Origin of the sequence: Citrobacter sp. Cpo045 (genome assembly GCF_030332875.1) — a bacterium.
GTDB lineage: Bacteria > Pseudomonadota > Gammaproteobacteria > Enterobacterales > Enterobacteriaceae > Citrobacter > Citrobacter portucalensis.
On the sequence record NZ_JAOWGZ010000105.1, the window covers coordinates 1 to 115,343 of the forward strand.

General features: G+C 51.5%; 99 protein-coding genes, 1 tRNA gene and 1 riboswitch (1 of these 101 running past the window's edge). Of the genes, 51 read left to right on the forward strand and 49 right to left on the reverse strand.

Going from position 1 to position 115,343, the window contains the following annotated elements; translation table 11 throughout:
* Nucleotides 1-222: 222 nt before the first annotated feature.
* Nucleotides 223-900 (reverse strand): isochorismatase family protein, encoded by a 678-nt coding sequence (locus tag OGY13_RS21075; RefSeq protein WP_003831673.1) that lies wholly within the window; start codon nucleotides 898-900, stop codon nucleotides 223-225.
* A 16-nt stretch (nucleotides 901-916) separates the two neighbouring features.
* The gene (locus tag OGY13_RS21080; protein WP_103015121.1) at nucleotides 917-1,777 is read right to left on the reverse strand and encodes a pirin family protein; all 861 of its coding nucleotides are present in this window, start codon (nucleotides 1,775-1,777) and stop codon (nucleotides 917-919) included.
* A 108-nt stretch (nucleotides 1,778-1,885) separates the two neighbouring features.
* Between OGY13_RS21080 and OGY13_RS21085 the strand changes: the two genes are divergently transcribed.
* The gene (locus tag OGY13_RS21085; protein WP_213752062.1) at nucleotides 1,886-2,797 is read left to right on the forward strand and encodes a LysR family transcriptional regulator; all 912 of its coding nucleotides are present in this window, start codon (nucleotides 1,886-1,888) and stop codon (nucleotides 2,795-2,797) included.
* A gap of 79 nt (nucleotides 2,798-2,876) precedes the next feature.
* Here the strand turns inward: OGY13_RS21085 and infA are convergent, their stop codons facing one another.
* The 5 genes from infA to trxB form a co-directional block, all read right to left on the reverse strand.
* Nucleotides 2,877-3,095, reverse strand: coding sequence for a translation initiation factor IF-1 (gene infA, locus OGY13_RS21090; RefSeq protein WP_002211347.1), 219 nt, complete (start codon nucleotides 3,093-3,095; stop codon nucleotides 2,877-2,879).
* 285 nt (nucleotides 3,096-3,380) lie between these two features.
* Complete coding sequence (aat, locus tag OGY13_RS21100; RefSeq protein WP_032948928.1) at nucleotides 3,381-4,085, reverse strand: leucyl/phenylalanyl-tRNA--protein transferase; 705 nt, start codon at nucleotides 4,083-4,085, stop codon at nucleotides 3,381-3,383.
* A gap of 44 nt (nucleotides 4,086-4,129) precedes the next feature.
* Nucleotides 4,130-5,851, reverse strand: coding sequence for a heme ABC transporter ATP-binding protein/permease CydC (gene cydC, locus OGY13_RS21105; RefSeq protein ID WP_128611538.1), 1,722 nt, complete (start codon nucleotides 5,849-5,851; stop codon nucleotides 4,130-4,132).
* A complete protein-coding gene (gene cydD, locus OGY13_RS21110; protein ID WP_003831887.1) occupies nucleotides 5,852-7,618 on the reverse strand; it encodes a heme ABC transporter permease/ATP-binding protein CydD in 1,767 nt (588 codons plus the stop codon).
* Between the two features lie 114 nt (nucleotides 7,619-7,732).
* Complete coding sequence (trxB, locus tag OGY13_RS21115; RefSeq protein WP_003831889.1) at nucleotides 7,733-8,701, reverse strand: thioredoxin-disulfide reductase; 969 nt, start codon at nucleotides 8,699-8,701, stop codon at nucleotides 7,733-7,735.
* Nucleotides 8,702-9,248: 547 nt separating this feature from the next.
* Here trxB and lrp point away from each other — a divergent pair.
* The 8 genes from lrp (at nucleotide 9,249) to OGY13_RS21155 (ending at nucleotide 21,497) form a co-directional block, all read left to right on the forward strand.
* Nucleotides 9,249-9,743 carry a leucine-responsive transcriptional regulator Lrp gene (lrp, locus tag OGY13_RS21120; RefSeq protein WP_002439523.1) on the forward strand — a complete coding sequence of 165 codons (495 nt, stop codon included), beginning with the start codon at nucleotides 9,249-9,251 and terminating at the stop codon, nucleotides 9,741-9,743.
* A gap of 134 nt (nucleotides 9,744-9,877) precedes the next feature.
* Nucleotides 9,878-13,861, forward strand: a complete 3,984-nt coding sequence (gene ftsK, locus OGY13_RS21125; protein ID WP_213752061.1) for a DNA translocase FtsK — start codon at nucleotides 9,878-9,880, stop codon at nucleotides 13,859-13,861.
* Nucleotides 13,862-13,972: 111 nt separating this feature from the next.
* On the forward strand, nucleotides 13,973-14,584 hold the full coding sequence (gene lolA, locus OGY13_RS21130; RefSeq protein ID WP_003831898.1) for an outer membrane lipoprotein periplasmic chaperone LolA: 612 nt from the start codon (nucleotides 13,973-13,975) through the stop codon (nucleotides 14,582-14,584).
* 10 nt (nucleotides 14,585-14,594) lie between these two features.
* Entirely contained in the window at nucleotides 14,595-15,938 is a 1,344-nt protein-coding gene (gene rarA / locus OGY13_RS21135; RefSeq protein WP_003836910.1) for a replication-associated recombination protein RarA, read from the forward strand.
* Between the two features lie 92 nt (nucleotides 15,939-16,030).
* Nucleotides 16,031-17,323: a serine--tRNA ligase gene (gene serS, locus OGY13_RS21140; protein ID WP_003831902.1), complete on the forward strand. Its 1,293-nt coding sequence runs from the start codon at nucleotides 16,031-16,033 to the stop codon at nucleotides 17,321-17,323.
* A 236-nt stretch (nucleotides 17,324-17,559) separates the two neighbouring features.
* Nucleotides 17,560-20,004: a dimethylsulfoxide reductase subunit A gene (gene dmsA / locus OGY13_RS21145; RefSeq protein ID WP_008784257.1), complete on the forward strand. Its 2,445-nt coding sequence runs from the start codon at nucleotides 17,560-17,562 to the stop codon at nucleotides 20,002-20,004.
* 10 nt (nucleotides 20,005-20,014) lie between these two features.
* Nucleotides 20,015-20,632: a dimethylsulfoxide reductase iron-sulfur subunit DmsB gene (gene dmsB, locus OGY13_RS21150; RefSeq protein ID WP_003831905.1), complete on the forward strand. Its 618-nt coding sequence runs from the start codon at nucleotides 20,015-20,017 to the stop codon at nucleotides 20,630-20,632.
* A gap of 1 nt (nucleotide 20,633) precedes the next feature.
* Nucleotides 20,634-21,497, forward strand: a complete 864-nt coding sequence (locus tag OGY13_RS21155) for a dimethyl sulfoxide reductase anchor subunit family protein (protein WP_213752060.1) — start codon at nucleotides 20,634-20,636, stop codon at nucleotides 21,495-21,497.
* Nucleotides 21,498-21,607: 110 nt separating this feature from the next.
* Here the strand turns inward: OGY13_RS21155 and ycaC are convergent, their stop codons facing one another.
* Complete coding sequence (gene ycaC / locus OGY13_RS21160) at nucleotides 21,608-22,234, reverse strand: isochorismate family cysteine hydrolase YcaC (protein ID WP_003035746.1); 627 nt, start codon at nucleotides 22,232-22,234, stop codon at nucleotides 21,608-21,610.
* 385 nt (nucleotides 22,235-22,619) lie between these two features.
* Between ycaC and OGY13_RS21165 the strand changes: the two genes are divergently transcribed.
* Complete coding sequence (locus tag OGY13_RS21165) at nucleotides 22,620-23,768, forward strand: MFS transporter (RefSeq protein ID WP_003831907.1); 1,149 nt, start codon at nucleotides 22,620-22,622, stop codon at nucleotides 23,766-23,768.
* 213 nt (nucleotides 23,769-23,981) lie between these two features.
* Complete coding sequence (locus OGY13_RS21170; protein WP_003035749.1) at nucleotides 23,982-25,403, forward strand: amino acid permease; 1,422 nt, start codon at nucleotides 23,982-23,984, stop codon at nucleotides 25,401-25,403.
* Between the two features lie 54 nt (nucleotides 25,404-25,457).
* On the opposite strand, the gene OGY13_RS21175 is transcribed toward OGY13_RS21170, so the two are convergent.
* The 5 genes from OGY13_RS21175 to ycaO all read right to left on the reverse strand — a co-directional run bounded on the left by OGY13_RS21175 (nucleotide 25,458) and on the right by ycaO (nucleotide 32,754).
* Entirely contained in the window at nucleotides 25,458-26,252 is a 795-nt protein-coding gene (locus OGY13_RS21175; RefSeq protein ID WP_250153069.1) for a PA3715 family protein, read from the reverse strand.
* Between the two features lie 86 nt (nucleotides 26,253-26,338).
* Complete coding sequence (gene pflA / locus OGY13_RS21180) at nucleotides 26,339-27,079, reverse strand: pyruvate formate lyase 1-activating protein (protein ID WP_003035751.1); 741 nt, start codon at nucleotides 27,077-27,079, stop codon at nucleotides 26,339-26,341.
* A 310-nt stretch (nucleotides 27,080-27,389) separates the two neighbouring features.
* The gene (gene pflB, locus OGY13_RS21185; protein ID WP_003035753.1) at nucleotides 27,390-29,672 is read right to left on the reverse strand and encodes a formate C-acetyltransferase; all 2,283 of its coding nucleotides are present in this window, start codon (nucleotides 29,670-29,672) and stop codon (nucleotides 27,390-27,392) included.
* 59 nt (nucleotides 29,673-29,731) lie between these two features.
* Nucleotides 29,732-30,589, reverse strand: a complete 858-nt coding sequence (gene focA, locus OGY13_RS21190; protein WP_003831909.1) for a formate transporter FocA — start codon at nucleotides 30,587-30,589, stop codon at nucleotides 29,732-29,734.
* A 404-nt stretch (nucleotides 30,590-30,993) separates the two neighbouring features.
* Complete coding sequence (gene ycaO / locus OGY13_RS21195; protein ID WP_020996515.1) at nucleotides 30,994-32,754, reverse strand: 30S ribosomal protein S12 methylthiotransferase accessory factor YcaO; 1,761 nt, start codon at nucleotides 32,752-32,754, stop codon at nucleotides 30,994-30,996.
* A gap of 136 nt (nucleotides 32,755-32,890) precedes the next feature.
* On the opposite strand from ycaO, the gene OGY13_RS21200 reads away from it, so the two are divergent.
* From OGY13_RS21200 to OGY13_RS21260, 13 genes are all read left to right on the forward strand, one after another.
* A complete protein-coding gene (locus OGY13_RS21200; RefSeq protein WP_008784261.1) occupies nucleotides 32,891-33,583 on the forward strand; it encodes a DUF421 domain-containing protein in 693 nt (230 codons plus the stop codon).
* 212 nt (nucleotides 33,584-33,795) lie between these two features.
* Complete coding sequence (gene serC / locus OGY13_RS21205) at nucleotides 33,796-34,884, forward strand: 3-phosphoserine/phosphohydroxythreonine transaminase (RefSeq protein WP_032942886.1); 1,089 nt, start codon at nucleotides 33,796-33,798, stop codon at nucleotides 34,882-34,884.
* 69 nt (nucleotides 34,885-34,953) lie between these two features.
* A complete protein-coding gene (gene aroA, locus OGY13_RS21210) occupies nucleotides 34,954-36,237 on the forward strand; it encodes a 3-phosphoshikimate 1-carboxyvinyltransferase (RefSeq protein WP_003831919.1) in 1,284 nt (427 codons plus the stop codon).
* A gap of 171 nt (nucleotides 36,238-36,408) precedes the next feature.
* Nucleotides 36,409-37,092 (forward strand): (d)CMP kinase, encoded by a 684-nt coding sequence (gene cmk / locus OGY13_RS21215; protein WP_003831921.1) that lies wholly within the window; start codon nucleotides 36,409-36,411, stop codon nucleotides 37,090-37,092.
* A gap of 113 nt (nucleotides 37,093-37,205) precedes the next feature.
* Nucleotides 37,206-38,879, forward strand: coding sequence for a 30S ribosomal protein S1 (rpsA, locus tag OGY13_RS21220; protein ID WP_003035776.1), 1,674 nt, complete (start codon nucleotides 37,206-37,208; stop codon nucleotides 38,877-38,879).
* Between the two features lie 159 nt (nucleotides 38,880-39,038).
* On the forward strand, nucleotides 39,039-39,323 hold the full coding sequence (ihfB, locus tag OGY13_RS21225) for an integration host factor subunit beta (RefSeq protein WP_003035780.1): 285 nt from the start codon (nucleotides 39,039-39,041) through the stop codon (nucleotides 39,321-39,323).
* A 206-nt stretch (nucleotides 39,324-39,529) separates the two neighbouring features.
* The gene (locus OGY13_RS21230; protein WP_213752059.1) at nucleotides 39,530-41,794 is read left to right on the forward strand and encodes a ComEC family protein; all 2,265 of its coding nucleotides are present in this window, start codon (nucleotides 39,530-39,532) and stop codon (nucleotides 41,792-41,794) included.
* Between the two features lie 36 nt (nucleotides 41,795-41,830).
* Entirely contained in the window at nucleotides 41,831-43,579 is a 1,749-nt protein-coding gene (gene msbA / locus OGY13_RS21235; RefSeq protein ID WP_048214571.1) for a lipid A ABC transporter ATP-binding protein/permease MsbA, read from the forward strand.
* On the forward strand, nucleotides 43,576-44,553 hold the full coding sequence (lpxK, locus tag OGY13_RS21240) for a tetraacyldisaccharide 4'-kinase (RefSeq protein ID WP_213752058.1): 978 nt from the start codon (nucleotides 43,576-43,578) through the stop codon (nucleotides 44,551-44,553). The genes msbA and lpxK overlap by 4 nt, the downstream gene beginning before the upstream one ends.
* A 41-nt stretch (nucleotides 44,554-44,594) precedes the next feature.
* Entirely contained in the window at nucleotides 44,595-45,827 is a 1,233-nt protein-coding gene (locus OGY13_RS21245; protein ID WP_213752057.1) for a winged helix-turn-helix domain-containing protein, read from the forward strand.
* Between the two features lie 51 nt (nucleotides 45,828-45,878).
* A complete protein-coding gene (gene ycaR, locus OGY13_RS21250; protein WP_003035793.1) occupies nucleotides 45,879-46,061 on the forward strand; it encodes a protein YcaR in 183 nt (60 codons plus the stop codon).
* Nucleotides 46,058-46,804, forward strand: a complete 747-nt coding sequence (kdsB, locus tag OGY13_RS21255; RefSeq protein ID WP_003831932.1) for a 3-deoxy-manno-octulosonate cytidylyltransferase — start codon at nucleotides 46,058-46,060, stop codon at nucleotides 46,802-46,804. The genes ycaR and kdsB overlap by 4 nt, the downstream gene beginning before the upstream one ends.
* 165 nt (nucleotides 46,805-46,969) lie before the next feature.
* Nucleotides 46,970-47,863, forward strand: coding sequence for a YcbJ family phosphotransferase (locus OGY13_RS21260; protein ID WP_003831934.1), 894 nt, complete (start codon nucleotides 46,970-46,972; stop codon nucleotides 47,861-47,863).
* Nucleotides 47,864-47,956: 93 nt separating this feature from the next.
* Here OGY13_RS21260 and elyC read toward each other — a convergent pair whose 3' ends face one another.
* Nucleotides 47,957-48,721: an envelope biogenesis factor ElyC gene (gene elyC / locus OGY13_RS21265; protein ID WP_060682467.1), complete on the reverse strand. Its 765-nt coding sequence runs from the start codon at nucleotides 48,719-48,721 to the stop codon at nucleotides 47,957-47,959.
* 135 nt (nucleotides 48,722-48,856) lie between these two features.
* On the opposite strand from elyC, the gene cmoM reads away from it, so the two are divergent.
* The 7 genes from cmoM (at nucleotide 48,857) to OGY13_RS21300 (ending at nucleotide 60,254) form a co-directional block, all read left to right on the forward strand.
* On the forward strand, nucleotides 48,857-49,660 hold the full coding sequence (cmoM, locus tag OGY13_RS21270) for a tRNA uridine 5-oxyacetic acid(34) methyltransferase CmoM (protein ID WP_003035803.1): 804 nt from the start codon (nucleotides 48,857-48,859) through the stop codon (nucleotides 49,658-49,660).
* The gene (gene mukF, locus OGY13_RS21275; RefSeq protein ID WP_003831939.1) at nucleotides 49,653-50,975 is read left to right on the forward strand and encodes a chromosome partition protein MukF; all 1,323 of its coding nucleotides are present in this window, start codon (nucleotides 49,653-49,655) and stop codon (nucleotides 50,973-50,975) included. Before cmoM ends, mukF begins: the two co-directional genes overlap by 8 nt.
* The gene (gene mukE / locus OGY13_RS21280) at nucleotides 50,956-51,660 is read left to right on the forward strand and encodes a chromosome partition protein MukE (RefSeq protein WP_003035809.1); all 705 of its coding nucleotides are present in this window, start codon (nucleotides 50,956-50,958) and stop codon (nucleotides 51,658-51,660) included. The genes mukF and mukE overlap by 20 nt, the downstream gene beginning before the upstream one ends.
* On the forward strand, nucleotides 51,660-56,120 hold the full coding sequence (mukB, locus tag OGY13_RS21285) for a chromosome partition protein MukB (RefSeq protein WP_213752056.1): 4,461 nt from the start codon (nucleotides 51,660-51,662) through the stop codon (nucleotides 56,118-56,120). Before mukE ends, mukB begins: the two co-directional genes overlap by 1 nt.
* Nucleotides 56,121-57,100: 980 nt before the next feature.
* A complete protein-coding gene (gene ldtD / locus OGY13_RS21290) occupies nucleotides 57,101-58,852 on the forward strand; it encodes a L,D-transpeptidase (RefSeq protein ID WP_213752055.1) in 1,752 nt (583 codons plus the stop codon).
* A 177-nt stretch (nucleotides 58,853-59,029) separates the two neighbouring features.
* Complete coding sequence (gene mepK, locus OGY13_RS21295) at nucleotides 59,030-59,578, forward strand: peptidoglycan L,D-endopeptidase MepK (RefSeq protein ID WP_003831948.1); 549 nt, start codon at nucleotides 59,030-59,032, stop codon at nucleotides 59,576-59,578.
* A gap of 28 nt (nucleotides 59,579-59,606) precedes the next feature.
* On the forward strand, nucleotides 59,607-60,254 hold the full coding sequence (locus OGY13_RS21300; protein WP_213752054.1) for an MBL fold metallo-hydrolase: 648 nt from the start codon (nucleotides 59,607-59,609) through the stop codon (nucleotides 60,252-60,254).
* Nucleotides 60,255-60,307: 53 nt separating this feature from the next.
* Here OGY13_RS21300 and aspC read toward each other — a convergent pair whose 3' ends face one another.
* From aspC to pncB, 4 genes are all read right to left on the reverse strand, one after another.
* The gene (aspC, locus tag OGY13_RS21305) at nucleotides 60,308-61,498 is read right to left on the reverse strand and encodes an aspartate transaminase (RefSeq protein ID WP_003831950.1); all 1,191 of its coding nucleotides are present in this window, start codon (nucleotides 61,496-61,498) and stop codon (nucleotides 60,308-60,310) included.
* A gap of 183 nt (nucleotides 61,499-61,681) precedes the next feature.
* Nucleotides 61,682-62,758 carry a porin OmpF gene (ompF, locus tag OGY13_RS21310; RefSeq protein WP_048235705.1) on the reverse strand — a complete coding sequence of 359 codons (1,077 nt, stop codon included), beginning with the start codon at nucleotides 62,756-62,758 and terminating at the stop codon, nucleotides 61,682-61,684.
* A gap of 600 nt (nucleotides 62,759-63,358) precedes the next feature.
* On the reverse strand, nucleotides 63,359-64,759 hold the full coding sequence (gene asnS / locus OGY13_RS21315) for an asparagine--tRNA ligase (protein ID WP_020996514.1): 1,401 nt from the start codon (nucleotides 64,757-64,759) through the stop codon (nucleotides 63,359-63,361).
* Nucleotides 64,760-64,925: 166 nt separating this feature from the next.
* Nucleotides 64,926-66,128, reverse strand: a complete 1,203-nt coding sequence (gene pncB, locus OGY13_RS21320) for a nicotinate phosphoribosyltransferase (RefSeq protein ID WP_003836860.1) — start codon at nucleotides 66,126-66,128, stop codon at nucleotides 64,926-64,928.
* 266 nt (nucleotides 66,129-66,394) lie between these two features.
* Here pncB and pepN point away from each other — a divergent pair, with 266 nt between their 5' ends.
* A complete protein-coding gene (gene pepN / locus OGY13_RS21325) occupies nucleotides 66,395-69,007 on the forward strand; it encodes an aminopeptidase N (protein WP_213752053.1) in 2,613 nt (870 codons plus the stop codon).
* A gap of 96 nt (nucleotides 69,008-69,103) precedes the next feature.
* On the opposite strand, the gene ssuB is transcribed toward pepN, so the two are convergent.
* Genes ssuB through ssuE form a run of 5 tightly spaced genes read right to left on the reverse strand, consistent with a single transcriptional unit; the run spans nucleotide 69,104 to nucleotide 73,354 of the window.
* Nucleotides 69,104-69,871: an aliphatic sulfonates ABC transporter ATP-binding protein gene (gene ssuB / locus OGY13_RS21330; RefSeq protein WP_008784274.1), complete on the reverse strand. Its 768-nt coding sequence runs from the start codon at nucleotides 69,869-69,871 to the stop codon at nucleotides 69,104-69,106.
* Nucleotides 69,868-70,659 (reverse strand): aliphatic sulfonate ABC transporter permease SsuC, encoded by a 792-nt coding sequence (gene ssuC / locus OGY13_RS21335; protein ID WP_048235702.1) that lies wholly within the window; start codon nucleotides 70,657-70,659, stop codon nucleotides 69,868-69,870. The genes ssuB and ssuC overlap by 4 nt, the downstream gene beginning before the upstream one ends.
* Before the next feature lie 10 nt (nucleotides 70,660-70,669).
* A complete protein-coding gene (gene ssuD, locus OGY13_RS21340) occupies nucleotides 70,670-71,815 on the reverse strand; it encodes an FMNH2-dependent alkanesulfonate monooxygenase (protein ID WP_286637860.1) in 1,146 nt (381 codons plus the stop codon).
* Nucleotides 71,812-72,786: a sulfonate ABC transporter substrate-binding protein gene (locus OGY13_RS21345; protein ID WP_048235698.1), complete on the reverse strand. Its 975-nt coding sequence runs from the start codon at nucleotides 72,784-72,786 to the stop codon at nucleotides 71,812-71,814. The genes ssuD and OGY13_RS21345 overlap by 4 nt, the downstream gene beginning before the upstream one ends.
* Nucleotides 72,779-73,354, reverse strand: a complete 576-nt coding sequence (gene ssuE / locus OGY13_RS21350) for an NADPH-dependent FMN reductase (protein ID WP_032942900.1) — start codon at nucleotides 73,352-73,354, stop codon at nucleotides 72,779-72,781. Before ssuE ends, OGY13_RS21345 begins: the two co-directional genes overlap by 8 nt.
* A gap of 243 nt (nucleotides 73,355-73,597) precedes the next feature.
* Between ssuE and pyrD the strand changes: the two genes are divergently transcribed.
* Both pyrD and zapC read left to right on the forward strand, forming a co-directional pair.
* Nucleotides 73,598-74,608: a quinone-dependent dihydroorotate dehydrogenase gene (gene pyrD / locus OGY13_RS21355; RefSeq protein WP_003831973.1), complete on the forward strand. Its 1,011-nt coding sequence runs from the start codon at nucleotides 73,598-73,600 to the stop codon at nucleotides 74,606-74,608.
* Between the two features lie 165 nt (nucleotides 74,609-74,773).
* On the forward strand, nucleotides 74,774-75,316 hold the full coding sequence (gene zapC, locus OGY13_RS21360) for a cell division protein ZapC (RefSeq protein WP_003035852.1): 543 nt from the start codon (nucleotides 74,774-74,776) through the stop codon (nucleotides 75,314-75,316).
* Here zapC and OGY13_RS21365 read toward each other — a convergent pair.
* Nucleotides 75,313-76,419 carry a YcbX family protein gene (locus OGY13_RS21365; protein WP_186413547.1) on the reverse strand — a complete coding sequence of 369 codons (1,107 nt, stop codon included), beginning with the start codon at nucleotides 76,417-76,419 and terminating at the stop codon, nucleotides 75,313-75,315. The genes zapC and OGY13_RS21365 overlap by 4 nt on opposite strands.
* Nucleotides 76,420-76,517: 98 nt before the next feature.
* Here OGY13_RS21365 and rlmKL point away from each other — a divergent pair, with 98 nt between their 5' ends.
* The 6 genes from rlmKL to rmf all read left to right on the forward strand — a co-directional run bounded on the left by rlmKL (nucleotide 76,518) and on the right by rmf (nucleotide 84,444).
* On the forward strand, nucleotides 76,518-78,626 hold the full coding sequence (gene rlmKL / locus OGY13_RS21370; protein WP_191214939.1) for a bifunctional 23S rRNA (guanine(2069)-N(7))-methyltransferase RlmK/23S rRNA (guanine(2445)-N(2))-methyltransferase RlmL: 2,109 nt from the start codon (nucleotides 76,518-76,520) through the stop codon (nucleotides 78,624-78,626).
* Between the two features lie 12 nt (nucleotides 78,627-78,638).
* Nucleotides 78,639-80,546, forward strand: coding sequence for an ABC transporter ATP-binding protein (locus OGY13_RS21375; RefSeq protein WP_008784281.1), 1,908 nt, complete (start codon nucleotides 78,639-78,641; stop codon nucleotides 80,544-80,546).
* Nucleotides 80,547-80,561: 15 nt separating this feature from the next.
* Nucleotides 80,562-81,815 (forward strand): membrane integrity-associated transporter subunit PqiA, encoded by a 1,254-nt coding sequence (gene pqiA, locus OGY13_RS21380; protein WP_032942902.1) that lies wholly within the window; start codon nucleotides 80,562-80,564, stop codon nucleotides 81,813-81,815.
* A gap of 4 nt (nucleotides 81,816-81,819) precedes the next feature.
* On the forward strand, nucleotides 81,820-83,460 hold the full coding sequence (gene pqiB / locus OGY13_RS21385; RefSeq protein WP_048235695.1) for an intermembrane transport protein PqiB: 1,641 nt from the start codon (nucleotides 81,820-81,822) through the stop codon (nucleotides 83,458-83,460).
* Nucleotides 83,457-84,020, forward strand: coding sequence for a membrane integrity-associated transporter subunit PqiC (gene pqiC, locus OGY13_RS21390; RefSeq protein WP_071444985.1), 564 nt, complete (start codon nucleotides 83,457-83,459; stop codon nucleotides 84,018-84,020). Before pqiB ends, pqiC begins: the two co-directional genes overlap by 4 nt.
* A gap of 256 nt (nucleotides 84,021-84,276) precedes the next feature.
* Nucleotides 84,277-84,444, forward strand: a complete 168-nt coding sequence (gene rmf / locus OGY13_RS21395; protein ID WP_003035871.1) for a ribosome modulation factor — start codon at nucleotides 84,277-84,279, stop codon at nucleotides 84,442-84,444.
* 107 nt (nucleotides 84,445-84,551) lie between these two features.
* On the opposite strand, the gene fabA is transcribed toward rmf, so the two are convergent.
* A complete protein-coding gene (gene fabA / locus OGY13_RS21400; RefSeq protein WP_003035875.1) occupies nucleotides 84,552-85,070 on the reverse strand; it encodes a bifunctional 3-hydroxydecanoyl-ACP dehydratase/trans-2-decenoyl-ACP isomerase in 519 nt (172 codons plus the stop codon).
* A 68-nt stretch (nucleotides 85,071-85,138) separates the two neighbouring features.
* Nucleotides 85,139-86,899, reverse strand: a complete 1,761-nt coding sequence (locus tag OGY13_RS21405; RefSeq protein WP_213752051.1) for an AAA family ATPase — start codon at nucleotides 86,897-86,899, stop codon at nucleotides 85,139-85,141.
* Nucleotides 86,900-87,084: 185 nt separating this feature from the next.
* Here OGY13_RS21405 and matP point away from each other — a divergent pair, with 185 nt between their 5' ends.
* Nucleotides 87,085-87,537 (forward strand): macrodomain Ter protein MatP, encoded by a 453-nt coding sequence (gene matP / locus OGY13_RS21410; RefSeq protein WP_032942905.1) that lies wholly within the window; start codon nucleotides 87,085-87,087, stop codon nucleotides 87,535-87,537.
* An 88-nt stretch (nucleotides 87,538-87,625) separates the two neighbouring features.
* On the opposite strand, the gene ompA is transcribed toward matP, so the two are convergent.
* Entirely contained in the window at nucleotides 87,626-88,684 is a 1,059-nt protein-coding gene (gene ompA, locus OGY13_RS21415) for a porin OmpA (RefSeq protein WP_174770486.1), read from the reverse strand.
* A gap of 358 nt (nucleotides 88,685-89,042) precedes the next feature.
* Nucleotides 89,043-89,552, reverse strand: coding sequence for an SOS-induced cell division inhibitor SulA (gene sulA / locus OGY13_RS21420; RefSeq protein WP_008784287.1), 510 nt, complete (start codon nucleotides 89,550-89,552; stop codon nucleotides 89,043-89,045).
* Nucleotides 89,553-89,769: 217 nt separating this feature from the next.
* Here sulA and OGY13_RS21425 point away from each other — a divergent pair, with 217 nt between their 5' ends.
* On the forward strand, nucleotides 89,770-90,384 hold the full coding sequence (locus OGY13_RS21425) for a TfoX/Sxy family DNA transformation protein (protein ID WP_003831996.1): 615 nt from the start codon (nucleotides 89,770-89,772) through the stop codon (nucleotides 90,382-90,384).
* Here OGY13_RS21425 and yccS read toward each other — a convergent pair.
* Entirely contained in the window at nucleotides 90,362-92,515 is a 2,154-nt protein-coding gene (gene yccS, locus OGY13_RS21430) for a YccS family putative transporter (protein ID WP_032944368.1), read from the reverse strand. The two genes, OGY13_RS21425 and yccS, sit on opposite strands and share 23 nt — an antisense overlap.
* A gap of 18 nt (nucleotides 92,516-92,533) precedes the next feature.
* Nucleotides 92,534-92,980 (reverse strand): YccF domain-containing protein, encoded by a 447-nt coding sequence (locus OGY13_RS21435; protein WP_003831998.1) that lies wholly within the window; start codon nucleotides 92,978-92,980, stop codon nucleotides 92,534-92,536.
* A gap of 125 nt (nucleotides 92,981-93,105) precedes the next feature.
* Here OGY13_RS21435 and helD point away from each other — a divergent pair, with 125 nt between their 5' ends.
* Nucleotides 93,106-95,160, forward strand: a complete 2,055-nt coding sequence (gene helD, locus OGY13_RS21440) for a DNA helicase IV (protein WP_213752050.1) — start codon at nucleotides 93,106-93,108, stop codon at nucleotides 95,158-95,160.
* Nucleotides 95,161-95,192: 32 nt separating this feature from the next.
* Here helD and mgsA read toward each other — a convergent pair whose 3' ends face one another.
* The gene (gene mgsA, locus OGY13_RS21445) at nucleotides 95,193-95,651 is read right to left on the reverse strand and encodes a methylglyoxal synthase (RefSeq protein ID WP_003035897.1); all 459 of its coding nucleotides are present in this window, start codon (nucleotides 95,649-95,651) and stop codon (nucleotides 95,193-95,195) included.
* Nucleotides 95,652-95,744: 93 nt separating this feature from the next.
* Nucleotides 95,745-96,407 (reverse strand): curli synthesis inhibitor, encoded by a 663-nt coding sequence (gene csgI, locus OGY13_RS21450; protein ID WP_213752049.1) that lies wholly within the window; start codon nucleotides 96,405-96,407, stop codon nucleotides 95,745-95,747.
* 172 nt (nucleotides 96,408-96,579) lie between these two features.
* On the opposite strand from csgI, the gene OGY13_RS21455 reads away from it, so the two are divergent.
* Nucleotides 96,580-96,993, forward strand: coding sequence for a CoA-binding protein (locus OGY13_RS21455; protein ID WP_008784292.1), 414 nt, complete (start codon nucleotides 96,580-96,582; stop codon nucleotides 96,991-96,993).
* A gap of 67 nt (nucleotides 96,994-97,060) precedes the next feature.
* Here OGY13_RS21455 and hspQ read toward each other — a convergent pair whose 3' ends face one another.
* Together hspQ and rlmI are read right to left on the reverse strand one after the other, a co-directional pair.
* Nucleotides 97,061-97,378 carry a heat shock protein HspQ gene (hspQ, locus tag OGY13_RS21460; RefSeq protein WP_003035905.1) on the reverse strand — a complete coding sequence of 106 codons (318 nt, stop codon included), beginning with the start codon at nucleotides 97,376-97,378 and terminating at the stop codon, nucleotides 97,061-97,063.
* Nucleotides 97,379-97,435: 57 nt separating this feature from the next.
* Nucleotides 97,436-98,626 (reverse strand): 23S rRNA (cytosine(1962)-C(5))-methyltransferase RlmI, encoded by a 1,191-nt coding sequence (gene rlmI, locus OGY13_RS21465; RefSeq protein ID WP_008784294.1) that lies wholly within the window; start codon nucleotides 98,624-98,626, stop codon nucleotides 97,436-97,438.
* A gap of 94 nt (nucleotides 98,627-98,720) precedes the next feature.
* On the opposite strand from rlmI, the gene yccX reads away from it, so the two are divergent.
* Nucleotides 98,721-99,002 carry an acylphosphatase gene (yccX, locus tag OGY13_RS21470; protein WP_020996508.1) on the forward strand — a complete coding sequence of 94 codons (282 nt, stop codon included), beginning with the start codon at nucleotides 98,721-98,723 and terminating at the stop codon, nucleotides 99,000-99,002.
* Here yccX and tusE read toward each other — a convergent pair.
* The gene (gene tusE / locus OGY13_RS21475; protein ID WP_008784296.1) at nucleotides 98,999-99,328 is read right to left on the reverse strand and encodes a sulfurtransferase TusE; all 330 of its coding nucleotides are present in this window, start codon (nucleotides 99,326-99,328) and stop codon (nucleotides 98,999-99,001) included. The genes yccX and tusE overlap by 4 nt on opposite strands.
* 88 nt (nucleotides 99,329-99,416) lie before the next feature.
* Nucleotides 99,417-100,076 carry an FtsH protease modulator YccA gene (yccA, locus tag OGY13_RS21480; RefSeq protein WP_008784297.1) on the reverse strand — a complete coding sequence of 220 codons (660 nt, stop codon included), beginning with the start codon at nucleotides 100,074-100,076 and terminating at the stop codon, nucleotides 99,417-99,419.
* 270 nt (nucleotides 100,077-100,346) lie between these two features.
* On the opposite strand from yccA, the gene OGY13_RS21485 reads away from it, so the two are divergent.
* Nucleotides 100,347-101,975, forward strand: coding sequence for an ABC transporter substrate-binding protein (locus OGY13_RS21485; protein ID WP_213752048.1), 1,629 nt, complete (start codon nucleotides 100,347-100,349; stop codon nucleotides 101,973-101,975).
* Between the two features lie 142 nt (nucleotides 101,976-102,117).
* Nucleotides 102,118-102,205 (forward strand) — tRNA-Ser (locus tag OGY13_RS21490).
* Nucleotides 102,206-102,358: 153 nt separating this feature from the next.
* On the opposite strand, the gene OGY13_RS21495 is transcribed toward OGY13_RS21490, so the two are convergent.
* From OGY13_RS21495 to OGY13_RS21530, 8 genes are all read right to left on the reverse strand, one after another.
* Nucleotides 102,359-103,162 carry a cytochrome c1 gene (locus OGY13_RS21495; RefSeq protein ID WP_213752047.1) on the reverse strand — a complete coding sequence of 268 codons (804 nt, stop codon included), beginning with the start codon at nucleotides 103,160-103,162 and terminating at the stop codon, nucleotides 102,359-102,361.
* A gap of 2 nt (nucleotides 103,163-103,164) precedes the next feature.
* A complete protein-coding gene (locus OGY13_RS21500; RefSeq protein WP_053069337.1) occupies nucleotides 103,165-104,325 on the reverse strand; it encodes a cytochrome b in 1,161 nt (386 codons plus the stop codon).
* Between the two features lies 1 nt (nucleotide 104,326).
* Entirely contained in the window at nucleotides 104,327-104,878 is a 552-nt protein-coding gene (gene petA / locus OGY13_RS21505; RefSeq protein ID WP_008784301.1) for a ubiquinol-cytochrome c reductase iron-sulfur subunit, read from the reverse strand.
* Nucleotides 104,879-104,905: 27 nt separating this feature from the next.
* The gene (locus OGY13_RS21510) at nucleotides 104,906-105,346 is read right to left on the reverse strand and encodes a pseudoazurin (protein WP_008784302.1); all 441 of its coding nucleotides are present in this window, start codon (nucleotides 105,344-105,346) and stop codon (nucleotides 104,906-104,908) included.
* 10 nt (nucleotides 105,347-105,356) lie between these two features.
* The gene (locus tag OGY13_RS21515; RefSeq protein WP_008784303.1) at nucleotides 105,357-106,172 is read right to left on the reverse strand and encodes an ABC transporter ATP-binding protein; all 816 of its coding nucleotides are present in this window, start codon (nucleotides 106,170-106,172) and stop codon (nucleotides 105,357-105,359) included.
* Nucleotides 106,169-107,236 carry a FecCD family ABC transporter permease gene (locus OGY13_RS21520; protein WP_186413539.1) on the reverse strand — a complete coding sequence of 356 codons (1,068 nt, stop codon included), beginning with the start codon at nucleotides 107,234-107,236 and terminating at the stop codon, nucleotides 106,169-106,171. The genes OGY13_RS21515 and OGY13_RS21520 overlap by 4 nt, the downstream gene beginning before the upstream one ends.
* Nucleotides 107,237-107,301: 65 nt before the next feature.
* Nucleotides 107,302-108,357: an ABC transporter substrate-binding protein gene (locus tag OGY13_RS21525; RefSeq protein ID WP_008784305.1), complete on the reverse strand. Its 1,056-nt coding sequence runs from the start codon at nucleotides 108,355-108,357 to the stop codon at nucleotides 107,302-107,304.
* 221 nt (nucleotides 108,358-108,578) lie between these two features.
* Nucleotides 108,579-108,801, reverse strand: a riboswitch (cobalamin riboswitch).
* Between the two features lie 247 nt (nucleotides 108,802-109,048).
* Nucleotides 109,049-109,552, reverse strand: a complete 504-nt coding sequence (locus OGY13_RS21530; protein WP_190973165.1) for a GNAT family N-acetyltransferase — start codon at nucleotides 109,550-109,552, stop codon at nucleotides 109,049-109,051.
* A gap of 218 nt (nucleotides 109,553-109,770) precedes the next feature.
* Here OGY13_RS21530 and OGY13_RS21535 point away from each other — a divergent pair, with 218 nt between their 5' ends.
* The 4 genes from OGY13_RS21535 to OGY13_RS21550 all read left to right on the forward strand — a co-directional run bounded on the left by OGY13_RS21535 (nucleotide 109,771) and on the right by OGY13_RS21550 (nucleotide 112,872).
* Nucleotides 109,771-109,926 carry a hypothetical protein gene (locus tag OGY13_RS21535; RefSeq protein WP_156183252.1) on the forward strand — a complete coding sequence of 52 codons (156 nt, stop codon included), beginning with the start codon at nucleotides 109,771-109,773 and terminating at the stop codon, nucleotides 109,924-109,926.
* A gap of 112 nt (nucleotides 109,927-110,038) precedes the next feature.
* A complete protein-coding gene (gene deoD, locus OGY13_RS21540) occupies nucleotides 110,039-110,746 on the forward strand; it encodes a purine-nucleoside phosphorylase (protein ID WP_008784307.1) in 708 nt (235 codons plus the stop codon).
* 38 nt (nucleotides 110,747-110,784) lie between these two features.
* A complete protein-coding gene (gene tsgA, locus OGY13_RS21545; protein WP_213752046.1) occupies nucleotides 110,785-111,939 on the forward strand; it encodes an MFS transporter TsgA in 1,155 nt (384 codons plus the stop codon).
* A gap of 96 nt (nucleotides 111,940-112,035) precedes the next feature.
* Nucleotides 112,036-112,872: a nucleoside-specific channel-forming Tsx family protein gene (locus tag OGY13_RS21550; RefSeq protein ID WP_125363228.1), complete on the forward strand. Its 837-nt coding sequence runs from the start codon at nucleotides 112,036-112,038 to the stop codon at nucleotides 112,870-112,872.
* 47 nt (nucleotides 112,873-112,919) lie between these two features.
* Here the strand turns inward: OGY13_RS21550 and OGY13_RS21555 are convergent, their stop codons facing one another.
* The 5 genes from OGY13_RS21555 to dsbA form a co-directional block, all read right to left on the reverse strand.
* Entirely contained in the window at nucleotides 112,920-113,453 is a 534-nt protein-coding gene (locus OGY13_RS21555) for a Crp/Fnr family transcriptional regulator (RefSeq protein ID WP_353622099.1), read from the reverse strand.
* A gap of 12 nt (nucleotides 113,454-113,465) precedes the next feature.
* On the reverse strand, nucleotides 113,466-113,606 hold the full coding sequence (locus OGY13_RS21560; protein WP_250153067.1) for a hypothetical protein: 141 nt from the start codon (nucleotides 113,604-113,606) through the stop codon (nucleotides 113,466-113,468).
* Nucleotides 113,607-113,727: 121 nt separating this feature from the next.
* Nucleotides 113,728-114,021, reverse strand: a complete 294-nt coding sequence (gene cbpM, locus OGY13_RS21565; protein WP_003832033.1) for a chaperone modulator CbpM — start codon at nucleotides 114,019-114,021, stop codon at nucleotides 113,728-113,730.
* The gene (gene cbpA / locus OGY13_RS21570; protein WP_213752045.1) at nucleotides 114,021-114,941 is read right to left on the reverse strand and encodes a curved DNA-binding protein; all 921 of its coding nucleotides are present in this window, start codon (nucleotides 114,939-114,941) and stop codon (nucleotides 114,021-114,023) included. The genes cbpM and cbpA overlap by 1 nt, the downstream gene beginning before the upstream one ends.
* Nucleotides 114,942-115,146: 205 nt before the next feature.
* A protein-coding gene (dsbA, locus tag OGY13_RS21575; RefSeq protein WP_213752094.1) for a thiol:disulfide interchange protein DsbA crosses the window boundary here: on the reverse strand, nucleotides 115,147-115,343 show its 3' end. The gene runs 427 nt beyond the window's last position; the window shows 197 of its 624 coding nt (coding positions 428-624); its start codon lies off the right edge, out of view; it ends in the stop codon at nucleotides 115,147-115,149.

A 115,343-nucleotide genomic window follows, 5' to 3' on the forward strand; every position in this document is an offset into this window, starting at 1 on the left:
GATTCGAACCCCCGATACGTTGCCGTATACACACTTTCCAGGCGTGCTCCTTCAGCCACTCGGACACCTCACCATATTGTATTGCTGCCTGACCGCTTGGGGGGCAACGGGGCGCTACTATAGGGAGTTGCGCTAAAACGGTCAAGCAGAATTTACGTGTTAACTCTCGTTTGGTTACGCAATATACATATTCCTCCGCCCAGGCAGGCGCGGAGGAAAGGATTAGCGCTGAGAGTCCAGTTTTTCGCCGCTGGTCACGACTTCCTGAGCTTTGCTGTAGCTTTCGATCAGCAACTGATAAGCCGGGAAGACTTTGGTATACACTTCCGCCCATTCGGCGGCGTCTTCACGGTTCCATGTACCCTGAATTTCAGAAGCGACGGCGGCGGTATCCATCGGCACGACGCCAGCCTGAACAACACGAGCCAGGGTGATTTCCTGCGCCATTTTGCTGTAAGTACCGGAAGCGTCGATCACTGCGAAGACCTTATAGCCTTCCGCAACCGCGCTGATAGCTGGGAAAGCCATGCACACGCTGGTAATCGTACCGGCGATAATCAGCGTTTTACGACCCGTTGCTTTGACCGCTTTCACGAAATCTTCGTTATCCCAGGCGTTGATTTCGCCCTTACGCGCCACGTATTGGGCATGCGGCGCATTGGCGTGGATCTCAGGGATCAGCGGGCCGTTAGGTCCCTGCGGTACGGATGCCGTGGTAATCACCGGCATCTTCGCCAGAGTCGCCATTTTAGCCAGCGCGGCGGCACGCGCACGCAGTTCTGGCATTGGCATGTCGCCGACGGTCTGGAACAGCCCGCTCTGATGATCGATAAGCAGCATGACGGAATCATTCACATCGATGACCGGACGTGAACCATTAAAGTTTGCAGGACTGGACATATTCTTCTCCTTCGATTCAGATTTGGCCAAAGCGGCCGGAGTTAAAATCGCGTACGGCTTCAGCGATTTCTTGTTTCGTGTTCATTACAAACGGACCGTAACCTACAATCGGCTCGTTCAACGGTTCTCCAGAAAGCAGCAGCACGCTGGCGTCGCTGGAGGCTTCAATATGCAGCGTTTTCCCCTGCTGGCTCAGCACCACCAGTTGCGCTTCGCTGGCAGACGTAGTGCCGTTTACGGTGATATTCCCTTTCAATACCACCAGGGCAGTGCTCCATCCTTCCGGCTGTGACAACGTGAGCTGATGATTACGTTGCAAACGCATATCCCAGACGTTCAGCGGCGAGAAGGTATGTGCCGGGCCTTTTGTATCCTGATAGCTGCCCGCAATCACACGAACGCTCCCTGCTTCATCAGGCAGGGCGACAGTGGGGATCACATCGCTGCTGATGCCCTGGTAACCCGGAACGGCCATTTTGTCTTTTGCTGGCAGATTGACCCACAGCTGTACCATTTCCAGTTCGCCACCCTGACGGGTAAATTCAGGTGAATGGAACTCTTCGTGCAATATTCCTGCTCCTGCGGTCATCCACTGCACGTCGCCGGGGCCGATAATGCCTCCGCGACCGGTTGAATCACGGTGTTCAACTTCGCCGCTGTAAACGATGGTCACCGTCTCAAAACCACGGTGAGGGTGTTCGCCTACGCCGCGTTTATCGTTACCCGGCGTAAACGTATGTGGGCCGGCGTAATCCAGCAGCAGGAACGGACTTAGTTGCTCAGCATGAGACTGGTAAGAAAACATCGAGCGAACCGGAAATCCATCGCCAACCCAGTGTGGGCGAGGTGCGGTGTAGACGCCTGTTACTTGTTTCATATGTGTCTCCTCTGTGGCGTTATCTTGATGTGAATAAGATTATATTCATGACAGCGAGCTGAGTAGTAGCTAAAATAGTCCTCACTGTCTCATTAATAGGACAATAAAATGACAAAGCCGGATCTCAATGATTTTGCATGGTTTGTACATGTTGTAGAGGAAGGGGGATTCGCGGCGGCGGGTCGGGCGCTTGATGAACCGAAATCAAAACTAAGCCGACGGATAGCGCAACTGGAAGAGACGCTGGGAGTTCGACTGATTCAGCGAACCACCCGCCAGTTTAACGTGACGGAAGTTGGGCAAACCTTTTACGAACACTGTAAGGCGATGCTGGTGGAAGCGCAGGCAGCGCAGGATGCGATTGCCGCGTTACAGGTTGAACCGCGTGGCGTGGTGAAGTTGACGTGTCCGGTCACGCTGCTGCATGTGCATATCGGGCCAATGCTTGCCCGTTTTATGGCGCGTTATCCTGACGTATCAGTGCAACTGGAGGCCACTAACCGCCGCGTGGACGTTGTTGGAGAGGGCCTGGACGTGGCGATTCGCGTCAGGCCCCGACCATTTGAGGATAGCGACCTGGTGATGCGTGTGCTGGCGGACAGGGGACATCGTTTGTATGCCAGCCCGCAGTTAATAGAGCAAATGGGAACGCTACATTCTCCGGCGGAGTTGACGCGTTGGCCGGGCCTGAGTCTGGCGACGGGTAAACATGTGCATCGTTGGGAGTTATTCGGGCCGCAGGGCGCACGTGCGGAGGTGCATTTCACGCCGCGTATGATCACCACCGATATGCTGGCGTTACGTGAAGCCGCAGTTGCCGGTGTTGGGGTAGTTCAACTTCCACAGCTGATGGTAAAAGATCAAGTAGCCGCGGGTGAACTGATGGCATTGCTCGACGGCTGGGAACCGAAGCGAGAAATAATTCACGCAGTCTTTCCATCACGCAGGGGATTATTGCCGTCAGTACGCACATTAGTGGATTTCTTAACGGAAGAATATGCGCGGATGATTGAGGATTAAATACCTGACCTTGGCCCACAAAAAAGGCCGGTTAAACCGACCTTTTATTATCTGGACGCCATTCGGGCGTTAAAAACAATCAGCGACTACGGAAGACAATGCGGCCTTTGCTCAGGTCGTACGGGGTCAGCTCAACAGTCACTTTGTCGCCCGTCAGGATGCGGATATAGTTTTTACGCATTTTACCGGAGATGTGTGCAGTAACCACGTGACCGTTTTCTAACTCTACGCGGAACATGGTATTAGGTAACGTATCGAGAACGGTACCCTGCATTTCAATATTGTCTTCTTTGGCCATCTAATCCTCTGGGGTATCACTACCGTAATTTGAACCGGCAAGATAATGCCGAAGTTCTTTTAATAAGTAAAGATTTGTGCGTTTAAAACACAGCAAATCGGGTTTGGCGCATTACTCTAACCACACACGGCAAAGCCGCACTTAAAGCGCAACGTGTAAGGGAACGAGGAGATAAACGATAGGCGTTGCCTGACGCGAACTGTTCCTTAACGGCGGCGGGGTAATGGGCTAAACCAACTCTGCGCGACAATTATAACACCCCGACAAAAAATGTGCCGAAAACATTCACCCCTGAGGCGAAAATAACGTCCTGGGAACCCAGAAATGGCTCGGTAGCCGCTGCTGGCGCAGTCTGCTCAGGTGTTCAAGGTACTCCCGACGTGGGGTTTCGACGGCGCCCAGCGAAGCTGTGTGGCTATTTAATACCTGGCAGTCGATTAATTTTCCGCCCTGACGGATAAATTCAGCGCAAAAAACAAGCAGTGCGGTTTTGGACGCATTTTCCTGACGGCTGAACATTGATTCGCCACAAAATAGCGTACCTTGCGCCACGCCATACATACCGCCCACTAATTCATTTTGTCGCCATACTTCAATGGAGTGCGCATGGCCCAGCTCGTGCAGGCGATGGTAGGCGTCCACTACATCATGCGTTATCCAGGTGCCTTCTTCCCGGTCGTTCGCGCAGCCTTCAATCACCTGACCGAACGCGTAATTGAGCGTCACGCGATAAGGCGAGTTTTTATGAAAACGTTTCATGCTGCGGCTGAGATGAAATTTCTCGGGCCAAAGAATGGCGCGTGGATCGGGCGACCACCAAAGGATGGGGTCGCCAGGTGAAAACCACGGGAAAATTCCGCGCTGGTAGGCCATTAACAGTCGAGCTGGACTGAGATCGCCGCCAAGCGCCAACAAACCGTTAGGCTCGCGTAAAGCGCCTTCCGGTGAAGGGAAGGCTATAGAATGGCGGGACAATTGCACCAGGCGCATGACAGCGAAACTCCACTACGCGAGTTTGATCGTTCAATAATAGCTTACAGACGTTGCTTAAACTGGTAATAACGCCCCTGCCGGGCTAACAAATCTGCGTGATTACCTTGCTCAATAATGTGTCCGTTGTCCATCACTATTATTTGATCAAAACGTGACAAGCCGCGCAGACGATGTGTCACCATCAGTACGGTTTTATCGCGCATGACATCGCCAATTAATTCAAGCATTTGGCTTTCTGTTGTGGCATCAAGCCCTTCGGTCGGTTCATCCAGCAGCATCAGTGGGGCATCGTGCAATAAGGCGCGGGCGATAGCCAGACGACGGAGTTCGCCGCCAGAAAGCTGACGACCGCCTTCGCCTAACCAGGCATTGAGTCCATCACCCTCTAGCAGTTTGTCCAGACCGACGCGGCACAGCATTGCGGATAATGTGTCATCACTGGCGTGCGGTGCTGCCAGCAGCAGGTTATCGCGAAGCGTCGCGCTGAACAGGTGCACGCGCTGTGGCACGACGCTGATGCTCTGGCGCAGCGTGGTTTCACTGAGGGCTGAAATCGGCTGCTCATTAATCAGAATTTCGCCGTGCTGCGGATCCCATGCGCGGGTCAGCAATTGTAGTAACGTTGACTTACCGCAGCCGGTGCGACCGAGAATCGCAATGTGTTCACCGGGCTGAGCCTGCAGCGAAAGGGTGTCGAGTGCTTTTTGTGTTTGCCCCGGATAGCTGAATGAAACATCGTGTAGCGTGAGAGTAACCTGCTCAGAAACTGGAGAACCGGCATCCGGGAAGGTGACTTCTGGCTGTTGTTCGGTCAGTTCGGTGATGCGCAGCGCAGAGGCAATAACCTGTCCGAGATGCTGAAACGCCCCGGTGACGGGTGCCAAAGCTTCAAACGCGGCCAGCGCACAGAAGACAAACAGCGCGATCAGTGCGCCAGGCTGGGTATTGCCACCCACGCCGCCTGAGGCCATCCATAACATTACAACCACTGCCAGTGCGCCGACTAACAGCATGACCGCCTGTGATAGCGCCGTTAATTCAGACTGACGTCGTTGGGCTTCGTGCCACTGCAACTCGGTGGCTTCCATTTGGGCGCGGTAACGTTCACTGGCGCCAAAGATGGTCAGTTCAGCCTGGCCCTGCAGCCAGGATGTTAACTGCTGACGATACTGCCCACGTAAATGCGTCAAGCTTTGCCCGGTGCTTTTACCTGCCTGATAAAAGAGTGGGGGCAAGATAAATAAGGTCAGCAGCATAATACCGCCGAGAGTGATAGCCAGCGTGAAATCGAGAACGCTTAGCCCCAGCGTGACCACCATGATGACGACAAAAGCACCCACAAGCGGGGAGAGCACGCGCAAATAGAGATGATCGAGCGTGTCGACATCTGCCACCACGCGGTTAAGCAATTCACCTTGTCCATAACGGGACAGGCCAGCAGGGGAGAGCGGCAGCAGTTTGCTGAAGGTATAAATACGCAAATGTTGCAGCACGCGGAACGTCGCGTCGTGGCTGACCAGCCGCTCGAAATAGCGGCCCGCGGTTCGGGTGATTGCCGCACCGCGCACCCCGGCAGCAGGGAGCATATAGTTAAAACTGTAAATCCCGGTGACACCCACCACAGCAGAAGCCGACAGGAACCAGCCGGAAAGCGTCAGCAAACCAATACTTGCCAGCAGTGTGACGATCGCCAGAACGATCCCCAGGGTTAACATCCATTTGTGACGTTTATACAGCGTCAGATAAGGTAGCAAAGCGCGCATTTAGATGTCCTCCTGACGATGAGCCAGTAATGTCGCAAACGCCCCGTTGGCTGCGCTAAGTTCGGCATAAGTGCCTTGTTCAACGATCTGTCCGTCCTGCATCACCCAGATAACGTCCCAGTCGGCAAGATCTTCAAGTTGGTGTGTCACCATCAGCGTGGTCTGGCGGCGTGATGCTGCTTTCAATGCCTGCATCACGCGTTGTTCGCTATGTGCATCAAGGCTGGCGGCGGGCTCGTCAAGCAGCAACAACTGACATGGATTGAGTAAGGCGCGAGCCACGGCAACGCGCTGCGCTTGTCCGACAGAAAGTCGAGCAGCCTGATCGCCTACTGGTGTATCCACACCCTGTGGCAGAAGTGGTAAAAACTCACTGACCCAGGCGCTGTCGAGTGCGGCTTGCAGCTGTTCTTCGCTGGCATCGGGGCGAGCGAGCAGCACGTTATCGCGTAACGTGGCGGCAGGGAGCTGCGGATTTTGTCCAACCCAGGACAGCTGTTTGCGCCAGCAATCAGGCGACAGGTCGCGCAGCTCAAAGCCGTTAATCCGCAGCGATCCCTGATAAGAGAGAAAACCGGACAGGACATTGAGCAACGAACTTTTGCCGGAGCCGCTGCGGCCAACCAGCACAGCGCGTTGGCCCGCTGGCAGGGTAAAGTTGAGCGGACCTGCAAGCACTTTACCTTCCGGCGAGGTGATGACCAGATCTTCTGCTTCAATTGAAACTGCGTCTTTTGTAGTCAGCTCAATATCGCCACGCTCAGGATGTGCAAGCGGGGTTTCCATGAAGGTTTTCAGACTGTCTGCTGCACCAACGGCTTGTGCTTTGGCGTGATAAAACGTGCCCAGATCGCGCAGGGGTTGGAAAAATTCCGGCGCCAGAATGAGCGCCAGGAAGCCAGCAGCCAATGTGACGCCCGTCCCGTAGTGGCCAAAATCGAGTTCACCGAGGTAGGAAAAACCGAAGTAAACCGCGACCAGTGCGATGGACAGGGAGGTAAAGAACTCAAGGACACCGGATGACAGAAACGCCAGGCGCAGGACTTCCATGGTGCGCTGGCGGAAATCCTGTGACGCTGCGCGGATGCTTTCTGTTTCAGCTTCACCGCGGCCAAAGATTCTTAGCGTTTCCATGCCCCGCAGGCGATCGAGGAAATGGCCACTGAGGCGAGCAAGAGCCTGAAAGTTGCGGCGGTTAGCATCGGCTGCACCCATACCAACCATCGCCATAAACAACGGGATCAGCGGGGCAGTTCCAAGCAGAATAAGGGCGGCTACCCAGTTTGACGGGAATACCGCCGCCACGATCAATAAGGGGACGCATACGGCCAGCGCCATTTGCGGCAGATAACGTGCATAGTAATCATGCATGTCATCAATCTGTTCCAGGATTAGCGTAGCCCAGCTCCCGGCTGGTTTGCCTTGTATCCAGGCGGGACCTGCTTGTTGCAGACGGTCAAGCACCTGTCGGCGAATCTCAAAGCGGATATGTTGGCCAGCATGAAACCCGACACGTTCGCGTAACCAGACGACCCATGCCCGCAGGATGAAAATCAATACCAGCACAATGAAAGGGAGCAGAAGCGCCTCTCTGGGGATATTGTCCATGATCATATGGTCGAGAATTCGGGCCATGAGCCAGGCCTGAGCGACAATTAACAGGCCGCTCACGAACCCCAACAGGCGTGAAATGTTCAGCCATCGTTGGGAAATTACACTTTGCTGTTTTAACCAGCGGGTCAGCTCTTTTTGACGGGTTTTATTCATTGCACGCTTAGCAGGTGAGTTATTGGAATTTTTGGGCAGGACAATGTTACAACGAGGCAAAAATAAAGGCGACTTATAGTCGCCTTTTTTACTTTTGTTACTGATTTGTAAAACTTATTTGCAAGCGTCTGCCAGACCGTCGAGATAACGCTCTGCGTCAAGCGCAGCCATACAACCGGTGCCTGCTGAAGTGATCGCCTGGCGATAAATATGGTCCATCACGTCACCGGCGGCGAATACACCCGGAATGCTGGTTTGGGTGGCGTTACCATGAATACCGGACTGAACTTTGATGTAGCCATTTTCCAGTTCAAGCTGACCGTCAAAAATGGCGGTATTCGGGCTGTGACCGATAGCGACAAACAACCCTGCAACGTCAAGTGACTCGACGTTGTCAGTGTTTTGCGTATCGCGCAGGCGCAGTCCGGTTACGCCCATTTGATCGCCGGTCACTTCTTCCAGTGTGCGGTGGGTATGCAGCACGATGTTGCCGTTTTCGACTTTATCCATCAAACGCTTGATCAGGATTTTTTCGGCGCGGAAGCTGTCGCGACGGTGAATCAAATGCACTTCAGATGCGATATTCGCCAGGTACAGCGCTTCTTCAACAGCGGTGTTGCCGCCGCCGATCACCGCAACTTTTTGGTTACGGTAGAAGAAACCGTCGCAGGTCGCGCAGGCGGAAACGCCACGGCCTTTGAAGGCTTCTTCTGAAGGCAGACCCAGGTAGCGTGCTGACGCACCGGTGGCGATGATCAGTGCGTCACAGGTGTATTCACCGCTGTCGCCGGTCAGACGGAAAGGGCGGTTTTGCAGATCAACTTTGCTGATATGATCAAAAATAATTTCAGTTTCAAATTTGGTCGCATGTTCGTGCATGCGTTCCATCAGCAATGGGCCTGTGAGATCGTGCGGATCGCCAGGCCAGTTCTCCACTTCTGTTGTTGTGGTCAACTGACCACCTTTTTCCATACCGGTAATCAGTACCGGTTGCAGGTTCGCGCGTGCAGCGTAGACCGCAGCGGTATACCCCGCAGGGCCAGAGCCCAGAATAAGAAGTTTACTGTGTTTGGTTGCGCCCATGAGATCCCCATAGTTGTTAGCAGGCAATGAGCAGGATTGTAGGGAATTTACAGGCGTAAAAAAAGAGTATGGCGATTTTGTTAACAATATGTGTAATAGCGGGAACCGATGAACGGCAGAATTAGTCGTAATACTATAACGATTTCTACTTAAAATCGGTCAGTTATAAGGTGATAAAATGACGATTTTCCATCACTGCGAATGAATAACTGGCATGTTGTACTAAAAATCGATGTTTTGCTTTGACAATCCCCTGCTGTTTTGCGAAAACATTCAAGGAAGAAAAAAACTGTGTCATGTATGTGCTGCATAATCATGCATGTAGATACCATGTTTACCGTGTTAGCGAAATCTACGCATGGTGTGGACAGATGCCATTCGTGATGTCGATAGCCGCCGACAGGCAACGGTCTTCTCACCATAAACCCAGACATTGCGAACCGAAAATCCCTCTGGGTTGCGGTTTATTTTGATGGGTAGCGACTCTGAACAGTGATGTTGGTAGAGTCAGGCAGGAGTAGGGAAGGAATACAGAGAGACAATAATAATGGTAGATAGTAAGAAGCGCCCTGGCAAAGATCTCGACCGTATCGATCGTAACATTCTTAATGAGCTGCAAAAGGATGGGCGTATTTCTAACGTCGAGCTTTCTAAACGTGTGGGACTTTCACCAACGCCCTGCCTTGAGCGTGTGCGTCGGTTGGAAAGACAGGGTTTTATTCAGGGCTATACAGCGCTGTTAAACCCGCATTATCTGGATGCATCACTTCTGGTTTTTGTTGAGATTACTCTGAATCGTGGCGCCCCGGATGTGTTTGAACAATTTAACTCTGCAGTACAAAAACTTGAAGAAATTCAAGAGTGTCATTTGGTTTCCGGTGATTTCGACTATTTGCTGAAAACACGCGTACCGGATATGTCGGCATACCGTAAGCTGTTGGGGGAAACCCTGCTGCGTCTGCCTGGCGTGAATGACACACGTACTTATGTAGTAATGGAAGAAGTCAAACAGAGCAATCGTCTGGTAATTAAGACGCGCTAACACGGAACAGGTGCAAAATCGACGCAGTTTGATTACACTCCTGTTAATCCATACAGCAACAGTGCCGGGGCAACCCGGTGCTGTTGTCCGTTTTAGCATCGGGCAGGAAAAGCCCGAAACCTGGAGAGCCGTTTTTGAGCCAGGAATACACTGAAGACAAAGACGTCACATTGACGAAGTTAAGCAGCGGGCGCCGACTTCTGGAAGCGCTACTGATCCTTATTGCCCTTTTTGCCGTCTGGTTGATGGCTGCCTTACTCAGCTTTAACCCTTCGGATCCCAGTTGGTCGCAAACCGCGTGGCATGAGCCTATCCATAATCTGGGTGGAATACCTGGAGCATGGCTGGCGGATACGCTGTTCTTTATTTTTGGCGTCATGGCCTACACCATCCCCGTCATCATTGTCGGTGGCTGCTGGTTTGCCTGGCGACATCAGGCCAGCGACGAATACGTCGATTATTTTGCCGTCTCGCTGCGCATTATTGGCGTTCTGGCGCTGATTCTCACTTCCTGCGGGCTGGCCGCAATTAACGCCGATGACATCTGGTATTTCGCCTCTGGCGGCGTGATCGGCAGTCTGCTCAGCACCACGCTACAACCATTGCTGCACAGCAGCGGCGGCACGCTGACGTTGTTGTGCATTTGGGCAGCGGGATTAACACTGTTCACCGGTTGGTCATGGGTGAGCATTGCGGAAAAACTGGGCGGCTGGTTACTCAATATCCTGACGTTTGCCAGCAACCGTACCCGCCGCGACGATACCTGGGTCGATGACGAAGAATATGAAGACGAAGAAGAGTCTGTCGACGCCGCTGATGGCAAACCCCATGAGTCGCGCCGAGCTCGTATCCTGCGCGGTGCGTTAGCGCGCCGTAAACGTCTGGCGGAGAAATTTACCAACCCGCTTGGTCGTCATACCGATGCGGCGCTGTTTTCCGGCAAACGCATGGATGATGAAGACGAAATTGAATACAGCGCCCGTGGCGTGGTTGCCGATCCTAATGATGTGCTGTTTTCCGGTAATCGCGCGACGCTGCCTGAATATGACGAACTTGATCCACTGCTTAACGGCCACTCGGTAACCGAGCCTGTGGCTGCAGCAGCTGCAGCTACAACGGCCGCTCAGGCCTGGAGCGCACCGGTCGATCCGTTGCTGCAAACGTCGCCCGTTACCAACACTGTTATGGAGCAACCGGTCCCAACTGTGGCCTGGCAACCCGTGCCTGGCCCGCAAACCGGTGATGCCGCGATTGCACCAGCGCCTGAAGGTTATCCGCAGCCAGCCCAGTACGCGCAACCTCCGGTGCAGCAGCCGTATGAGCCATGGCAACAACCGGTTGTGGAGCAGAGTCCGCAGCCGCAATATTACGCACAGCAGCCCGTTGAACCTGTTTATACGCAGCCTGTCGCGCCGCAGCCGGAACCTGTTTATCAGCCGGAGCCCGTGCTGCAACCTGTCTATCAACAGGATCCGACCTCTCAACAGAACACCGCATTCCAGCAGCCTGTGGTTGAACAACCAACAGTGGTGGAACCTGAGCCGGTGGTTGAAGAAGTTAAACCGACTCGTCCGCCGCTCTATTACTTTGAAGAAGTCGAAGAGAAACGTGCGCGTGAGCGTGAGCAACTGGCCGCATGGTATCAGCCGATTCCAGAACCTGCTCAGGAGCCTGAGCGTGTTAAGCCGTCTACGCCATCTATGCCGACGCCTGCATCCATACCACCCGTTGAGTCTGTTGCTGCCGTTGCACCGCTGGCCGCTGGCGTAAAAAGCGCCGCGTTAGGGGCAGGTGCCGCTGCCGCAGCACCTGTCTTTAGCCTTGCAGGCAGCGGTACGCCGCGTCCGCAGGTGAAAGAGGGCATTGGCCCGCAGTTGCCGCGTCCGAATCGTGTGCGCGTGCCTACTCGTCGTGAACTGGCTTCATATGGCATAAAACTGCCGTCACAGCGTATGGCTGAAGAGAAAGCGCGCGAAGAGCAGCTTGATACAGATGCGTACAGTGACGATGAAATGGATGCAATGCAGCAGGACGAGCTGGCACGTCAGTTCGCTCAGTCGCAGCAGCATCGTTATGGCGAAGAGTATCAGGACGATACCCACCAGACTGATGACGAAGATTCAGCCGCAGAAGCGGAACTGGCTCGCCAGTTTGCTTCTTCTCAGCAGCAGCGTTATTCCGGTGAACAGCCTGTCGGAGCGAATCCGTTCTCCCTCGATGACTTTGAATTTTCGCCAATGAAAACGCTGGTGGATGAGGGGCCGCATGAGCCGTTGTTTACGCCTGGCGTAATGCCGGAGCCCGCGCCGCAGTACCAGGAACCAGTTGCGCCGCAGCAGCATTATCAGCAACCGGCGCAGCCAGTTGCACCGCAACAGCACTATCAGCAACCGGCACAGCCAGTTGCACCACAGCAGCATTATCAGCAACCAGCGCAGCCTGTTGCACCGCAGCAGCACTACCAGCAACCGGTGCAGCCAGTTGCATCGCAGCAGCATTATCAACAGCCAGCGCAGCCAGTTGCACCGCAGCAGCATTATCAGCAGCCAGCGCAGCCTGTTACACCGCCGCCGCAGGATAGTCTGATCCATCCGCTGCTGATGCGTAATGGGGATAGTCGTCCGGCGCACCGTCCAAGCACGCCGCTGCCATCGTTAGATCTGCTCACGCCGCCGCCGAGCGAAGTTGAGCCGATAGATACGTTCGCACTGGAACAAATGGCACGTCTGGTGGAAGCGCGTCTGGCGGATTTCCGCATTAAAGCCGATGTGGTGAACTATTCTCCTGGCCCGGTGATTACCCGCTTTGAGCTTAATCTGGCTCCAGGGGTTAAAGCAGCGCGTATTTCTAACCTGTCACGAGATCTGGCGCGTTCATTGTCGACCGCGGCGGTACGTGTGGTCGAGGTTATTCCAGGCAAACCGTATGTCGGACTGGAGTTACCGAACAAAAAACGTCAAACCGTCTATCTGCGAGAAGTGCTGGATAACGCTAAATTCCGTGATAACTCATCTCCGCTGACTGTGGTGCTGGGCAAAGATATTGCAGGCGAACCGGTGGTGGCCGATCTGGCTAAAATGCCGCACCTGCTGGTGGCAGGGACAACCGGTTCCGGTAAGTCTGTTGGGGTGAACGCCATGATCCTCAGCATGCTGTACAAAGCGCAGCCGGAAGACGTTCGCTTTATCATGATTGACCCGAAAATGCTGGAACTTTCTGTTTATGAAGGTATTCCACATCTGCTGACTGAAGTTGTGACCGACATGAAAGATGCCGCCAATGCCTTGCGTTGGAGCGTCAATGAAATGGAACGTCGCTACAAACTGATGTCGGCGCTTGGCGTGCGTAACCTTGCCGGTTATAACGATAAGATTGCTGAAGCCGCCCGTATGGGACGTCCGATTCCAGACCCATACTGGAAGCCGGGCGACAGCATGGATGTTCAGCATCCGGTGCTGGAAAAACTGCCGTATATCGTGGTGTTGGTGGATGAATTCGCTGACCTGATGATGACCGTTGGCAAAAAGGTGGAAGAACTAATCGCTCGTCTGGCGCAAAAAGCGCGTGCGGCGGGTATCCACCTGGTGCTGGCAACCCAGCGACCGTCAGTTGACGTTATCACTGGTCTGATTAAAGCGAACATCCCGACGCGTATCGCCTTTACAGTGTCCAGTAAAATTGACTCGCGTACCATCCTTGACCAGGGCGGCGCGGAATCGCTGTTGGGTATGGGTGACATGCTTTATTCTGCACCAAACTCGACGATCCCTGTACGTGTACACGGCGCCTTTGTACGCGATGAAGAAGTTCACGCGGTAGTTCAGGACTGGAAAGCGCGCGGCCGTCCACAATACGTTGATGGCATTACCTCTGACAGCGAAAGCGAAGGCGGCGGTGGCGGCTTTGATGGTGGCGAAGAACTGGATCCGCTGTTCGATCAGGCTGTGAACTTTGTTACTCAGAAACGCAAAGCCTCAATCTCCGGCGTCCAGCGTCAGTTCCGTATCGGTTACAACCGAGCGGCGCGCATCATCGAACAGATGGAAGCGCAGGGAATAGTCAGCGAACAAGGGCATAATGGTAATCGTGAAGTGCTGGCTCCGCCGCCCTTCGAATGATTGCAAAGTTAAGTAATTCAGTATTTTCTACTTTCCTCATGCTGATTTTTGGCCTGAAATGGATAGCAGAGGGATCTCCCCGTTGGGAGTGACGTATTTTGAGGAATAACGATGAAAAGAATCGCAATCACCTGTGCATTACTGTCTAGCTTTGTGGTGAGCAGCGTCTGGGCTGATGCTGCCAGCGACCTGAAAAGCCGTCTGGATAAAGTCAGTAGCTTCCATGCCAGCTTTACTCAGAAGGTCACGGACGGTAGCGGCGCTGCGGTGCAGGAAGGTCAGGGCGACTTATGGGTTAAACGCCCTAATCTGTTTAACTGGCATATGACGCAGCCTGACGAGAGCATTCTGGTTTCCGATGGTAAAACGCTGTGGTTCTTTAACCCGTTTGTTGAGCAGGCGACAGCGACCTGGTTGAAAGACGCCACGGGCAACACGCCGTTTATGCTGATTGCGCGTAACCAGGCCAGCGACTGGCAACAGTACAATATTAAGCAAAACGGCGATGATTTCGTGCTGACGCCAAAAACCAGCAGCGGTAACCTGAAGCAGTTTACTATCAATGTTGGGCGGGACGGGACGATCCATCAGTTCAGTGCCGTTGAGCAAGACGATCAGCGCAGCAGCTATCAGCTTAAATCCCAGCAAAATGGTGCGATTGAACCTTCGAAATTCACCTTTACCCCGCCGCAAGGTGTAACGGTTGACGATCAACGTAAGTAGAGGCGTGTGAGTGAGCAATCTGTCGCTCGACTTTTCTGATAATACCTTTCAGCCACTGGCCGCACGTATGCGGCCAGAAAATTTAGCGCAGTACATCGGCCAGCAGCATCTGCTGGCTGCGGGTAAACCCTTGCCGCGCGCCATCGAGGCCGGGCACCTGCACTCTATGATTTTATGGGGTCCGCCGGGGACGGGGAAAACCACGCTAGCCGAAGTTATTGCCCGTTACGCTAACGCCGATGTTGAACGAATTTCGGCGGTCACGTCTGGTGTAAAAGAAATTCGTGAAGCGATTGAGCGGGCGCGTCAGAATCGTAACGCGGGTCGACGTACGATCCTGTTCGTGGACGAAGTTCACCGTTTTAATAAAAGCCAACAGGATGCGTTTTTACCGCATATTGAAGACGGTACCATCACGTTTATTGGCGCCACCACTGAAAATCCCTCGTTTGAACTGAACTCGGCACTGTTGTCGCGGGCGCGTGTTTATTTACTGAAATCGTTAACCACCGACGATATTGAACAGGTGCTGGACCAGGCGATGTCAGATAAAGCCCGGGGTTACGGCGGCCAGGATATCGTACTGCCACCAGAGACGCGTCGGGCGATTGCCGAACTGGTTAATGGTGACGCACGGCGAGCGCTGAATACGCTGGAAATGATGGCCGATATGGCCGAAGTTGATGATTCTGGCAAGCGCGTATTGAAACCAGAATTGCTCACTGAAATTGCCGGTGAACGCAGCGCACGCTTCGATAATAAAGGCGATCGTTTTTACGATCTCATCTCCGCATTACACAAATCGGTTCGCGGCAGCGCCCCGGATGCGGCGCTTTATTGGTATGCGCGCATCATTAGTGCAGGCGGTGACCCGCTGTATGTTGCCCGTCGCTGTCTGGCCATTGCCTCTGAAGATGTCGGCAATGCCGACCCTCGCGCCATGCAGGTGGCAATTTCCGCATGGGACTGCTTTACCCGTGTGGGACCCGCGGAAGGTGAACGAGCGATTGCTCAGGCGATTGTTTATCTGGCCTGCGCGCCGAAAAGTAATGCGGTTTACACCGCCTTCAAAGCCGCGCTGGCTGATGCCCGCGAACGTCCGGATTACGACGTGCCAGTCCACCTGCGCAATGCGCCAACTAAGCTGATGAAAGAAATGGGCTATGGTCAGGAGTATCGTTACGCCCATGATGAACCAAATGCCTATGCCGCCGGAGAAGAGTACTTCCCGCAGGAAATGGCACAAACGCGCTATTATCACCCCACAAACAGAGGTCTTGAAGGCAAGATTGGCGAAAAGCTCGCCTGGCTCGCCGGACAGGATCAAAATAGCCCTATAAAACGCTACCGTTAGTGTTATCGTTGCGGTAATGTTGTCTCTGTATCCCTGTGACCGCAGGCTGTGGTCACTTTCTCCTATTTTAATTCGATAAGCACAGGATAAGCATGCTCGATCCCAATCTGCTGCGTAATGAGCCAGACGCAGTCGCAGAAAAACTGGCAAGCCGGGGCTTTAAGCTGGATGTAGATAAGCTGCGCGCTCTTGAAGAGCGTCGTAAAGTTCTGCAGGTACAAACTGAAAACCTGCAGGCAGAGCGTAACTCTCGATCGAAATCCATCGGCCAGGCAAAAGCGCGCGGGGAAGATATCGAGTCTTTACGTCTGGAAGTGAACAAACTGGGCGAAGAGCTGGATGCCGCGAAAGCTGAACTTGATACCTTACAGGCCGAGATCCGCGACATTGCGCTGACCATTCCTAACCTGCCAGCGGACGACGTTCCGGTGGGTAAAGATGAAAATGACAACGTTGAAGTCAGCCGTTGGGGTACTCCGCGTGAGTTTGATTTCGAAGTGCGCGATCACGTTACCCTGGGTGAAATGCACACGGGTCTTGATTTTGCCGCTGCGGTTAAGCTTACCGGCTCTCGTTTCGTCGTGATGAAAGGGCAGATCGCGCGCATGCACCGTGCGCTGTCTCAGTTCATGCTGGATCTGCATACCGAACAGCATGGTTACAGCGAAAACTACGTTCCGTATCTGGTTAACCATGACACGCTGTACGGAACAGGGCAACTGCCGAAATTTGCTGGCGATCTGTTCCACACCCGTCCGCTGGATGAAGAAGCTGACAGCAGCAACTATGCGCTGATCCCAACGGCAGAAGTTCCGCTGACCAACCTGGTTCGCGACGAAATCATTGACGAAGATGCGCTGCCGATCAAAATGACCGCGCATACGCCGTGCTTCCGTTCTGAAGCAGGTTCTTACGGTCGTGATACCCGTGGTCTGATCCGTATGCACCAGTTCGATAAAGTTGAAATGGTGCAGATCGTTCGCCCGGAAGACTCTATGGACGCGCTGGAAGAGATGACCGGCCATGCTGAGAAGGTTCTTCAGCTGCTGGGCCTGCCGTACCGTAAGATCATCCTGTGCACAGGCGACATGGGCTTCGGCGCATGCAAAACGTACGATCTGGAAGTGTGGATCCCGGCGCAGAACACCTATCGCGAAATCTCCTCTTGCTCCAACGTGTGGGATTTCCAGGCTCGTCGTATGCAGGCGCGTTGCCGTAGCAAATCCGACAAAAAGACCCGTTTAGTACATACGCTGAACGGTTCCGGTCTGGCGGTTGGACGTACGCTGGTTGCGGTGATGGAAAACTATCAGCAGGCTGATGGCCGTATTCAGGTTCCGGAAGTGTTACGTCCGTACATGAATGGCCTGGAATTTATCGGCTAAGCTACCTTTCTTTGCTAAAAAAGCGCCTCAGGGCGCTTTTTTTATGCCCGTTTGACGTCGGACAATAACACCTACCTCCATAGGAGTAATACTGCCTTCGAATGAAAGTCAGTATTTATCTCTGTCTTTTCGCAAATTCAGTATCTACCAGTCTGTATATTGATATTAACGCTATATAAAAATCTATATAACGAGTATTTCTCTTTTGTTTATTGTGAGCAGCAGAGTGAGCCACTATGAAAACTAAGATCCCCGATGCCATGCTGGCAGCTGAGGTTAGTCGCCGAGGTTTGGTGAAAACGACGGCGATAGGCGGACTGGCGGTGGCCAGTAGCGCGTTTACCCTGCCATTTACCCGTATTGCAAATGCTGCAGAAGCCCTTAATCCGACACAGGCCAATGAGAAAGTCATATGGAGCGCGTGTACGGTGAACTGTGGTAGCCGCTGTCCTCTGCGTATGCACGTGGTAGACGGTGAAATAAAGTATGTTGAAACCGACAACACCGGTGATGACAACTATGACGGCTTGCACCAGGTACGCGCCTGTCTGCGTGGTCGCTCCATGCGTCGTCGCGTTTATAATCCCGACCGGCTGAAATACCCGATGAAACGCGTCGGCAAACGTGGAGAAGGCAAATTTGAGCGCATCAGTTGGGATGAAGCCTACGACATCATTGCCAGCAATATGCAGCGTCTTATTAAAGACTACGGCAACGAGTCTATCTACCTGAACTACGGCACGGGTACGCTGGGCGGCACCCTGACACGCTCCTGGCCGCCAGGAAAAACGCTGGTAGCACGTCTGATGAACTGCTGCGGCGGCTACCTTAACCACTACGGTGACTACTCTTCAGCGCAAATCGCTGCCGGGTTGAATTACACCTACGGCGGCTGGGCAGACGGTAACAGCCCGTCCGACATTGAAAACAGCAAGCTGGTGGTTCTGTTCGGGAATAACCCAGGTGAAACCCGTATGAGCGGGGGTGGGGTAACCTATTACCTTGAACAGGCGCGACAAAAATCCAATGCCCGCATGATCATTATCGATCCCCGCTACACGGATACCGGCGCGGGTCGTGAGGATGAATGGATCCCGATCCGCCCAGGTACCGATGCGGCATTGGTGAATGGTCTGGCGTATGTGCTGATCACCGAAAACATGGTTGATCAACCGTTCCTTGATAAATACTGCGTGGGTTACGACGAGAAAACCTTACCGGCCGACGCACCGAAAAACGGTCACTATAAGGCGTATATTCTTGGGCAGGGCAAAGACGGTATCGCCAAGACCCCGGAATGGGCAGCGCAAATTACCGGTATTCCTGCTGATCGAATCGTCAAACTGGCACGTGAAATCGGTAGCGCTAAACCGGCATATATCAGTCAGGGGTGGGGACCGCAGCGTCATGCTAACGGTGAAATAGCGACTCGTGCCATTTCTATGCTGGCAATCCTTACCGGTAACGTTGGGATTAACGGCGGCAACAGCGGGGCGCGTGAGGGCTCATACAGTTTGCCGTTTGAACGTATGCCTACGCTGGAAAACCCAGTCGAAACCAGCATCTCTATGTTTATGTGGACGGACGCCATTGAGCGAGGTCCGGAGATGACGGCGCTGCGTGACGGTGTTCGTGGCAAAGATAAGCTCGATGTTCCGATTAAGATGATCTGGAACTATGCCGGTAACTGTCTGATTAACCAGCACTCTGATATCAACCGCACACATGAAATCCTACAGGATGATAAGAAGTGCGAGATGATCGTTGTCATCGACTGCCATATGACCTCCTCGGCGAAATACGCGGATATTTTGCTGCCGGACTGCACCGCTTCGGAGCAAATGGACTTCGCACTGGATGCCTCCTGCGGAAATATGTCGTATGTGATTTTCACCGATCAGGCGATCAAACCACGCTTCGAATGCAAGACTATCTACCAGATGACCAGTGAGCTAGCGAAACGCCTTGGTGTTGAGCAGCAGTTTACAGAAGGTCGTACTCAGGAAGAGTGGATGCGTCATCTGTACGAGCAGTCGCGCAAAGCCATTCCTGAACTGCCAACGTTTGAAGAATTCCGCAAACAGGGGATCTTTAAACAGCGCGACCCACAGGGACATCACGTGGCCTACAAGGCGTTCCGTGAGGATCCTAACGCCAATCCGCTGACCACGCCGTCAGGTAAGATCGAAATTTATTCGCAGCAGCTTGCCGAGATCGCGTCAACCTGGGAACTGCCGGAAGGTGATGTGATTGATCCACTGCCGATTTATACCCCAGGTTTTGAGAGCTTAAACGACCCGCTGGTGGAGAAATTCCCTCTGCAGTTGACCGGCTTCCACTATAAGTCTCGCGTCCACTCGACCTATGGCAACGTGGATGTTCTGAAAGCATCCTGCCGTCAGGAAATGTGGATCAACCCGATGGATGCACAGCGACGCGGCATTAACAACGGCGACAAGGTGCGCATCTTTAACGATCGTGGTGAAGTGCACATCGAGGCGAAAGTAACGCCGCGTATGATGCCTGGCGTGGTGGCATTGGGCGAAGGGGCGTGGTATGACCCGGACGCAAAACGCGTGGACCAGGGCGGTTGTATTAACGTCCTGACGACCCAGCGTCCGTCTCCTCTCGCGAAGGGGAACCCATCACACACGAACCTTGTTCAGGTTGAAAAGGTGTAAGGAGTAACCGATGACAACCCAGTATGGATTTTTTATTGATTCCAGCCGTTGCACCGGTTGCAAAACCTGCGAACTGGCGTGCAAAGATTTCAAAAATTTAACCCCTGAAGTCAGCTTCCGCCGCATTTATGAGTACGCGGGCGGTGACTGGCAGGAAGACAACGGCGTCTGGCATCAGAACGTCTTTGCCTATTACCTCTCCATTGCGTGTAACCACTGTGAAGACCCGGCCTGTACCAAGGTGTGTCCGAGCGGTGCGATGCACAAACGTGAAGATGGCTTTGTCGTTGTCGATGAAGATGTGTGCATCGGCTGCCGCTATTGCCACATGGCCTGTCCTTACGGTGCACCACAGTACAATGCTGACAAAGGGCACATGACCAAATGCGATGGTTGCCATGAGCGCGTCGCTGAAGGTAAGAAACCTATTTGCGTCGAGTCCTGTCCACTGCGTGCGCTGGATTTTGGACCAATTGATGAACTGCGCAAAAAACACGGTACTTTGGCTGCGGTTGCGCCACTGCCGGGCGCGCACTTTACCAAACCGAGCATTGTCATCAAACCTAACGCCAATAGCCGCCCGACCGGGGATACCACAGGTTATCTGGCTAATCCGAAGGAGGTGTAAGATGGGAAGTGGATGGCATGAATGGCCGCTGATGATCTTCACGGTCTTCGGACAGTGTGTGGTTGGCGGTTTTATTGTTCTGGCGCTGGCGTTGATGAAAGGGGGCTTACGCCCAGAATCGCAGCAACGCGTAATTACCTGCATGTTTGGGCTGTGGGTATTAATGGGCATTGGATTTATTGCTTCCATGCTCCATTTGGGCTCACCGATGCGCGCCTTTAACTCACTCAATCGCGTTGGGTCATCTGCGTTGAGTAACGAAATTGCCAGCGGCTCACTCTTCTTTGCCGTTGGCGGTATCGGCTGGCTGCTGGCTATGTTGAAGAAAATGTCGCCCGCATTACGCAATCTGTGGTTAGTTGTCACCATGGTGCTGGGTGTGGTTTTTGTCTGGATGATGGTGCGCGTGTATAACACCATCGATACCGTACCGACCTGGTACAGCGTCTGGACACCGCTGGGATTCTTCCTGACGATGTTTATGGGCGGTCCGCTGCTGGGATATCTGTTACTGAGAATTGCTGGCGTGGATGGTTGGGCGATGCGCCTGCTGCCGGCTATATCAGTGCTTGCTCTGGTCGTGAGTGCCATCATGTCGGTAATGCAGGGGACTGAACTGGCGACGATCCATAGTTCTATTCAACAGGCCTCTGCGCTGGTTCCGGATTACGGTTCGCTGATGGCGTGGCGGATTGTGGCACTGGCGTTAGCGTTGTGCTGCTGGATAGTACCGCAAGTGAAGGGTTACCAGCCTGCCGTTCCGTTGCTTTCTGTCGCGTTTTTTCTGCTGTTAGTCGGCGAGCTGATTGGTCGTGGCGTGTTCTACGGGCTGCATATGACCGTCGGTATGGCGGTGGCGAGTTAATCCATAATACGCCGGATGGCGCCTCGTGCTTTATCAAGCCTACAATATCCGTAGGCCTTAAAGCTGCGCGCTATCCGGCTACATGTCAGGTCAGGGTTTTGCCCCAGTCTTTACTTCTGCTTAGTTAACGTGTCATAGCTGGTCATCAGATTGCGATAATCCGGAATGTGATTAGAGAACAACGTCGCCAGACCTTCGATATCGTTGCGCCAGTCGCGGTGCAGTTCGCATGCTACTCCGAACCATGTCATCAATTGAGCGCCTGCTTGAGACATCCGATCCCATGCTGAATGGCGGGTAATTTCATTAAACGTGCCTGAAGCATCGGTGACAACAAAGACGTCAAAACCTTCTTCAATAGCCGAGAGCGCTGGGAAAGCGACGCAAACTTCCGTCACGACACCAGCGATAATCAGCTGCTTTTTGCCGGTCGCTTTTACTGCTTTCACGAAATCTTCGTTATCCCATGCGTTAATGTTTCCTGGGCGAGCAATGTAGGGCGCATCTGGAAATTGAGCTTTCAGTTCCGGTACCAGCGGTCCGTTTGGTCCTGTCTCAAAACTGGTTGTCAGAATGGTTGGGAGGTTGAAGTATTTTGCTAAGTCACCGAGCGCAAGCACGTTGTTTTTAAATTTATCGGGATCGATATCCCGAACCAGAGAGAGCAGGCCAGCCTGATGGTCGACCAGCAGTACTGCCGCATTGTCTTTATCAAGTCTTACGTAAGGTTTAGTCATGGTATTTCTCCTGTTCAGTATCAGTGGGGGAAATTTGATGAGTTTAAGTCTACGAAAAGAACGATATTTGGATTAGATAGATAAATAAGAACTCACTGTTCTATTTTGAAGACAATGCAGCTCAGCATCCCGCATAGAGTTTAGTAAGAAATAAAAGTAAGGGGAGTCCATGAAATTTTTCGACTGAACGTAACGCGAGATTTTTGTTTTAGATCAATAAAAACAAGCAGATGTGTTTTTGTATTTTTTATCTATTCACATTAAGAATCAGTAATGCAAATCGATCGACCAGAAAGCGCCTCAGCCCTCTGATTCCGCCGATTGACAATGTTTTTAGCAGTGGCATGATGCGCATGAAATTTGAACTTCCTCACGGTTTTTATTCATGTCCACCTATACCCGTCCCGTCATGCTATTGCTGTGCGGGCTACTTCTGTTGACCCTGGCGATCGCTGTGTTAAACACGCTCGTCCCGCTTTGGCTCGCCCATGAAAATCTGCCTACCTGGCAGGTAGGCGTGGTGAGCTCGTCTTACTTTACCGGTAATCTGGTAGGGACGTTGCTGACAGGGTATTTAATAAAACACCTTGGTTTTAACCGCAGCTATTACATCGCCTCGCTTATTTTTGCCGCGGGCTGTGTCGGGTTGGGGATTATGGTGGGATTCTGGAGCTGGATGACATGGCGTTTTATCGCCGGTGTTGGCTGCGCCATGATCTGGGTGGTCGTGGAAAGCGCGCTGATGTGCAGCGGGACGTCCCGTAATCGCGGACGGTTACTTGCCGCCTATATGATGATCTATTATGTGGGAACGTTTTTAGGCCAACTGCTGGTTAGTAAAGTATCAACAGAATTGATGAACGTCCTGCCGTGGGTGACGGGTACTATCCTGGCGGGTGTTTTGCCACTGCTCTTTACGCGCATTGCTAATCAGCAGGGCGATGAACAGCAGTCTACGCCTATTGTCTCCATGCTGAGGTTGCGTCAGGCGCGCCTGGGCGTTAATGGCTGCATTATTTCCGGGATCGTGCTGGGGTCTTTGTATGGCCTGATGCCGCTGTATCTCAACCATCAGGGGGTGAGCAACGCCAGCATTGGTTTCTGGATGGCGGTTCTGGTAAGTGCCGGTATTCTGGGGCAATGGCCGATTGGCCGTCTGGCGGATAAGCTGGGACGTCTGCTGGTTTTACGCGTCCAGGTCTTCGTGGTGATCGTCGGGAGTATCGCCATGCTGAACCAGGCGGCGATGGCACCCGCGTTGTTTATGTTGGGTGCGGCAGGCTTTACCCTCTATCCGGTCGCGATGGCCTGGGCCTGTGAAAAGGTGGAACATCATCAGTTGGTCGCCATGAATCAGGCATTGCTATTGAGCTATACCGTGGGCAGTCTGCTGGGACCTTCGTTTACTGCGATGCTGATGCAGAATTATTCAGATAGCTTGCTGTTTATCATGATCGCCAGCGTATCGTTTATTTATTTACTAATGCTGCTGCGTAAGACGGGCCATACGCCCAATTCCATTGCGCACATTTGACCTGATTTAACAGAATATGAACAGGTTCCCATACATACTGTTTATGTATGCTTTATGGGAACCTGCATTATTTAATCGCACACGTCTGTCCTGAAAATAAAGTGTGCAGAAGGTTATAGTTTTACATCCTGCCGTTTCCGCTCGCTCATTTTACCGCGCATAATCCCACGCCTCATATATTGATAATCAAAAAGCTTCCACAAAGGATTGCGTATGGCTGGTGTGCAGGAAAAACAATTGCGATGGTACAACATTGCATTAATGTCATTTATTACCGTCTGGGGTTTTGGTAACGTCGTCAACAACTATGCTAATCAGGGATTGGTTGTTGTCTCCTCCTGGATATTTATTTTCGCGCTCTATTTTATTCCTTATGCGTTGATCGTCGGGCAGCTTGGCTCAACCTTTAAAGAGGGTAAAGGCGGCGTCAGTACCTGGATTAAACATACTATGGGGCCAGGGTTGGCCTATCTTGCTGCCTGGACCTATTGGGTTGTTCATATACCTTATCTGGCGCAAAAACCGCAGGCTATTCTGATTGCGCTGGGATGGGCGCTGAAGGGCGATGGTTCGTTGATTAAAGAGTACACCGTCGTGGCGTTGCAGGGGCTGACGCTGGCGCTGTTTGTCTTTTTCATGTGGGTTGCGTCCCGTGGCATGAAGTCACTGAAAATTGTTGGGTCAGTTGCAGGCATCGCGATGTTTGTGATGTCCATTTTGTATGTCGTGATGGCGGTAACCGCGCCTGCAATTACGGATGTGCAAATAGCGACAACCAATATCACCTGGGAATCGTTTATCCCGCACATCGATTTTACCTACATTACCACGATCTCCATGCTGGTCTTTGCCGTGGGCGGTGCGGAGAAAATTTCGCCATACGTTAATCAGACACGTAATCCGGGCAAAGAATTTCCAAAAGGGATGCTCGTTCTGGCTGTTATGGTAGCGGTATGCGCGATTCTCGGGTCGCTGGCTATGGGAATGATGTTTGACTCCCGGCATATTCCAGATGACCTGATGACGAATGGTCAATATTACGCCTTCCAGAAATTGGGTGAGTATTATGGTATGGGTAATTCGCTGATGGTTATTTACGCGATTGCCAATACGCTGGGACAGATTGCGGCATTGGTATTTTCTATTGATGCACCGCTTAAAGTTCTGCTGGGTGATGCTGATCGTAAATATATTCCCGAGAGCCTGTGTAAAACCAACGCTTCCGGTACGCCGGTAAATGGTTATATTCTGACGCTGGTGCTGGTGGCGATTCTGATTATGTTGCCAACACTGGGAATTGGCGATATGAACAACCTGTATAAATGGCTATTGAATCTTAACTCTGTCGTGATGCCATTGCGTTATTTATGGGTGTTTGTGGCGTTCATTGCCGTTATTCGCCTGGCGCAAAAATATAAATCGGAATATGTCTTTATTCGCAACCGCTCGCTTGCGATGACCGTGGGGATCTGGTGCTTTGCCTTTACCGCATTTGCCTGTCTGACCGGGATTTTCCCGAAAATGGAAGCCTTTACCCCTGAGTGGACATTCCAGCTCACGCTGAATATCGTGACGCCATTTGTGCTGGTTGGGCTGGGATTGATTTTCCCGCTACTGGCGAGAAGAGGACGCTAAAGACAAGTGTGGCAGAAGAGCAGGAGATAGTGATGCTATCTCCTGCTTTGCCTCTCAAAACAACGGGGACAGTTCTTTTGGGATGGCATACTGTTTGCCATCATAACGCAGTACCCAACTGGCTTTCCCCGGTTTATCCTTTGATGCGCACTGCTCGTTGGCGTCTGTATAGGCCGTTGATTCCACGTTTTTCTCGTTTACCCGAATATCGATGTACCCATTATGTGAATCAGGCGCAAGGGCAAGGGTGCGTTTAATATCGTGGAATGTTCCCACACAGTTCCCGTCCCATTCACCGGTGCTATTCTCAAGTACGATTCCGTTTAATACCGCCCGTAGTTGATTATTTTCAATAACAAACAGCGATAGCGCATCTTCACTAAAAGGATTTACACGGGAACTGCCGGTGCGGGCGACTCGTAAGCCAAATGCGGTCTGATCTGGGGTAACTTTCCAGCGCGCAGTATCCAGCGCCAGACCGGTAATTTGAATGGCATCGTCATTCATACGTTCGGGCAGGTGTAGCCGCTGTTTTACGTCGAGGCTTGTGGAATCCAGTACCAGAAGCTCCAGATCGCCAATGCGATCGTAATCGCTATATTGTTGTGCCATCAGCGGAATCGCCGCTAGGGTCAGTTCTGGGTGGGCTGGCCAGACACGGCAAATTGCGCTTTGCGGTGAGTTACCTGTGATATCGATAACCTGATTATGCTGTGTGAGTAGCTTGCCTTCCGCTGTCAGTTTTGCATCCGGCCACGCATGTTGCACAATGGCGTTGATATCACAGTTGCTGGCGGCATTTACGTATTGGGCAGATAACAGCAACATGCCAGAAATGAATAACCGCATGGCGTCCTTTCCTTTAATTCGAGTGGTTGTCGCTTAGATAGCAAAACGGCTGCCGTTCAGGGCAGCCGTTTCGTGGTGGCTAAAACTTAATACATCACTTTATGTCCATATTGCTCGAGAATGCCCTTCACGCGCTCCATGGTCTCTTTCTTCGGTGGTTTGACGCCATCCAGTTTGTACTCTTCGCCCATTGCTACCCATTTGTGTTTGCCCAGCTCGTGGTAAGGCAGCAGCTCGATTTTTTCAACGTTACCCATATCGCGGGTAAATTCTCCGAGGCGGTGTGCGGAGTCATCGTCATCAGACCAGCCAGGTACGACAACATAGCGGATCCACACTTTGATGTCTTTGTTTGACAGGTAACGCGCGAACTCCAGCGTACGATGGTTAGATACGCCGACCAGATTCTGATGGATTTCATCGTTCATCTGTTTGAGATCGAGCATGACCAGGTCGGTGACTTCCAGCAGCTCATCGATCACCGGATCGTAGCGGCGAACAAAACCGTTGGTATCCAGACAGGTATGAATACCTTCTTTTTTACAAGCGCGGAACCAGTCACGTACGAATTCAGCTTGCAGGATAGCTTCGCCGCCAGACGCCGTCACGCCGCCGCCGGATGCGTTCATAAAGTGGCGATAGGTCACCACCTCTTTCATTAATTCGTCGACGGTGACTTCTTTACCGCCGTGTGTATCCCACGTGTCACGGTTATGGCAATACAGGCAGCGCATCAGGCAGCCCTGAAAGAAGGTAATAAAGCGGATGCCCGGGCCATCAACAGTGCCACAGGATTCAAAGGAGTGAATGCGACCAATAACTGACATTGCGGTGTTTCTCCAGGTGTGGCCCATCCGGGGCCAGTGTTAGTGCACAGTTATTAACTGTGTCGAGTCTGTTTTGGCTGCTATCCATACTTTTCGTCTTTCAAGCTGCATCTTTGTTAGCTTCCTTCGCTCACCCCAGTCACGTACTTCTGTACGCTCCAGGGGATTCACTCCGTTGCCGCCTCAATGCAACTCGAAATCCATCGAGTATATAAGTATAGATAGCTGACAAAGCAGGCTATTAAAAAGGCCCCACTTACGTGGAGCCTTTATTGTACGCTTTTTAAAGTACGATTTCAGTCAAAACCAATTACATGGTCTGAGTGAAGGTACGAGTAATAACGTCCTGCTGCTGTTCTTTAGTCAGGGAGTTAAAACGTACTGCGTAGCCAGAAACGCGGATGGTCAGCTGCGGATATTTTTCCGGATGTTCCATCGCATCCAGCAGCATTTCGCGGTTCATGACGTTCACGTTCAGGTGCTGACCACCTTCGATGGACGCTTCGTGGTGGAAGTAACCATCCATCAGACCAGCCAGGTTGGTCTTACGAACTTCGTCGTCTTTACCCAGAGCGTTCGGAACGATAGAGAAGGTGTAAGAAATACCATCTTTAGCGTAAGCAAACGGCAGTTTAGCAACGGAGGTCAGAGAGGCAACAGCACCTTTCTGGTCACGACCGTGCATTGGGTTAGCACCCGGTCCGAACGGCGCGCCAGCACGACGACCATCTGGGGTGTTACCAGTTTTCTTACCATAAACCACGTTAGAGGTGATGGTCAGAACAGACTGAGTCGGGATAGCGTTACGATAAGTAGTCAGTTTCTGAATTTTCTTCATGAAACGTTCTACCAGGTCAACCGCCATGTCATCAACGCGAGAGTCGTTGTTACCAAACTGCGGGTATTCGCCTTCGATTTCGAAGTCGATAGCCAGACCGTCTTCGTCACGAATCGGTTTAACTTTCGCATATTTGATTGCAGACAGGGAGTCAGCAGCAACGGACAGACCAGCGATACCACACGCCATGGTGCGGATAACGTCACGGTCGTGCAGCGCCATCAGAGAGGCTTCGTAGCTGTACTTGTCGTGCATGTAGTGGATAACGTTCAGCGCGGTGACGTACTGTTTAGCCAGCCAATCCATGAAGTGATCCATGCGGTCCATAACTTCGTCGAAGTTCAGAACGTCGCCTTTGATCGGTTCAGATTTAGGACCAACCTGCATTTTCAGTTTTTCATCAACGCCACCGTTGATTGCGTACAGCATGGTTTTCGCCAGGTTTGCACGCGCACCGAAGAACTGCATTTGTTTACCAACAACCATCGGGCTTACGCAGCAAGCGATAGCGTAGTCATCGTTGTTGAAGTCCGGACGCATCAGGTCATCGTTCTCGTACTGCAGAGAAGAGGTGTCGATGGACACTTTAGCGGCGAATTTCTTGAAGTTCAGAGGCAGTTTTTCAGACCACAGAACAGTGATGTTCGGCTCCGGAGAAGGACCCATGGTGTACAGGGTGTTCAGGAATCGGAAGCTGTTTTTGGTAACCAGAGTACGGCCATCAACGCCCATACCACCGATTGATTCAGTTGCCCAAATCGGGTCACCGGAGAACAGTTCATCATATTCAGGAGTACGCAGGAAACGAACCATACGCAGTTTCATGACCAGGTGGTCGATCATTTCCTGTGCGTCTTGCTCGGTGATTTTGCCTGCTTTCAGGTCACGTTCGATGTAAGCATCCAGGAAGGTGGATACGCGACCGAAGGACATTGCTGCACCGTTCTGAGATTTAACTGCGGCCAGGTAGCCGAAGTAAGTCCACTGGATAGCTTCCTGAGCGTTGGTAGCCGGACCAGAGATATCGCAGCCATATTTAGCAGCCATTTCTTTGATCTGACCCAGAGCGCGGTGCTGTTCAGCGATTTCTTCACGCAGACGGATAGTTGCTTCCAGGTTTACGCCGTTTTCCAGATCGGACTGCAGAGAGACGAACTGAGCGTATTTGTCTTTCATCAGGTAGTCGATACCGTACAGCGCAACGCGACGGTAGTCACCGATGATACGGCCACGGCCATACGCATCTGGCAGACCAGTCAGAACACCGGATTTACGGCAGTTCAGAATGTCTTTGGTGTAAACATCGAATACGCCCTGGTTGTGGGTTTTGCGGTATTCGGTGAAGATTTTTTTCAGCATCGGGTCCAGTTCGCGATTGTACGCTTTGCAGGAACCTTCAACCATTTTGATGCCGCCAAACGGAATGATCGCACGTTTCAGCGGAGCTTCAGTCTGCAGACCAACAATCTTCTCGAGCGCTTTGTTGATGTAGCCAGCGTCGTGAGAAGTGATGGTAGAAGCAACGGAGGTGTCAAAGTCAACAGGCGCGTGAGTGCGGTTTTCCTGTTTAACGCCTTCCATCACGCTGTCCCACAGTGCAGTGGTCGCATCAGTTGCGCCAGCCAGGAAGGACTCGTCACCCTCATACGGAGTGTAGTTTTTCTGAATGAAGTCACGTACGTTTACTTCATTCTGCCAATCACCTTTGGTAAAACCTTCCCAGGCTGTGGCTAACTTTTCATTAAGCTCGGACATGTAACACCTACCTTCTTAAGTGGATTTTTTATTTACTGCGTGTAATGGGCATCAACAGATTAATGATGATCGTTACCACGCAGATAAATGACCCAGTATGTCAACCCGACCAACAAACCGCCGCCGATAATGTTACCGATCGTAACCGGAATCAGGTTATCGGTGATGAAATTCATCACGGTCAGGTGAGAAAAATTCTCCGGAGAAGACCCAACTGCGGTCCAGAATTCCGGGGTGGCGAAATCGCGTATTACAATACCCATAGGGATCATAAACATGTTTGCGATACTGTGCTCAAAACCGCTGGCAACAAACATTGCGACCGGTAATACCATGATAAACGCTTTGTCCATCAGGCTGCGGCCCGAGTAGCTCATCCATACGGCCAGACACACCATCAGGTTAGCCAGGATACCAAGGCTCACTGCCTCAACAAAAGTATGGTGCACTTTGTGGTCGGCTGTTTGCAGAACGTTGAGCCCCCATGCGCCGTTGGCGGTCATATACTCGCCAGAAAGCCACATGAGTAACACAAAGATCAGGGCGCCAATCAGGTTGCCGACATAAACGTTAAGCCAGTTTTTCGCTAACTGACCCCAGGTAATACGACCACTGGCTTTAGCAACGACGATCAGTACGGTTGAAGTGAAGAGGTCTGCACCGCAGACAACACAAAGGATCAGCCCCAGGGAAAAGCAGATACCACCTACTAATTTCGCCATGCCGAAAGGCATAGTACCAGTGCCGGTTGTGGCGGTGATATAGAAAACAAAGGCAATTGAAATGAATACACCGGCAGTAATTGCCAGATAGAACGTCTTAAGCGGATGTTTCGTTGCTTTATAGACGCCTGCTTCTTCGGCAACTTTGGCCATTGCAGCAGGTAGAATAAGATCAAAAGGGTTGTCAGCTTTCACACTAACTCTCTCTTTATTAAGTCGGCGACGAGATACTAACAAAGCATTATAGATGAGAATTTGATATAGATCATATCTCGCCTGGCTTATAGGCCCGTAAGACGCATGGTTTTTATGCGATTACGGTGTAACATGTTGATTATCTATATAAAAATAAATTTTAAAAATTATAAAGTGAGTTGAATTTTTTCTTTCAGCCTCCTATGGGACGGTTAATTAAAATGGAGTAATTGAGATAAAAAACCACATTAATAAGCTAATTTTTTTAATATCAACTACTAATATTTAACCTTGCTTTTACATTTATTTTTTGGTTTGACCAAAATAAAAAACGGGGCGCTTTAAGCGCCCCGTAATATAGCTCAGACAATACATTTAGCCTACTCGAGGCAAGTTGTTTGTCACTATTTTGACCAGTGTGCCGCTTTCGCGCGTTGCAATTTCTCATAGGCTTTCAGCAGAGACTGATGTGCCGGGAATGCGTGCAGATCGCTGTCTACTGGCTGAAGTCCATAAAACGGCGCTTCACCACTCAGTGCCGCACTTGCCGCTTCAACCGCCTCAGCGCCGTACATGCGGACGAATGCGTTCAGATACTGCAGCGGCTGACGGTCTTCTTCCTGAGACAGTAGCAACAATGTTTGCAGGCAGCGATAGTAGTTTGCACGTTCCGCGCTAAAGACGGAGGCGTTAAATTCCATCGTCCATTCGGTCCACACCAGGGCCTGCTCCAGATCGCCACCGGCCAGCGCCAGCATCACTTTAAGCTCGCCAATACGCAGGGTGTACCAACCGTTATCCGCACCGGTCGCCAGACCGAGCAGCTCGCGCACGCGGGTGAAGTCGTCAAAACCTTCTTCATCCAACTGTTCAATCAGATTGAGGTAGTCTTCTTTATCCCACTCACTGCCTGGCAGAGAGAGAATGGTGTCACGCAGATGGGTGCCCATAGCATTGTTGGCTAACCACAGATCTTCTGCCGGATAGATGTCAGACATTCCCGGAACAATAATGCGGCACGCGTAAACGCCCAGGTGCTCATAGTCAGCGATATACACTTCTTTATCTTCAGCATTGAAGATGGCCATCAGGGTGGCGAACTCTTCTTCCGTGGTGCCGGAGAAATTCCAGTCAACGAACGGATAGTCGGCATCCTGCTTGAACAGATCCCAGGAGATCAGACCGCTGGAATCGATGAAGTGAGTTTCAAGGTTGGTATGTTCTGCCACTTCCTCATCGTCGAAGGTCGGTGGGGTGAAGACATCAAGATCCTTCAGACCACGGCCCTGCAGCAGTTCAGTCACGGTACGCTCCAGCGCAACGCCGAAATCCGGGTGTGCGCCGAAGGAGGCAAAGCAGGTACCGTTGGCCGGGTTGAACAGGACAACGCAAATCACCGGATACTTGCCGCCCAGCGAGCCATCGTAGGCAAAAATCGGGAAACCTTCCGCTTCCAGTGTGGCGATGGACTCCACCACTGCCGGATAGCGCGCCATCACCTCGGCCGGGATTTCCGGCAGGCTGATGCTTTCGGCGATAATACGGTTCTTCACATGGCGCTCAAAGACTTCAGACAGACCCTGAACGCGAGCTTCGTTAGGTGTATTACCCGCAGACATGCCGTTAGAAACATACAGGTTGCCGATAATATTCATCGGAATGTAGACGGTCTGGTTATCAGACTGGCGGGTAAACGGCAGGCCACAGACGCCACGCTCTTCATTACCAGACTGTAGATCGATAAGCATGCTGCCGGTCAGTTCGTTATCTGGATCGTAAAATGCACGCAGACGCGCATCCAGTAAACCTTCTGGAACATCGTCTTCTTCAGTCAGCGGGAACCATTTTTCGTTCGGGTAATGTACGAAGGGGCCATTGGCGATAGTTTCGCCCAGCCAGAAATCGGCAAAGAAGTAGTTAGTCGACAGACGCTCAAAGTATTCGCCCAGCGCAGAAGCCAGCGCCGCTTTTTTTGTCGCGCCTTTACCGTTGGTGAAGCACAGAGCGCATTCTTTGTCGCGAATATGTACAGACCAGACGTTAGGGACGGGATTCAACCACGAAGCTTCTTCAATTTGAAAACCGAGGTCGAGCAATTTTTGCTGGAAGCGAGCGATGGAGTCTTCCAGAGCGGCATCTTTGCCGGGGATAAATGTTTGCGTCATGAAAATCACTTTTGTCGTACGGAAAGCGCGCAATGATACGGGTTTTCAATGAACGGCGCTATCGTCGCCGGAGCCCATGCGTAAATAAAAGCATTGGCTATGCTTTCTTACAGCCAATCACGTTTAGAGCATATTAATGAAAGCTTTCGATTTACACCGTATGGCGCTTGATAAGGTGCCCATGGATTTTCTGGGGGAAGTTGCGCTACGCAGCCTTTACACCTTTATATTGGTTTTTCTGTTTTTAAAAATCACCGGACGTCGTGGCGTACGCCAGATGTCGCTTTTTGAAGTCCTTATCATCCTTACGCTGGGTTCCGCCGCGGGAGACGTGGCGTTTTATGACGATGTTCCGATGCTGCCGGTGCTGGTGGTCTTTATTACTCTTGCTGTGCTGTATCGGCTGGTAATGTGGCTAATGGCGCATAGTGAAAAAATGGAGGACCTTCTGGAGGGCAAACCCGTCGTGATCATTGAAGACGGCGAGCTGGCATGGTCAAAGCTCAATAGCGCCAATATGACGGAATTTGAATTCTTTATGGAACTGCGTTTGAACGGCGTGGAGCAATTGGGACAAGTGAAACTGGCTATTCTGGAGACGAATGGGCAAATCAGCGTCTACTTCTTTGCCGATGAAGACGTAAAGCCGGGGCTCAGTATTTTGCCTAAACGTTGTACGCAACGATTTAAAGTAATACCTGAAGCAGGGGACTATGCCTGCATACGTTGTAGCGAAGTGGTGCAAATGAAGGCCGGAGATCATCAATTATGTCCGCGCTGTGCAAATCCAGAATGGTCGAAGGCCAGTCGGGCAAAACGGGTTACCTGACAGCAAAAATCTCGGTTTTTACCCGTCAATCCGATAGATTCTGTTGTGTGACCGATGACACATTTTTACCCTTGCCAGTTTTACCCATTGCGGCGCGTGTCACTGAATGATAAAACCGATATCCACAGGAATAACTTATACCAATGTCTGTCACCGGATTATCGTCAATGACAGGATGTTGATTGGACAACAACACAACGTGGTGAGGGGAAATGGCTCAGGTCTTCAATTTTAGTTCAGGTCCGGCAATGTTACCGGCAGAAGTACTTAAACTGGCTCAACAGGATCTTTGTGACTGGAACGGTCTTGGCACGTCAGTGATGGAAATTAGCCACCGTGGCAAAGAATTCATCCAGGTCGCAGAGGAAGCGGAGCAGGATTTTCGCGATCTTCTCAGCATCCCCTCCAACTATAAAGTGTTGTTCTGCCATGGCGGTGGTCGCGGGCAGTTCGCGGGTATCCCGTTAAATATTCTGGGCGATAAAACCACCGCGGATTACGTCGATGCCGGTTATTGGGCCGCCAGCGCAATTAAAGAAGCGAAAAAATACTGCACGCCAAACGTTATTGATGCCAAAGTCACCGTGGACGGCCTGCGTGCTGTTAAGCCGATGAGTGAATGGCAACTTTCTGATAACGCGGCATACCTGCACTATTGCCCGAACGAAACCATCGATGGCATTGCGATCGATGAAACGCCGAATTTTGCCAGCAACGTTGTGGTCACGGCGGATCTGTCCTCTACCATTCTTTCCGCACCGCTTGACGTTAGTCGTTATGGCGTAATTTATGCCGGGGCACAGAAAAATATCGGCCCGGCCGGTCTGACGATTGTCATCGTCCGTGAAGATTTGCTGGGTAAAGCTCATGTCTCATGCCCGTCAATCCTCGACTATACCGTGCTGAATGACAACGATTCCATGTTCAATACGCCGCCAACCTTTGCTTGGTATCTGTCTGGCCTGGTCTTTAAATGGCTGAAAAAGCAGGGCGGTGTTAATGCGATGGATAAAATTAACCAGCAAAAAGCGGAATTGCTCTACGGCGTAATCGATAACAGCGATTTCTACCGTAACGATGTGGCGAAATCCAACCGTTCACGCATGAACGTACCGTTCCAGTTGGCTGACAGCGCATTGGATAAACTGTTCCTGGAAGAGTCTTTTGCTGCGGGCCTGCACGCGCTGAAAGGGCATCGTGTAGTCGGCGGTATGCGTGCGTCCATCTACAATGCCATGCCGCTTGAAGGTGTTAAAGCACTGACCGATTTCATGGTCGATTTCGAACGCCGCCGCGGCTAATCTGCTGTACTTTTCATCCCCACAGCCCGTCTGTGGGGTTTTTATGTCTGTTTTTGAGAGTCGAGTTTCATGGAATCCCTGACGTTACAACCCATTGCGCGGGTGGATGGCACCATCAATCTGCCTGGATCCAAAAGTGTTTCTAACCGCGCTTTGCTGCTGGCTGCATTAGCCAATGGCACCACTGTCCTGACCAATCTGCTGGACAGCGATGATGTTCGCCATATGCTCAATGCTCTGAATGCGTTAGGGATTAGCTATACCCTTTCTGCCGATCGTACCCGCTGCGAGATAGTTGGCAATGGCGGTGTGTTGCACGCAGAAGGTGCAGTTGAGCTGTTCCTTGGCAACGCCGGAACCGCAATGCGCCCGCTGGCCGCAGCGCTATGTCTGGGCAGCAATGACATCGTGCTGACGGGCGAACCGCGCATGAAAGAGCGCCCGATTGGCCATCTGGTTGATGCGCTGCGCCAGGGCGGAGCCAAAATTGACTATCTGGAGCAGGAAAACTATCCACCTTTACGTCTGCGCGGTGGCTTTACCGGAGGCCAGGTTGAGGTAGACGGTAGCGTTTCCAGCCAGTTCCTCACTGCGTTGCTGATGACTGCGCCGCTGGCGCCGCAGGATACGACGATCGCAATTAAAGGTGACCTGGTATCCAAACCTTACATTGATATCACACTGAACCTGATGAAAACGTTTGGTGTTGAAATTGAAAATCAAAACTACCAGCGCTTTGTCGTGAAGGGGCAGCAGCAGTATCAGTCACCAGGTGCATACCTGGTTGAAGGTGATGCTTCTTCCGCTTCCTATTTCCTCGCGGCAGGTGCTATTAAAGGCGGTACGGTAAAAGTTACTGGGATTGGCCGCAACAGCATGCAGGGTGATATTCGTTTTGCCGATGTACTGGAGAAAATGGGCGCAACCATTACATGGGGCGACGATTTTATTGCCTGTACTCACGGCGAGTTGAACGCAGTGGATATGGATATGAACCATATTCCTGATGCGGCGATGACCATTGCAACGGCGGCGCTGTTCGCTAAAGGCACCACGACATTACGTAATATCTACAACTGGCGCGTCAAAGAGACCGATCGTCTGTTCGCGATGGCGACGGAGTTACGCAAAGTGGGCGCGGAAGTGGAAGAGGGGCATGACTTTATCCGCATCACCCCGCCTGCAACATTGCAATTTGCGGACATCGCGACCTACAACGATCACCGCATGGCGATGTGTTTCTCGCTGGTGGCGCTGTCTGACACGCCGGTGACCATTCTTGACCCAAAATGTACCGCCAAAACCTTCCCGGATTATTTCGAACAGTTGGCTCGTATTAGTACATCTGCCTGATTTTATTGCCGCACTTTCGGGTGCGGCACATTCTGACATCTCCGATTGCCTATTTATTCTACACTCAGCTTCAATGATTCTGCATTTTTCACACAAAGATAACGATCGTTGGCGTTGGCGCGTATAATGCGCGGCGTTCACGTTAATGTACGCCCGTTTAAGGAGAAAAAGATGACGGCAATTGCCCCGGTTATTACCATTGATGGCCCAAGTGGTGCAGGTAAAGGCACCTTGTGCAAGGCAATGGCGGAAGCATTGCAGTGGCATCTGTTAGATTCAGGCGCGATCTACCGCGTACTGGCGCTCGCAGCGTTACATCACCATGTTGATGTAACATCTGAAGATGCTCTGGTACCGCTTGCCTCACACCTTGATGTGCGTTTTATCTCAACAGACGGCAACCTGGAAGTCATTCTTGAAGGTGAAGATGTCAGCGGTGAAATACGTACTCAGGAAGTAGCGAATGCCGCCTCTCAGGTTGCGGCGTTTCCCCGCGTGCGTGAAGCGTTATTACGTCGTCAACGCGCATTTCGCGAATCCCCAGGTCTGATTGCTGATGGACGTGATATGGGCACCGTGGTGTTCCCGGATGCGCCGGTGAAAATTTTTCTGGACGCCTCCTCGCAAGAACGTGCGCATAGACGTATGCTACAGTTGCAGGAGAAGGGCTTTAGTGTTAACTTTGAACGCCTTTTGGCCGAGATCGAAGAACGCGATTATCGCGATCGTAACCGTGCTGTAGCGCCGCTGGTTCCCGCTGCTGATGCTTTAGTTTTGGATTCAACCCGATTAAGCATTGAGCAAGTGATTGAAAAAGCGTTACAATACGCGCGCCAAAAACTGGCTCTCGCTTAAGTGCGACCGAATTTGCAGTACCCCCGTTGCAATGGATTGACAGCGGGTATGTTAAACAACCCCATCCGGCATGGAGCCAGGTGGACGTTAAATATGAAACCTGAAGATTAAACATGACTGAATCTTTTGCTCAACTGTTTGAAGAATCCTTAAAAGAAATCGAAACCCGTCCGGGTTCCATCGTTCGTGGTGTTGTTGTTGCTATCGACAAAGACGTAGTACTGGTTGACGCTGGTCTGAAATCTGAGTCCGCCATTCCGGCAGAGCAGTTCAAAAACGCCCAGGGCGAGCTGGAAATCCAGGTTGGTGACGAAGTTGACGTTGCTCTGGATGCAGTAGAAGACGGCTTCGGTGAAACCCTGCTGTCCCGTGAAAAAGCTAAACGTCACGAAGCTTGGATCACGCTGGAAAAAGCTTACGAAGAAGCTGCAACCGTTACTGGTGTTATCAATGGCAAAGTCAAGGGTGGCTTCACTGTTGAGCTGAATGGTATTCGCGCGTTCCTGCCGGGTTCCCTGGTAGACGTTCGTCCGGTCCGCGACACGCTGCACCTGGAAGGCAAAGAGCTTGAATTCAAAGTAATCAAGCTGGATCAGAAGCGTAACAACGTTGTTGTTTCCCGTCGTGCCGTTATCGAATCCGAAAACAGCGCAGAACGCGATCAGCTGCTGGAAAACCTGCAGGAAGGCATGGAAGTTAAAGGTATCGTTAAGAACCTCACTGACTACGGTGCATTCGTTGATCTGGGTGGCGTTGACGGCCTGCTGCACATCACCGACATGGCATGGAAACGCGTTAAGCATCCGAGCGAAATCGTAAACGTTGGCGACGAAATCACTGTTAAAGTGCTGAAGTTCGACCGCGAGCGTACTCGTGTATCTCTGGGCCTGAAACAGCTGGGCGAAGATCCATGGGTAGCTATCGCTAAGCGTTATCCGGAAGGTACCAAACTGACTGGTCGCGTGACCAACCTGACCGACTACGGCTGCTTCGTTGAAATCGAAGAAGGCGTTGAAGGCCTGGTTCACGTTTCCGAAATGGATTGGACCAACAAAAACATCCACCCGTCCAAAGTTGTTAACGTTGGCGATGTAGTGGAAGTTATGGTTCTGGATATCGACGAAGAACGTCGTCGTATCTCCCTGGGTCTGAAGCAGTGCAAAAACAACCCATGGCAGCAGTTCGCGGAAACCCACAACAAGGGTGACCGTGTTGAAGGTAAAATCAAGTCTATCACTGACTTCGGTATCTTCATCGGCCTGGACGGCGGCATCGACGGCCTGGTTCACCTGTCTGACATCTCCTGGAACGTTGCAGGCGAAGAAGCAGTTCGTGAATACAAAAAAGGCGACGAAATCGCAGCAGTTGTTCTGCAGGTTGACGCAGAGCGCGAGCGTATCTCTCTGGGCGTTAAACAGCTCGCAGAAGATCCGTTCAACAACTGGGTTGCACTGAACAAGAAAGGCGCAATCGTAAACGGTAAAGTCACTGCAGTTGACGCTAAAGGCGCAACCGTAGAACTGGCTGACGGCGTTGAAGGTTACCTGCGCGCTTCTGAAGCTTCACGTGACCGCGTTGAAGATGCAACTCTGGTTCTGAGCGTAGGCGACGACGTTGAAGCTAAATTCACCGGCGTTGATCGTAAGAACCGTGCAATCAGCCTGTCTGTTCGTGCTAAAGACGAAGCTGATGAGAAAGATGCAATCGCAACTGTTAACAAACAGGAAGATGCTAACTTCTCTAACAACGCAATGGCTGAAGCTTTCAAAGCAGCTAAAGGCGAGTAATATCGAGTGCTCTAAATCCTTTGTGCTGTTAACGGCACAAAGGGTGACGAGTAGCTTGACAGATTACAGGATTCGTCCTGTAATCAATGACAAAGGGCGGCTACGGCCGCCCTTAATCAATGCAGCAGCTAATTATGCCTTTAAGGAACCGGAGGAATCATGACCAAGTCAGAATTGATTGAAAGACTTGCAACCCAGCAACCTCATATTCCCGCGAAAGCGGTTGAAGATGCAGTTAAAGAGATGCTGGAACATATGGCCTCGACTCTTGCGCAGGGCGAGCGTATTGAAATCCGCGGTTTCGGCAGCTTCTCTTTGCATTACCGCGCACCACGCACCGGACGTAATCCGAAGACCGGCGATAAAGTGGATCTGGAAGGGAAATACGTTCCGCACTTTAAACCAGGTAAAGAACTGCGCGATCGCGCCAATATTTACGGTTAAGTTTTTAGCGAGACTTAACGCCGAGAAAAGCACCCAAATGGGTGCTTTTTTCATTTCTGTCGACCTATCCTGGAATCCTCATCCCAGTTAATTTGTACGTTACAACCATCACTAAATGTCTGCGGAACTCAGGTCGTATAACGATAAATTGATGCCAGACAACCGTCGAAGAGTACTGCACACTCCCTGTAACAGGGAGGTGATTGATGAAAATAACAACGGTGAGTACCTGTGCATTACTCGGCATTCTCCCACTCATGCTATTACCTATGCTGCCAGGCATGTTGTGTATCGGCATTGTATTTTGTCTGGCATGTCTGCTCTGTTTTCTCCCCTACAAATATATGCGTTCCGCCGGACTAATCCTGCTGTTTTTTCTTTGGGGAATCCTGGCCGCGAAAGAGGCTCTGTGGACCGGTAATACGCTGCCTGCGAAAACCCAGCAAGCCATTGTGCGGATAACCGGAACTGACAATATGACAACGCACTACGGCCAGATCACTCACCTTCAGGGGAAACGAATCTTTCCTGCGCAAGGAATCGTCTTGTACGGGCAGTATTTACCCGGTGATGTTTGTGCGGGTCAGACATGGGCGATGACGTTGAAAGTCCGCGCTGTACACGGTCAATTAAACGAAGGCGGATTTGATAGCCAGCGTTACGCATTGGCGCAGCATCAACTGCTGACGGGACGATTCTTGCAGGCTTCGGTAATCACACCACAATGCAGTTTGCGTTCGCGGTATCTCGCCTCGCTGAAAACGGAACTCACCGACTATCCCTGGCAGCAGGTCATACTGGGTCTGGGAATGGGGGAGCGCTTGTCTGTGTCACAAGAGGTGAAAACGATTATGCGTGATACCGGCACGGCTCATTTGATGGCTATCTCCGGGCTGCATATTGCGTTTGCTGCATTACTGACCGCAGGATTGATACGTGCTGGACAATTTTTTATGCCAACAAGGTGGATTTGCTGGCAGATGCCATTAGTGGGTGGGATTGTCTGCGCCACGTTTTATGCCTGGCTGACGGGGCTGCAACCCCCGGCATTACGAACGGTTGTTGCGCTGCTAGTCTGGGGGGCGCTGAGACTTAGCGGCAGGCAGTGGAGTGGATGGTCGGTCTGGATCTGCTGTCTGGCAGCCATCGTGGTGGTGGATCCTGTTGCTGTTCTTTCGCAAAGCCTATGGTTGTCTGCATCCGCCGTTGCGGCTCTGCTGTTCTGGTACCAATGGGTACCGCTCCCGGACTGGCCGCTGTCGCGTGCTGGACGTCAATTTCTGGCGCTGGCTCATCTGCAATTGGGTATTACGCTTCTGCTTTTTCCCGTGCAAATCGCAATGTTTCACGGTTTTAGTCTGACCTCGTTTCTGGCTAATTTGTTTGCCGTCCCTTTGGTCACGTTTGTTTCCGTACCCTTGATATTAGCAGGCATGATCATGCATTTAGCCGGGACGGTGATGGTTGAATCAAGCCTGTGGTATCTAGCGGATCGTTCTCTGGCGCTGCTATTTTGGGGGCTCAGAAGTCTGCCTGAAGGGTGGATCAATATTGATGAGCGCTGGCAATGGCTGGCATTTTTACCCGGAATGATGATTATCGCATGGCGACTAAATATCTTGCGTACGCTACCGGTGATCTGTTTCTCTGTGCTCCTTTTGCTGAGTGGGCCGCTTTGGCGTGCACCGCGTACTGATGTGTGGCAAGTGCATATGCTGGATGTCGGGCAGGGGCTGGCGATGGTGATCGCGCGAAATGGGAAAGCGCTGCTTTACGATACCGGTCTGGCATGGCCCGAAGGCGATAGCGCACAACAGCTGATTATTCCCTGGTTGCGTTGGCATAATCTGGAGCCAGAAGGAATTATTTTAAGCCATGAGCACATGGATCACCGCGGCGGGTTGCACTCCTTACAACAAGCCTGGCCGTCGCTATGGGTAAGAAGTCCGCTGAGCTGGAAAGGTCATCTCCCGTGTTTTCGCGGAGAGCATTGGCAATGGCAAGGGTTAACCTTCAGTGCGCACTGGCCTGTGCGTGGAAATACAGACCAGGGGAATAACCACTCCTGCGTGGTTAAGGTCGATGACGGATATCAGAGTATTCTGCTGACCGGTGATATCGAATCTCCTGCTGAACAAAAAATGCTAAGTCACTATTGGCAGCACCTACAGTCGACGGTGATGCAGGTTCCACATCATGGCAGCAATACTTCATCATCACTGGCACTCATTCAGCGGGTTGACGGGCAGGTCGCACTCGCCTCTGCATCCCGTTACAACGCCTGGCGTCTGCCGTCCTGGAAAGTGAAGCAACGTTATCGGCAACAAAATTATCAATGGCTGGATACCCCCCATCAGGGACAGATTACGCTGGATTTTTATCAAAAAAACTGGCGCATACGCAGCATGCGGGATCAGATTTTACCTCGTTGGTATCATCAGTGGTTTGGCGTGTCGGAGGATAACGGGTAGAATATGCGGCTATTCTAACAAATGCTGGTTTTTTGAATGCATAACGATAAAGATCTCTCTACGTGGCAGACGTTTCGCCGACTATGGCCAACCATAGCGCCTTTTAAATCGGGTCTGATCGTGGCGGGTATAGCGTTAGTCCTTAACGCGGCCAGCGATACCTTCATGTTATCGCTCCTTAAACCATTACTGGATGATGGTTTTGGTAAAACGGATCGCTCGGTGCTGCTGTGGATGCCGCTGGTGGTCATTGGGCTGATGATAGTTCGTGGCTTAACCAGCTATGTCTCAAGCTACTGTATCTCATGGGTGTCAGGCAAAGTGGTCATGACCATGCGCCGCCGCCTGTTTGGCCATATGATGGGCATGCCCGTCTCCTTTTTTGATAAACAGTCTACAGGGACATTGTTATCGCGTATTACCTATGATTCAGAACAGGTTGCGTCATCGTCTTCCGGCGCGCTGATCACCGTGGTGCGTGAAGGGGCCTCAATTATTGGCCTGTTTATCATGATGTTCTATTACAGCTGGCAGCTGTCACTGATCCTGATTGTACTGGCGCCAATTGTGTCAGTGGCAATCCGTGTGGTTTCCAAGCGCTTTCGTAGCATCAGTAAAAACATGCAAAACACCATGGGTCAGGTTACGACCAGTGCGGAGCAGATGCTGAAAGGCCACAAAGAAGTTCTGATTTTTGGTGGTCAGGAAGTCGAAACCAAGCGCTTTGATAAGGTCAGCAACAAGATGCGTTTGCAGGGTATGAAGATGGTTTCCGCTTCTTCTATCTCCGACCCTATCATCCAGCTGATTGCGTCTTTGGCACTGGCCTTCGTGTTATATGCGGCTAGCTTCCCAAGCGTAATGGAAAACCTGACAGCAGGGACAATTACGGTTGTCTTCTCCTCAATGATCGCATTAATGCGTCCGTTGAAATCGCTGACCAACGTCAACGCGCAGTTCCAGCGCGGTATGGCGGCATGCCAGACCTTATTTACGATTCTGGATAGCGAACAGGAGAAAGATGAAGGTAAACGTGTGATCGAGCGTGCTACCGGCGATCTCGAGTTCCGCAACGTGACTTTCACTTATCCGGGACGTGAAGTACCGGCTCTGCGTAACATCAACCTGAATATTCCCGCGGGTAAAACTGTTGCTCTGGTCGGCCGTTCGGGCTCAGGGAAATCCACCATCGCCAGCCTGATTACGCGCTTCTACGATATTGATGAAGGGCAGATTCTGATGGACGGACACGATCTGCGCGAATATACCCTGGCATCACTGCGCGATCAGGTTGCGTTGGTTTCGCAGAATGTGCACTTGTTTAACGATACGGTTGCCAACAACATCGCCTACGCTCGTACCGATATGTACAGCCGTGAGCAGATCGAAAAAGCGGCACAGATGGCCTACGCCATGGATTTCATCAACAAGATGGATAATGGCCTGGATACGGTGATTGGTGAAAACGGCGTCCTGCTTTCCGGCGGACAACGTCAGCGTATCGCTATCGCCCGTGCCTTGTTGCGTGACAGCCCAATTCTGATCCTTGATGAAGCAACATCGGCTCTTGATACTGAATCTGAACGCGCGATTCAGTCTGCGCTGGATGAGCTACAGAAAAACCGTACTTCTCTGGTCATTGCTCACCGTCTTTCAACCATTGAACAAGCCGACGAAATCATCGTGGTGGAGGATGGTCTGATTGTCGAACGCGGAACCCATAGCGAGCTGATTGAGCAGCGCGGGGTGTATGCGCAATTACACAAAATGCAATTTGGTCAATGATCGCACGTATCTGGTCTGGTGAATCGCCGCTGTGGCGATTGTTACTTCCACTCTCCTGGCTGTATGGCCTGGTGAGTGGTGCGATCCGCTTATGCTACAAGTTGGGGCTTAAACGCGCATGGCGCGCGCCAGTCCCGGTAGTGGTGGTCGGAAACCTTACCGCGGGCGGAAACGGTAAAACGCCGGTGGTGATTTGGTTGGTTGAACAACTGCGACAACGCGGGATTCGCGTGGGTGTGGTGTCGCGTGGTTATGGCGGGAAAGCGACTGCTTACCCGCTGTTGCTAACCGCTGATACTACTACCGCAGAAGCGGGCGATGAACCTGTGCTGATCGCCCAACGTACCGGCGTGCCGGTAGCGGTATCCCCGGTAAGATCGGATGCGGTAAAGGCCATTTTGGCCCAACACGACGTGCAGATTATTGTGACGGACGATGGACTACAGCACTATCGTCTGGCGCGAGATGTTGAAATCGTAGTCATTGACGGCGAACGTCGGTTTGGCAACGGCTGGTGGCTTCCCGCTGGTCCAATGCGGGAACGCGCAGGTCGCCTTAAATCGGTGGATGCGACTATTGTTAACGGTGGCGTTGCGCAACCAGGGGAAATCCCTATGCGACTTGAACCGGGGCTGGCCGTTAATTTACGTACAGGTGAACGCCGTGATGTGGCGCAATTGTCCAATATTGTCGCCATGGCGGGCATTGGTCATCCACCGCGTTTTTTTGCCACGCTGAAAGCATGTGGTGCCAGCGTGCAAAAAAGCATTGCGCTGGCAGACCATCAGTCTCTGGCCTACAGTGACGTCAGTGCGTTTGTAGACGCCGGGCAAACGCTGGTCATGACGGAAAAAGATGCGGTTAAGTGCCGGGCATTTGCCGATGAAAACTGGTGGTATTTACCTGTTGATGCACATTTGTCAGGCGATCGGCCTGATGTATTGCTGAATAGCTTAATCTCGCTGACTCGCTAACTGATTCACGCTGCGGCAGCGAATCATTTATGAGGCCATAAATGTCGTTGCCGCGCCTTTCTCTGACGGATGCCCGTCATCTTCACCTTGCTGCTCAAGGTCTGCTGAAAAAAACACGCCGCCGGGCAACCCCGGCAGATATTCTCGCGACCATTTCGCGCATGTCGTTACTGCAAATCGACACCATCAATATTGTGGCGCGCAGTCCTTACCTGGTGCTGTTTAGTCGTTTAGGCGATTATTCCCCCCAATGGCTGGACGACTCGTTACAGCAGGGCGAACTGATGGAATACTGGGCGCACGAGGCCTGTTTTTTGCCGCGCAGCGATTTTATGCTGATACGTCACCGCATGCTGGCCCCGGAGAATATGGGCTGGAAATATAAAGCGGCGTGGATGAAAGAACATGCGCATGAGATTGAGCAACTGCTCCAGCACATCCAGCATAACGGGCCGGTACGCTCAGCTGATTTTGAGCATCCACGCAAAGGGACCAGCGGCTGGTGGGAATGGAAACCGCAGAAGCGTCATCTTGAAGGGTTGTTCACCGCCGGGAAAGTGATGGTCGTGGAACGGCGTAATTTCCAGCGAGTGTATGATTTAACCCATCGCGTCATGCCGCACTGGGACGATGAACGCGACCCACTTTCGCAGGAAGATGCGGAAAGTGTCATGCTGGATAACAGCGCCCGCAGTCTGGGGATTTTCCGCGAACAATGGCTGGCAGACTACTACCGCCTGAAGCGCCCGGCGCTAAAAAACTGGTGCAACGAACGGGCGGAACAGCAGCAGATTATTCCTGTCGACGTTGAAGGGCTGGGAACTTTGTGGCTGCATAGCCACCTTCAGCCGCTGCTTGAACAGGCGCTGGCGGGCAAATTAACGGCGACTCACAGTGCAGTATTATCACCTTTTGATCCGGTGGTCTGGGATCGTAAACGGGCAGAGCAGCTATTCGATTTTAGCTATCGGCTGGAGTGTTACACGCCAGCACCGAAACGTCAGTATGGTTATTTTGTCTTGCCGTTGCTGCATCGTGGACAGTTGGTTGGGCGGATGGATGCCAAAATGCACCGCAAAACAGGTGTGCTGGACGTTATTTCGCTGTGGTTACAGGATGGGGTTAAGCCTGGAGTGACGTTGCAAAAAGGATTGTTTCAGGCGATTGACGATTTTGCCCGCTGGCAACAGGCAACACGCGTGACGCTGGGACGTTATCCTGAAGGTTTATTTGCTGATGCACACCATGGTTGGGAAATAGACCCAGCCCTTTAAGCGATTATGTTAATATTTACGGATTCACAATCCGGTCCATCTGGAGGAACTATGGATCATCGTCTGCTTGAAATCATTGCCTGCCCGGTATGTAATGGCAAACTCTGGTTTAACCAGGAAAAACAGGAACTGATTTGTAAACTGGATAACCTTGCTTTCCCACTGCGTGATGGCATTCCCGTGTTACTGGAAACTGAGGCCCGCGTTCTGACTGCTGATGAGAGTAAATCATGAGTTTTGTGGTCATTATTCCTGCGCGTTATGCGTCCACACGTCTGCCGGGTAAGCCGTTGCTGGATATCAACGGTAAACCGATGATCGTGCATGTACTGGAGCGTGCGCGTGAATCTGGCGCTGAACGTATCATCGTTGCCACCGATCACGAGGATGTCGCTCGCGCGGTAGAAGCGGTGGGTGGCGAAGTGTGCATGACTCGCGCCGATCACCAGTCTGGTACGGAGCGCCTGGCGGAAGTCGTCGAGAAATGTGGTTTTAGCGATGATACCGTTATTGTGAACGTACAGGGTGATGAGCCGATGATTCCTGCGGTCATTATTCGCCAGGTGGCTGAGAATCTGGCGCAACGTCAGGTCGGTATGGCGACTCTTGCGGCTCCGATTCACAGTGCGGAAGAGGCATTTAATCCGAATGCGGTAAAAGTCGTGTTGGACGCTGAAGGATATGCTCTCTATTTTTCACGCGCGACCATCCCATGGGATCGCGATCGTTTCGCCAAAAGTCTGGAAACGGTGGGGGACACCTTCCTGCGCCATCTGGGCATTTACGGCTATCGCGCCGGTTTTATTCGCCGCTATGTTAACTGGCAGCCTAGCCCGCTTGAGCATATCGAAATGCTGGAGCAGCTGCGAGTGCTGTGGTACGGCGAAAAAATTCACGTTGCCGTCGCAAAAGAAGTCCCGGGTACCGGCGTAGACACTGCCGAAGATCTTGAGCGCGTTCGCGCCGAAATGCATTAGTTTTTCTCACGGCACTCCCCCCATATTGAGGCGTATTTTTGGGAGGAGTGTCGTATCGTTGCGCTTTCCCTCCACTTTTCTTTTCATCAATTGATCTCATCCGGGTGACATCTGTCTGCACGACGCTCATTATGAAAGCAGTAGCATTTATGAGGGCAATCTGAAATGGAACAGTTGCGTGCCGAACTCAGCCACCTGCTGGGCGAAAAACTCAGTCGCATAGAATGCGTGAATGAAAAAGTGGATACGGCCCTGTGGTCACTGTACGACAGCCAGGGAAATCCGATGCCGCTGATGGCGAGAAGTTTCACCACGCCAGGTATGGCGCAGCAGCTGGCATGGAAAACCTCCATGTTGGCGCGCAGTGGTACGGTGCGAATGCCCGTCATTTACGGGGTCTTAACCCACGAAGAGCATCCCGGTCCCGATGTGCTACTGCTTGAGCGTTTACGCGGTGTGCCGGTGGAAGCGCCAGCCCGAACGCCCGAACGCTGGGAACATTTAAAAGATCAGATCGTAGAAGGTCTGCTGTCATGGCATCGGCAGGATAGCCGTGGCTGCGTGGGAATGGTGGATAACACGCAAGAGAATATCTGGCCATCCTGGTATCGTCAGCGTGTTGAAGTGTTGTGGACCACGTTAAATCAGTTCAACAATACCGGGCTGACGATGCAGGATAAGCGGATCCTGTTTCGTACCCGTGAGTGTTTGCCCGCTTTATTTGAAGGATTCAATGATAACTGCGTGCTGATCCACGGTAATTTTAGTTTACGTAGCATGCTCAAAGACGCCCGTAGCGATCAGCTTCTGGCGATGGTCGGACCGGGATTGATGCTGTGGGCGCCCAGAGAGTATGAATTGTTCCGTTTAATGGATAATGCGCTGGCGGAAAGTCTGCTTTGGCAATACCTGCAACGCGCGCCCGTGGCGGAGTCCTTCATCTGGCGGCGCTGGCTGTATGTGTTATGGGATGAGGTGGCGCAACTGGTCAACACCGGACGTTTTAACCGCTCCAACTTTGACCTGGCCACGAAATCACTGCTGCCGTGGCTCGCCTGATGAACATGTGAACGCCTTATCCGGCCTACAATTCTGCGCTGAACACGTAGGCCTGATAAGACGCGTTAGTGTCGCCATCAGGCAACATTCCTGTCAATGCTCTGATCCTTTTAGCCACTGCCAGATACGCCCCAACGTTTCGTAACCAGCACGATCGCTATGCATCAACCAGACGGGAGAGGGGATCGCGCGCTCCCACGGATTAAGCGGTGAGTCAATCGCTAACTGGTTGGCTGGCGCGGGCAACGGATGTAGTCCGGCCTGTTGGAAGAAAATCATTGCTCGCGGTAAGTGCGATGCGGAGGTCACCAGCAGGAACGGCGCGCTGCCGATGGCCTGCTTAACCGCTGCGGCTTCTTCTTCGGTGTCTTTAGGTTTATCCAGCGTGATGATATCACCGGGTGGCACACCCAGTGACTGCGCTACGCGGGCGCCCGCTTCTGCAGTACTGACGTTATTGCTCTTTGCCGCAGCACCGGTAAAGATAAGCTTCGATCCCGGGTTAGCACGCCAGAGGCGAATACCTTCATTCAGACGCGGAAGACTGTTGCTGATCAGGTTTGAACTCGGCGCCCACTGTGGATTCCAGGTATACCCTCCGCCCAGCACCACAATGTATTCCACTTTTTGTGTATCCTGCCAGGTTGGATAGCTATCCTCAATCGGTTTCAGCAGACTGTCGGCGACGGGCTGCAAGCTTAGAAGTAACAGTGCCAGCCAACTCAGGCTAATGCACACTTTCCCCGTTTTTTGAAAGCGGCTAAACCAGAGCAGCGCCAGGCCTATGCCCATGATAATGAGCATTAGCGGAAGTGGCAGCATCATACCGCCAATCACTTTCTTCAGCGTAAAAAGCATCCTTTTTGGTTCCTTTTTTAACCATACAGCAGGGGATCAGCAGGGATATTACACCAGGAAGGTTCATTCTCGGCGTGGGTGTGACAAAATAGCGGTTTTACTTAGTCACCCTAAAGCCAGCATGTGGAGAGCCCGATGCGGGATCGCAATTTTGATGACATTGCAGAGAAGTTTTCCCGTAACATTTACGGCACCACCAAAGGTCAGCTTCGTCAGACGATCCTCTGGCAGGATCTGGACAAACTTCTTGCCGACTACGCGGGCCAAACGTTGCGTGTGCTTGATGCGGGTGGCGGAGAAGGGCAGACAGCCATTCTGATGGCGCAGCGGGGCCATCACGTCACCTTGTGCGATCTTTCTGCTGAGATGGTGGCGCGAGCGCAACGGGCGGCAGAAGAGCAAGGTGTGAGCGACAACATGCATTTTATACATTGTGCCGCTCAGGACATCCCACAGCATTTGGATTCTCAGGTTGATCTGATATTGTTTCATGCTGTGCTGGAATGGGTGGCCGATCCGCAAGCCGTCTTAAAAACATTGTGGTCGATGTTACGCCCGGGCGGTGCTTTATCGCTGATGTTCTACAATGCAAACGGTCTGTTGATGCGTAATGTGTTGGTCGGTAATTTCGGCTATGTACAGCAGGGAATGTATAAAAAGAAACGGCGCACGTTGTCTCCCGATTTTCCGCGCGACCCTCAGCAGGTCTATGGCTGGCTGGAGGAGATTGGCTGGGAGATAACCGGTAAAACGGGCGTGAGGGTGTTTCATGATTATCTGCGTGATAAACAAAAACAGCATGACTGTTTTGATGCTTTAACAGAAATAGAAACACGTTATTGCCGCCAGGAACCGTATATCAGCCTTGGGCGCTATATTCATGTCACCGCGATTAAACGTCCGGCCCGAGCCGCAGATGCAAGGATAACCTATGAGTGAATTTTCCCAGACAGTCCCCGAACTGGTTGCCTGGGCCAGAAAAAATGACTTCTCCATCTCTCTGCCGGTAGACAGACTTTCGTTCCTGCTGGCTGTTGCCACACTAAACGGTGAGCGACTTGACGGTGAGATGAGTGAAGGTGAACTGGTGGATGCGTTCCGCCATGTGAGTGATGCGTTTGAGCAAACCAGCGAAACCATCGGCGTCCGCGCCAACAACGCGATCAACGATATGGTGCGTCAACGTCTGCTGAACCGCTTTACCAGCGAGCAGGCTGAAGGCAACGCCATTTACCGTTTAACGCCGCTCGGGATTGGCATCACAGATTACTATATTCGTCAGCGCGAATTCTCTACGCTGCGTCTTTCTATGCAGCTGTCAATTGTGGCAGGCGAACTGAAGCGCGCGGCGGATGCGGCAGCGGAAGGTGGTGATGAGTTCCACTGGCATCGCAACGTCTATGCGCCATTGAAATACTCGGTGGCGGAGATTTTCGACAGTATCGATCTGACCCAGCGCATCATGGATGAACAGCAGCAGCAGGTAAAAGACGACATCGCACAGTTGCTAAACAAAGACTGGCGGGCGGCGATTTCCAGCTGTGAAATGCTGCTGTCTGAAACATCTGGTACGCTGCGTGAGCTGCAAGATACGCTGGAAGCGGCAGGGGATAAGCTGCAGGCTAACCTGTTACGCATCCAGGACGCCACGATGACGCATGACGATTTGCATTTTGTCGATCGGCTGGTGTTTGATTTACAAAGCAAGCTCGACCGCATTATTAGCTGGGGCCAGCAGTCCATTGACTTGTGGATCGGCTACGATCGTCACGTGCATAAATTTATCCGTACCGCGATCGACATGGATAAAAACCGCGTCTTCGCCCAGCGTCTGCGTCAGTCCGTGCAGACCTACTTTGACGACCCATGGGCGCTGACCTATGCCAACGCCGATCGTCTGCTGGATATGCGTGACGAGGAGATGGTGCTGCGTGACGAAGAGGTCACCGGTGAACTTCCGGAAGACCTGGAATATGAAGAATTTAACGAGATCCGTGAGCAGCTGGCGGCGATCATCGAAGAACAGCTGGCTATCTACAAATCCAGACAAACACCACTGGATCTCGGCTTGGTAGTGCGCGAGTATCTGGCGCAATACCCACGTGCGCGTCATTTCGACGTCGCGCGTATTGTTATCGATCAGGCGGTACGCCTTGGCGTAGCGCAAGCAGACTTCACCGGACTGCCAGCCAAATGGCAGCCGATTAATGATTACGGAGCCAAGGTACAGGCGCATGTCATTGACAAATATTGAACAAGTGATGCCGGTAAAGCTGGCGCAGGCGCTGGCGAATCCGTTATTTCCGGCACTGGATAGTGCCTTACGTTCGGGCCGCCATATCGGTCTGGATGAACTGGATAATCATGCCTTCCTGATGGATTTTCAGGAATATTTTGAAGAGTTTTACAGCCGCTATAACGTGGAATTGATCCGTGCGCCGGAAGGGTTCTTCTACCTTCGTCCGCGTTCAACGACGCTCATTCCGCGTTCGGTCCTGTCTGAACTGGACATGATGGTGGGTAAAATTCTTTGCTATCTCTATCTCAGCCCGGAACGCCTGGCGAACGAAGGGATTTTTACCCAGCAAGAGCTGTACGACGAGCTGCTAACGCTGGCAGATGAAGCGAAGTTACTGAAGCTGGTGAACAACCGTTCAACCGGTTCTGACGTTGACCGCCAGAAGCTACAGGAAAAAGTGCGTTCTTCGCTCAACCGCTTGCGCCGCTTAGGCATGGTGTGGTTTCTGGGCCACGACAGCAGCAAATTCCGTATTACGGAATCTGTCTTCCGCTTTGGTGCGGATGTGCGTAGCGGTGACGATCCGCGTGAAGCACAGCGTCGCTTAATTCGTGATGGTGAAGCGATGGCGGTCGAGAACCGTCTGCAGCTCAACGATGAGCCCGAAGAGAATCAGCCGGACAGTGGAGAAGAAGAATAATGATTGAACGCGGTAAATTTCGCTCACTTACGCTGATTAACTGGAATGGTTTTTTTGCCCGTACGTTTGATCTCGATGAGCTGGTCACCACGCTGTCCGGTGGTAACGGTGCGGGTAAATCCACCACCATGGCGGCATTTGTTACGGCGCTCATTCCGGACTTAACCCTGCTGCATTTCCGTAACACCACCGAAGCCGGTGCAACCAGCGGTTCACGTGATAAAGGCCTGCACGGTAAGCTGAAAGCAGGGGTTTGTTATTCAATGCTCGACGTCCTTAATTCGCGTCATCAGCGCGTGGTCGTGGGTGTGCGTCTGCAACAGGTTGCTGGTCGCGATCGCAAAGTGGATATCAAACCGTTTGCCATTCAGGGGCTGCCGATGTCGGTACAGCCAACCCAACTGGTGACGGAAACGCTGAACGAACGCCAGGCGCGCGTACTGTCTCTACCTGAGCTGAAAGAGAAGCTTGATGAGATGGAAGGCGTGCAGTTTAAGCAGTTCAACTCAATAACCGATTATCACTCATTGATGTTCGATCTGGGCATCATTGCCCGTCGTCTGCGCTCTGCGTCCGATCGTAGTAAATTCTACCGTCTGATTGAAGCCTCGCTGTACGGCGGGATCTCCAGCGCCATTACCCGTTCACTGCGTGACTACCTGCTGCCGGAAAACAGCGGCGTACGTAAAGCGTTTCAGGATATGGAAGCCGCGCTGCGTGAAAACCGTATGACGCTGGAAGCGATTCGCGTAACCCAGTCTGACCGCGACCTGTTTAAGCATTTAATCAGTGAAGCGACCAACTATGTGGCCGCAGATTATATGCGCCACGCCAATGAACGTCGTATCCATCTGGATAAAGCACTGGAATATCGTCGTGAACTGTATACCTCGCGCAAGCAGCTGGCGGCAGAGCAGTACAAACACGTGGATATGGCGCGTGAACTGGGTGAGCACAACGGTGCGGAAGGTGATCTGGAAGCTGATTACCAGGCCGCGAGCGATCACCTGAATCTGGTGCAAACCGCGCTGCGTCAGCAGGAAAAAATTGAACGCTACGAGGCGGATCTCGAAGAATTGCAGGTTCGTCTTGAAGAACAAAACGAGGTGGTCGCGGAAGCCGTTGACCGCCAGGATGAAAACGAAGCCCGCGCAGAAGCCGCTGAGCTGGAAGTGGATGAGCTGAAAAGCCAGCTTGCCGATTACCAGCAAGCGCTGGACGTCCAGCAAACGCGAGCCATCCAGTATACTCAGGCGATCCAGGCCCTAAACCGGGCGAAAGAACTCTGCCACTTACCGGACCTGACAGCCGACAGCGCCGCCGAATGGCTGGAGACTTTCCAGGCCAAAGAGCAGGAAGCCACTGAAAAACTGCTGACGCTTGAACAAAAAATGAGCGTGGCGCAAACCGCGCATAGCCAGTTCGAACAGGCTTATCAGCTGGTGGCGGCTATCAACGGCCCGCTGGCGCGCGGTGAAGCCTGGAGCGTGGCGCGTGAACTGCTGCGCGAAGGCGTGGAACAGCGCCACCTGGCAGAACAGGTTCAGCCGTTGCGTATGCGACTGAGCGAACTGGAGCAGCGTCTGCGCGAACAGCAGGATGCCGAGCGTCTGCTGGCCGAATTCTGCAAGCGTCAGGGTAAACAGTTCGATATCGATGAGCTGGAAGCGCTGCACCAGGAGCTGGAAGCGCGCATCGCCGCCTTGTCGGATAGCGTCTCGTCTGCCAGCGAACAGCGTATGACACTGCGTCAGGAGCAGGAACAACTACAATCCCGTATTCAGCATTTGATGAAGCGGGCACCTGTCTGGCTGGCTGCGCAAAATAGCCTGAATCAGCTTAGCGAGCAGTGTGGCGAAGAGTTTACCTCCAGCCAGGACGTGACCGAGTATCTGCAACAATTGCTGGAGCGCGAGCGTGAGGCCATTGTTGAGCGTGATGAAGTCGGCGCACGTAAAAATGCAGTTGATGAAGAGATTGAACGTTTAAGTCAGCCGGGCGGGGCGGAAGATCAGCGTCTGAACTCGCTGGCGGAACGCTTTGGCGGCGTACTGCTGTCAGAAATTTATGATGACGTTAGCCTTGAAGATGCACCGTACTTCTCTGCGCTATACGGTCCTTCGCGTCATGCCATTGTGGTACCGGATCTGTCGCTGATTACCGAACAGCTTGAAGGGCTGACGGATTGCCCGGAAGATCTCTATTTCATCGAAGGGGATCCGCAGTCGTTTGATGACAGCGTCTTCAGCGTTGATGAACTGGAAAATGCGGTGGTGGTGAAAACTGCCGAGCGTCAGTGGCGTTATTCTCGCTTCCCGACGATGCCTATTTTTGGACGTGCTGCACGTGAAAGCCGTATCGAAACCCTGCATGCCGAGCGTGAAGGGCTGTCTGAACGTTTCGCCACGCTCTCCTTTGACGTCCAGAAAACCCAACGTCTGCATCAGGCGTTCAGTCGCTTTATCGGCAGCCATCTGTCGGTGGCGTTTGAAGCCGATCCAGAAGCGGAAATTCGCCAACTGAATAGCCGTCGCGTTGAACTGGAACGTGCGCTGACCAATCATGAAAATGATAACCAGCAAAGCCGTATGCAGTTTGAACAGGCGAAAGAGGGCGTCTCTGCGCTGAACCGCCTGCTGCCGCGCTTGAATCTGCTGGCAGATGATACGCTAGCCGATCGCGTAGACGAAATTCGCGAGCGTCTGGATGAAGCTCAGGAAGCCGCGCGTTTTGTACAGCAACATGGCAATCAGTTGGCGAAACTGGAACCTATCGTTTCGGTTCTGCAAAATGACCCTGAGCAGTTTGAACAACTGAAGGAAGACTATGCGTATTCCCAGCAGATGCAGCGCGATGCGCGTCAGCAGGCTTTTGCGCTGACCGAAGTCGTACAGCGTCGGGCGCACTTTAGTTATTCCGACTCAGCCGAAATGCTGAGCGGCAATAGCGATCTGAACGAAAAATTGCGTGAACGCCTGGAACAGGCGGAAGCCGAACGTACCCGCGCTCGCGAAGCGCTGCGCAGCCACGCCGCACAGTTAAGCCAGTACAACCAGGTGATGGCATCGCTGAAAAGCTCTTATGACACCAAAAAAGAGCTGCTTAACGATTTACAACGTGAACTGCAGGATATCGGCGTTCGTGCGGACAGCGGTGCCGAAGAGCGCGCGCGTATCCGTCGTGACGAACTGCATGCACAACTCAGCAACAACCGTGCACGCCGCAACCAACTTGAGAAAGCACTGACCTTCTGCGAAGCGGAGATGGAAAACCTGACCCGCAGACTGCGCAAGCTGGAACGTGATTATCATGAAATGCGCGAGCAGGTAGTCACCGCCAAAGCCGGCTGGTGTGCAGTCATGCGGATGGTGAAAGATAACGGTGTGGAACGGCGTCTGCACCGTCGCGAGTTGGCCTATCTTTCCGGTGACGAACTGCGTTCGATGTCGGATAAGGCGCTCGGTGCGCTACGTCTGGCTGTTGCGGATAACGAGCACCTGCGCGATGTGTTGCGTCTGTCTGAAGATCCAAAACGTCCAGAGCGCAAAATTCAGTTCTTCGTCGCGGTTTACCAGCATCTGCGTGAACGTATTCGCCAGGATATTATTCGTACCGATGATCCGGTTGAAGCCATTGAACAGATGGAGATTGAGCTGAGCCGTCTGACGGAAGAGTTAACCTCACGCGAACAGAAGCTGGCGATCAGCTCACGCAGCGTGGCGAACATTATTCGTAAGACCATTCAGCGTGAACAGAACCGTATTCGCATGCTGAACCAGGGGCTGCAAAGCGTGTCGTTTGGCCAGGTCAACAGCGTTCGCCTGAACGTCAATGTGCGTGAAACACATGCTACCTTGCTGGACGTACTTTCAGAGCAGCATGAACAGCATCAGGATCTGTTTAACAGCAATCGCCTGACCTTCTCAGAAGCGCTGGCGAAGCTGTATCAGCGTCTGAATCCGCAGATAGACATGGGGCAACGTACGCCACAAACCATTGGTGAAGAGCTGCTGGATTACCGTAACTATCTGGAAATGGAAGTTGAGGTTAACCGTGGCTCTGACGGCTGGCTGCGTGCTGAGTCTGGTGCGTTGTCAACGGGTGAAGCGATCGGGACCGGGATGTCTATTCTGGTGATGGTGGTGCAAAGCTGGGAAGATGAAGGCCGCAGATTGCGCGGGAAAGATATCTCTCCTTGCCGCCTGCTGTTCCTTGATGAAGCTGCACGACTCGATGCGCGTTCTATTGCGACCTTGTTTGAGCTGTGTGAGCGTTTGCAGATGCAGCTGATTATCGCTGCGCCGGAAAACATCAGCCCAGAGAAAGGCACCACCTACAAACTGGTGCGTAAAGTCTTCCAGAACACCGAACACGTTCACGTGGTGGGGTTGCGCGGATTTGCGCCTCAGTTACCGGAACCACTGCCGGGGACTGAAGATGCCTCCTCGCAGGCAAGCTAAGCAAAAAGGCGGCTACATGGCTAATGCTCATCAGTTAAGCATGTATGATGAACATGTGATTCTTGCTCAGGGTTCCGTTCACCTCAGTGGTGTCATTTCTCTGAAGCGCAGATACCTGTGAACGTGCAAGGGAGGCTCACCGCCACCTCCCTTGCAACCCAGGCTCCCGGCGGGAAAATCGTCGCTGCGCGAGTTATTCGTCTTATGCCGTCTGCCTGTCGGGTCGGGGCCGAGCCTGCATCCATGCAGGCCATCCCCTCTGCCCGCATCCCTGCGGGCAGTCCCGGGCAGACGTCAACGCCTCATCGATTTTCAGCCGGACAGGGGTCATCGCTTCAATGCCCTGACTTTCAGTAAAAGCTGTTTTGCTGTTTAAACAAAAACGCAGATGGTCAGGTGTGGGCTGGTCCGGCTGAAAATTGCCGACGTGTTTCCGTAAGGCCGGGAGAGCCAGCATGGATGCTGGCTCAGGGCGCGCTTTGCAGGGACGCTTCCTCGCGCCCGGCCCGGTAGCCAGGAGGAATAAGCGGAGGGTATTGCGTAGCAACAATTTTCCCGCCGGGAGCCGGGATTGTAAAGGGCGTGGCGGAGAACGCCCTTTACACGTTCACGGGAATCCGTGTTTCAGAGAAACAATGAGCATGAGGTGAACGGAACTCTATTACCGAGATAGCATGTTCTTTACCTCCGCCAGTTTACTGAAACTGAGGCGCTAACTGACTGGCATTACGGCTACATGGCCGCCTTATCTTTTTCCGAAAAGACTTCATGCCTGGTGTAATTTCTTTAGACTTCTTTACATTAGGTTAGGCAAAAAGTTTTTGATGTTTATATACTAAAGGTGAGCCTAACGCGTCACAGGCTTGCTCGTCATACTTCAGTTTGTATTGGCGTTTTACAGGTCCGACCCTCGTCAGAATAAAGGGGAATACAGACGGCCTGGCTATTCAGAGTATGATAAAGAAAACAGGGGGCAAGGGATGTTGCTTAATAAAATGTGTGGTCGTCGGCTGTCGGCAATCAGTTTGTGCCTGGCCGTAACATTCGCTCCACTGTTCAATGCTCAGGCCGATGAGCCTGAAATGATCCCTGGCGATAGCTCTGCGACCGTCAGTGAACAGCCAACAGCGTTATCGCAGCCGCAGGTTCAATCTTCTGCGACGGCTATCATGGCGGATATTCAACCGCTGCCAGAAGGCGTGTCTGTCGATAAAGCCCGCGCCGAAATACACTCTCAACTGCCAGCAGGTTATACGCCGGTTTACATGAGCCAGCTGGAACTGCTGTATGCCGCACGCGAAATGAAGCCGATGTGGGAAAATCGTGATGCGGTAAAGGCATTTCAGCAACAGTTAGCCGAGGTTGCAATTGCCGGCTTTCAGCCGCAGTTCACTACCTGGGTTGCACTTCTGACTGACCCGGCAGTAACCGGTCAGGCGAGAGACATCGTGCTCTCTGATGCGATGATGGGGTATCTGCACTTTATTGCTAACATCCCTGTCAAAGGTAATCGCTGGCTTTACAGCGATAAGCCCTATGCGCTAACGACGCCGCCGATTTCCGTCATCAACCAGTGGCAGGTCGCACTGGATAACGGTCAACTGACTTCATTTGTGGCCAGCCTTGCGCCTCAACATCCGCAGTATGCAGCCATGCATGAATCACTGCTCAAGCTGGTGGGCGATACACGTCCCTGGCCGCAGCTCACCAGTACAGCAACGCTGCGTCCGGGGGAGTGGAGTAATGACATCCCCGCGCTGCGTGAAATTTTGCGCCGAACCGGGATGCTGGAGCCTGCCGTCAGTACGTCTGGCAAAGAAGGTCGTGGCACCTACGATCGTGAATTGGTTGATGCGGTAAAGCGTTTTCAGACGTGGCAGGGACTTGGCGCAGATGGCGCGATTGGCCCAGCCACACGTGACTGGCTGAACGTGACGCCTGCTCAGCGTGCGGGCGTGCTGGCGTTAAATATTCAGCGCTTGCGCCTGCTGCCGAGTGAGCTGTCTACCGGTATCATGGTGAACATTCCTGCCTATTCGCTGGTTTATTATCAGAATGGCAATCAGGTGCTGGCCTCGCGCGTTATTGTCGGGCGTCCCGATCGTAAAACGCCGATGATGAGCAGTGCGCTGAATAACGTGGTCGTTAACCCACCGTGGAACGTGCCGCCAACGCTGGCCCGAAAAGATATCCTGCCTAAGGTCTGGAATGATCCGGGGTATCTTGAGCGTCACGGTTATACCGTGATGCGCGGCTGGAACAGCAAAGAAACGATAGATCCGTGGCAGGTAGACTGGGCTACCATCACTGCCTCCAATCTGCCGTTCCGCTTCCAGCAGGCTCCGGGAGCGCGTAACTCGCTCGGACGCTATAAATTCAACATGCCGAGTTCGGACGCTATTTATCTGCACGACACGCCGAACCACAATCTGTTCCAGAAGGATACGCGGGCATTAAGCTCCGGCTGCGTGCGGGTGAATAAGGCCTCTGAGCTGGCAAATATGCTGCTACAGGATGCGGGCTGGAATGATACGCGCATCTCGGATGCCCTGAAGCAAGGGGATACGCGGTACGTGAATATTCGCCAGAATATCCCGGTCAACCTCTACTATCTGACCGCATTTGTCGGCCCTGATGGGCGCACGCAGTATCGTACAGATATTTACAATTACGATCTGACAGCGCGATCCAGCGCACAAATTGTGTCAAAAGCCGAGCAATTAATCAGATAAATGAAGCAGTTCGAGGAAAATGATTGTCGTAAGTTATGCTGGAAACGGGGCAAAATGGCTGTGAGCCCCGTATTTCCTGGGGTTGGGAGCCTTGACGTGGACTACTTAGCCAGATAAGGTTTCCCGCGTGCGCTAGAGCATACATACGATAACATTGACCTTGTAGACCTTAATACCATGGACAAATTTGACGCTAATCGCCGCAAACTGCTGGCGCTTGGTGGTATTGCCCTCGGCGCTGCCATCTTGCCTACGCCTGCGTTTGCAACACTCTCTACCCCACGTCCGCGTATATTGACTCTGAATAACCTGCATACCGGTGAGTCAATAAAAGCAGAGTTTTTTGATGGCAGGGGCTATATTCAGGACGAATTAGCAAAACTTAACCACTTTTTCCGTGATTTTCGGGCCAATAAAGTGAAATCCATTGACCCGGGACTGTTTGATCAACTCTTCCGTCTGCAGGGCCTGCTGGGCACGCGTAAACCCGTACAGCTGATTTCAGGCTATCGCTCTATCGATACCAATAATGAACTCCGTGCACGTAGCCGTGGTGTGGCCAAGAAAAGCTACCACACTAAAGGTCAGGCCATGGATTTCCATATTGAAGGCATCGCATTAAGTAATATTCGCAAAGCTGCGTTATCTATGCGCGCAGGTGGTGTAGGATACTACCCCAGCAGTAACTTTGTGCATATTGACACCGGCCCTGCACGGCACTGGTGATCCATAAGCTTAATGAAACAGGAGCTGTATGAACTATCGTATTATTCCGGTCACTGCATTCGCCCAGAACTGCTCGCTAATCTGGTGTGAGCAGACTCGTCTGGCCGCGCTGGTCGATCCCGGCGGCGATGCCGAGAAAATCAAACAGGAAGTGGATGCCAGCGGTCTGACGCTTATGCAGATCCTGCTTACCCATGGTCATCTTGATCACGTAGGTGCGACGGCTGAACTGGCACAGCATTATGGTGTACCGGTTATTGGCCCGGAAAAAGAAGATGAGTTCTGGTTACAGGGACTCCCTGCTCAGAGCCGCATGTTTGGCCTGGGCGATTGTGAGCCGCTGACGCCCGATCGCTGGTTGAATGAAGGTGACAGGATAAGCGTTGGCAACGTGACGTTACAGGTTCTGCATTGTCCGGGTCATACACCGGGACATGTGGTCTTCTTTGATGAGCAATCAAAGTTACTGATTTCTGGTGACGTGATTTTCAAAGGTGGCGTAGGGCGCAGCGATTTCCCGCGCGGTGATCACAGCCAACTGATCGATTCGATTAAACGTAAACTATTGCCGTTAGGCGATGACGTAACGTTTATTCCGGGGCACGGCCCACTTTCTACGCTGGGTAACGAACGGCTACATAACCCGTTCCTGCAAGATGAAATGCCTGTCTGGTAATTCGTTTAATAAATAAAAAGGCCGCATTTGCGGCCTTTTTTGTGCGCGATAGATTACAGTACTGCAACAATCGCTTCGCACAGCGGCGCCATGTTGTCTGGCGTCATTCCTGCCACGTTTACGCGTCCGGAAGCGACAGCGTAGACACCAAACTCTTCACGCAGACGCAGAACCTGCTCTTTGGTCAGGCCGCTAAACGAGAACATGCCGTTCTGTTTGATGATAAAGCTGAAGTCGCGGTTTGCACCTTTCTCTTGCAACGTATTCACAAACAGTAAACGCATGCGCTGAATGCGCTGGCGCATATCAGTCAGTTCCTGTTCCCAGATGGCACGCAGCGCGTCGTTGCTCAGAATCGTGGCCACTACGGATGCACCGTGTGCTGGTGGGTTGGAATAGTTAGCGCGAATGGCTGATTTCATTTGGCTGAACGCACGGTCAACGGTTTCAGCATCGGCAGCAACCAGCGTACAGGCGCCTACACGCTCATTGTACAGTCCAAAGTTCTTGGAGTAGGAGCTGGCAACGATCAGCTCTTTGTGCAGAGCCGCAAATGCGCGCAGACCTTCTGCATCTTCTTCCAGACCACGGGCAAAGCCCTGGTATGCGAAGTCAAACAGCGGTAACCAACCTTTTTCGACAGACATCTGAGCCAGTGTTTGCCACTGTTCCAGCGTAGGATCGATGCCGGTAGGGTTATGGCAGCAGCCGTGGAATAGCACTACGTCGCCAGCCTGCGCTTCGCTGAGGCTTGCCAGCAGCGCATCAAAATCTAACGAGTGGTTTGCTGCATCGTAATAGTTGTATTCACAAACTTCCAGGCCTGCAGAGTTAAAGACGCTCTTATGGTTCGGCCAGCTTGGATTGCTCACCCATACGCGTTTAGCCGACGTATTTTTTGCCAGGAAATCAGCTGCCACACGCAGTGCACCAGTGCCGCCAGGGGTCTGTGCGGTACGTGCACGCTTATCGTTGATCAGCGAACTTTCTTTACCAAACAGTAGTTCCTGAGTGCAGCGACCAAACTCTGGAATACCGTCAATGCCAAGGTAATTTTTGGTGGTTTCATTTTCCAGTATATATTGCTCGGCTTTTTTAACGCTGGTCAGCACCGGCGTTTTGCCTGTCTCATCTTTATATACACCGATCCCGAGGTTTATTTTTCCAGGGCGGTCATCGGCACGAAACAAATCAGCCAGACCCAAAATGGGGTCGGCAGGAGCGGCGGTAATGTTCTCAAACATGACGAGGTTCCATAGTGATTACAGAAGGGAAGTCCGCTATCAGGTTAACGGTAGATTTACAAAATGCCAACCGTTACTGACGAAAAGCTGAGGTGTTTTTTTAAGACGCAAGAATTCGCTAGCAGATATAAAAAAACAGGACCGAAGTCCTGTTTTATAGGCATTTAACAAAGAGGTCTGCTATTAGAACTGGTAAACGATACCGACTGCTACGGTGTCGTCAGAGTTCACGCCCAGTTTGTTATCAGAGTCGATCTGGTTGATCTGGTAGTCAACATAGGTGGACATGTTTTTGTTGAAGTAGTAGGTAGCGCCTACTTCAATGTAGTCAACCAGATCTTCGTTACCCACGCCTTCTACGTCTTTCGCTTTAGATTTGTTGTAGGAGAGGGATGGACGCAGACCGAAATCGAACTGGTACTGAGCGACAACAAAGAAATCTTCAGTTTTGTTGGCGAAGCCACTGTTTCCGGCACCTGAGATGCGAGTTGCGTTACGGGTTTCACCGTAGTTCGCTGCCAGGTAGATGTTGTTAGCATCGTATTTAACGCCAGTTGCCCACTGCTCAGCTTTTTTGCCGCCGTTAGCGTAGAAGGAGTTTTCCTGCGCGTTGGTACGGTCAGCTGCACCGTAAGCACCAACGATACCGAAGCCATCCATTTCGTAGCTTACAGAACCGCCAACGCCGTCACCGTTAGAACGACCGGTATTGCCATCACGCTCGTTTTTACCCAGATACTGGATACCGAAGTTCAGGCCGTCAACCAGACCGAAGAAGTTAGAGTTACGGTAGGTTGCAACACCACCCACACGGCCAACGAAGAAGTTGTCGCTGTATGCGGTATCACCACCAAATTCTGGCAGCATATCGGTGTAACCCAGTGCATCGTAAACGATACCGTAGTTACGACCGTAGTCGAAAGAGCCCAGATCGGCATATTTCAGACCAGCAAATGCCAGACGGGTTTTGTTGCCGTTCTGAGCGTCGCTGCCGCCTTCAGAGTTATTACCGGCAAAGTTGTATTCCCACTGACCGTAACCGGACAGATCGGAATTAATCTGAGTTTCCCCTTTGAAACCAAGACGGGCATAAGTCTGATCGCCATCGTTGCCAGCGTTATCAGAAAAATAGTGCAGACCTACGGTTTTACCGTATACATCCAGCTTGTTGCCATCTTTGTTATAAACTTCTGCAGCGTTAGCTGCCCCGGCTACCAGCAGAGCAGGGATAACCACTGCCAGAATATTGCGCTTCATCATTATTTATTACCCTCATCGGTTTTTATATGACACCTGCCACTGCCGCCAATAAATTCCGTCAATCAAAATTTACGGAACTATTGATGAGAGTTTGGTGTCTTTATGTGTCTGACAGGCATCTTTCCATTCAAACTACCGTTTCGCTACCGTCAAAGTGCTACAAATATAAAGATTTAGTTTCAAAAAGAAAAAATGTGTAACAAGATGTTATTTTTGTGCAACTTTGTGAACAGCGTCAAACTTCGAATGCCCCTGCGCTTAAAATTCTCGTTTTTATTTCTATTTATATGATTTTCTTATGTTTAATTTTGCTAAGGTCATTTTTTATCCGTTATGCCGGAAAGTTCGGATTTTACAGGTAACGATTTTTGGACGTCTGGAATGCCGTGTGAGAGGTTAAAAAATGTACTATTTAATCAGAAAATGCTAATCCACAATAAAATTGCTGATTATTTTTTGTGCAAATGTATTGCGATGAAATATTACGTAACAGGTGGAGGGGATTGAAAGGTTGTGTTTAACGTGAGATGGGTATCCAGATAGCACGAAAAGGGTATAAAAAAGGCCAGCAATGCTGGCCTTTGAAACAATAACGCACGTTTAGAAGGTGGCGTTACGTGGAGTACGCGGGAACGGAATAACATCACGGACGTTCTGTACGCCGGTGACGTAAGCGATCAGACGCTCGAAGCCCAATCCGAAGCCGGAATGCGGAACGGTACCGTAGCGACGCAGGTCGCGATACCACCAGTAATCCTCTTTGTTCAGACCCATTTCCAGCATACGGGCATCCAGCACGTCCAGGCGCTCTTCACGCTGAGAACCACCGATGATTTCACCGATTCCCGGGGCCAGTACGTCCATTGCAGCAACGGTTTTACCGTCTTCGTTAAGGCGCATATAAAACGCTTTGATATCTTTCGGGTAGTTTTTCACTACCACCGGCGCTTTAAAGTGCTCTTCAGCAAGGTAACGTTCATGCTCAGAAGACAGATCCACACCCCAGTAAACAGGGTTTTCGAACTGTTTACCGCATTTTTCCAGAATGCTTACCGCGTCGGTGTAATCCACCTGCGCGAAGTCAGCGTCAATGAAACGTTCCAGGCGTGAAATCGCGTCCTTGTCGACACGTTCGGCGAAGAATTTCATATCATCCGCACGCTCTGCCAGTACGGCTTTAAACGCGTACTTCAGCATCGCTTCAGCCAGGCCTGCAACATCATTCAGGTCAGCAAAAGCCACTTCTGGTTCCAGCATCCAGAACTCTGCCAAGTGACGACTGGTGTTAGAGTTTTCTGCACGGAATGTCGGGCCAAAAGTATAAATTTTAGACAGGGCGCAGGCGTAGGTTTCACCGTTCAGCTGACCGGAAACGGTCAGGAAGGCTTCTTTACCAAAGAAGTCTTTGTCGAAATCGACTTTGCCCTGATCGTTACGCGGCAGGTTTTCCAGATCCAGCGTAGAAACACGGAACATTTCACCGGCACCTTCCGTATCGGAAGCGGTGATCAACGGAGTCGATACCCAAAAGAAACCCTGCTCGTGGAAGAAACGATGCAGAGCTTGCGCCAGCGTATGACGTACACGCGCTACCGCACCAATCATGTTGGTACGCGGACGCATGTGCGCCACTTCACGCAGATACTCAATGCTGTGACGCTTAGCTGCCATTGGGTAAGTGTCAGGATCTTCAACCCAGCCCGTTACTTCAACCTCAGTGGCCTGAATTTCAAAGCTCTGTCCTTGTCCAGGAGATGCAACGACTTTACCCGTTACGATAACTGAACAACCCGTCGTCAGGCGCAGTACGTCCTGATTGTAATTGGGCAGAGAATTATTGATGACGGCCTGTACAGGATCAAAGCAGGAACCGTCATAAACGGCGAGGAAGGAGATGCCAGCTTTTGAATCTCGGCGGGTACGCACCCATCCGCGCACGGTGACTTCGCTGTCAACGGCTACGCGGCCCTGGAGTACGTCGGCTACAGGCACAACGCTCATAATATTCTCTCTGTTAATAGTCGGATATATAAACACATGTCCACCCGTAATGGGGGGATACCTATGTTACCTGGCATCTGCAATCAGACAAGCAGAATTCGTAGCTGGAGTGAAAGATTTCGGAAATAAACGCGAAAAAGGGAGCCAAAATGGCTCCCTGGAAGGCTTAACTGGCTTTTTTGATATGCGGGAGATCGAAGGCTTTGCGCAGTGCACGAACAAATGCTTTATCGTGGCAGATGGTTTTACCCGGGCTGTCAGATAACTTCGCCACCGGTTTGCCGTTACATTCCACCAGCTTGATCACAATATTGAGTGGCTTAACCTGCGGAATGTCGCATGTTAGCCGTGTCCCAATACCAAAACTCAACTGTACGCGGGAAGAGAAGTGGCGGTAGAGTTCAATCGCTTTTTTCAGATCGAGATTATCTGAGAAGACCAGCGTTTTGCTCAGCGGATCAATACCCAGTTTTTCATAATGAGCGATGGCTTTTTCACCCCATTCCACCGGATCGCCTGAGTCATGGCGTAACCCCTGGTAGCGGGTAGCGAACTCAACGCCAAAGTCGCGTAAAAATGCGTCCATGGTGATGCAATCGGTCAATGCAATGCCGAGTTGATCAGGGTATTCATTTAACCAGGCTGCCAGGGCTACGCGCTGGCTGGTGGCAAGTTCTGGACTGATTTGCTGATGAGCCTGGAACCACTCATGCGCCTGCGTACCCATTGGGGTTAATGACAGGCGGCGGGCCAGATCGTAGTTACTGGTGCCGACAAACCAGGGCTCTTGCTGCAGGCGTTTAACGATAGCCTGCTGTACTTCGCGCGAAAAACGACGACGCGTACCGAAATCCATCAAATGGAAGCGGGACATATCGACATCTTTCGTTAAAGCAGAGAATTCTACTAGTTTGCTTTCCAGCTCATCGAGTGCCTGCGGGACGCCTGATTCAGGTGAACGGTAACGGTGTACCAGTTCGCTAATCACCGCTAACAGCGGGACTTCCCACATGATCACTTCACGCCACGGACCGGTTAAGCGGATGTTTAGCTTGCCGTTATCATTGGTGACGCAAACCTGTTCCGGGTTATAGCGGAAATCACGTAACCAGGTGAGGTAATCAGCTTTAAAGAAAGGCAGGCCGGAGAGCCACTGGTACTCATCCTCCTGCAGTCGCAGGTGCTGCATAGCATTCACCTGCTCACGAATAGAATCGGCATAAATACCGAGCAGGTCATCGCCACGGCAACGAAATTCAGCCGCTACTTGTACATCATAGTAGTGGTGAAAAACGGCTTGCTGCATATGCAACTTATAAGCGTCTGTATCCAGCAGCGAGTGCAGAACAGGAGAAGCGAATTGTGTCATAGGTGCGCAGTAGCATCCTCTCACGGGAGCGTTTAGTACAATAAACAACTAAGAAAACCGCTGGAGTATACCCTGTTTAGCGATTTATTGAACCCCGATCACACCATAAGCTCTCTTTCTGGTCGAGGGCAATTCGTGCCACGTGTTATGAAAATGTAGCAAAAAGGGTGTTTGTGCCTGAAAAGATGAACATTCTGCGTAGCGCGATTTACGCAACAGGAATAGACTGAAGCCGAGACTCTATTAAAGATGCTAAAGGTTTTTTTATGACACAACAGCCACAAGCCAAATACCGTCACGACTATCGTGCGCCGGATTACCAGATTACTGATATTGACTTGACCTTTGACCTGGATGCTGAAAAAACCGTGGTCACCGCAGTGAGCCAGGCTGTCCGTCATGGCGCGTCCGATGTGCCCCTGCGCCTGAATGGCGAAGATCTGACCCTGGTGTCGATCCACGTGAACGACGAGCCGTGGACAGAATATAAAGAAGAAGAGGGCGCTCTGGTCATTAGTCAGTTGCCGGAACGTTTTACGCTGCGTATCGTGAATGAAATTAGCCCAGCGGCCAATACCGCGCTGGAAGGACTGTACAAGTCCGGCGACGCGCTGTGCACCCAGTGTGAAGCGGAAGGTTTCCGTCATATTACCTGGTATCTCGACAGGCCTGATGTCCTGGCGCGTTTTACCACCAAAATTATCGCCGATAAAACCCAATATCCGTTCCTGCTCTCTAACGGCAACCGTGTGGCGCAGGGGGAACTGGAAAATGGTCGTCACTGGGTACAGTGGCAGGACCCGTTCCCGAAACCGTGCTATCTGTTTGCGCTGGTAGCCGGCGATTTCGACGTTCTTCGCGACACCTTTACTACCCGTTCCGGGCGTGAAGTAGCGCTGGAACTGTACGTCGATCGCGGCAACCTTGACCGCGCTCCGTGGGCGATGACCTCGCTGAAAAACTCCATGAAATGGGATGAAGAGCGCTTTGGCCTCGAGTATGACCTCGACATCTATATGATTGTCGCTGTGGATTTCTTCAACATGGGCGCGATGGAGAATAAAGGTCTGAACATCTTTAACTCCAAATATGTGCTGGCACGTACCGATACCGCCACCGACAAAGACTACCTCGATATTGAGCGCGTCATCGGTCATGAGTATTTCCACAACTGGACCGGCAACCGCGTGACCTGTCGCGACTGGTTCCAGTTGAGCCTGAAAGAAGGGTTAACCGTGTTCCGCGATCAGGAGTTCAGTTCCGATCTCGGCTCACGTGCGGTAAACCGGATCAGCAATGTGCGTACCATGCGTGGCCTGCAGTTTGCCGAGGATGCCAGCCCAATGGCGCATCCTATCCGTCCGGATATGGTCATCGAAATGAACAACTTCTATACCCTGACCGTGTACGAAAAGGGCGCTGAAGTGATTCGTATGATCCACACCCTGCTGGGTGAGGATAATTTCCAGAAAGGGATGCAACTGTACTTTGAGCGTCACGACGGCAGTGCTGCCACCTGTGATGATTTCGTGCAGGCGATGGAAGATGCGTCCAACGTCGATCTCTCGCATTTCCGCCGCTGGTACAGTCAGTCCGGTACGCCGATTCTGACCGTGCGTGATGACTACAATCCGTCAACTGAGCAGTACACGCTGACTATCAGCCAGCGCACGCCGGCCACGCCGGATCAGGCCGAAAAACAGCCGCTGCATATTCCTTTCGCCCTCGAGTTGTATGACAACGAAGGGAAAGTGATCCCGCTACAAAAAGGCGGACACCCGGTGAATTCTGTACTCAACGTCACCCAGGCAGAGCAGACGTTTGTCTTTGATAACGTCTACTTCCAGCCGGTTCCGGCGCTGCTGTGCGAATTCTCCGCGCCGGTAAAACTGGAATACAAATGGAGCGATCAGCAGCTGACCTTCCTGATGCGTCATGCGCGTAACGATTTCTCTCGTTGGGACGCGGCGCAAAGCCTGCTGGCGACCTATATTAAGCTTAACGTTGCCCGTCATCAGCAGGGACAACCGCTGTCGCTGCCGGTACACGTGGCTGATGCATTCCGCGCAATTTTACTGGATGAGAAAATCGATCCGGCGCTGGCGGCAGAGATCCTGACGCTGCCTTCAGTAAATGAAATAGCCGAACTGTTCGACATCATCGATCCGGTGGCGATAACCGAAGTACGCGAAGCGTTAACCCGCACGCTGGCGGCCGAGCTGGCAGATGAATTCCTTGCCATCTATAACGCTAATCATCTTGATGAGTACCGCGTTGAGCATGCCGATATTGGCAAGCGTACGCTGCGTAACGCCTGCCTACGTTTCCTGGCCTTTGGCGAAACCCATCTGGCTGACACGCTGGTAAGCAAGCAGTATCGTGAAGCGAACAATATGACCGATGCGCTGGCGGCGCTATCCGCGGCAGTGGCGGCGCAGCTACCTTGTCGCGACGCGCTAATGCAGGAGTATGACGATAAGTGGCACCATGACGGTCTGGTGATGGACAAATGGTTTATCCTGCAATCCACCAGCCCGGCGAAAAACGTGCTGGAAACGGTACGCGGCCTGCTGAAGCATCGCTCTTTCAGTATGAGTAACCCGAACCGAATCCGTTCGCTGATCGGTGCCTTTGCAGGTAGCAACCCGGCGGCATTCCATGCGGAAGATGGTAGTGGATATCAGTTCCTGGTCGACATGTTGACTGAGCTTAATAGTCGTAACCCGCAGGTGGCGTCACGTCTGATTGAGCCGCTGATTCGCTTAAAACGTTATGATGCAAAACGTCAGGCGAAAATGCGTGCGGCGCTGGAACAGCTGAAAGGTCTGGAGAATCTCTCCGGCGATCTGTTCGAGAAGATTGACAAAGCGTTAGCCTGAAACGTTGACCTGTAGTTTAGTAGGCCGGATAAGGCGGTAACGCCGCCATCCGGCAAAAGGCCCGGTAAGCGCTACCGGGCCTGGTTTTCTGAGCGGTTATCCATGTCGAAGAATCGGTTGTTCCGTCTCGCCGCGTTTCATAACCCGGTTCAACACTTCCGCTTCCAGATCGGATAACCGTACCGATCCCAAACGGCGGGGGCGCTGAATATCCACCGTCAGATCCAACCCGATTTTTCCGTCCTCAATCAGCAACACGCGATCGGCCATTGCCACCGCTTCACTGACGTCATGAGTGACCAGCAGTACGGTAAAGCCGTGCTCTTGCCATAAAGAGACGATCAGATCCTGCATTTCAAGGCGGGTTAGGGCATCCAGAGCGCCGAGGGGTTCATCCAGCAGCAGCAAACCGGGGCGATGAATTAATGCCCGTGCCAGGGCTACACGCTGTTTTTGTCCACCGGATAGCGCAGCCGGCCATTCGTGAGCACGACTCTCCAGCCCAACTGCGGCCAGCGCATCTCGGGCCGCATCGCGCCACTGACCTTTCAGACCCAGGCCCACATTATCGATAACCGTCTTCCATGGCAGCAGACGCGCATCCTGGAACATCATACGCGTATCATCCTGAATTTCCGCCAGTGGGGTGGTTCCGGCAAGTAATGCGCCTGAGGTCGGCGATTCCAGCCCTGCCAGCAGACGCAGCAACGTACTTTTACCACCGCCGCTGCGGCCAACCACGGCAACAAACTGTCCGGCCGGAATATGCAAATCTAATTGATTGAGCACTGTATTGGCGGCGTATTGTTTTGTCACGGCGCTCAGCAACAGCGGTGTACCCTGGTTCAGGCGAGCGGTATTCATACGGTAGCCTCCTTTACATGGTAAGCCGGATGCCAGCGTAGCCAGACTCGCTCCAGCAGTTGGGCGCTGACGTCGGCAAGTTTGCCGAGCAGGGCGTAGAGAATAATGGCCACCACGACCACATCGGTTTGCAGAAATTCGCGGGCGTTCATCGCCAGGTAACCAATACCGGCATTGGCAGAAATGGTTTCCGCCACAATCAGCGTCAGCCACATCAGCCCGAGAGCAAAACGCACGCCGACCATAATCGAGGGCAGGGCGCCGGGGAGGATCACATGAACAAACAGTGAAAAGCCGGATAATCCATAGCTGCGCGCCATTTCTACCAGCCCACGATCGATACTACGGATCCCATGCCAGGTGTTGATGTAAATTGGGAACAGCGTGCCCAACGCCACGAGAAAGATCTTGGCGGATTCATCAATGCCGAACCACAAAATCACCAGCGGGATCAGCGCCAGATGCGGTACGTTACGCAGCATCTGCACCGAGGTATCCAGCAGGCGTTCTCCCCAACGCGAAAGACCGCTGATAAGTCCCAGTGTCAGGCCAATCGATCCACCGATGGAGAATCCGATCAGCGCGCGCCAGGAACTGATGGCCAGATGCTGCCAAAGCTCGCCGCTGGCGGAAAGCGTCCAGAAAGCTTCGATAACACCTTCCGGAGAGGGCAGAATGCGAGTGGACAGCCAGCCCATTGAAGATGCGAGCTGCCAGAGCGCCACCAAACCTACCGGTAAAAACCAGGGCGCGAGGCGTAATAACCACCTGTTTTTCGGCGTTGCCATTAGCCGCTCCTTAGCTTTGCGGGACTTTGCGCGGGATAAATTCGTTTGCCACCGCTTCACCTTGTTGTTGCAGGTATTGCGGCTGCGGAATTTCCGGTATAGCAACATCCAGATGCGGGAACAGCAGCTCGCCAACCTTGTATGCCTCTTCCAGATGTGGGTATCCGGACAACACAAAGCTGTCGATTCCCAGCGCGGCATACTCGTTGATACGCGCCGCGACAGTCGGACCATCTCCGACCAGCGCGGTACCCGCACCACCGCGTACCAGTCCAACGCCTGCCCACAGGTTCGGACTAATTTCCAGTTTGTCGCGTTTACCATTGTGCAGTGCAGCCATTCGCTGCTGACCAACCGAATCCGTTCTTGAGAAGGCGGCCTGGGCTTTGGCAATGGTGTCGTCATCAAGGTGGGCTATCAGACGATCCGCTGCCTGCCACGCCTCGTGGGTTGTCTCCCGTACGATCACATGCAGACGAATACCAAAGCGGATCTTGCGCCCGAGCGCCGCTGCTTTGGCCCGCACCTGTTCAATCTTCGCTTTCACCTGTTCCGGCGGCTCGCCCCAGGTCAGATAAAGATCAACCTGCTCGGCAGCAAGGTCTTGTGCGACATCAGATGAGCCGCCGAAATAAAGTGGTGGCCGGGGTTGTTGTACGGGAGGGAAAAACAGCTTCGCGCCGCGAACATGAATATGTTTGCCGTTGAAATCCACCGTTTCACCTTGCAGCAAGCGCCGCCAGACCTGAGTAAATTCAGCAGAGGCTTCATATCGTTCTGTGTGATCGAGGAACACGCCGTCACCTGCCAGCTCCTGCGGATCGCTGCCGGTCACCAGGTTAAATAACGCCCGGCCATTTGAGAGTCTGTCGAGCGTCGCAGCCTGACGTGCGGCAACCGTTGGCGAGGTGACGCTTGGGCGCAGCGCGACCAGAAACTTTAATCTCTGGGTGACCGGGATCATCGAAGCGGCGACCAGCCAGGCATCTTCGCAAGAGCGACCGGTTGGGATCAGGACGCCGGTAAATCCAAGACGATCGGCCGTTTGCGCGATTTGTTGCAGATAACTGTGATCGACCGGGCGCGAACCTTCTTCCGTTCCAAGATAATGACCGTCACCGTGGGTGGGTAAAAACCAGAACATATTCAGACTCATAATTTTTCTCCTGCCTGCTGAGTGGGTTGCCAGATACGCTGGCGAATATCGATTTTTTTCGGCACCAAACGGTTGTCATAAAACAGATCGGCGGTTTGTTGTTGCAGGGCAGCAACAGAGGCGTTGACTGGCACAATGGTGGTTGGCGGACGGTGATCCAGATAAGACGCAATCACCGGTTCGGGCAGCCCCATGGTTTTGGCCAGCAGGGTAATGCTTTGCTGGCGCTGACTGAGCGTTAACGCATCGGCCTGGCTAAAGGTATCCAGTACGCCAAGTACAAAAGCGCCATTTTTCTCGGCATAAGGACGGGCGGCGAGATAAAACGAACCGGTTTGCTTGAGGTCTGAGCCGTCTTTCAGTACGCGTACATCACCTTGCAGTAACGCGGCGGAATAATAGGGATCCCAGATAGCCCACGCATCCACGTTTCCTTGCTGAAAGGCCGCTCGCGCATCGGCGGGAGTCAGATACGTCGGTTGAATATCGGTAAATTTCAGTCCGGCCTGTTGCAGCGCCCGGAGCAGTAAATTGTGGGCGCTGGAGCCTTTCTGGAAGGCGACTTTATGTCCTTTAAGCTGCGCGACGCTCTGGATCGGGCTATTTTTTGGCACCAGAATCACTTCGGCTTTCGGTTTGGGCGGCTCGACGCCCACGTAAACCAGATCGGCCCCGGCTGCCTGGGCGAAAATCGGCGGAATGTCACCGGTACTGCCGAGATCGATACTGCCGATATTGAGTGCTTCCAGCATTTGCGGTCCAGCCGGGAATTCGACCCACGAGATTTTAGTCTGCGGATAGCGTTTCTCGAGTAGCTGATGGCTTTTGGCCAGCACCATACTGACGCTTCCTTTCTGGTAACCAATACGCAGAGCATCGGGGGCCGATTCTGCGGCATGCCCCAGCGTTGACAGCGACAACAACCCGGTCAGTGCCAGCCATGACGTGTGACGCCTGAGAAAATCAAGCATGAGCGGCACCTCGCAGGGTGTTCAGTTGAGGAAGTTGGACATCGCGACGATGCAACGCCAGCCAGAAGGTATCGAGCGCACTGTCCAGACGCTGCTGAAGGTTGGGCGTAAACTGAGGTTTATGCTGATAATCAATCACCTGTGAATCATCGGCAAACACACCGTGCAGGATCTCCTGGGCCTTTAATGCGCTCAGTACCGGTTTCAGCGCGTAATCGACGGCAAGTAAATGCGCCACGCTGCCGCCGGTCGCCAACGGCAAAACCACTTTCCCTTCCAGCGCCCGCTCGGGGAGTAGGTCGAGCAGGGTTTTCAGGGCGCCAGAGTAAGCGGCTTTATAGACTGGTGTTGCGACAATCAGCCCGTCTGCATCCTGCAATTGTTCGATAAATGTGTTCAGCGCCGGACTGTCGAAACGAGCATAGATCAGGTCTTCCGGGGCAAAATTGTGCAGGTTCCAGTGAAAGATTTCGACATCCTGACCGTGAAGTTTTTCTCGGGCATATTCCAGTAACGCACTGGATCGAGAGGGAAAGCGAGGGCTCCCCGCCAGAGTGATGACGCGCATAATTTCATTCTCCCCTTATAACTAATTGTTTGCTTTTGGTTAACATTGATAACAATTTGAGCAGTCTGGCAGAGAGATTTAGCTTATCGAAATGATTTATACGGGATAGAAAAGTTGGAAATTGAATAAAAAGGCAGAGGCGAGGAAAACGATTGCTATTTATTGCCGCAGGTCAATTCCCTTTTTGCTCGCGATCGCACATAATACGCCCCCGGTTTGCACACCGGGAATCCAGGAGAGTTCATGTACTACCCCTTCGTTCGTAAAGCCCTTTTTCAGCTCGATCCAGAGCGCGCTCATGAATTGACATTCCAGCAATTACGTCGCATTACCGGCACACCGCTTGAAGCGCTTGTGCGCCAGAAAGTACCGGCAAAACCGGTTACCTGTATGGGGTTGACGTTTAAAAATCCGCTCGGGCTTGCTGCCGGACTGGATAAAGACGGGGAGTGCATTGATGCGCTCGGCGCGATGGGATTTGGTTCCATTGAGATTGGTACCGTGACGCCACGCCCTCAGCCGGGTAACGATAAACCGCGTCTGTTCCGTCTGGTCGATGCAGAAGGTTTGATCAACCGCATGGGGTTTAATAACCACGGGGTTGATAACCTGGTTGAGAACGTTAAAAAATCACATTTCGACGGTATTCTGGGTATTAATATTGGTAAGAACAAAGATACCCCAGTAGAGAACGGCAAAGATGACTATCTGATTTGTATGGAAAAAGTCTATGCTTATGCTGGCTATATCGCGATTAATATCTCTTCGCCGAATACGCCGGGATTACGTACGCTACAATACGGCGAGGCGCTGGACGATCTCCTGACGGCAATTAAAAATAAGCAAAACGATCTGCAAGCGATCCACCATAAATATGTTCCGGTGGCGGTAAAGATCGCGCCGGATCTTTCTGTGGAAGAACTGATCCAGGTCGCCGATAGTTTAGTTCGTCATAATATTGATGGCGTAATTGCGACTAACACCACCCTCGATCGTTCTCTTGTTCAGGGAATGAAAAATTGCGATCAAATGGGTGGTCTGAGCGGTCGACCGTTGCAATTAAAAAGTACAGAAATTATTCGCCAGTTGTCTCAGGAATTAAAAGGTCAGCTGCCGATTATTGGTGTTGGTGGTATCGACTCGGTGATTGCTGCACGTGAGAAAATAGCTGCTGGTGCAACCCTCGTACAGATTTATTCGGGCTTTATTTTTAAAGGTCCGCCGTTGATAAAAGAAATCGTCAGCAATATCTGAATGCTACCTTAATCACAAACCAGGGCTTTATTTCTAGCCCTGGTTGTTTTATATTCCTTTACTGTTGCTTATTTAAACATTCTGAGCTTTTATTATTAGGGCAATAAACGAAGCGGCAAAAGGATACTGTCGTAACGGTGATGATTAAGGAAAGGAGAGAAACTGATGCGAATTAAACCCGACGATAACTGGCGCTGGTATTATGATGAAGAGCACGATCGAATGATGCTCGATTTAGCCAATGGCATGTTATTCCGTTCGCGTTTTGCTCGTAAAATGCTCACTCCTGATGCATTTTCTCCGTCAGGTTTTTGTGTTGATGACGCCGCGCTTTATTTTTCCTTTGAAGAAAAATGTCGCTACCTGGATTTAGCCAAAGAACAAAAAGCGGAACTGGTGCTTAATGCGCTGGTGGCGATTCGTTATCTCAAACCGCAAATGCCAAAAAGCTGGCACTTTGTCGCACACGGTATTAACTGGTCGCCGGTCGTGGGTGACGCAGCCTGTGTTGATTTAAGCGATACCGATGAACAGGTAAACCTGTTAGTGGTTGAGCCGGGTGAAAACGCCGCGCTTTGCCTGCTTGCGCAACCTGGCGTGGTTATCGCCGGGCGTACGATGCAGCTTGGCGATGCGATTAAAATAATGAATGACAGACTGAAACCGCAGGCCGTTGTTGACAGTTTCAGCCTTGAGCAGGCGGTTTAGCTCTCCAGCCTGATTGCCGTTTTGGGAATACAGCTGCAGCACAGAATCGTTCCGTCGTCCCCCATCGCTGATTTCTTCAACGGGCTAACTTCGCCTTCTACCAGCCGAATTCGACAGCATCCGCAAATGCCTGCCCGGCATGAATAGGGAACCCGGATACCCTGGTTTTCCAACTGCTCAAGCAATACCTGCTGATTATTTCCGCGAAAGGTCTGTCCCTGCCAGTCAATAAGCAACGTGGCATCAGGTTGTTGTTCGGGTGTAGTTTCGTCTGATTCAGCCGCGCCGTACGCTCTGGCGGGGCCGGTTGCCAAAATTTCTACCTCATCGCCGACGCGAATAACGCCACTGTTACGCGCGATAAGATTCTGACCGAAATCGACATCGCCGTTATCTACCGCAGTGCGGAAGGTTTGCAATGTGGCAAGCGGTTCACCGGATGGATGTTTCTGGCCTTTTTCCGGGCTAACTGTCGTGAAAATACAGCGGCTACAGGGTTTTGCTACATCAAAAATGACGTCGCCAATACGAATCACTTTCCAGGTATCTTCTTCCCAGGCACCAGCTCCCGAAACTACTATATTGGGGCGAAACTGTTCCATTTTGACGCTTGCCGGACAGCGCTGTTGCAGATCGCGCAGGGATGCTTCGTTGGCCAGCAGATAGGGATAACCATCAGCGAAGGATAAAGGAACATCAACATGGCGTTTTACACGGCGCGTCAGCTGCGGTCCGACCCAGCGTAACTGCACGTTACGGGAGAAAAAGCCGCTAAGCCACTGGTTGATAGCCGCTGGCGCAATACGCGCGGTAAAATGGTTTCCCCATACTTCTGTTGGTGCATCCTGGAGAGCGAAGTCGGCAAATCGCACGAGCGCGCTGCTGCCATCTGGAGCTGCAAGATGCAGTCCATCGTGGAATGGGGAAGGCGTAAAACGGACCATTTGTGGGAACTGGCGGGCGGTTATGAACGTTCCGTCAGGTTCAGTGATCATAAATATGCGATCAAAGGCGAGACCGCTAATATCTGCCAGGGCATGCGTAAGCCCAATGCCGCGCATTGATTTAACCGGATGAATAAAAAGTCGGGTTAACGTGACCACTGTACATCCCCTCGAATGAAAATAAGCCTTCAACTTTATGACATACAGCCCATATTAGCTATAATGCGCAGCAATTTTCTTGGAGTAAAAGTGACATTATGAATTCTCTGTTTGCCAGTACGGCCCGCGGGCTGGAAGAGCTGTTAAAAACTGAACTGGAAAACCTCGGCGCGCTGGAGTGTCAGGTCGTTCAGGGTGGGGTCCATTTTAAGGGCGACACGCGGCTTGTTTACCAGAGCCTGATGTGGAGCCGCCTGGCCTCGCGCATTATCCTGCCGATGGGAGAGTGCAAGGTCTACAGCGATCTTGATCTGTACCTCGGTGTTCAGGCAATCGACTGGACAGAGATATTTAACCCTGGTGCTACGTTTGCCGTCCATTTTAGCGGACTGAACGAGACCATTCGTAACAGCCAGTACGGCGCGCTGAAGGTCAAGGATGCGATTGTCGATGCCTTTACCCGCAAAAATATGCCGCGTCCGAATGTGGATCGTGAATCTCCGGATCTGCGCATCAACGTCTGGTTGAACAAAGATACTGCCAGCATTGCGCTCGATCTGAGCGGTGACGGTTTGCATCAGCGTGGCTATCGCGATCGCGCGGGTCAGGCACCGATTAAAGAGACGTTGGCCGCGGCAATTGTTATGCGTTCTGGCTGGCAGCCGGGAACCCCGTTACTCGATCCGATGTGTGGTTCCGGCACGCTGCTGATTGAAGCGGCAATGTGGGCGACCGATCGCGCGCCGGGTCTGCACCGTGGATACTGGGGCTTCAGCGGTTGGGCGCAACACGACGAAGTTGTCTGGCAAGAAGTTAAAGCCGAAGCGCAGGTGCGTGCGCGTAAGGGACTGGCTGACTATACCTCGCATTTTTATGGATCCGATAGCGATGCGCGCGTGATTGAAAAAGCGCGTAGTAATGCTCGCCGCGCCGGTATCGCCGATCTGATGACGTTTGACGTGAAAGATGTCGCCAAACTGAGCAATCCGCTGCCGAAAGGACCGTATGGGACAGTTATCAGTAACCCGCCTTACGGCGAACGTCTGGACAGCGAACCGGCGCTGATTGCCCTGCACAGCCTGCTGGGCCGTACGATGAAAAACCAGTTTGGCGGCTGGAATTTGTCGCTGTTCAGCGCCTCGCCGGATCTGCTCAGCAGCCTGCAATTACGTGCCGACAAGCAGTTCAAAGCGAAAAACGGTCCGCTGGATTGTGTGCAGAAGAATTATCACGTTGCAGAGACCACTGCGGACAGCAAGCCTGCCACGGTCGCGGAAGATTATGCCAACCGCCTGCGCAAGAATATTAAGAAGCTGGAAAAATGGGCGCGTCAGGAAGGCATTGAATGCTATCGCCTGTATGACGCTGACCTGCCGGAATACAACGTTGCAGTAGATCGTTACGGTGATTGGGTCGTGGTTCAGGAATACGCACCGCCGAAGACGGTTGATGCGCAAAAAGCACGTCAACGCCTGTTCGACATCATTGCCGCCACGCTGTCAGTACTGGAAATCGCGCCAAACAAACTGGTGCTGAAAACCCGTGAGCGTCAGAAAGGCAAGAATCAGTATCAGAAGATGAATGAGAAGGGTGAATTCATTGAGGTAAGCGAGTACAACGCGCGCCTGTGGGTTAACCTGACTGACTACCTTGATACGGGTTTATTCCTCGATCACCGTATTGCGCGCCGCATGTTGGGGCAGATGAGTAAAGGTAAGGACTTCCTCAACCTGTTTTCCTACACCGGTAGCGCCAGCGTACATGCAGGATTGGGCGGTGCGCGTAGCACCACGACGGTCGATATGTCGCGTACCTATCTGGAATGGGCGGAACGTAACCTGCGCCTGAACGGATTGAGCGGTCGCGCTCACCGTTTAATTCAGGCCGATTGCCTGGGCTGGCTGCGTGATGCGAATGAACAGTTTGATCTGATTTTCATCGATCCGCCGACGTTCTCTAACTCAAAACGTATGGAAGATTCGTTTGATGTGCAGCGCGATCATCTGGCGCTGATGAAAGATCTGAAACGTCTGCTGCGTAAAGACGGCACGATCATGTTCTCCAACAACAAACGTGGGTTCCGTATGGATCTCGACGGTTTGGCTGAACTGGGATTGAAAGCACAAGAAATTACCCAAAAAACGCTTTCCCAGGATTTTGCCCGTAACCGTCAGATCCACAATTGCTGGCTGATTACCGCAGCCTGAAAGGATAAATAAATGTCATTGATCAGTATGCATGGTGCATGGCTGTCGTTCAGCGATGCGCCGCTTCTTGATAATGCAGAACTGCATATCGAAGATAACGAACGCGTCTGTCTGGTTGGCCGTAACGGCGCAGGTAAATCGACGCTGATGAAGATCCTGAACCGTGAGCAGGGGCTTGACGACGGGCGTATCATTTATGAGCAGGATCTGGTTGTGGCGCGTCTGCAACAGGATCCGCCGCGTAATGTTGAAGGCAGCGTGTATGATTTCGTTGCCGAGGGTATCGAAGAGCAGGCCGAGTATCTCAAACGTTATCACGATATTTCGCGTCTGGTGATGACTGATCCGAGCGACAGAAATCTGAATGAGATGGCGCGGGTTCAGGAAATGCTCGATCATCACAATCTGTGGCAGCTCGAAAGCCGTATTAATGAAGTGCTGGAGCAGTTGGGGCTGGATCCAAACGCCGCACTTTCTTCGCTTTCAGGCGGTTGGCTGCGTAAAGCGGCGCTGGGCCGCGCGTTAGTGAGCAATCCGCGTGTACTGCTGCTGGATGAACCAACAAACCACCTGGATATTGAAACCATCGACTGGCTGGAAGGGTTCCTGAAATCCTTCAATGGGACAATCATCTTCATTTCCCATGACCGTTCATTTATACGAAATATGGCGACGCGTATCGTCGACCTCGATCGTGGCAAGCTGGTGACTTATCCGGGGAATTACGATCAGTATCTGCTGGAAAAAGAAGAAGCGCTGCGCGTAGAAGAGTTACAAAATGCAGAGTTTGACCGCAAGCTGGCGCAGGAAGAGGTCTGGATCCGTCAGGGGATCAAAGCGCGCCGTACCCGTAATGAAGGCCGCGTGCGCGCACTGAAAGCCATGCGTCGCGAGCGTGGCGAACGCCGCGAAGTGATGGGCACGGCGAAGATGCAGGTCGAAGAGGCGAGCCGTTCAGGCAAGATTGTTTTCGAAATGGAGAACGTGGATTACCAGGTTGATGGAAAGCAGCTGGTAAAAGATTTCTCCGCACAGGTACAGCGCAGCGACAAAATTGCGCTAATCGGACCGAACGGCTGCGGCAAAACAACGCTGCTGAAGCTGATGTTAGGCCAGCTTCAGGCTGACAGTGGACGCATTCACGTCGGCACCAAGCTGGAAGTGGCCTATTTCGATCAGCACCGCGCCGAACTGGATCCCGATAAAACCGTGATGGACAACCTGGCTGAAGGTAAGCAAGAGGTGATGGTTAACGGTAAACCTCGCCATGTGCTGGGTTATCTGCAGGACTTCCTGTTTCATCCGAAACGCGCGATGACGCCAGTGCGAGCGCTCTCTGGTGGGGAACGAAATCGCCTGCTGTTGGCGCGTCTTTTTCTGAAACCCAGCAATCTTTTGATTCTTGATGAACCAACGAACGATCTTGACGTCGAAACGCTGGAACTGCTTGAAGAACTAATTGATAGCTATCAGGGGACTGTACTGCTGGTAAGCCACGACCGTCAGTTTGTGGATAATACTGTAACTGAGTGCTGGATCTTCGAGGGCGGTGGTAAAATTGGTCGTTATGTCGGAGGTTATCATGACGCGCGCAGCCAGCAATCTCAGTATGTGGCGTTTAAACAACCGGTCGCGAAAAAAACAGAGGAAGCTGTTGCTCCTAAAGCAGAAATTGTCAAACGTGGCACGAGCAAACTAAGCTATAAACTGCAGCGCGAACTGGAGCAGCTCCCCGCTCAGCTTGAAGAACTGGAAGCTAAACTGGAAAGGCTACAAGCGCAGGTTGCTGACGCCGCTTTTTTCAGTCAGCCACATGAGCAAACACAGCAGGTATTAGCTAATCTGAACGAAGCGGAACAAGAACTTGAGCAAGCCTTTGAGCGCTGGGAGTATCTTGAATCTTTGAAGAACGGCGCATAATTTAAAGGAGCACATATGTGCGAACATCACCATGCCGCGAAGCATATTTTGTGCTCGCAGTGTGACATGCTGGTGGCGTTACCTCGCCTTGAGCATGGTCAAAAAGCGGCATGTCCACGATGTGGCACTACGTTAACGGTTGAGTGGGACGCGCCGCGACAGCGTCCTACCGCCTATGTATTAGCAGCATTATTCATGCTGCTTCTGTCAAACCTCTTCCCCTTTGTGAATATGAACGTCGCAGGGGTGAGCAGCGAAGTGACGTTGCTGGAGATCCCCAGCGTTCTCTTTTCTGAAGACTACGCCAGTCTCGGCACCTTCTTTTTATTATTCGTGCAGTTGGTCCCCGCGTTTTGCCTGCTGACTATCCTGCTGCTGGTGAATCGGGTGCAGATGCCCGCCAGACTTAAGGCGGGTCTTGCACGCGTCCTGTTCCAGTTAAAAAGCTGGGGGATGGCGGAAATCTTCCTCGCCGGTGTGCTGGTCAGCTTCGTTAAGCTTATGGCTTACGGCGATATTGGCGTGGGCAGCAGCTTTATTCCGTGGTGCTTCTTTTGCGTTTTGCAACTGCGCGCATTCCAGTGCGTTGACCGTCGCTGGCTGTGGGATGATATTGCGCCAATGCCAGTGATTAAGCAGGAGTTAAAACCAGGCGTGCCCGGCATTCGACAGGGACTGCGTTCCTGCTCTTGCTGCACCGCGATTCTTCCCGCTGATGAACGGGTGTGTCCGCGCTGCCAGACGAAAGGATATGTGCGGCGTAAAAACAGTCTGCAATGGACGTTGGCATTACTGTTTACGTCAATCATGCTTTATCTTCCTGCCAATATTTTGCCGATTATGATTACCGATCTGCTCGGGTCAAAGCTGCCATCAACGATACTTGAGGGGGTGGTTTTAATCTGGAGCGAAGGCTCGTATCCGGTGGCTGCGGTTATTTTTATCGCCAGTATTATGGTGCCGACGTTGAAAATGATCGCCATTGCCTGGTTATGTTGGGATGCCAAAGGCCACGGCAAACGCGACAGCGAACGTATGCACCTGATTTATGAAGTTGTGGAATTTGTCGGTCGCTGGTCAATGATCGACGTCTTTGTGATTGCGGTACTCTCTGCGCTGGTACGCATGGGAGGGTTAATGAACATTTATCCTGCAATGGGTGCTTTGATGTTTGCTTTAGTCGTCATTATGACAATGTTTTCTGCGATGACATTTGATCCGCGTCTGTCGTGGGACCGTGAACCAGAACCAGGCCATGAGGAGTCCTGACAGCATGGAATCTAAAAGTGGGGAAGCCAAAGTGCAAAAGGTAAAAAACTGGTCGCCCGTGTGGATATTCCCTATCGTCACTGCACTCATTGGCGCGTGGGTACTGTTTTATCACTACAGTCATCAGGGGCCGGAAGTCACGCTGATTACCACCAATGCCGAAGGTATTGAAGGGGGCAAAACGACGATTAAGAGCCGCAGCGTGGATGTCGGTATCGTCGAGAGCGCAACCCTGACTGATGATTTGACCCATGTGGAGATTAAAGCGCGTCTTAACTCCGGAATGGAAAAGCTGCTGCATAAAGATTCTGTCTTTTGGGTGGTGAAGCCGCAGGTTGGACGTGAAGGTATCAGTGGGCTCGGCACGCTATTGTCCGGGGCTTATATTGAACTGCAGCCCGGCAATAAAGGCAGTAAGCTGGAAAATTACCAACTGCTGGATTCACCGCCCCTGGCCCCGCCAGATGCAAAAGGGATCCGTGTGATTCTGGACAGCAAAAAAGCCGGTCAGTTGAGCCCAGGCGATCCGGTGCTTTTCCGCGGCTATCGTGTGGGCTCGGTTGAAACCAGCACGTTTGATGCGCAAAAGCGTACGATCAGCTATCAGCTTTTCATCAATGCGCCTAACGATCGTCTGGTGACCAGCAATGTACGTTTCTGGAAAGACAGCGGGATCGCCGTAGATCTTACCTCAGCAGGTATGCGCGTAGAAATGGGATCGCTCTCCACGCTGTTTGGCGGTGGTGTAAGTTTTGATGTGCCCGAAGGACTGGAACAAGGTCAACCGGTTGAGCAGCAGGCCTCATTTAACCTCTATGACGATCAAAAAAGTATTCAGGATTCCCTGTATACCGATCATATTGATTACCTGATGTTCTTTAAAGATTCGATTCGTGGCCTACAGCCTGGTGCACCGCTGGAATTCCGTGGCATCCGCTTGGGTACGGTGAGTAAAGTACCTTTCTTCTCACCGAATATGCGTCAGGTATTTAACAATGATTACCGCATTCCGGTGCTGGTGCGTATTGAACCTGAACGTCTGAAGGCACAGCTGGGAGAAGATACCGATGTTGGCGCTCATTTGGAGCAACTGCTTAAACGAGGATTACGAGGATCGCTCAAAACCGGGAACCTGGTAACCGGCGCGCTGTATGTCGATCTCGACTTCTACCCGAAAGAGCCGCCGATTACCGGTGTACGCGAATTCAATGGTTATCAAATTATTCCGACCGTGAGCGGTGGTCTGGCGCAGATCCAACAGCGTCTGATGGAAGCGTTGGATAAGATTAACAATCTGCCGCTGAACCCGATGATTGAGCAGGCAACCAATACGCTGTCGGAAAGCCAACGCACGATGAAACATCTGCAAACCACGCTGGATAACATGAACAAGATCACGTCCAGCCAGTCGATGCAGGATCTGCCGGCGGATATGCAGAACACGCTACGTGAACTGAATCGTAGTATGCAGGGCTTCCAGCCTGGTTCCGCGGCCTACAACAAGATGGTGGCGGATATGCAGCGTCTTGATCAGGTACTGCGTGAACTGCAACCGGTACTGAAAACGTTGAACGATAAGAGTAATGCGCTGGTATTTGAAGCGAAGGACAAAAAAGATCCAGAGCCGAAGAGGGCGAAACAATGAAAAAGTGGCTAGTGGTGATGATGGCGGTCTGGCTGACGTCATGCAGCTCCAGCGGAGAAAATAAAAGCTATTACCAGCTCCCTATCGCACAAGGCGGAGTGCAGAGTTCTGCCAATCAGGGAAACCGTCTGCTGTGGGTTGAACAGATTGCGGTACCTGATTATCTGGCCGGTAATGGGGTGGTTTACCAGACCAGCGATGTGAAATATGTGATAGCCAATAATAATCTCTGGGCCAGCCCATTAGATCAGCAATTGCGCAATACACTGGTTGCGAACCTCAGTATGCAGTTGCCTGGCTGGGTTGTCGCTTCACAGCCGCTGGGAAGCACTCAGGATACGCTGAACGTTACCGTAACCGGCTTCCACGGTCGGTACGATGGTAAGGTTATTGTGAGCGGTGAATGGTTGCTGAATCATCAGGGACAACTGATCAAACGCCCGTTCCACATCGAAGCTGTACAGACTAAAGACGGCTACGATGAGATGGTGAAGGTTCTTGCCAACGCCTGGAGTCAGGAAGCAACGGCCATTGCTCAAGAGCTGAAACGCATCCCTTAAGCTTAAATAATTGTAAATTATGCCGCCCCTGGTTCATTGCCCGGGGCGGTTTTTTTTATTTTTTTAGCCGTGAAGATAGCTGTTCTGACTGACTATTTTTGTACAAATGATTTAGAGGCTAGCTCACAAATATGACACTGGCGTGAATTTTGCGCATTGACGAGCCTGATGTTTAGGGGTATTCGTTTAGTGTGATTGCACACTTAGTAATCACTGTTTTCTTTTCCACCAGACCCAAAAATGAGGGAAACGAGGCATGAAGAGACAAAAACGAGATCGCCTGGAACGGGCACATCAACGTGGATATCAGGCCGGCATTGCCGGACGCTCAAAAGAAATGTGTCCCTATCAGACGCTGAATCAGAGGTCATACTGGCTGGGAGGCTGGCGAGAAGCCATGGGGGATAGGGTTTTAATGGCCTGATTCTGTCTCTTTAGATAAAAGAAACCTCCGCAGAGCGGAGGTTTCGCCTTTTTGCACACCAGATAAAACGGGGAAACGTTAATGTCTGGATGCTTCGCAGTTCTGGATTAGAACGCGGAAGTGTCCTGGAACAGACCCACTTTCAGATCGTTTGCAGTGTAGATCAGACGACCATCAACCAGCACTTCACCATCTGCCAGGCCCATGATCAGGCGACGGTTAACGATGCGTTTGAAGTGAATGCGGTAAGTGACTTTCTTCGCGGTCGGCAGAACCTGACCGGTGAATTTAACTTCGCCTACGCCCAGCGCACGGCCTTTACCTTCGCCGCCCAGCCATCCGAGATAGAATCCAACCAGTTGCCACATGGCGTCGAGACCCAGGCAGCCCGGCATCACCGGATCGCCGATAAAGTGACAACCGAAGAACCACAGGTCCGGGTTGATATCCAGTTCAGCTTCAACATAACCTTTGTCAAAGTTGCCACCGGTTTCGGTCATCTTGATGACACGGTCCATCATCAGCATGCTTGGTGCTGGCAGTTGTGGCCCTTTAGCGCCAAACAGCTCACCGCGACCAGAGGCAAGAAGGTCTTCTTTCGTATAGGATTCGCGTTTATCTACCATGTTCTCTGTAAGCCTTATTTTATTGAAGCACGCAGGATAGCTAACACGTGTACGCTGAACAAGTCCGATCAGTTCGGAATAATCCAGTTCAGCCAACGTAGCGGCCATGGAAAACGGTGACGACCTTCCTGTTGCGTTGCCGTGGCAATACGCTCCTGAATGGTTTGCATCAGCGTTGTCTGGCCTTCGCCATCCCACACCAGATTTAACAACAGTGGCAGCGCATCGGTCACGTCGTCCACCGCCCAGATAGTGAATTTTTCTTCTTCTATGGCCTGTAGCAGCGCAGGCTGCAGGCTGAGGTGTCTGACGTTAGCCGAAGGAATGATAACGCCCTGCGTGCCCGTCAGCTCACGCTGCTGGCAGATGGTGAAGAAACCTTCAATTTTCTCATTCAGACCACCGACAGGTTGTGCCCGACCAAACTGATCGACAGAACCGGTAATGGCGATACTTTGATTTACAGGAACGTCGGCGAGAGCGCTAATCAATGCGCACAGTTCTGCCATAGACGCGCTGTCACCGTCCACCTCACTGTAAGATTGCTCAAAGGTCAGCGAGGCAGAGAAGGGGATTTGTTGCTCCAGCTGGAGTTCCGACATCAGGAACGCCTGCATAATCATCATACCCTTGGCATGAATATTTCCGCCAAGCTCGGCTTTGCGCTCAATATCCGTAAACTCGCCGTCGCCAATATGCACGACGCAACTGATACGAGAAGGCTCGCCAAATGCGCGTGGGTGGCCCGGAAACTCAATCACCGACAAGGCGTTGATCTGGCCAATACGCTCGCCTTCCGTCTCGATAAGGATCTGCTCTTGCAGAATTTCATCCTGCATGCGTTCAGCCAGGAATCCCTCACGCCATTCGCGCTGAGCCAGCATCAGGCTGAACTGTTCAGCGTTGCAGGTTTCGCCCTCGCATAACGGAGCCACCTCTTTGAACTGTCGGGTGATCCACAGCGGGTTAAGCGGCAATGTATCCTGTTCACCGGTATAGCGAACGGCTTCACGGATCAGAACCTGCCAGGCATCAGGAGCGGGGTAAGGCAAATTATTGCGCATGGCGGTATGCGTGACCCATTGACACCACTGCGTCATGGTTTCGGCATCCACTATCTGCAGATTATCTTCAAACTCGCTGTAAATGGCCTGCTCAGCCAGCTCTGGTTCCATGTCCTGGAAATCCGCCAGCGATTCACGCTCACCCACCAAAATCACTTTCAGTTTAAGCGGCATAGGCGGAACGGAGACAGGCAGCGGGCGAGACTCATCAAAAGCCACCCAATCAAAACGCTCGTGGCTGACAATGGCTTTCAGGCGCATCCATAACAGCGGTTGGGCCAACAGCGTGCGCAATGAGATAACCAGCACACCTCCATTGGCCTGATGTACCAGACCTGGCTGCAGCGTAATTTCGCCATTGAACTGACGCAGACAGCCAAACAGTTGTTCGGCTTCGGCCCAGTCAGCGCTGACCACCTGCGTCAACGTCGCAAAATTGTCTTCCGCTTTCTCAGCTGTACGATAACGAATAGTGTGACCGAAGATGTCGTAATGACCGCCAGTCAGGCTTCCTGCATCCGTGTGCAAGGGACGTGCAGCCTTTGCAATAAGGTTGAGATACTCAAGCTCTTCCGGTGCTTTTACCAACATGAACGAGGATGTTGTCCAGTGCTGAAGAAGCTGCTCTAGCGCGAATTGTAAACGTGGCTGAGTATCACTAAGTAAGGTGTCGGTGTCGTCAGTGACGTGCGGCTGTGCAAATACTTCCTGATAACTGTCGGTATCAGGAACCAGATCACGCCATGCAAGTTTCGTAATGGTCAAAGTTGATGTTTTTTAGTCTGTTGTAAAAAACGAGATTATACCGTAACCCTCACCACTAAACACCTGGAAAGCACCGCGAAACGGTTGTGATGACGCGCGACAGTTCACAGGCTGGATATTCTTTTCTTCAGATGCCGAAAAAGCTGATATTCTGATAAGAGTTACACGGTAACATTGAGAACGCAATGAAATATCAACAACTTGAAAACCTTGAAAGCGGCTGGAAATGGAAGTATCTGGTGAAGAAGCATCGTGAGGGGGAATTAATCACCCGTTACGTCGAGGCCAGCGCTGCCAAAGAAGCCGTTGATTTATTGCTAACCCTCGAAAATGAACCGGTTCGGGTCAATAGCTGGATTGAAGAACATATGAATCCTGCGCTGCTTAATCGTATGAAACAAACCATACGTGCCAGGCGCAAGCGGCACTTTAATGCTGAGCATCAGCATACCCGGAAGAAATCCATCGATCTGGAATTTATGGTCTGGCAGCGTCTGGCTGGTCTTGCGCAGCGGCGCGGAAAAACGCTTTCTGAAACTATTGTGCAGCTAATTGAAGACGCAGAGCATAAAGAGAAGTACGCGAACAAAATGTCGACATTGAAACAGGATTTACAGGCGTTGCTGGGGAAAGAGTAGCGGTCGGCTGGTTTAATGCGTGGCTTACTTTGGATGAAAACAGATGAAAAAAAACCCCGCATAGCGGGGTTTTTTATAAGACGATAACTTAAGCCTGAGGCTGAGTTACAACGTCTTTGATGCCTTTAACTTCGATCTCAACACGACGATCCGGAGCCAGGCAGTCGATCAGTGCAGCGCGAGCTTTCACGTTGTCACAGGTGTTGCCAGTAACTGGGTTGGATTCACCCATGCCACGTGCAGAGATTTTGTCAGAAGGAATACCTTTAGAGATCAGGTAATCAACAACGGACTGAGCACGTTTCTCGGACAGAGCCTGGTTGTAAGCGTCAGAACCGATACGGTCAGTGAAGCCCAGAACTACTACGGAACCGTCTTTCGGATCCAGGTTGCTCAGCTGGCTGTACATCTGATCCAGAGCCTGCTGGCCTTCTGGTTTCAGAGTTGCTTTGTTGAAGTTGAACAGAACGTCAGACTTCAGAGTGAAGTGCTTGGTCTGTACTTCTGGAGCCGGAGCCGGAGCAACAACTACTGGAGCTGCTTCTTCCTGCTGGCCGAAACGGTAAGAAACACCAACGCTCAACAGACCGTTATCTGGACGACCGCCAACGGTGTTCGCGTCACCGATGTTGTTGGTCCACTGGTATTCCAGACGGGTAGCGATTTCAGGAGTAATTGCATACTCTACGCCACCAGCGAATACTGGGGATACACCAGTGTCGTGGTCTTTGAAGTTAGTGTTGTTTTTAGCGTCTGCACGCCAAACCATACCACCCAGACGGGTATAAACGTCCAGATCGTCAGTGATTGGGTAACCCAGTTTAGCGGTCAGCTGAACGCCCTGAGCTTTGAAAGCGCCGTTGTTGTGAGTCGAGTCGTTGTAGCCTTTGTACGGCATACGGCCCAACCAGTCGTAACCCATTTCAAAACCAACGTACGGGTTAACCTGATAACCACCGAACGCACCGGCACCCAGTTGGCTTTCGTGGGTAGGACCGGCGTTGTTGATCTGGTTGTTGCCAATATCATGGTACTGAGACCAGCCCATTTTAGCACCAGCGTACCAGGTGTTATCTTTCGGAGCGGCCTGCGCCACGGTAGCGAAACCAGCCAGTGCCACTGCAATTGCGATAGCTGTCTTTTTCATTTTTTGCGCCTCGTTATCATCCAAAATTCGCCATGAATATCTCCGAAGAGAGATAACACGGTTAAATCCTTCACCCGGGGACCAGTTCAATAGTTACTCTACCGATATCTGCGGCTTACGCCGAGCACCCCTGGCGATGTAAAGTCTACAACGTAGTTGAAAACTTACAAGTGTGAAGTCCGTCAGGCATATGAAAAAAAAAGGCTTGTATACACAATATTTAACATTTATGGCTGAATAAATGTACTGAGGATATCCTGAAAACCGCTTCAGACAAGCGTTCAGACGAAAAACACATTACAGCTCAAAGACAAATTGAGAGATGAAAAAAAAATTCCAGGATAAATCCTAATTTTACTCAATGATACAAATTCGAGTGAATTTTTAGCCCGGAATGCTGTCTCCCCGCAAGTGTCTGGGCGCGAACCGGACGCATGATAAAACCCATCGCATTACCTTCATCAGCCGCTTTGACCAGTTCGGCATGTTCATCTTCCGTTAATTCTTCCGCCAGCCAGCCAATAACGACGCTGTAATTACCCGTGCGCAGCGCACGAATCATCGATTCCAGCGTATTGCAGGGGGAGAGCTGACTAATTTGCATGACTTTCGTCAATGGAAGTCCAGCTGACTGCACCCACTCCCGGCTTAATTTTTGCTGAGGCGTCAGCCACAGCTGCCAGCGTGATTGTTGCCCTAACTGTTGCAGCAGGGGAAGCAGCAGCAGTTGTGTCATCATGGGCTGGTCCTCGCGATAGACAACTTCACTGATAAGCCCAGCGGTTGCGTTCTCTGATGAAACGCGCGCAATGTTGCTTGATGTGGAAGAGAACGACGATGAACGATTTGCATAGCCTGAAGTGTACATAATCAATCCAGCCCTGTGAGTTACTGTATGGATATACAGTAACCCTGCCATCAACAAAGATCAACCTTATTTTCGGAAACAGGTTCGCATTTTTTAGTCGTCGTCACGGGAAAAATAAAATTCATCTTGCCCCATACGCATAAGTTGCCTATTTTCGTCATTAACGGATCCGCTACTGAAAATCATTTTCTTACGTTATGATTTAAAAAGGATTTTTATGAAAGAGCTTTCTTATGCAAGGATCTATAAATCGCAGGAATATCTGGCTTCTCTGGGGACAATTCACTATCGCTCACTGTTTGGTGGCTACAGTCTGACGGTTGGCGATACGGTCTTTGCCATGGTCGCTAATGGTGAGCTGTATCTTCGCGCCTGTGAGCAGAGCGCCCAGTATTGTGTACAAAATTCTCCTGTCTGGCTGACATTTATTAAGCGCGGACGTCCTCTTGTACTTAATTATTACCAGGTGAACGATGCCCTGTGGCAAAACCAGCAGCAGCTGGTGTCGCTATCGCGATATTCGTTGGATGCAGCGGTTAAGGAAAAACAGAGTCGCTTTGCCCAGCATCGTCTGCGGGAATTGCCGAATATGACGTTTCATCTGGAGACTCTGTTGAATGAAGCAGGAATTAAAGATGAGGGGACCATGCGATCGTTGGGAGCACAAATGTGCTGGCTGAAACTTCGGCAAAATAACCCGGCTCTGACGGTAAAAGTACTCTATGCCCTTGAAGGCGCGGTAGGGGGGATACATGAAGCCGCGCTCCCGGCGACGCGTCGCCAGGAGCTGGTTGAGTGGGTAAGTTCTCTTACGCCGGAGCCGGGGTATTAGACGGCAGCACGTCAATTTGCTGCTGTAATCGCCGGATCTCTGGGAGCAGGGCGATCAATAGCCCAACTTGCTGAACGACCAGCGGCTCTTTACTGTCCGGGCGTGGTTCCAGGTGCTGAATTCGCTGCTTCAGCCCTTCTAACGCCTGATATACACGCTGCTCGTCAGCGGGTTGATGGTGAAGGGCATCATCAACATAGCAAACGGCGTCATCCAGCAATGCCAAAACGTCTGGATTGGTCAGCTGTTCGCGATGTGCGCCCAGCGCAGAAATATAGCTGGTAAACGTATGGTTGAGACACAGTAAACGGAACGCCGTTTCGCGGGTTTGGGCCGTGACATCCGGCTCGCTTGACATGTTTGATACCACGGAGGCGAGTTCAGCATCACGATTATGCGCATCACGGCGAGCGATACGGTAGGCCAGACGATTATCACGACCCTGATGATATTGCTCGAGAATTGCATCAAGGTAGCGGCAGTTAGCGTCAGTCGCCCGTTCAATTACCCGTGGTAGGTTACGAAAACGCCAGTCTGGCCAGATGAAACTGACAGCAGCCCAGGCGATAGCACAGCCAATTAGCGTATCGATGACACGCGGCAGTGCAACCTCAAAGCCTTCGCCGAGCAGGTTAAAGCACAGTAACACCAGCAGCGTGATAAACATTGTGGCGTGTGCATACTGGACGTTGCGAAAGGCAAAAAACAGTACACCAGTGATCACCAGGAGTATCAGCTGCCCTTCGAGAGAGGGTACAAACCACAGGATCGGTAAACCAATGGCAATCCCAACCAACGTGCCGATAATCCTGAGCGCCAGGCGATGTCGGGTGGCGTTGTAGTTTGGCTGACAGACAAACAGGCTGGTCAGCAAGATCCAGTATCCGTGATTCATGCCGGTTATCTGGATAATGGCATAACCAACACAGAGCACTAACGACATGCGAACGGCATGGCGAAACAGAGCAGACTCAGGGGTGAAATTACGGCTCAGGCGTAACCAGATATCACTGAATCCATGGGGACTGTCATCGGCAAGCTGATTTTCAGACTCATTGCGCGAGAGTACCTGAGCCTGTTCAGACTCTATGGTAGCAAGCTGCGCGTCGATTGCCCGTAGGTTTGACAGTAAAAAACCCAGCGTATTGAGCAGGTCGGCAGGTTCACCACTGGCACGCATGCGCTCAAGTGCGGCATCTATATGGGTGAAGGCGCGCTCAAAGTGCGGATCGTGCTGGTAAGGCGTGCGCAATAAAATACAGCGAGATAATTGTGAACAGGCTTGCCCTTGCATCGACATCAACCGCTGGAAACGGAACATCACATCGCTGTGACGGAAATGATCGCGTAGCGTTTGATACTGAATGTGTGAAGAGCTTGCGCGTTCATGAATATCCTGCGCCACAAAATAGTAATGTAGCGTGCGACGTGTTCCCCGTTGTCCACGGTCACCGCGCAGGCGGGTCAGCAGCGACACTTTAGTCTGATTCAGCGTTGCCATCAGTTGGCCATTCGCGAGAGCTAAATCATACAACGGTGCCTGGCTTTCATCTTCTATGTCGGGGTCAAAAAGACGCGATTTCAGTTCCAGGTAGTGCGCTAACTGTTCGTAGCTGCGTGCCAGATTGTCCTGTAAGGGGCGGATGGGGAACAGAAGATGTCCGGTGAGCGTCAGCAGGTTATACCAGATAGCGCCAGCGAGCAGCAGGATGGGTTGTTGATACCACTGATCGTAAAGTGAGGTGCCCAGCATCGTGTAAATGGCGATCAGCAATGCACCAAAAGCAATAGTTGCATAGCGCTGGCCTAATCCCCCCAGCAGAATAAAGCCGCTGGTGGAAAGCGTTAAACCAATAGCAAACAGCCATGGCCATGGGAAGAGCAGTTCAACGGAGGCTGAGGCAATAAAAAAGCACACCAGTGTGATGATTAAATTGCGCAATCGGCCCGCGAGACGATCGTCCAGATCGGTAAGTGCGGCAGCGACCATACCCAGCGTGAGTGGGATAGTCAGCTTGACGTCATCCAGCCACCAGGGTAGCGCCGTTGTGCCGCATAGCGCGATAAAAATCCGCACGTAGTACAGCCATGTGCTGTTCCAGGTATAGCGTTTGAGCAGAGGACTTAACATAAAGGCCATCGGTCCTGATTATTCAAAACGACGACGTGCATTGGCTTCACGCGCTGCACGGGCAACTTCTACTGAAACCACCCGGCGACCCACCGGCCAGAGCGCAATGGCAGCGATTTTAAAGTTTGCAATGCCAACCGGAATACCAATAATCGTAATGCACTGAGCAATACCAGAGATAATGTGCATCAGGCACAACCACCAGCCGAAGAAAATCAGCCAGAAAATATTGAGCACGGTGCCGCCGGTATTTAACAGGACGCTTTTACCGGCCGGATTCAGTTCATCGACATGAATCGCTTCGTTACCATAGGGAAACAGCGAAAGTCGGGTTATCTCCCAGCATGAACGGGTCAAGGGTAAAGTAAAAATAAGCACGACACTGACCAGCGTTGCCAGCAACCAGGCCAGGGTGGTGGCGAACCCCCCAAGCACAAAATTTAAAATATTCAGAACAGTACGCATAAACCCTCGGTTAACTCTGGTTTTCTGTGAATTCGGCAATTGTAACGTTTTTTTGGGCTGGAGCACGTTTTCTCTGGCGGTTACACTGATAAGCAAACCTCTTCGTGTGGATCCGCTTGAGTCTTATGGAACTGAAAGCAACTTCTCTTGGAAAACGTCTGGCACAACACCCTTACGATCGGGCCGTTATTCTCAATGCCGGGATTAAAGTTTCCGGCGATCGTCACGAGTATCTTATTCCCTTCAATCAGTTACTGGCTATTCATTGCAAACGCGGCCTGGTATGGGGCGAGCTGGAGTTTGTACTCCCGGATGAGAAGGTGGTTCGTCTTCACGGTACAGAGTGGGCGGAAACCCAGCGCTTCCATCATCATTTGAATGCGCTCTGGCAACAGTGGAGCCAGGAAATGAGTGACGTTGCTGCCGGGGTTTTACAGCAGCAATTGGATGCGATAGAGGCGCGTACTAGTGAAAGTAAATGGCTGACGCGCGAACAAACGTCAGGGCTGCAGCAGCAGATTCGCCGTGCCTTTGCCGCGTTACCGCTCCCGGTTAATCGGCTGGAGGAATTTGAAAATTGCCGGGAGGCGTTACGTCAATGCCAGGCATGGTTGAAAGACATTGAAGCCTGTCGCTTACAGCACAATCAGGCGTACACCGATGCAATGCTGGAAGAGTATGCCGAGTTTTTCCAGCATATTGAATCTTCGCCGTTGAACCCTGCTCAGGCGCGCGCGGTGGTGAATGGTGAGCAATCATTGTTGGTACTTGCAGGTGCTGGAAGCGGTAAAACATCTGTGTTGGTTGCTCGGGCTGGTTGGTTGCTTGCACGAGGAGAAGCCGCACCAGAACAAATCCTGTTGCTGGCGTTTGGACGCAAAGCCGCCCAGGAGATGGATGACCGCATCCGTGAGCGTCTGCATACGGATGAGGTCACCGCACGGACGTTCCATTCACTGGCGTTGCATATTATTTCGCAAGGTAGCAAAAAAGTTCCAACGGTGAGCAAGCTTGAAAATGATGCTATCGCGCGCAACAAACTCTTTATAACAACCTGGCGTCAGCAGTGCAGTGAGAAAAAGGCTCAGGCTAAAGGTTGGCGACAATGGTTAGAAGAAGAAATGCAGTGGTCTGTACCCGAAGGTAACTTCTGGGATGACGAAAAATTACAGCGCCGTCTGGCTTCCCGGTTGGATCGCTGGGTTAGTTTGATGCGTATGCATGGCGGAGCACGGGCGGAGATGATTGCTAATGCTCCGGAGGAGATCCGTGATCTGTTCAGTAAACGCATAAAGCTAATGGCGCCGCTGCTCAAGGCCTGGAAGAGTGCCCTGAAGGATGAGAATGCCGTCGATTTCTCCGGGTTGATCCATCAGGCTATTGTCATTCTGGAGAAGGGGCGGTTTATCAGTCCGTGGAAACATATTCTGGTCGATGAATTTCAGGATATTTCCCCTCAGCGCGCCGCCCTGTTAGCCGCCTTGCGTAAGCAAAACTCGCAGACCACGCTGTTTGCCGTGGGAGATGACTGGCAGGCCATTTACCGGTTCAGCGGAGCACAGCTTTCTCTGACAACCGCATTCCAGCAAAATTTTGGTGAGGGCGATAGCTGTAATCTGGATACGACTTACCGTTTTAATAGCCGTATTGGCGAAGTCGCAAACCAGTTTATCCAACAAAACCCACACCAGCTCACAAAACCGCTGAACAGTCTGGCGACCGGTGATAAAAAAGCCGTCACGTTGCTCGACGAAAGCCAGTTAGATCTGTTGCTGGATAAGCTGTCGGGTTTTGTAAAAGCCGAAGAGAGAATTCTGGTGCTGGCGCGATACCATCATCTCAAACCTGCCAGCCTGGACAAAGCGGCCACCCGCTGGCCCAAGCTGCAGTTGGATTTTATGACTATTCATGCCAGCAAAGGGCAGCAGGCGGATTACGTCATTGTTATGGGGCTTCATGAAGGGAATGACGGTTTCCCGGCTCCGGCCCGCGAGTCGATTATGGAGGAGGCGTTACTCCCGGCTGTTGAAGATTTTCCTGATGCAGAAGAGAGACGGTTGCTGTATGTGGCGCTAACGCGTGCGCGGCATCGGGTATGGCTACTGTTTAGCAAAGACGCGCCATCATGCTTTGTTGATGAGCTTAAGCAATTAGACGTTCCGGTGACCCGGAAACCCTGAAAAGCAGGCGGCAGTTGCCGCCTGCTTAGCGTTTATTTGAGGCGTTCTGCAAGATAACGGGCGTAATCCGGGATCAAGATATCTGTTGCGTCGTTGAAGTTTGGCGACTGGATAATAAAATCAGCCGTTGACACGTTGGTGGCGACTGGAATGTTCCAGACCGTGGCCAGGCGTAGCAGGGCTTTGACATCAGGATCGTGGGGAACGGCGTTGAGCGGATCCCAGAAGAAAATCAGCACATCAATTTTCCCTTCTGAAATCAGCGCACCCACCTGCTGGTCACCCCCCATCGGGCCGCTCAGCATGGCGTTGACGTCCATTCCTGTCGCGCGTTGAATTAAGTTTCCTGTTGTTCCTGTAGCATACAGAACGTGTTTTTCCAGTAATGGCTGGTGGCGTTCAACCCAGCTCATCAACATCTTTTTACAGTGATCGTGTGCGACCAACGCAATATGTTTCTGCGCTGGCAATGTGCGAGTCGTTAATTCCATAGTACAGCTCCCAAGTTAACCTTGTTACAGAGTACTGGAAGCACTTGACGCTGCAAGAGAAAGACAAAAAAAATGCGTATACGAACATAAATGTCACGATGGGGGTTGTTTCTCCGCCCATTGTAAGAAGTTACTTCGCGTTTGTGCGTCAGCCTGTTGAAACCAATATTTTAAGCGCTGTTCGGTCAGTGTTTGCGACTGAGGCGGCACGCGATCCAGTTCAGACACCCCGGAAAGCAGCGAACTGTCATCGGCCATCATTGTGGCAAATTGCGGTAAAGACGCATGCTTAGCCGCTTTGTTATAGCGCTCTGTTTCCATTTCATAATCTACGATTTTTGCGGTGGACGTGATTGACAGAATATCCAGCTTAACCGGTATAGGCATGGAGTCCCCATCCAGCAGTTCTACGCGCGGGGCATCATCAAAATGCGTTGCATCCCGCTCGTTGCTCAGACGTGGGAGGTGGAAATTAACCTGACTGACGAGTTGGGTATCAAAGCTGATGACCAACGGAGGCGAAATATACAGACGTTCTTCGTGGCTGGACAGGCGAATGCTTTTTTCTACGCGAAACACGAGCTGGTGCCGACCATTTTCCAGCTCAATACTGTCGGCACCACGCAGTAATGAGCTGGAGACTTTTTTTCCGTCCAGTACCAGAAGGTCAATATCATTAGACAGACGTAAAGAGGTAGCAAAAACGGTTACCGGCAAACATAGGGCAATCAAGGCTGTCACAATGCCGGCTTTCATAGGTTTCTCCTGTCCAGAAAATATCTGTATAAGATGTATCTAAATTTTTCGATAATCATGTTTACTAACATATAGACATATTTTTGAGTTTAGCTCTCATGCGCCAGTATGGGATGAATGGTTGCGGGGGCAGGTTTGTCGTACACTTTGCTAAACAGCCTGGAGGAAAACGATGAAAGAGACCGATATTGCTGGCATTTTGACAACGACCCGTACGATTGCGCTGGTGGGGGCAAGCGATAAACCCGATCGTCCAAGCTATCGGGTGATGAAATATTTACTCGATCAGGGTTATCACGTTATTCCTGTTTCACCGAAGGTTGCCGGAAAAACGCTGCTGGGGCAGCAGGGTTATGCGACGCTGGCAGATGTACCAGAGAAAGTGGATATGGTAGATGTCTTCCGTAATTCTGAAGCGGCGTGGGGTGTTGCTCAGGAGGCAATTGCCATCGGAGCGAAGACGCTATGGATGCAGCTCGGCGTGATTAACGAGCAGGCAGCCGTGCTGGCTCGCGATGCAGGGATGATGGTGGTGATGGATCGCTGCCCGGCGATTGAGATCCCGCGGTTGGGACTAGCGAAGTAAGGCTGATCTGTAGCCGAACAAAACGCACAGGCCCGATTAGCGAATCGCCATCGGGCCTGTGTTAGCATCAATTGCGCAGGCGCGGGGCCTGAAGCTGTTTTCGAATTGTTCGCGCCAGTTCATCCATCGACGGTTGTTCCGGATGTTCTTCCTGTAGCTCACTACTCAGCTGTGCTTCGGCCAGATACGTATGCACTGGCAGACCATTATCGTCTTCCATCACCACGTGATACCAGGGAGCGGCGCGAAGTTCGTCGTTAACCGCCAACTCATCGGCTGACGGTTGATCAAGCGAATATTCCGGGTCGATATCCACGACCACTCCGAGGTAACCTAACAGGGAATGGCGGACCTGCTGGCCGATACCGAATTTGCTGGCAATCATAGTCACCTCCCGGGAAATAGATACCCTTTATGTAAGGGTAATATTCCACTTTTCAAGTTACATGATGCGACAGGCAAACCCTTTCAGATACAGCCCTTCCGGGTAGGTAGCGATCACCGGGTGATCGGCGGCCTGACGGAACTGCTCTATAAATTGTACATCACGACCAGCATCTATTGCGGCATCAGCGATGATTTTCTGAAATAAATCGGTGGTCATTAGCCCAGAGCAGGAGAAAGTCAGCAGCACACCGCCCGGATTGAGCAACTGAATAGCCAGCATATTGATGTCCTTATAGCCGCGGCAGGCACCCATCAACTGGCTTTTGTTTTCGACAAATTTCGGCGGATCCATCACGATGACGTCGAATTTCTCACCACGATCGCGATAAGCACGCAGAAGTTTGAACACATCATCACGCACGAACTCAGCTTTGCTCAGATCCAGCTTGTTCAGTTCCACGTTCTGGCGGGCAATATCGAGCGCTTCCTGAGAGGTGTCAACGCTGACGACCTGACGGCATCCGCCCATTAATGCTGAGACCGCAAAGCCGCCGGTATAAGAGAAACAGTTCAGTACACGCTGATTTTCCACATAACGACGCGTGGCCAGGCGGCTGTCGCGTTGATCGAGGTAATAGCCGGTTTTGTGACCATGCTGAATATCAACCAGCAGCTTCATTCCGTGCTCTTCAATTGGCAGCAGGGCTGGCGGAAGCTCACCCGTTACTGGCCCTTGAGTCAGCTCCATACCTTCTTTTTTACGTACGGCCACATCGCTACGGTCATAAATGGCGCAGTCCGGGAAAACAATTTGCAGAGCGCTAATCAGCGCGGCGCGTTGGTATTCAGCCCCCGCACTGAGCAACTGCAACACCAGGAAGTTGCCAAAGCGGTCAATGGTGATGCCCGGCAGGCCATCGGATTCTCCGGCGATCAGACGGTAACTGTCCAGACCGTCTTTTTTCGCCAGCCAGTCACGCCATGTTTGCGCTTGTTGTAGACGACGGGTGAAGAAATCAATATCGATGGACTCAGACTTGTCGAATGTCCAGACGCGTGCACGGATCTGCGACGCGGGTGAGTACGCGCCGCGTGCTAACCATTTACCCTGATGGTCAACAATATCGATGGTTTCACCGAGGTTGGCTTTACCTTCCATACGTGCGACAGCACCGGAAAATACCCACGGATGGCGGCGCAGTAATGATTTTTCGCGCCCTTTGGCTAACACTAAACGTACACTCATAATTTACTATTCTGTCAATTCAAAGAAATGGGCGCCATTGTCCTGAGTTTTACGCATATTTGCAACGCGCGCTGTGATGATAAGGAGAACCGCAATGTCGAAAGTCTGCATAATCGCCTGGGTCTATGGCCGGGTTCAGGGGGTAGGATTTCGCTACACCACCCAGCATGAAGCACAACGGCTGGGGTTGACCGGCTACGCGAAGAATATGGATGACGGCAGCGTAGAGGTTGTCGCCTGTGGTGAAAGCGACCGGGTAGAACAACTGATGAAGTGGTTGAAAGCCGGGGGGCCGAGCAGCGCCAGGGTTGACCGGGTTCTTAGTGAACCACATCGTCCTGGCGACGAGCTAAAGGGATTTAGTATCCGCTATTAAATACATTTCACCGGTTTCGGCAGGCCGGCAATTTTAGTCGCCTGCTTGGCCGGACCTTTCGGGAACAGGCGGTAGAGATAACGGCTGTTGCCTTTCTCTTCGCCAAACTTGTTGGCCATTGCTTTTACCAGCATACGGATAGCGGGGGAGGTATTAAACTCCAGATAAAACTCGCGGACAAAACGCACCACTTCCCAGTGTTCCGCGGAGAGCGTAATGCCTTCGTTTTCGGCGATTCTCTCCGCCAGCGCCTCGCTCCACAGCGTGGTATCTTTCAGATAGCCTTCGCTATCGGTACTGATTTCTTTACCTTCAAAGATCAACATAATTCGTCACTGCGTTAGTCAAACTGGCGGCAGTTTACCAAAAAAGAAAGCCCCGCATAAGCGGGGCTGGATAATGCGTGTGGACATCTTAATCGCGGCTGGCGAAGCCCAGAATACTCAGCAGGCTGACGAAGATGTTGTACAGCGAAACATACAGGCTAACGGTGGCACGAATATAGTTGGTTTCACCGCCGCGGATGATATTGCTGGTTTCAAACAGGATTGCGCCTGAAGAAATCAGAATAAACACCGCGCTGATTGCCAGATGTAATGCTGGCAGTTGCAGGAAGATATTGGCAACCATACCAATCAACACCACTACAACACCCGCCATCAGCATACCGCCGAGGAAGGACATATCTTTACGCGTGGTCAGCACATAGGCTGAGCAGCTGAAGAAGACCAGCGCCGTACCGCCCAGCGCCATGGCGATAACATCACCCATGCCTGCGGACAGGTATGTATTCAGCATCGGTCCCAAGATGTAGCCCAGGAAGCCAGTGAAGGCGAACGCTGACAAAATACCAACCGGTTTATCTGCCGTTTTATAGGTCAGGAACATCAGACCATACATACCCACCAGCGTCAGGATAAGTCCCGGAGAAGGTAACATCAGTACGGTACTGGCGGTTGCGGTGATCGCTGAAAACGCCAGCGTCAGGCTGAGCAGGAAATAGGTATTGCGCAGCACCTTATGCGTGCTGAGTAGCGATGTACGCTCGCGCGAAGAACTAATAATACGATCCATGAGTCACTCTCTTATGACAGATGTAATTAATGATGGAGGATAATGAAATCAAGGGGAATGACACAGCGGTTTTACCCATCTTTACGCATTCTAGCCCGCCAGACTTAAGCATATTATTTCAACAAAAGTTCCCGAATTAGATGTTAGCACTGTATGTGCAAAAATGTCAGATCGCTATCTACCAGGTAACTTAAAAATATTGCGTTATTCCTGAATCTCTCTGACAGTGACAGCGGTGTCTACATAAAACAGAGCAATAAGGTAAAGGGAATGATTCAACATAAATCGAAGATATTGACGTTTACGCTGTTGGCTGTCTGTTTGATGTCTATAAACGGCGCGGCGAGGGCGGCAAATGTTCCCGCAGGAACACTACTGGCAGAAAAACAGGAACTGGTCAGAAACAACGGCAGTGAGCCGGCATCGCTGGATCCGCATAAAGTTGAAAGCAACGTCGAGTTTAATTTAATCAGCGATATGTTCGACGGTCTGGTGGCTGTCAAGCAGGATGGGTCTATCGAACCCCGTCTAGCCGCGTCCTGGGAGAATAAAGGCAACGCTGTCTGGACCTTCCATTTACGCCCGGGCATAACCTGGTCAGATGGATCTGCTATTACCGCACAGGATGTCGTCTGGAGCTGGCAGCGTCTGGTTTCGCCGCAAACGGCTTCACCTTATGCTTCGTATCTGGGCAACATGCACGTTGCGAACGCGGTTGATATTGCCCAGGGGAAAAAAGATCCCGCTACGCTGGGAGTCAAAGCCCTGGATGATACCACGCTGGAAATTACCCTGACGCAACCGACGGCGGCGTTTCTGGCGATGCTGGCGCATCCATCTCTGGTCCCGCTGGATAAAGTGTTGATAGGTCGTTTTGGCGATAAGTGGACCCGGCCAGAGCATTTTGTCAGCAGCGGGCCGTACAAATTATCGCAGTGGGTGGTTAATGAGCGCATCGTTGCCGAGCGTAACCCATATTACTGGGACGATCGGCATACGGTTATTAATAAAGTTACTTATTTGCCTATTAGCTCAGAGTCGGCTGACGTAAATCGCTATAAGGCCGGTGAAATCGACATTGTGTATAGCGTACCGGTTAACCAGTTCGCGCAACTGAAAAAAACAATGGGGGATGAACTGCATGTCTCGCCTCAGCTTTCAACGTATTACTATCAGTTCAATACAACCCGCGCGCCGTTTAATGATCCGCGCGTGCGCCGGGCGCTGAATATGGCGTTGGATAAAGATATCATTGCGCAAAAGGTGATGGGGCAGGGGCAGCGAGCAGCGTGGGTTATCAGCCAGCCGGAAATAGGTGGGGTGAAACTGCATGCGCCGGAGTATGCGTCATGGCCGCTCGAAAAACGTATTGCTGAAGCCAAAAAACTGCTGGCTGAAGCCGGTTTTGGTCCTGAACATCCGCTTAGCTTAAATCTGCTCTACAACACCTTCGAAACGCACCAGCGTATTGCGATTGCCGCATCGTCGATGTGGAAGAAAAACCTTGGCGTCGAGGCGAAGCTGCAAAACCAGGAATGGAAAACCATGCTGGACACTATGCACACCGGTAATTTTGACGTCGTGCGTTATGCGTGGATAGCCGACTATGATGATGCCTCAAGTTTTCTCAATATCTTCCGGACCGGTGATAGCGAGAACACCACCAAGTACAGTAACCCCGCCTTTGATAAAGCGATGCGTAATGCGGCACAAGCAAGTTCACTGGAAGAACGCGGTAAATACTATCAGCAGGCTGAAGACCTTTTAGGTGAGGATGTGCCCGCGATTCCAGTTTACCACTATGTCCGCACGCATCTGGTGAAGCCGTGGGTGGGGGGATTTGCGCCGGATAACCGGGGAAATTACTACACCAAAGATATGTACATCAAAAAACATTAAGCGCTATAGCCGGTATTCGTGCTGAATAAATGGTCAATTTGTTGTTATTTCAGTCGATTAACAACATTTTGGCTGTTTTTCAGGCAAACGAACACATTGGTGCTTTACAGGTCCGTTCGGGATGTTTATAGTGCGCCTCATTGGAAGCGTGGCCGAGCGGTTGAAGGCACCGGTCTTGAAAACCGGCGACCCGAAAGGGTTCTAGAGTTCGAATCTCTACGCTTCCGCCAAACATAAACCCCAAGCTATAAAATAGCTTGGGGTTTTTTCATTTTGCTCGGTTTATATTTTGCCTTCCTTTACTCGTCTTACTCGCGCAAGGGCAACTGCGCACCTGACCGGTTGAATGCTGGTGAACTGAGTAATCCCCCGCCTCGCAAGACCTAAATGAGCGAACGTCTCTTCATTAGTCGTGCTATCCATAGCAAGCCCAGCATAATAGCCAGATAGCCCATAACGTAATTTCCCTGTTGCTTTCGTTCAGAAATCGTCGGGTCGGCAGCCCATGCCAGAAAGGCGGTAACATCCCTGGCATATTGCTCCTCAGTTTCAGCTTTTTTCGACGCTGGGCTCCATTGGATCTCCCCACTCGTCAGCGGTTTTTGCATGTTAATCACACCGCCAGGAAAATAGCGATTAGCCTTCAGTTCGGGATCGGCAGGCAGATAGCCGGTTAGCAGCGCGTAAACGTAATCTGCCCCCTGGTCCGTGTAGGGCAGAAAAGCATCTAACAAAAATTGTGGGAATCCGCGATCGTATGAGCGGGCACGGACGATATAGCTCAGGTCAACGGGTTCAGCGCCATTATTAAGGTAGCGTGCTTCCCGGTCGTTTAGATATGGTGATATAAAGCTGTCATTTAGCGTACCGTCGCGCTCACCTATCTGGCCGTCATCCTGAATCGCAGGAAACTGATAGCCGCTGGCGATACTTCTTGCTTCTTCAACCGTGAGTTCCAGACCACCGGGTCTGGTCAACGTCCGAAAGGTAAGGTGTTTCATGCCGTGACAAGCGCGACACTTCTCTTCATAAACCTGCAGACCACGTCTAAGCTGTTCCTTATCATATTGACCGGTAATGCCGCTGAAGCTCCATTCCTGGCGTTCAGGCGTGGCTTCCTGCGCATATGAGGAACCCAGCCCCAATAGAGAAAAGGACAGGACGCTGAATTTCAATAGTTGTTTCATCCTCAATCCTGTTTTTCCAAAAAACGACGGCAAGGTAAGACGATTAAAAACCAGGCAAACCAAATCAGTGTCGAAAGCTGGGATGCGGCACGAATCCAACCCTCTTCATTACGAAAGCCATCAAGAAGATCCGGGCCAACCAGCGCTTTCGACCCTAACCAGCCTAAAAAGCAGGCATTAATAACCCATAGCCAGTATCCGCACTTAACCAGTTTGCTGTAATGGCGAAAACGAGCTCGGGAAGTATCAAGCCAGGGCAGAAAATAGAAAATCAGTATCGAACCGCACATCGCGGCTAGTCCCACGAATTCATTCGGGAAGCAGCGCAAGATGGAGAAGAAGGGAAGGAAATACCATTCCGGCGCAACAATCGCGGGTGTAATCGTTGGGTCCGCAGCAATAAAGTTGTCGGCGCTGCTCAGATAGTGCGGTGCGAAGAATAAAAACCAGGCGAAAACCATCAAAAAAAGAGTGATTTTGATAGCATCGAGATCGGTAATTTTGTAATCGAACAACAGGCTCCTGGACTCTTTCTCGCTAAACTTCTTTTTCATCGCTTGGGCAAACGCCGACTGTACGGTACGTATATGGATAACCGTGGCGACGATAATCACGAAGGGAAGAATAAAGTGGATAACAAAAAAGCGGCCAAGCATCGGTGTCCCCGGCGTATGGCTGCCGACTAAATATGCGTAAATTGAATCACCCACCAGCGGGATAGCCTGGGCAAAACGGGTAATTACAGTTGCCGCCCAGTAGCTTTTTTGCCCCCAGATAAGGCTATAACCAAGAAACGCAGTTATCATCAGCAGGATATACAGCGTGACGCTAACCATCCACATTGTCGTCCAGGGCTTGCGGTAAACGTTGTAGTACATACCACGAAAAATATGCAGATAGCAGGCAAAGAAAAAGAGCGACGCGCCAATAGCATGCATGTTGCGTAACAGCTCTCCATGGCGAACCGCGCGCATAATATGAATAATGGAGTCAAATGCCAGCTCAGCCGTCGGCACGTAAAACATCGCCAGCACAATACCCGTAAGGATCTGCACCCCGAGCATAACCAGCAGGATAGCGCCGATTGCAAATACCCAGAGTCCAGCAACAGAGCGAGGAAAAGGGATACGCCCGCGAAGCGAATAGACAAGCTCATTCCTCATTTCAGACTTCCTTCGTGCCGATACGCACGACCTGCCCATCGGAATGAATAACGTAGTCTGGGATTGCCAGGTTGGCAGTCGCGGGCCCGCGTGTCACGCGCCCGGAGGTATCAAACTCAGAACCGTGGCACGGACAAATCCACCCCTCCCCTCCCGGTCGGGCGTTGGGTACACACCCGGCATGTGGGCAATAACCTTGAACTACCAGCCATTGAGGATGGGCTGCAGAGACCCTGGCGCTGTCTGGCTGTGGGTCGATAAGCGTATCCAGGTCGGCACTTCTGGCAGTAATGATTTCATCCGTGGTGCGATGGTGAATAAGAATCAACTTTCCTTGCCATACACGTCTGACGGTTTGTCCAGCAGCAACACCTGCAAGAGAGACATCAATCGGTTCATTTTCCCCAAGCGCTTTTTCATCCGGACCCAAGGCCGAAACCAGCGGCCAGACTGCAGCCGCGATGCCTGCTGCACCGACAAATTTTGTCAGTTTACACAGGCATTCCCTACGTTGTTCCTGGATTTCGCCGTCTGGAAGTTTATTCTCTGCCACCTCGTATACCTCCCTGAGTATCGCGGATTAACGTTTGTCGATACGCGCGTAAATTTCCTGAAAGCGCTTGTCAGCAATACCTGGTGCTTTGAACGCTCGGTAGCTTTCTGGTAACGAGGCATCTCCAACCTTAATCAGCATCACCATGCCCTGTGCGTAATGCGGTGTACATTTGATGCCGTAAAACCCGGCATTGTCATAAGTAACTTCGATCTCTTCATCTATTTTTCCCATAAATCCAGGATAGCCAGCCGGAGACAATTCAGCGATTGAAGCCGCGTTGTGGCTCTTATGTTTACGGATAAACTTCACCGTATCCCCTGGCTGGATCTCCAGATAATCTGGCTCATAGACCATTGGTCCCCCAGCCCCACGATTTTTCATCAACACTTCGTGAGTTTGTGCGAAGGCAGAAGAGGCGAAGGCGAGTAAACACAAAATTTGCAGACTCTGTTTGAGGTATTTCATTGATTCTTCCTTAAAATTCATCAGGCCGTTGATAACGAATAAAACAATTTTCACCACCCGCATCCTTTTCAATGATGGCGTTGATTCCAAACCAGGTGTGGAGGTTTTCGCGGGTAAAAACGGTGCAAGGTTTCCCCTGCATCGCCATATGTCCGGACGTCATTACGATGATGCGATCGCAGAACATCGCGGCATGATTAAGATCGTGCAGAGCGGCAATCACCGTGAGCTTTTCACGTTTAACCAGACTCAGCAGGCCAATCTGATGTTGAATGTCGAGGTGGTTGGTGGGCTCATCCATCAGCAACAACTTCGGTTGTTGCGCCAGCGCCCGGGCGATATGCAGGCGCTGTTTTTCTCCCCCTGAAAAGGTATGCCAGCAGCGATGCTGTAATTCACTGAGATCGACCTTTTCCAGCATAGTTTGCACAATATCGTCATCTTTGGCGGACCAGGGGGAGAGCATGCTAAGCCAGGGGGTTCGCCCCAGAGAAACGGCTTGTAAAGCGGTAAGACGCTCGCTGGTTTCAGCCTGTTGTTCGACCAGCGCCACCTGTTGCGCAAGATGACGCCGCGAATAATGCTGTAGCGCCTTATGTTGCAGAGTGATGTACCCGGAGGTCGGCTTCAGCAAACCGGCCAGCAGTGAAATCAGTGACGTTTTGCCCGAGCCGTTGGGACCAATGATGCCGACAAACTCACCGGGCGTTACGCTGAGTGAAATGTCATCAACAATCGTCTTACCTTTAACCCTCCAGCGCAGATTACAGGCTTCAATAACGGCTTGTGCAGAGTTCACAAGGGGGGATACGAGATTCACCGTCATTTGTTCTGGTTTCCTCTAATCAGAATGATTGAAAACGCAGGGGCGCCAACCAGAGCTGTGATCACGCCTATTGGTAGAACCTGGCCGGGGAGTAACGTGCGGGAAATAACATCTGCGATAATGAGGAAAATCGCGCCGGTAAGCGCACTCACTGGCAGCAGTCGATGATGCTGGTTGCCGACCAGCAGACGAGCGGCATGCGGGATAACCAGACCGACGAAGCCGATCGCACCAACAATGGAGACCATAATTGCCGTCATGCCGGTGACGGCGGCAATCAGTACTGCACGGGTACGTTTTACTGGAATCCCCAACGATGCCGCAGACTCAGTGCCAAAGGAGAAGGCGTCGAGATGACGGGCATAACAGAAGCACAGCACAATACCGACCAGAGCGGTAGGAATGGCTAAGACAACATCGGGCCAACGTACACCGCTCAAATTACCTAACAACCAGAACATAATTCCACGCGCTTGCTCGGCATTTGCTGAGCGGGTGATGATGAGCGACGTAATTGCATTGAAAAGCTGCGAGCTGGCGATGCCGGCAAGAATTATTTGGGTTGTCACACCGCCGCCTTGTCTACCGCCAGCAGCCATTGCCAATAGTGCAACGAACATAAATGCCGTTAGCGCGCCAATGAAAGCCCCCAATGACATGCTGATAACGCCGGCCCCAAGCCCGGTGAGAGCAATCAGCACCGCTCCGGTGGATGCTCCGGCAGAAATCCCCAGTAGATAAGGTTCGGCGAGTGCATTGCGTAGCAGCGACTGTAACACTACGCCGGAAACAGCCAGGCAGGCACCGCAACTGGCAGAGACCAGCGCTCGGGTCAGGCGATAGTTCCAGACGATCCCTGCATCCAGCGCATCGACAGGATAGTGGGTATCAAAAAGATGATTTGCCAGCGTACTGAGCACATGCCGCCAGGGGATCAGCGTTTCGCCGATGGAAATCCCCGCCAGCAGTACGCAGCACATCAGCGCACTGACCCAGACGGTATGCCCACCGACTCTCACTGCAAGCAGACCAAAGGCACGACGCATCCTGCGTGGATCACTCATGATTATCTGCGTTCCTGAGTAACAGAGATGCGCTATACCGCGCAGGATATAGCGCAAAACGTAGATTAATGAGCAGCCTGCGGATGAGCTAAGCCATATTCAACCAGGGCATCAGCCAGTTTTTCTAGCCCATCAATAGTTCTGATCCCAGCATTCATTGTCTGTACGTCGATGACCGGCAGATGGTTTTCCTTAACGGCAGGAACCAGCGTGGTGACAGGATCGGACTTGAGGTATTCCATCTTGATCTTCCAGTCATCTGCCGGGAAGCGGCGACGGCTCATCTCGCCGAGCACAATGACAGAAGGATTAGCTTTAGCGATAGTTTCCCAGCCCACTGTTGGCCATTCTTCGGCAGAATCAATCACATTCTTCACACCCAGTGTTTGGGCTATCCATGCTGCTGGGCCAAACTTTCCGGCAACGTAAGGATCGAGCTGTAAATCGGCACTTGAAAACCAGAACACGGCAGAAACATTCTTATCAATACCGGTAATTTTATTTTTCGCTGCGGCTTCACGTGCTTTAAGGCTGGCAATCAGCGCTTCGCCTTTATCCTGAACATCGAAGATTTTTGCCAGATCGGCGACTTCCTGATACACCATGGTGATATCAAACATCCCTTTACGGACACCATCACCACCATCTTCGTTATCTTTCGCACAGTCAGCTGGCGCGGTGTAAACAGGAACCTTCAGTTCACTAAACTGTTCATAAGAGGCAACCGTGCCAGCTGGGCCGATTTGCCACTCAAACTGGCTGGCGACCAGATCCGGTTTTTTAGCCAAAATCCCTTCAAAGCTCGGAATATTTTGCGCAATAACGGCAACTTTTTCATTTTCTGTTTTATAGGTGTCCAGTACCGGGCCAAACCACAATGAAGTACCGACGACGCGATCGGCAAGCCCTAATGAATAGAGGATCTCGGTACTGTTCTGACCCACCGTTGCCACGCGCGTTGGTGCCTGATTAAAGGTAATATCGCGGCCGCAGTTTTTAATCGTCAGAGGATATTCAGTTTTTGCCGCGTTAGAAAAACCGGAAGCGAGCAGCAGAGCAGTGGTACCAAAAATAGCCAGAAGCGTTTTTTTAGAGGAGTAAAAGGTAGAATTAGCGTGCATTGTCATCGTCCCGTTGATGCCAGAATCTTAAGGTCTGGTCATGGCTCATTTCATTCCATATATCGGGAGGAGACATGAAGATAGATGACATTGAATCGTGAAATTTAAGAATAAAGATATGCGAAAAATGCAAATAATCCTGACTTAGCCAAAATCTTATTCATAAATACACTACTGCTTGTGTCAAATAATTCATCCCATGGACCATCCCGTCCACTCAATGGTATACATCATTGACAGCAGGTCTCCTGACTCACGGTAATCAGAATATCAGCCTTCCCATAAAGATAAACTTTACAGTGACCAGTGGCTTATTAGCCACACAAGGATATTCTGCATCCGCCTACAGTTGCGGGGGCAGTTATGGAATTGAATTAAATAATTCTCACCATATTCCTATTCATACACAAAATGTAATGAAATACTGTCGAAAGTGACTCTAACGGCAATTGTTAACAAGGTCAACCACGGAATGTAAGAGGTAAAGAGATAATGCCGTTCTGAAAATTATCAGTAAAAACAATAGGATGTAGATGCATTCCTCTGTGTGTTGCTATAAATGAAAATAACAACAGAAAGCTAAATGAGAATTGATTGATGTTGATCAAACTACGAGCATGATTCAATCTCTGCGTATGAAACATATTGATCACCATCAAAAATGCTGCGGATTGGTGTTTGAATCCTTTTTTTATGAACTCTCCATATGTACCAATTGCCATTCATCCTGCATATCCATAATCACCTTAAAATTATTACGCAACCAGAAGTGATATCCTCCGGGTAAAAAATGATGGGTGTGAAGATACAACGTTTTATATTGATGTTGCTGGCAGAATACATCTGCTAAAGCAAACAATTGGCTACCAATCCCCTGTCTACGATAGCGTTCATCCACGTAGCAACGACAAATTTCTGCCGTTTCACGCAAGTTGTAACGCCCACGCAGTTCAGTAATACGATCATTATATTGACATACCGCCAGTGTGGCGATTAATTCTTGGTTTTCACTCCATGCGCAAAGCAATAAATTTCTTTCCTGTAACAGATACTGTTGTTCGAGATCAAAGAGATCTTCTTCGGTAGAAGGCATGGATCTGCCGGCATTGAAGAATAAATTAAGATGCTCAATAAGGAACGACTGAACAGCAGGAATATCGGCGTGAGTCATCTCACTAAATCTAAATGGGATCATGGCATGCATAACTCAATCTTAGAATGGAAAACGATAATAACAATAAGCCTCCTTTAAAAACAATATTGAGCGGCAAGAGTCAGAAATGCAATTATCTTTGGCGCTATTCTGCATACGGATTATAAATGGGAATCGTAAGTCCCTGCTGCTGGCGACGGTAGTGACCACGCCGCTGAGGGGATTTGGGGGGCCACAATCGGATGGTGAGGCGCTTGCTTGTGACTGGTTCCCGTCGCAGCCGTCGCCTTCATCTGGCAGTGCGAATTTGCCATGAACAACGTACTGCTTCTTTGCGTCGGGATGCTGACGTTACTCACCGCACGCCAGAAGACCAACACGCTGTGTTCCGTTTTACCACTTACCTGCACCACTAACTCTCAAAAATGAGAGGCCGATCCTCTGAGCAGGACTTTTGTCCTCAATCACCTCACAAACGTCTGGTTACAATCCCTGCATATCTTCAATACCCATAATTCAGGAATTGTTATGACTGCACATATTAATGCCAAGCCAGGTGATTTCGCTCCAACCGTTATTATGCCGGGCGATCCGCTCCGCGCTAAATTTATTGCCGAAAATTATCTAATGGATTACCGCGAAGTCACCAATGTACGTAATATGCTGGGTTATACCGGTTTATATTTTGGGCAACCTGTTTCGGTGATGGGACATGGAATGGGCATTCCTTCAATGACGCTTTATGCCCATGAACTGGTACATGATTTTGGTGTGCAAAGAATTATTCGCGTTGGCAGTTTAGGCGCAACACAACATCATGTCAAAATGCGCGATATTATCCTGGCCATCGCAGCCGGAACGGATTCAGTCACAAATTTAAAACGTAGCGCAGGCTATGCGATGGCAACATCCGCCTATTTCCCATTATTGCAGCAGGCGTGGACGCTGGCACAGAAGGCCGGTATCGATATTAAAGTCGGCAATGTTTTTAGCGGCGATCTTTATTACGATCCTGACGAAAATTTAATACCGGCACTGGAAAAATTCGGTGTGCTGGGTGTAGATATGGAAGTAGCAGGCTTATACGCTTTAGCGCATCAGTTTAATATTGAAGCGCTGGCTATTTTAACTGTCTCCGATCATTGCCTGACCGGAGAAGAAACAACCGCAGAAGAACGACAATTGACCTTTAACAACATGATTGAGTTGGCGCTAAATACTGCTGTTACCGCTTAGTTCCGGCTTTTAATTGAACCAATCAGAGATGGCATTATATGAAGAATAAAATAGCACTTACGCTGATTAGTTTTCTGGCAAATTTTATTATGGTAGGGTTTGCCAGTCAGTTCGGTATGCTAATCGAACCGATTGCAGTACGCTACGGTGCCGATGTGAATACCGTTGCTTCGATATTTTCGTTGCTCAATGGTGGAGCATTAGCCGGCACCATCGCCGCCTTTTTCCTGATTGAGAAAATCGGTGTGAAGCGTATGACGCTCATTATCTATTCGATAGTGTTCCTTTGCGCTCTGGTAATGCATTTAAGCCCTGGCTTATGGCCTGTGATGGTCGCCATGACCCTGGTGGGCTTTTGCGGTGGGATCGGTCTGTGCGTGGCGGGAACGATTGTGGTATCGGTCTGGCAGGATCGTATTCAAAGTACGATGCTGGTGGTGCAGGACGCCACTTTCAACGTTGCGGGCGTGGTTTTTCCGCTGATCACGACCTTCGCCCTGACGCACAATATGTCGTGGAGTTACAGCTATCTAAGCGTGGGTATGGTGGCCTTACTCACGCTGGGCGTTGTGGCGCTCACCCGCTTTACTGCCTGCGAGACGGCGCCCACGGCAGATCGGACAGATAAGGTAAAATCGGAGTGGAATCCAGGGATCATCAGCGGAGGCATTGGCCTGTTCTTAGGTATGCTGGCGCTGTACACCTTCCTGACCTGGGCACCATTATTTGTGAAGAACAAATTTGGCATTCCCTTTGAAGAAGCAGGAAATATTATTACGCAATACTGGGGTGCTGCGCTGGTCGGGGCATTAGTATCAACCGTCATTGTTTCTCGGGTGAAGATACATTATTTCCTGCTAAGTATTATTCTGCTGGCAAGCATTATTACCACAATTATCGTCACGAAGGATAATATCTCCGGGCTTGATTATCTGGCATACAGTTACGGGTTTGTCTGTGCTGCGCTGTATAACTCATTTATTGCCTATGGTGTTTCTTTCGTGAAGCGTGCGAGCAGTCAGAACGTTTCTTATATTTTAATTAGCGGCAGTGCCGGGGCCATGTTTAGTCCGGCGATCAGCGCGCTCATGGAAAAAACAATGGGATTGCAGAAAATTATGTACGCGATACCGGTGTTGTATTTAATTATCTTTGTCATGTTGATGGTGACATTAAAACTCAAACGTAATTAAAAGCACTGATAACACTTACCTCTTTAATTAAATAGCCAGTCGCCACACCATTTATATGGTGGGGCGATACTCAACCTTACTCAAAGGAATTGAAAAATGCTGAAGAACAATAAGTTAATGATTAAAAAAATAATCCTGGGTGCAGTAGTGGCAATGAGCTGTATGCAAGCATTCGCGGCTGACTATACTGATGGCAACATCCGTAAAAATGATTTTAACTGGATGCAGATGAACTTAATGCAAAGTGTGGACGCGAAAGTGCCATATGGTATTCGCAATGACACCTATCTGGAACTGGAGTTTGGTGCACGCTCTGGCATTATCGATCTGTACGGTTATGTGGATTTCTTTGATATTTTGGATCGCGAGCAGGACGATCGTCATGGTGGTGATAACTTCTTTGCCAAGATATCTCCGCGTTTTTCCCTGGACGCCATTTTTAATAAAGATTTATCCGTTGGGCCGTTTAACGAATTCTATATTGCAACGGTAAATAACATTGGCGACCGGGAATTATTTGAACATTACGTTGGCCTGGGTACAGATGTGAAGGTCCCGTGGTTTGGTCTGGTGGGAATGAACATCTATGCGCACTATGTTCGTGAAAACTACGGTGCGGATAACGAAGGAAAGTGGGATGGCTATATGTTCTCGACTAACTGGTCGACGCCATTCTATACCTTTGCCAACGGCAGTTATCTGAACTATCAGGGGTACTTTGACTACCAGTTCGCCGCGAATAAGATTGCTAATCAACCGTTATACAGCAATAACGCGATTGAATGGTATAACGGTATCTACTGGCATTCAGAGCATTATGCAGTCGGTTATGGCCTGAAGTATTTCCGTAACATGGCATTGATGGAAAACCACGGCGGAGCAGGGCGTACCACCGGGCTCGGTCACTATTTCAGCCTCACCTATAAGTTCTGATTGCGCCGAAATGACACACCAATGCTCTGTTAACGAGCGTTGGTGTGTCAGTCAATGATGTCATTGCCGAGAAATTTACGCAGCCCATCCAGATCCTTAATTTCCAGTCCTTGCTTCGTTCGCGTTACCAGCCCGGCATCCGTCAGCGCTTTAACCGCCCGCCGATAGACCCGGTCGGTTGTGCCGAATCGCTCAGCTTCCTGGTATTTTTTATGGAAACCATCCATCGGCTGCTTGTTCTGATGCTGGCGATACAGGTCATACGCCACGTTATGTACGATAGGGTAGAGCATCCGGTGCAGGAAGATTTCCAGCATATCCTGATAATCAATCGCCATTGCACTGGCAAAAAATATCGCCAGTCTGGGGTGCTGATTTAGCGCTTCTTCCAGACGGTCACAGCTGCACACCGCTACGGTCAGTGGTTCTTCCGCGACGATATCAAGCTGGCAGCGATACCCGGTAAAAAACTCCATTTCACCAAACAGCTGCTCGTCGCATTCCATGGCGCCCAACTGGAATCGGCGGCCATTCTCCGCGCTGTAACGCAGCGAAATTCTTCCGGATTGCACCATGATCAGTCGATCGACAACCTATCCCTGGCGGTATAGATACTCATCTTCCTGGATAATCTGCGTTTCAGAGAGCAGTTCCTCAAATATCTTCTCAATCAAGGCATCATCCTGCTGCCAGATGTTGTGAAAACGACCTTTCGTGAGGGGTTTAAGCTGCATGACTCAACGTCTTATTGTTTAAGATAATTCTTATCTCAGACTGTATGCCATCTGCTGGGCAATGTCATTAAGAGCGCGGGGCGGATAATAAAAGGACCAGCACCATGCTGGTCCTGACACACTAAGGATGGCTGATAAAGCGAGACAGGCGCTGGCGCAGCAGGCGGTTTTCCTGGCGTAACTGAGCGTTCTCCTCCAGCAACGTCAGCGCAACGGCAATCCCTGGCCAGTCAAGTTCCAGCTCCTGACGCAGGCGCACCGCGCGACGCATTACTGTCAGCGCATGATCGTCAAACGTCTCGTCTTCATGAGGTTCTATCACCCCTAAGCCGACAATCTCATGCAGTTCTTCTTCTGATACACCGGTGTACAGACAAAATTCGGTAATGGTAAAAGTGACGGTAACGTTAGCCATTATGCTTTCCCCCACTCTTTGCGCGGATCAAAGGTCTTTTGTGCATCCGCCAGTTGTTGCCACAGGGCGGCACTGGCGTCGTCAGGTTTCGGTGGCATGACGATCTTGATCACCGCATACAAATCGCCGGTATGTTTTTTACTTACCAGACCCTTGCCCTTAATGCGTAGCCGCTGACCGGCCTGGCTGCCTGCAGGAATGGTCAGCAGGATGCTCTCTTTCAGCGTCGGAACGGTTACTTTCGTACCCAGCGCAGCTTCCCACGGCGCGAGGGGAACGACAACTTCCAGATCCTGATTAACAATATCGAACAGCGGATGCGGCGCAATATGAATCACCAGCCACAAATCACCGTTCGGTCCACCGTTTTCGCCGGGGGTACCCTGGCCTTTCAGACGGATACGCTGACCGTTACCGACGCCAGCCGGAATTTTCACATTCAGCGTTTTAGGAATTTCTCGTTCTACCATGCCAAACGCATTATAGACTGGCAGGTTGTAACTGATAGTGCGGCTATGCTCAGTAAGCGTTTCTTCGAGGAATACGGCAACTTCAATTTCAATGTCGTGCCCGCGGCTGGCAGGGCGCTGGCGCGACTGGTGCGCACGCTGGCCAAAAATGGAGGAGAAGATATCGTCGAAATCTTCGGCGCTGTAGCTTTGATTCTCTCCTTGCTGGAATTGACGGCTGAACTGTGGGTCGTTGCGGTGCTGCCACAGCTGGTCGTACTCGGCGCGTCGCTGCTCATCACTCAAAACTTCCCAGGCTTCTGCAACCTCTTTAAACCGGGCCTCTGCGTCAGTCTCTTTGCTGACATCAGGATGATATTTACGGGCGAGTCGACGATAGGCGGTCTTGATTGTCTTGAGATCGTCTGTCGGTTTCACGCCCATAATGGCGTAATAATCCTTTAATTCCATAGCGTTCTCTCGTGTAAATCAACACTTGCAGAAGGTGAACCCTGACAACAGGTATCACCGCTAAGTTTAGGGTAATCCTGATAACGGCGAATGCCAACCGGGAAGGGAGGATATTGCGATAAACGATGCAGGCATTGCACCACCAACAGCGCAGTTGAGGTTACGGCATCTGTTGTGTGGTGCGAAAAATGAGATTAGCTAAAAATCAGGATTTGCTTATCAGGAAGCGGACCGTATCAGCATAGTTTTGCACGAATGCATTAAGGTCATCTGACTTCAGTCCTTTTGGATTGATCATATATTTTCCGTTGATAAAAATGGCGGGCACACCGGTTAGATCAACTGCCTTCGCCATTTCTTGCTGCTTAGCGGTCAGTGATTTCACGGCAAAGCTATTCCATG

Excerpts from the sequence above, each read along its gene's own strand:
- OGY13_RS21485 (WP_213752048.1), top strand. The coding sequence starts at position 100,347 with ATGATTCAACATAAATCGAAGATATTGACGTTTACGCTGTTGGCTGTC.
- cmk (WP_003831921.1), top strand. The coding sequence starts at position 36,409 with ATGACGGCAATTGCCCCGGTTATTACCATTGATGGCCCAAGTGGTGCA.
- OGY13_RS21075 (WP_003831673.1), bottom strand. The coding sequence starts at position 900 with ATGTCCAGTCCTGCAAACTTTAATGGTTCACGTCCGGTCATCGATGTG.
- helD (WP_213752050.1), top strand. The coding sequence starts at position 93,106 with ATGGAACTGAAAGCAACTTCTCTTGGAAAACGTCTGGCACAACACCCT.
- ssuC (WP_048235702.1), bottom strand. The coding sequence starts at position 70,659 with ATGGCAACGCCGAAAAACAGGTGGTTATTACGCCTCGCGCCCTGGTTT.
- mukF (WP_003831939.1), top strand. The coding sequence starts at position 49,653 with ATGAGTGAATTTTCCCAGACAGTCCCCGAACTGGTTGCCTGGGCCAGA.
- mukB (WP_213752056.1), top strand. The coding sequence starts at position 51,660 with ATGATTGAACGCGGTAAATTTCGCTCACTTACGCTGATTAACTGGAAT.
- kdsB (WP_003831932.1), top strand. The coding sequence starts at position 46,058 with ATGAGTTTTGTGGTCATTATTCCTGCGCGTTATGCGTCCACACGTCTG.
- OGY13_RS21155 (WP_213752060.1), top strand. The coding sequence starts at position 20,634 with ATGGGAAGTGGATGGCATGAATGGCCGCTGATGATCTTCACGGTCTTC.
- OGY13_RS21080 (WP_103015121.1), bottom strand. The coding sequence starts at position 1,777 with ATGAAACAAGTAACAGGCGTCTACACCGCACCTCGCCCACACTGGGTT.
- pyrD (WP_003831973.1), top strand. The coding sequence starts at position 73,598 with ATGTACTACCCCTTCGTTCGTAAAGCCCTTTTTCAGCTCGATCCAGAG.
- OGY13_RS21425 (WP_003831996.1), top strand. The coding sequence starts at position 89,770 with ATGAAAGAGCTTTCTTATGCAAGGATCTATAAATCGCAGGAATATCTG.
- rpsA (WP_003035776.1), top strand. The coding sequence starts at position 37,206 with ATGACTGAATCTTTTGCTCAACTGTTTGAAGAATCCTTAAAAGAAATC.
- infA (WP_002211347.1), bottom strand. The coding sequence starts at position 3,095 with ATGGCCAAAGAAGACAATATTGAAATGCAGGGTACCGTTCTCGATACG.
- OGY13_RS21515 (WP_008784303.1), bottom strand. The coding sequence starts at position 106,172 with ATGACGGTGAATCTCGTATCCCCCCTTGTGAACTCTGCACAAGCCGTT.
- matP (WP_032942905.1), top strand. The coding sequence starts at position 87,085 with ATGAAATATCAACAACTTGAAAACCTTGAAAGCGGCTGGAAATGGAAG.
- aspC (WP_003831950.1), bottom strand. The coding sequence starts at position 61,498 with ATGTTTGAGAACATTACCGCCGCTCCTGCCGACCCCATTTTGGGTCTG.
- OGY13_RS21375 (WP_008784281.1), top strand. The coding sequence starts at position 78,639 with ATGTCATTGATCAGTATGCATGGTGCATGGCTGTCGTTCAGCGATGCG.
- pqiB (WP_048235695.1), top strand. The coding sequence starts at position 81,820 with ATGGAATCTAAAAGTGGGGAAGCCAAAGTGCAAAAGGTAAAAAACTGG.
- mukE (WP_003035809.1), top strand. The coding sequence starts at position 50,956 with ATGTCATTGACAAATATTGAACAAGTGATGCCGGTAAAGCTGGCGCAG.
- rmf (WP_003035871.1), top strand. The coding sequence starts at position 84,277 with ATGAAGAGACAAAAACGAGATCGCCTGGAACGGGCACATCAACGTGGA.
- fabA (WP_003035875.1), bottom strand. The coding sequence starts at position 85,070 with ATGGTAGATAAACGCGAATCCTATACGAAAGAAGACCTTCTTGCCTCT.
- pqiA (WP_032942902.1), top strand. The coding sequence starts at position 80,562 with ATGTGCGAACATCACCATGCCGCGAAGCATATTTTGTGCTCGCAGTGT.
- ompA (WP_174770486.1), bottom strand. The coding sequence starts at position 88,684 with ATGAAAAAGACAGCTATCGCAATTGCAGTGGCACTGGCTGGTTTCGCT.
- ompF (WP_048235705.1), bottom strand. The coding sequence starts at position 62,758 with ATGATGAAGCGCAATATTCTGGCAGTGGTTATCCCTGCTCTGCTGGTA.
- OGY13_RS21520 (WP_186413539.1), bottom strand. The coding sequence starts at position 107,236 with ATGAGTGATCCACGCAGGATGCGTCGTGCCTTTGGTCTGCTTGCAGTG.
- trxB (WP_003831889.1), bottom strand. The coding sequence starts at position 8,701 with ATGGGCGCAACCAAACACAGTAAACTTCTTATTCTGGGCTCTGGCCCT.
- zapC (WP_003035852.1), top strand. The coding sequence starts at position 74,774 with ATGCGAATTAAACCCGACGATAACTGGCGCTGGTATTATGATGAAGAG.
- mepK (WP_003831948.1), top strand. The coding sequence starts at position 59,030 with ATGGACAAATTTGACGCTAATCGCCGCAAACTGCTGGCGCTTGGTGGT.
- dmsB (WP_003831905.1), top strand. The coding sequence starts at position 20,015 with ATGACAACCCAGTATGGATTTTTTATTGATTCCAGCCGTTGCACCGGT.
- ldtD (WP_213752055.1), top strand. The coding sequence starts at position 57,101 with ATGTTGCTTAATAAAATGTGTGGTCGTCGGCTGTCGGCAATCAGTTTG.
- sulA (WP_008784287.1), bottom strand. The coding sequence starts at position 89,552 with ATGTACACTTCAGGCTATGCAAATCGTTCATCGTCGTTCTCTTCCACA.
- tusE (WP_008784296.1), bottom strand. The coding sequence starts at position 99,328 with ATGTTGATCTTTGAAGGTAAAGAAATCAGTACCGATAGCGAAGGCTAT.
- aat (WP_032948928.1), bottom strand. The coding sequence starts at position 4,085 with ATGCGCCTGGTGCAATTGTCCCGCCATTCTATAGCCTTCCCTTCACCG.
- yccS (WP_032944368.1), bottom strand. The coding sequence starts at position 92,515 with ATGTTAAGTCCTCTGCTCAAACGCTATACCTGGAACAGCACATGGCTG.
- cbpM (WP_003832033.1), bottom strand. The coding sequence starts at position 114,021 with ATGGCTAACGTTACCGTCACTTTTACCATTACCGAATTTTGTCTGTAC.
- deoD (WP_008784307.1), top strand. The coding sequence starts at position 110,039 with ATGACTGCACATATTAATGCCAAGCCAGGTGATTTCGCTCCAACCGTT.
- elyC (WP_060682467.1), bottom strand. The coding sequence starts at position 48,721 with ATGCTTTTTACGCTGAAGAAAGTGATTGGCGGTATGATGCTGCCACTT.
- cmoM (WP_003035803.1), top strand. The coding sequence starts at position 48,857 with ATGCGGGATCGCAATTTTGATGACATTGCAGAGAAGTTTTCCCGTAAC.
- OGY13_RS21550 (WP_125363228.1), top strand. The coding sequence starts at position 112,036 with ATGCTGAAGAACAATAAGTTAATGATTAAAAAAATAATCCTGGGTGCA.
- pqiC (WP_071444985.1), top strand. The coding sequence starts at position 83,457 with ATGAAAAAGTGGCTAGTGGTGATGATGGCGGTCTGGCTGACGTCATGC.
- OGY13_RS21165 (WP_003831907.1), top strand. The coding sequence starts at position 22,620 with ATGTCCACCTATACCCGTCCCGTCATGCTATTGCTGTGCGGGCTACTT.
- rlmI (WP_008784294.1), bottom strand. The coding sequence starts at position 98,626 with ATGAGTGTACGTTTAGTGTTAGCCAAAGGGCGCGAAAAATCATTACTG.
- OGY13_RS21230 (WP_213752059.1), top strand. The coding sequence starts at position 39,530 with ATGAAAATAACAACGGTGAGTACCTGTGCATTACTCGGCATTCTCCCA.
- ssuD (WP_286637860.1), bottom strand. The coding sequence starts at position 71,815 with ATGAGTCTGAATATGTTCTGGTTTTTACCCACCCACGGTGACGGTCAT.
- csgI (WP_213752049.1), bottom strand. The coding sequence starts at position 96,407 with ATGAAAGCCGGCATTGTGACAGCCTTGATTGCCCTATGTTTGCCGGTA.
- cydD (WP_003831887.1), bottom strand. The coding sequence starts at position 7,618 with ATGAATAAAACCCGTCAAAAAGAGCTGACCCGCTGGTTAAAACAGCAA.
- OGY13_RS21510 (WP_008784302.1), bottom strand. The coding sequence starts at position 105,346 with ATGAAATACCTCAAACAGAGTCTGCAAATTTTGTGTTTACTCGCCTTC.
- OGY13_RS21560 (WP_250153067.1), bottom strand. The coding sequence starts at position 113,606 with ATGCAGCTTAAACCCCTCACGAAAGGTCGTTTTCACAACATCTGGCAG.
- OGY13_RS21200 (WP_008784261.1), top strand. The coding sequence starts at position 32,891 with ATGAAAGCTTTCGATTTACACCGTATGGCGCTTGATAAGGTGCCCATG.
- lrp (WP_002439523.1), top strand. The coding sequence starts at position 9,249 with ATGGTAGATAGTAAGAAGCGCCCTGGCAAAGATCTCGACCGTATCGAT.
- OGY13_RS21175 (WP_250153069.1), bottom strand. The coding sequence starts at position 26,252 with ATGCGGTTATTCATTTCTGGCATGTTGCTGTTATCTGCCCAATACGTA.
- pepN (WP_213752053.1), top strand. The coding sequence starts at position 66,395 with ATGACACAACAGCCACAAGCCAAATACCGTCACGACTATCGTGCGCCG.
- OGY13_RS21500 (WP_053069337.1), bottom strand. The coding sequence starts at position 104,325 with ATGAGGAATGAGCTTGTCTATTCGCTTCGCGGGCGTATCCCTTTTCCT.
- ssuB (WP_008784274.1), bottom strand. The coding sequence starts at position 69,871 with ATGAATACCGCTCGCCTGAACCAGGGTACACCGCTGTTGCTGAGCGCC.
- OGY13_RS21260 (WP_003831934.1), top strand. The coding sequence starts at position 46,970 with ATGGAACAGTTGCGTGCCGAACTCAGCCACCTGCTGGGCGAAAAACTC.
- ycaC (WP_003035746.1), bottom strand. The coding sequence starts at position 22,234 with ATGACTAAACCTTACGTAAGACTTGATAAAGACAATGCGGCAGTACTG.
- ycaO (WP_020996515.1), bottom strand. The coding sequence starts at position 32,754 with ATGACGCAAACATTTATCCCCGGCAAAGATGCCGCTCTGGAAGACTCC.
- OGY13_RS21530 (WP_190973165.1), bottom strand. The coding sequence starts at position 109,552 with ATGATCCCATTTAGATTTAGTGAGATGACTCACGCCGATATTCCTGCT.
- OGY13_RS21245 (WP_213752057.1), top strand. The coding sequence starts at position 44,595 with ATGTCGTTGCCGCGCCTTTCTCTGACGGATGCCCGTCATCTTCACCTT.
- lpxK (WP_213752058.1), top strand. The coding sequence starts at position 43,576 with ATGATCGCACGTATCTGGTCTGGTGAATCGCCGCTGTGGCGATTGTTA.
- yccX (WP_020996508.1), top strand. The coding sequence starts at position 98,721 with ATGTCGAAAGTCTGCATAATCGCCTGGGTCTATGGCCGGGTTCAGGGG.
- OGY13_RS21345 (WP_048235698.1), bottom strand. The coding sequence starts at position 72,786 with ATGCTTGATTTTCTCAGGCGTCACACGTCATGGCTGGCACTGACCGGG.
- serS (WP_003831902.1), top strand. The coding sequence starts at position 16,031 with ATGCTCGATCCCAATCTGCTGCGTAATGAGCCAGACGCAGTCGCAGAA.
- rlmKL (WP_191214939.1), top strand. The coding sequence starts at position 76,518 with ATGAATTCTCTGTTTGCCAGTACGGCCCGCGGGCTGGAAGAGCTGTTA.
- aroA (WP_003831919.1), top strand. The coding sequence starts at position 34,954 with ATGGAATCCCTGACGTTACAACCCATTGCGCGGGTGGATGGCACCATC.
- lolA (WP_003831898.1), top strand. The coding sequence starts at position 13,973 with ATGAAAAGAATCGCAATCACCTGTGCATTACTGTCTAGCTTTGTGGTG.
- dmsA (WP_008784257.1), top strand. The coding sequence starts at position 17,560 with ATGAAAACTAAGATCCCCGATGCCATGCTGGCAGCTGAGGTTAGTCGC.
- ycaR (WP_003035793.1), top strand. The coding sequence starts at position 45,879 with ATGGATCATCGTCTGCTTGAAATCATTGCCTGCCCGGTATGTAATGGC.
- OGY13_RS21525 (WP_008784305.1), bottom strand. The coding sequence starts at position 108,357 with ATGCACGCTAATTCTACCTTTTACTCCTCTAAAAAAACGCTTCTGGCT.
- msbA (WP_048214571.1), top strand. The coding sequence starts at position 41,831 with ATGCATAACGATAAAGATCTCTCTACGTGGCAGACGTTTCGCCGACTA.
- cbpA (WP_213752045.1), bottom strand. The coding sequence starts at position 114,941 with ATGGAATTAAAGGATTATTACGCCATTATGGGCGTGAAACCGACAGAC.
- OGY13_RS21170 (WP_003035749.1), top strand. The coding sequence starts at position 23,982 with ATGGCTGGTGTGCAGGAAAAACAATTGCGATGGTACAACATTGCATTA.
- OGY13_RS21495 (WP_213752047.1), bottom strand. The coding sequence starts at position 103,162 with ATGAAACAACTATTGAAATTCAGCGTCCTGTCCTTTTCTCTATTGGGG.
- yccA (WP_008784297.1), bottom strand. The coding sequence starts at position 100,076 with ATGGATCGTATTATTAGTTCTTCGCGCGAGCGTACATCGCTACTCAGC.
- OGY13_RS21435 (WP_003831998.1), bottom strand. The coding sequence starts at position 92,980 with ATGCGTACTGTTCTGAATATTTTAAATTTTGTGCTTGGGGGGTTCGCC.
- pncB (WP_003836860.1), bottom strand. The coding sequence starts at position 66,128 with ATGACACAATTCGCTTCTCCTGTTCTGCACTCGCTGCTGGATACAGAC.
- tsgA (WP_213752046.1), top strand. The coding sequence starts at position 110,785 with ATGAAGAATAAAATAGCACTTACGCTGATTAGTTTTCTGGCAAATTTT.
- ihfB (WP_003035780.1), top strand. The coding sequence starts at position 39,039 with ATGACCAAGTCAGAATTGATTGAAAGACTTGCAACCCAGCAACCTCAT.
- pflA (WP_003035751.1), bottom strand. The coding sequence starts at position 27,079 with ATGTCAGTTATTGGTCGCATTCACTCCTTTGAATCCTGTGGCACTGTT.
- pflB (WP_003035753.1), bottom strand. The coding sequence starts at position 29,672 with ATGTCCGAGCTTAATGAAAAGTTAGCCACAGCCTGGGAAGGTTTTACC.
- OGY13_RS21455 (WP_008784292.1), top strand. The coding sequence starts at position 96,580 with ATGAAAGAGACCGATATTGCTGGCATTTTGACAACGACCCGTACGATT.
- hspQ (WP_003035905.1), bottom strand. The coding sequence starts at position 97,378 with ATGATTGCCAGCAAATTCGGTATCGGCCAGCAGGTCCGCCATTCCCTG.
- mgsA (WP_003035897.1), bottom strand. The coding sequence starts at position 95,651 with ATGGAATTAACGACTCGCACATTGCCAGCGCAGAAACATATTGCGTTG.
- asnS (WP_020996514.1), bottom strand. The coding sequence starts at position 64,759 with ATGAGCGTTGTGCCTGTAGCCGACGTACTCCAGGGCCGCGTAGCCGTT.
- ssuE (WP_032942900.1), bottom strand. The coding sequence starts at position 73,354 with ATGCGCGTCATCACTCTGGCGGGGAGCCCTCGCTTTCCCTCTCGATCC.
- OGY13_RS21300 (WP_213752054.1), top strand. The coding sequence starts at position 59,607 with ATGAACTATCGTATTATTCCGGTCACTGCATTCGCCCAGAACTGCTCG.
- OGY13_RS21085 (WP_213752062.1), top strand. The coding sequence starts at position 1,886 with ATGACAAAGCCGGATCTCAATGATTTTGCATGGTTTGTACATGTTGTA.
- cydC (WP_128611538.1), bottom strand. The coding sequence starts at position 5,851 with ATGCGCGCTTTGCTACCTTATCTGACGCTGTATAAACGTCACAAATGG.
- serC (WP_032942886.1), top strand. The coding sequence starts at position 33,796 with ATGGCTCAGGTCTTCAATTTTAGTTCAGGTCCGGCAATGTTACCGGCA.